The following is a 90,231-nucleotide window of genomic DNA, read 5'->3' on the forward strand; positions in this document are numbered from 1 at the left end:
ACAGCCCAAATATCCCAGGCGACTCATTAGCTAAATTATCAAGGTATTGTACTTATGAGAAAAGGAAAAATCGATTAAATTTTGAGCAACAAATTGAAAGAGCTTTTTGCTTAAGTTAACGCTAATGCCCATGGGGAAGGGGCAAAACAAAAAAATCATTTATTATGGGTAACTACAGTAAATTGACACTTGACTGATTAGTAACGAATAAAAGACAAAATCAAAGCATTCCAATTTTAACTTTTTCTAAATAAACAGCTTATCAAATAGAATTCAGATTAAATCATGGCTACCATTATGATTTTTCCTATTTTTATAGCAGCATTTGAGTATCATTTGAGAAACGCTTGTAAAACCACCCAAAATTTTGGAGATAGAGAATATCTTCACCTTTTTTTATCATTCATTAAATTTCAATAATATGAATAAATATTTCACGCGTTTGAGTATTTTATGGCTATTAATGATTGGCCTGGTTTCACTTGGCATTGCTCAGGAGGAGTCTGCGAATAAATGGACACAGTTTCGAGGAGAAGATAGGTCTGGAAAAAGTATGGAAAGCCTAGATGGAGTGGATTGGTCGACAAGTAAACCCGAGTTGGTTTGGAAACATGAATTGGGTTCTGGATTTGCTGAACTCACCATGATGGGAAACCGAATGTATACCATGACCAGCCAAACCATAGATAGCACTACTGGCAGTGAATTTCTAGCTGCCTACGAAGTAGAAACAGGAAAAGAGCTTTGGCGACAAAAAGTAGATAGTATTTATTTTGACCCAGATGGCTGGGGAGATGGTTCTAGAACGACTCCTTCTATTGATGATGAACATATATATTGTTTGAGCGGCCATGGAAAACTTAGTGCTCATCACCTAAAAGATGGAGCTATCATTTGGCAAATAGACCTTAAAGCTAAATACGGATCTGCAGAACCTCGCTGGGGGTTTTCTACTTCGCCTATCATACTTGAGGGCTTATTAATTATGGAAGTGGGTGGAGCAGAGAATAAGGCTTTTGTTGCTTTTGATAAAGAAAATGGCGAAATCGTTTGGAATTATGGAAAGGGAAATGCCTCTTTCAATTCTCCCCTACTCACTACCATTGATGAGCAATTACAAATCATCTTTGCCAATGGAAAAACCCTGTATTCTTTCAACCCAAAAGGAGATACCTTATGGACCTATGCCATGCCTTTTGGAGGAATTACAGCCATGCCATTACTGATTAAAAACAACAAAATCTTCTTATCTGGAATTAGAAATCCTGGTTTTGTGATAGTAGAAATAAATGACCATAAAGCCACCGAATTTATTAGAGGAACCAGCATGAAAACGGATTTCAACACAGCGGTTTATCACGATGGATATATCTATGGATTTCATGTGGCCTCTCTGCGCTGTATCTCAGCAGAAACAGGAGAAGCAAAATGGACCAAAAGAGGATTTGGAAAAGGGAGCTTGATGATCGTTGATGATCAATTATTGGTTTTATCTGACAAAGGGAAACTCATTATTGTAGAAGCCAAACCTGACGCTTATGTAGAAAAAACTTCCGTTCAAGCCTTGGAGGGCAAATCATGGACTGCACCGAGTTTTGTAAATGGAAAAGTATATGTGAGGAATCTTACACATATGGCTTGTTATAAAATCAAATAGAAACACCAAAAACTAAAATGATGAAGAGTAAATTAATTTGGAGCTTATTATTAGTATTATGTTTTGGGGTGATTCAAGCCCAAGAATTGGATGAAATTATCAGCAAACATATAGAAGCCAGAGGAGGAGCAGAAAATTGGGCTAAGGTGAATAACATGAAAATCACTGGCCGATTTACTGCCTTTAGTGTAGAAGAAGATTGGATGGCCATAAAAACCAATAAAGGTCAATATTATAGCGAGTTACACTTGGGTAAACATGCTGTTATCGAAGCTTTCGATGGAGAACATGGCTGGACCATTGACCCATGGCATGAAATCAGTTTTCCAAGAATTCTAAGCAAAGACGAGGATAATGTCTTTCAACAAAAATCTAGCCTAATGACTCCTTTTCTCGATTATAAAGAAAAAGGATTGGTGGCTAAGTTAATAGGCAAGCAAGATTTAGAAGGTGTAGTGGTTTATACCATTAAACTCACCCGTCCTAGTGGCAAATATGAGACTTGGTATATTGATGCCAATACTTATTTAGAATACCGTCGCGACTCTTATTGGGTAGATTTTACTTACCCCACACCAGCAGAAAGCTATTTCGAAGATTTCAGAGAAATCAATGGCTTGGTGATTCCTTACTATGAAGAAAAGATGTTTAGCCAAAGAAACCGAGTTCTTTTAATAGAAGACATTCTATTCAATATAGAACTTGATGAGGAGCTCTTCGAAATGGCAAAAAGTTCAGAAATGGAAGCCTTGAGTTTTATGAAAGGTAGTTGGGATGTGGAAGTACAAGGATGGAGTGGACGAGCCAACAAGTGGTATCCCATGGATGCAACAACTTCTACCATCAAATATGCTGCGAATAATATGCTAGAAGAAAAAATAAGGTATAAAACTGATTTTGTAATTCCCATCGTTTCACAGTATAGTTATCATGCTGGGAGTGGAAAATATCGCGTATGCGTTTATAACGACTTTTCAGGCGAAACAGAAATGTTTATAGGCCAGATAAGCGATTCCACTTTTACTGCGGATAATACTAAAATGATTTATGGTGGAATGCAAGACCCTCAGGCATTTGGAAAGGTCACCATCACTCCTGAAGATTCAGATCACTTTAATGTACTCATTGAAAATTCCTTCGACAAAGGAGAGAATTGGAACCCTGGAAATAAGCTCATTTACACCAGAAAAAGCAATTGATAGGTAAAATTGAACATCAAAGCAAGCTCTTAAAACTAGGCAAAACAAATTACTTTGTTCTTAGCAAAATATTGGTTAATACCTTATCACCATCATCAATTTTACAAATCAATACCGAGCCTGTAAAATAATAAGGATGAATTCTAATGCTCCCAGATTCCATATCAACCAATTTATAAGGAATGCTAATGCCTTCCATATCAAATAAACCGATATTCACTCTTTCTAAATTATGATACACATCTTTAATGATAAAATATTCCATAAACGGATTAGGGAAAATGATATAATCTTTTGAAAATACTGACGGATTCAAGAAATTCACATCACCTGACCAATAGGCTCCAATATCACAAATACTATCATCTGGGTCACTACCCAAATTGGGATCGCCTGCATTAACACATGGAGACTCAGTAGATATTCTAAAATCTACAGTATCCAAAAACATAGGATCATCAAATATGTTATTCTGACCTTGATGGAGTATTCTATCTGACAAAGTATAATCTATGGTTAAAGTAGAGAGTTCATCACTAAATACATCCATATTTCTTGACTGAGAAATGATACAATTAACAACTTCAGCACGAGTGTTTTTAGCTAAATCATTATTTTCAATACACCGAATAGCAATGTCATTTCCATAGAAAGTATTGTTCTTGATATAACAATTAGAATTCTCTTTTAATATCACACCAACATTACAATCAACAATTAAATTATGCCTTAGTACTATCCCCTCTGAACTTCCAAAGTTTTCACTCCCAAGCTCCATCCCCCTGTCAACATACGAAACAATAATATTGCTATCTATTTGTGTATCTATACAATTATTAAGATCTATTCCATCATCTGGCCCTTCACTCATATAATTACTCACTATCCTACCACCATTAACCTTGATAAGCTCAATAGCGTCGGGTGTATTAAAAAAATTGCAATTCTTAATAAAAACACTATTCGAATTTGATACTTGAATACCTTCTCCTTTACCATTATTTCGGAAAACACAGTCCCTTATATCGGCACCTGCATTAAGCACCCATACTAAGGATATTTCCCAAGTTAAATTCTGTTCATTATAAAAATTAACATTCTTAAGGCTAAGTTGACACCCATTCGATTTTATATAACCATCTGTAATTTCAGCATATCTTATAGAAGAATGTCCTCCAGATTTATTTAACTCAATTTTTCCCCAGCCAATTTCTGGTACTTGTGGAAGGAAGGAAACAGGTTCTTCTTTGCTTCCATTAACCTGAAGCGTACCATTAATGATAATATTAATATCCTGATCGATAATCAATGTTGCCCCATGCAATATCAATAATGTATCAGAACTATTTATGATCAAGTCCTCTGTAATAAGATAAGGAGATTCATGTTTTGTAAAGACTATTTCTTCAGCATTTATCCGAACAAACAAAAATAAAAAAACAGAAATAAGTATTGTGTACTTCATTTTTGAATAAGGTATAAGATTCTTTTTACAAACTATAAAACTATACAAAAATTGCTTAGCAAACACTATATTTCATCATTATACCCAGATAGTTTTGGCCGAATTACCATCATCAATATTAGGATGAATAACTGCTTGATATAGTATGACAGACTGTTTTTTCAAAAGGTAGGACTTGAAAACCTATAAACGACTTCATCCTCACCAAAAAGAAGGTTCAAAAATCAAAACGAGATTTAACTACCGAGCCTCCTCTAATACATGGGATTACCATTTAAAGTAGATTCTGGAATCTGTTGCATGGCATCCCAATGCTCTATAATTTTTGCATTTTCATCGAACCTGAAGAAATCCATAGTCACATATTGATCATTTCCAGGCCAAGTTTGATGAGTATGTAGAGCTACCAAATCACCCTTGCGCTATAACTCTTACAAACTCGATACTCTTTTCAGGATACTCTTCTTGCATTCTCTCAAAATAGGCTATGAATGGCTCTTTTCCATCCCCTACGATTGGGTTATGTTGAATATAATCATTGCCAACATATATTCGAACAGCCTTTCTTGGATTTCCTTCATAAGACATTCTATAAAAAGAAATGGCCTTTACTAGCAAAACAGCTTCTCATACCAAGTAACCATAGGAATCTATTCTAGCTCTTTTAGCCTTCGAGCATTTAGTTCTGTGGTGATTTCATTCATTTTAGATTGAGTCAATGGATACATCAACATAAAGATAGCTGCTATCAATGCAATGACTGCAGGAACCCAACTCATCAGCATTTTTATGCCCGGGATAGCCCCTTCAATAGCAACGGCATCTTGGCCATCATAACTATAAGCAGCAAGCACAAAACCTATAATAGCTCCTGCTACTCCTCCACCAAACTTAGTAGAAAAAGAGCCTGCCGAATAGATTAAACCTGTCGCTCTTCGTCCATTACGAAATTCTGAGAAATCAGCTACATCACCCAGCATAGCGAAGAATAAAGTAGGGAAAATAGCAGCAGCAAACTCAGAGATAATTCCGATGGAGAATATGCTAATAATGTCATTTGGCCCACAGAATACCAATAAGGCATTAACCGCTCCAGAAAAAACTAGCGCAATAATAAATAGGTTTCTCTTTCCCCATTTATTACTGAGGAAGGTAGTCACCATAGCACCACCAATAGAAGCGACCATAAGGGCCACCATATAGCTAGCTGCTAATAATTGGTTATGAATAAAATGAGAGAAATAGATAACTACAATACCTTGTTTGATGGAATTATAGATGACAAACAACAGACCTATTCCCAACAAAATCAACCAAGGCTTATTACCTATTAAATCTTTGAAATCTTTAGACAGATTAGTTTTTTGAGTTTTGGGTGGTAACACTCGTTCTTTGGTAGAATAGAAAGTGATAAACATGGCTAAAATCAACACCACCGATAGCACATAGATAGAATTACTATAACCTTGTTTTTGGTTGATGATACTAATATTTTCAGCGCTTAAAGTTTCTTCGCCTTCTACAATAAAGCTATAGTCTTTTCCTCCAATCATGGAAAAGGCTTTACCTTGTGTAGGCGTAGGGTCATTGGACTTTTCTTCAGTGTTTACCCAAGTGAATAATGCAATGCCATCCTCAGTAGCAATCTTTACATTTTCCACATCCTGAGAAGTGGAAACATGAACCTCAAATCGATTATTCTCGAGCTGATCAACTTCTATAGTTGGATTAATATTTCCGAAGAAAGCCACTAGGAACAATAAGGCTCCTTGCACCAACATTCCTCCGGCAAAGGCTCCTACCATCCTATAAGCTCCTAAGCTTGTACGTTCTTTATCATCGCCCGTCATTACAGCCATAAGCGCTCCATAAGGAATATTATTAGCCGTATAAACTAGTGTGAATATGATATAAGTAGCATAGGCATAAATTATCTTCCCTGTTGGGCTTAGATTAGGACTCGTGAATAGCAGGGATAGAATAACACCTAATGGAATAGCTGTCCACAAGATCCAAGGACGGAATTTTCCATATTTAGATTTGGTTCTGTCACCAATAACGCCCATAAGCACATCGCTAATGCCATCGCTAAATCTCGCGACCAACATTAGCAAACCAACAGCTGCGGGATGAAGCCCAAACACATCAGTATAAAAGATGAAAAGGAAGGTAGAAACTCCACGCCATGCAATATTTGCGGCACCATCGCCCAAGGCATAGCCAAGCTTCTCGGTGAGTTTAAGTTTTTGATTAATAGCATTCATAGTCATGATAGTTTATATTTTGTAGTATATAGTTTTAAAAGTAGGCTTAAATCTGCAATAATTAATAGAATGATGATTAGCATCCTCCACCGCTACAATTAAGCGGCGCTAATATAGACATAATCAACCAATTATTATGAAACCCTGTAAATTTTCAGCACATTAAAGACTATTTAATATACTTAACACTATCAAATAAATAGAAATGAAATGGAATCAAAAAGAAGGAATAACAAGATAGTTACTCAAGAACAATAAACAGAAAGCTTAAGAAAGACTATTGATACATTTTTTCACGCTGAGCTTGAATTTTCTCATCGGTGATATAATCATCATAATTCATGTGTTTATCAATAATTCCTGTAGGAGTCAACTCAATAACTCTATCACAAACCGATGAAATGAATTCGTGGTCATGAGAAGACATAAATACATTACCAGGGTATTTAATTAGGTTATTATTAAAGGACTGAATAGATTCCAAATCAAGATGGTTTGTTGGTGTATCAAGAACCAATGCATTGGCATCAACCAGCATCATTTTAGAAATCATACAACGCATTTTCTCTCCTCCAGACAATACCTCAACTTTCTTTAGCAAATCATCACCAGAGAATAACATCTTACCTAGATACCCACGAATATATAAATCAGTAGTGTCATTTGTAAACTGACATAACCAATCGAATAAATTCAAATCTGAGCGGAAAAATTTAGAATTATCCATAGGCAAATAAGCATGAGTAATAGTTTGCCCCCATTCAAAGCCTCCACTATCTGCTTGTCTCTTATCATTAATGATTTCAAAAAGAGCAGTCATTGCACGAGGGTCTCTGGATAGAAAAATGATTTTCTCCCCTTTATTGGCATAAAAATCAACATCCTTAAATAATACTTTACCGTCAATACTAGCACTCAAACCACTAACTTCCAAAATTTTATCCCCAGCTTCTCTTTCTGGTGTGAAAATAATACCGGGATATCTTCTGGTTGAGGGTTGAATATCATCAACATTCAACTTCTCTAACATTTTCTTACGACTAGTTGCCTGCTTTGATTTCTTTACATTGGCACTAAAACGAGAAATGAACTCTTGAAGTTCTTTACGTTTATCCTCTGTTTTCTTATTTTGAATCTGAGATTGTTTTAAAGCCAATTGACTGCTTTGATACCAAAAGCTATAGTTACCTGCAAACAACTGCACCTTACCAAAATCAATATCTAAGGTATGAGTACTAATGGCATCTAAAAAGTGTCTATCGTGAGAAACAACCAAAACTGTATTCTCATAATTAGCTAAATAGTTTTCCAACCAAGTAACCGTTTCTAAATCCAAGTCATTAGTAGGCTCATCGAGAAGTAAGTTATCAGGTTTTCCAAAAAGAGCTTGAGCCAATAATACTCTCACTTTTTGCTTACCAGACATATCCTCCATCATGGTTTGATGAAATTCTTCTTTGATTCCCAAAGCGCTTAATAAACTTGCAGCTTCACTTTCGGCATTCCAACCATCCATATCTGCAAATTTCTCTTCTAATTCAGCTGCTTTTATACCATCTGCATCAGAGAAATCTTCTTTACAATAAATGGCATCTTTTTCTTTCATAATATCCCATAGCTCAGTATGACCTTTCAATACCGCATCTATAACGGAGTAATCGTCAAAAGCATAGTGATCCTGACTTAAAACGGAAAGTCTTTCTCCTGTTCCCATACCAATATGGCCATTAGTAGCATCTATCTCACCCGAAATAGCTTTCAACAGAGTGGACTTTCCCGCTCCATTGGCACCAATAACACCATAACAATTACCTGGCATAAACTTAAGGTTTACATCTTGAAATAAAACTCTTTTACCAAATTGGATTCTTAAATCTGCAACATTTATCATAAAGCGTATTGTATTAAACTCCTTCTTATTCGAAAAAGGTTGCAAAAGTAGTTATTTTTTCATTAGAAAATATAGGGAATTAAAAATTATTAATATCTAGTTATCAGTTCTTTAATATTAGTTTTCTTTTTATTGACTGATGAAAAAGAAAAATCACTATGAATCTATAAAGCACTTATAAGAATAAGTGCATGAAATGGGTAGGTTTTAATCTAATAAATTAAAATGTGAATGATGTACACAATGATTAATAAATATTCTTCATTACACATCGGATAGATGTCTTTGCTATGTTTAAAAAGACGGGGATTATTTATGGCAAGCCAAAAACAATCCCCGTCTACATTTCCTCATTTCCAAAAAGATTATTGTCATTCATACTCATATTCCCAATACAGTATAAAAACTTTACCCTATCCCTTAAACCCAACTTTTGCATGCGTTCCATCGCAAAAAGGTTTTTTAGCAGATGCCCCGCACCTGCAAATTGCTGCCATTTTCTCTATTTCCTCCACCCTACCATCAGTATGAGTTATGGTGAAATTTCCTTGAATAATAACTGGCCCATTAGGTTTTACTATCGCTTTAATCTTTTCCATTTTTTTGTTTTTTTTAGTTTGATCTTCATTTTTCAGATAATAAGATAACGCTCCGGATGGACATAAATCTATTTGATTTTTCAATTCTTCTATGGAGGCAAATTCTGGATTAATCCAAGGTTTTTGATTTGGCTGATATACTTTAGGTAGTCTTTCTACACATATAGCCGCATGTATACATTTCTTTGGCTCCCAAACTATTTGCAGCTCTCCTTTTGAATACTCTTTGATGCTTCTATTTTCCATTGCTTATTATATAAGATTCCTCACAAAGGTAAAGAAAAACAGATGTAGAAATTTAATTATCAACCCATTAAATCTGAAATAAGATGTTAAAGCACATACTATTTTACTCTAATATTACTTAGTGATAATAATAATTGAAATCAAGATAAAACTTGATGATGTTTTATTCCATTAACAAACGAAAGTATGGCAGCCTCATTAATTTTCGAAAAACTCTTATCTTTTCCGGTGATTTTCTTCACCATCATGCGCTCAATAAAATTCATCTTTTCCAACAAATATTCAAAACCCAACAAACCCTTACTTAAGGCTTTATTTCTTAAATCTTGCGGAAACGCCAAATCGAACTGTTCCTGAGCTTTTTGGTCCCTTTCCATACAGCATAAAAATAAAGCCAACTGTTTTTCTAATAATTCGTTATGGTATTTCTCAATAAAGGCGGTGGTCTTCTTATGTACTTTCCCCATATGAATACTACCTCCTAAAATAATACGTTGATAAGGGGACAGACTATCCAGTTTTTGCTTTTTCAGATTGATGATATCCACCTCATCGGTAGGGAATTTTTCTGCAATTTTTCGTGAGACTATTTCAGTGGTACCATGCTTACTGATGTATATGATGGCCGTTTTCATAATTTTAGATTAAGTGTTTCAATAAATATACCAGTCAAAATTACGAAAAAGCAATTATAAAGAAGATGTCAACGAAAGTAAATCATTGAAAATGATAATTTGCTTTGAACTCTTTGGTGGTGTTATATCTGCAGTTCGGCGTCCTAATAAATAAATCTGGTCCTCTCGTCCATTCAAAACCTCCTCTTGAAGGCGATTGACATAGGCATTAACCTCATCTGGATCTGGTTTAACAGTAAAATAGCTGACAAAGTTGACTTTTTTAAAATTGCTTTGAAGGGATTGCAAATTTTCCAAGGGAACACTCTGCCCTAAATAAATAGAATGATGCCCTTTCAACAATAACTCATAATGAATATAGAGCAAACCAAATTCATGAATCTCATTTAGAGGAAGATATAATACATAAACCTCATCTGGTTTTTTAGGAAGCACTTGCTGAACACGTTCTATATTAATAAGTAATTTTTGTTTGAGGAGATTTGTAAAGAAGTGCTCATGTGCTGGAGTAATGCTATTACTCTGCCACTCTAATCCAATATTTTGCAAAAATGGTATAAGAATATTGACAAAAACATCTTTAAATGAAGATTCTGCAACTAGACTATTATAAGTATGTTCAAATAAATTTCTATCATATTTGAGCATGGAAACTTTGAGAGAATTCACAAAATGTTCTTGATCACTCTTTCCACCAATATACTCACGTACTTTATTTTCCAATTCCTCAATAGAATACTTAGCTATTTTACTAATCTTATAGCCATGGTTATACAATATGGTGATGTTCAACAGCTTCCTCAAGTTTTCTAGGTCGTAATATCGAATATTCGAATCTGTTCTATTTGGTTCCAAAAGATTATATCTTTTTTCCCAAATTCTAATACTATGGGCCTTTATTCCTGATAAATTTTCCAAATCCTTTATGGAAAATAATGTTGCAATATTGTTCATCTATCTATAATTAATATTAAACATGGGGTTAAACAATTGTAAAACTAGCATCTAAATATCCTTAGACTCCAAGAAAATTAATTAAATAAATTAAACTAGAAAACAATTGATAACCTAAGCATTAAGAAGTAGCAAAGGTATTTAAATATTCCGAAATACCAAGATAATAGGAAACATTTGTTTATCTTTTTGTGTTTTAAATTAAACACTAATTGTGCAGGAAACAATATTTTGCTTATACTTGAACCATAATTACTAAACAATAATCAATTGTACTATAATGGATTTATCAAATGCCGAAGCTTCAAAAACTAGTTAGACTATTTAACAAACATAACTCAAAAAGCACTAACGAAACCATTCCCATGACTACAAGTAAACTTTTGTTTTGAATTTTAAGAAAAGCTCCCAAGAAGTTAGCTTCTTTATTTTTGGATAAACCTGTCGAAAGCTTTCTCATTTAGAATATGCTGAGTGATGAATTCTCCATTATAGAAAATACTATAAAGAGTATGCGGTACAAAGTGATTTTGAGCCTGTTCTCGACTTGCAAGCTTCTTTATGGTCAAGTTCACACCCTGTTTCTCAGCTACAGCCTTTAACTCGGTATTCACATAATACTCATTAAAAGGACAAGCGTTGGTAAAATATACAACCAAACCATCTTTGATATCATTTTTCCCAGTTTTGGCTATCTCTTTAAATTTTGGAATAGGTACATTTGCTTTTAAGGGTTTATACCACAGCTCGAAATATGGAGGAGCAGTATCTGCCAATAGAAAGCCCTGTTTGATGAAGAATTTCTTATCCGACATAAATGGCTGCTTTCTAGAGGCAGCCATCACAACAAGTCCATCCATTTCTTTAGCATCCTCTAAACAATATTGATAAAGCTCCTTACCATGTCCTTCTCCTTTGAATTTCCCAGAAACCCAAAAGCAATTAATGAGCATGTAATTTGGAGCAATAATAGGTGCCCAAGCTTTTTCTGCAGGAACATACTCTATAAAAATTTTTCCACGCTCGTCAAGCTTCCGAAATACATAACCATCCTTAAATTGCTTTTTCAGCCACTCTTTTTTTAATTGATAGCCTTCGCTACATTTTTTATCAGAAAAAGCACAACAGATATGCTCATCAGAAATATTATCTTCATCGAGATTGATATATTTTTCACTGCCCATATTTTAGTCATTTGCTGAGCCCCAAACCTAAAAAATCTTTGGGTTTATTCCTATACTATATTAAAATAATTAGAGAAATCGAATAAACAAACAAGCCTATTATTTCATCCTATTTAATGAGAGCATGTAAAGAAACATCATACTTTGAAATATCAGATATTTAAAGCACAGCAAGAATATCTGTAATCATATGGAAAGATTTAAATTGAGGATGGATAATTTTGGAATCTACAACTTCATGCTGCCAAGTAGTATGAAAGGGCACATGAAAAGCCATGCCACCAAGATTCAATACTGGAATCACATCAGATTTTATGGAATTCCCAATCATCAGAAATTCGTCTGCTTTGATATCTAAATGTTGAATCAATTTGAAATAATCATCCTCTTGCTTATCACTCATCACTTCAATATGATGGAAATAAGATTCTAAATTTGACTTCTTCAACTTTCTTTGCTGATCCAACAAATCACCTTTAGTAGCTACTACCATTTTATAACCTTTAGCCTGAAGCGTTTTTAAAACCTCCTCTACGCCATCTAATAATTCCACTGGCTTACGAACCATTTCTTTGCTTAAATAAATAATAGATTCTATTTGTTTTGCGGTAATTTTATATTCACTAAACTCAATGGCAGATTGAATCATGGAAAGTGTAAATCCTTTGATACCATAGCCAAATAGAGGGATATTACTGGTTTCTATCTTAAATAAAAAGTCCACCACTTCCTGCTCACTTCCGTAATCTGACAATATCCTGGCCAAGGCTTGTTCTGCTTCTCTGAAAAAGGTTTCATTGATCCAAAGGGTATCATCAGCATCAAAGGCTATCACTTTAATTTTCTCCGTCATCATTCTATATTTGAAGCAAAGATAAAAACCTATACATAAAGCATAAAAAAACCCAAAAGATAAATTATCCCTTGGGTTATTAAAACAGTATATTTTAAAATATTCATTACTAATCAATCAAGTGTCAATTTACTGTAGTTGCCCATAATAAATGATTTTTTTGTTTTGCCCCTTCCCCATGGGGAGCCAAAAAAATCAGATTTTAGTTTCAAAAATCAAATTAGAATAGAATATCAAATTTTTCAATCTAATCATTTTGCTGAATCTTTTCCCTGACTCCCCTTGGGGTTGGGGAAATCAGGGAAAATTAAACTATAGTAATTCTTATTGATTAGTAACAAATATTAATTGAGCTAATGAAACAATTACTTAATAAAAGCAAGGAGGTAAGTACCTAACATCATAATATTCTATCTTTTTTTCGTTTACCCCAACAGCTGACGCTTCGGTTAATGACGATACTATCATTATCGCTACATTCATCGTAGCGAACAGCATCGTTCCGGCCCAAGGGGAGCGAAAAAAGTATACTCCAGAGCAATTAGTTCTACAGTTTAGTGAAAAAATAAATTTATAGCATATTGAATTAGGCTCATTAAGCAGAGTAAATAATTGAACACCTCAAAAAAATTAATCTTCAAACTCGTTTTCGTCATTATAGATTTCGCTTGGCCTACCAAATAAGGAGATGATTTTTCCCGAAATCAATCCTGCAACTATAGCAATGATGACAGTAACACCAATTGCTTTTAATTGTGAACTGGCATCTAAACCATCTACAATAACAATAGCTGCTAATCCACCAAAAATACCAGGGATTCCGTGAAGGTTAGAAACACCGCAGGTATCTATAATTTTATGAAACTTTTCTTGCTTCTCTTGTAATAGTGCAAATCCAACTGTGGAAATAACACCGGCAATTAAACCAATAACCATAGCTTCGAAATGAGTAGCATGATCACAAGTAGCTCCAATAGCAACACCTCCTGCTAAAGCTGCATTGGCAATATCAGCAGCATTAATTTTACCTCTAATAGAAACCGAAGCAATATAAGTAGCCACAGTAGAACCACAGAGCGCAATAAATACATTTACGACTGTAGCTGGAATAGCAGCAGCAGGAACTAAAGCCGCACAGAAACTTGGCCAAAATACCCAAAGTACCATAGAACCTAATAGAGAATAACGATCAGAAGTAGCGTCAGCTTCAATAGGAATTTCTCTTTGATGTTTTGTAGATAAGGAAACAGCAGCAGAGATTCCGAAGATAGCACCAAAGGCATGAATGATAATCGATCCACCAGTATCAGCAATAGTACCCACGAAATGGAAATGATCATCTAAAACTATGACTTCGTTTAAAATGTAAAATGGAATAAACAATAAACCCAGAATCATATACTGGTACATTTTTAATCTACCAAGTAGCGCTCCGGCAGCAATTAACAAACTGGCCGCTCCAAATTCCGCTAAGATAAAATGCTCAATTTCACTTTTCTCAGCAAAAAAGCTCAAACTACTTATAGCCAAATACATGGGCAAAGAAACGCTAACCAAAAGGAAGGTTGCTGTTAAGGCTGACTTTCCATAGTTTTTGACAAAGACCATCAAAAAGCCGAAACCAATAAGAAGCATAGCCATAATATGAATGGCTCTATTATACTGTTGGACTTCTAGAACTTCAGTTATTCCAGAACTTTTAAAATCTAGCGCAAAAGCGCTTGAGGCCGAACCCAACAAAAAAATGGACACAGCAATAGCATTAAACAAAGTTTTCTTCATGTGATTTGATTTATTAAGGGCGCAAATGTAAGCCAGCCTTAGCCCTGTTAATCAATTAGCAATGAAAAGTGAAATTATTTATAAGCTTTATTCATAAGCATAAGTGATTTTCTTAGAGATAGGAACCTTTCTCCCCAAGAAATATTTAATGACATTACTTTTTGCTGAATAATGACAATAATACATACAAAATAATAACGACTGGAAAAGCGCCAATTTGGAGGAGGGCAAGAAATAAAATACTCAGCCCCAAGAAAACAAAGCGAATGGCATTATCCTTCCATTTTAAATTCTTAAATTTTAAACTAAACAATGGAAGTTCAGAGACCAGTAACATAGACAATGCAAAAGAGAGCGCAAGTAAGATGTAGTAATTATTGAGCCAAAGGAGTTGCATACTAAAAACACCATCGATAAGAAATGGCAAACTACCTACAAACAAAGCCAATGCGGGAGTAGGCAATCCAATAAAACTATCGGTTTGCCTGGTATCGATATTAAATTTAGCCAATCGGAAGGCAGACAATACAGGAATAATAAAAGCCAGAAAAGGCAATATAGCAAGCCCACCTATCATCATATTGGGTAAGTATTCGCTTTTTTGCATCAATTGGAACATAATAAAACCGGGAACCAAACCAAAGCTAACCATATCAGCTAAGCTATCCATTTGCTTTCCCATTTCGGACTTCACATTTAATGCTCTGGCAGCCAAACCATCAAAGAAATCGAAAAAAGCGCCCAAAGCCATTAATGCCGCAGCCAACTGTAATTGACCAAAGAAACTAAAATAGATGGCCATAATACCACTTAAGAGATTAAAAGAAGTGATGATGTTTGGAATATGTTTTTTCATTTCTATATATTATTAAAAATCAATACAAATTTAGCCTTAAAAACGAAACCCAGTAACCAGTACACCCAGCACCCAGCACCCAGTTTCCTATACCTTCGGCTCCCACTTTACATCTCCATCGCCCAACTCGTTGGCAAATTTACGAGCCAGTACAAATAAGAAATCGGACATTCTATTTAAGTATTTCAAAACTAAAGGATCCACATTTCCATCGGGGAATGCTTTTAAGGTAATACGTTCTGCTCGTCGACAAATGGTTCGAGCCACATGAGCATGAGAAGCCAAAATCTGACCGCTTGGAAGAATAAAGGACGTTAGAGAGGGTAAGCTCTCATTCATCTCATCTATCTTACTTTCCAATAGCTTAATGTCGTCTTCTAATAGCTCTGGCATTTTTTTCAAGACCTCCTCAGAATCCACCGCTACCCTGCTTTCTGCAGTAAAAAGTCGCTCTTGAATCACCAATAATAAATCTTTAATCTTTTTATCTTCACTCAAATCCCTAATGATTCCAATATAGCTTTTTAGTTCATCGATGGTTCCATAAGCTTCTACTCTATCATCGTATTTAGGCACTCGAGTTCCACCAATTAAAGAAGTCTGCCCTTTATCACCTTGTTTAGTATATATTTTCCACTCCATGATTATCTTTTTATAGCTGCAAAACTACAAGATTTACAAATAAAAAATCATATTCGCAATTCTTTAACGTGTTCCTAAATTTAGGAACCCTACCATCTTTTTTGAATAAGATTAAAGCTCATATATACAAGATCATGTCCTTTGGGTCTAGGAACCCCCTCTATTTCTTCCTGAGGACTATTAAACCAAGCGGCATTTCCTTCCGCATTTTCGTAATAATAATCGACATGCTGAAACTGTATGTCAGTTTGCAAATCACTGTACAATAAATACACTTCTTGGAAATATCTAAAAGCCTCTGTTTTATCCATTACCAATGGCTCACCCGCAGATGAACTCAAAAGAGTTTCTCTTTTGGTGACTAGCCCCCCAACTGTGGTGACCAACGTTTCGGAGTGAGCTATACTATCGGCATCAAAACCACTGATTTTGTAACCTCCACTACCCCCAACTTTGTAATCATAATTATAGAAATTATTCATTTCCCAATCCCCATTAAGGAAGTAATACTGCTTAGCTTGAACAGGAAAACCATCAATATAGTCATACTCATATTTTTTTGCATAACTCACTGTATCCGATCTTAAATGTTCTTGTACATAAGAAATAAGCTTATCATTAGCATAAGAATATGATGTTGAAACATCATGTCGCCAAACATCATAGAAGTTAGTATAATGATTCATTTCCTGAATTTTCCCATCCTCGATGATATATTCTATTTTGGCGGTTTCAGTCCATGTTCCCATCCAGTTATAATTCACTGTTAATGTAACTTTCGGAAGGTTATATTCATAATTCAATTCATTAACCATTTCCCAGTCGCCAGAAGCCCCTGTTTTGGCATAAAGCTCTGCTTTTACAAGTTTGTCTATATTATAGTAATAATCAAACCTTTGGCTTTCCACATTATGATCATAAAATATGGCTGTCTTAATTCGCTTTGGCAAACCCGAAGTATCGGGGGCTTTATCATCATCTTTTACACAAGATGGAAGTACGAATACAAGAAGAAGTAAATAGACTAGTTTTTTCATAGATTGCAAGTATTATCAAGTGTTTTATAAACGATAATTATGATATCATTTGCAAAAATAGGGATAAACCAATAGCCCACAATACATTTATCATGATTTTCTATTCTTGAATAACATCTCTTAATAGAAGGAATAAATCGTCAAACTCAGTAAGCGGTAGGCTTTGAAAATCATCATCAGGGCTATGATAGGCTGTGGCCTCTGAACCTATCGTATAAATAAAAACAGCTGATACCCCTTTCTCATAGAATGGGCAATGGTCACTATTACAACGCTCTCCTCTAGCCTTCACCTCCTTTAAATACTGCTTTTTCTGATTAACTTGTACCAGCCGATTAAAAACTCGTGGAACCGTATTCGCATTCACCACTGTTATTCCATCGCTACCAGTAGCCACCATATCTAGGTTAATCATCATTTTCACCATCCTCAAATCGAAAGGAAAATGATTGGCCATATATCTACTTCCCAGGAGACCAGCTTCTTCTCCGCTGAATAAGGCAAAAACAATGGAACAATCAGGCTTATTTTCAGGTTTTGCAAAATACTTAGCCAATTCCATCACCATTACTGTTCCGCTAGCATTATCATTTGCCCCTCTATAAATGGCCTGCCCCATCATACCAAGGTGATCGTAATGAGCACCAACAATAATAATGCTATCCTTATATCTTTCTCCTTCCACAAAGCCCCAAACATTTTGAGTTTTGTGGGAGGGATTAAAAACACTTTCTACCTCAAGATGAAGACTAGTAATACTATCTCTTATCTTTTCTCTATTTACTTTTAATACCATATATAAAGAAGTATCTCTTCCATGATAAACACTCCAGATAGGCTGCTTCTCTTCTAAATACAAAAATCCTTTTGCATGATATATATTCGCTTTCAAGAATTCTTTATAAGCCTGATCACCCACTAAAAAAGTTTGACTCAAATCACTTTTCTTTTCCTCTTCTGAAAGAGGTAAATACATAGTTGAAAAATCACCACTTGTTGAAACGGAAGAGGCCCCAACTACATAATCAAGTCCAGCCTTGAGTTCTTGTTGATTTAAGGAAAGAGAAATAGGATTAGGAAAGGTATTGATGGCAAATTCATATTCTTGATAATAGCTGCCGGTAATGGTTTCCAGTTTATACTTCTTAAATTGCTTGGCAATATATTTAGCCGCCTTAGCATCTCCATTATTCACATAAGCTCTTCCAGCAAAAGAGGTAGAAGTGAGCTTTTTCAAATGCTTCTCCACAGATTTTCGATCCTGAGCTTGTAAACCAAAAAAGCTCCATGTGAACAGTATCATCATGAAGCTTTTTAATATCATAGTAGAATTATGCATCTATCAAATTAAATTTCCGCTCTAACATATTCACCAATTTTGCAAAAGGCTCCGATTCTTCATCCCAATTAAAACGATATTTTAGCGTACTGAAATATTGCATGGCATCCTCCAGCTTTTTAAAATTATTGAGGGTATATATTATATCTTCATACTTCTGAGCATTACCACCAAACAACTCGTTAATAAAATAGAATTTATCATTGATTCCGATGACAGACTTCAGGTTTTCTATTCTATTATTCTGTAGTTTTTCTACTATCGAATGGGTATTACGTGCGTCAGCTAATTTTTTATTTAAATCAGATATCTCGGGACTGGTTTTTACTTGGCTAAACAAATTATTTTCTAGATTAGGCTGCTCAATCATATCGTCTAAAGAGGACTTTACTTCTTCTACCTGCTCTTCCGGTATTTTTTCCTCTACTTCCACTTTGAAATCTATCTCTACTATCTCCTCTTGTACTTCTTCAATCACCTCTTCGGACATGCTTATTTCTTCTTTAAGCACCTCTTCGTATTTAGGCTCCTCCATGGCTTCTTCTTTTACAGGCTCTTTCACAAGAACAGCTTTAGACTCTTCTACTTGAAGCTTGTATTCCTGAACTTCTTGCTCCTTCTCTGTTTTAAGAACTGGGGATTCATTCAGTTTCTTTAGATAAATGGTATCTTCATAAAGTTTCTGGATATTTCTAATAAAAATGTCCATTTCGATTTGAGGAATATTTTCTTTATGGGAATCCATTAGTTCAAACTGCTCAGTCAGACTGGCTAACATAGCCGCTAATTCTTCTTTCATTAAATTGAATCTCATATGCTATCTTTTTATTTCAAAAATGGATTGGATTAATCTTGAAGATGATTAAATTTGTTTTCAGTTTTTAGGTTTTTGATTTTTATAATAATCGGCTTAAAGATATAATGAATTTATGGCCCTATTTATTGTACGGCACAAAATTATTAAAATACAAATGTTGATAAAGAATGACATACCATTCTGTATATCTGACATTTGAAAAAATATACATCATGTTTCTAGAGCAGAAAAAATTTAATGGCGATAAACTGGGTTGGGTAGAAGTGATAGTGGGCTCCATGTTTTCGGGTAAGACTGAAGAGCTGATCAGAAGACTCAATAGAGCAAAAATCGCCAAACTCAAGGTAGAAATTTTTAAACCAGGAATTGATGTAAGATACGATGAGGAGGATGTGGTATCACATAATGAGAACAGCATTAAGAGCACACCTATAGATAGCGCAGAACAAATTCTACTTTATGCCCACGACGTGGATGTGGTAGGTATTGATGAAGCTCAATTTTTTGATAATCAATTAGGCTCTGTATGTAATCAACTAGCCAACAAAGGTATAAGAGTTATCGTGGCTGGGCTAGATATGGATTTTCAAGCCAAGCCCTTCGGTCCCATCCCCCACCTCATGGCCACCGCCGAATATGTAACAAAAGTACATGCGATTTGTATAAAATGTGGCAACCTGGCTCAGTATTCCCATAGAACCATTCAAGGTGACGATTTAGTGGTATTAGGTGAAACCGAGAGTTACGAGCCTTTATGCCGCCCATGTTATAATAAGGCAAATTCATTAACATAAAAAAGCCTGATTCGATTAAGAACCAGGCTGTAAATTTCTTATTAAGTTTTATCATTAAGGCTTAGCCACTACTTTAATAGAAACCATAACAACAAAGCCGACTTCAAAAGTATCGTTATTGATAGTACCCACCGCACTAACAGTAGAAGCATGCATAGAAGCAATAATACTATTTACAGTATCCCAACCTGGAGCATCGCTACCAATTTCAAACTGAGCACCAACTGCAATAGGCATATTGGCAGGACTAGCAAAAGCAAAGCTGTCTCCATTTACATTATCAGTAATAGAGAAAGTACCACTTTCTAATGCAAGACCAGCTGGTGTAGTACTTGTAACTAATACTTTAATATTAGTCACCTCAATACTTTGAATAGACTCTAGATAATCTGCAAGATCTGCATTATTAGAAATGTCTATGATTGCTGTTTCATTAAAAGAAGCACTTCCTTCTTCTGTAGATTTAGTTACATCTGGTACCGCAACCATTGGGGCTTCCAAATCAGTATAAACGGTTACTTCAACTGAATTCTGAAGTTCTTCTGCGACTTTTTCGCAGGATGTAAATGCTCCTGCTAATACCAGTAAAGCAACAACAAATAATGATGATAATTTTTTCATAAGTATATTAATTTTGGATTTATTAATCTTTTAATCAGACGAAAATAGGTAATTTCTAGGTAATTAGTCAAGTTTTAACATATAAATAGCTATTCTTTATTTTTCGAATCTATCCATATTGTCACTGGACCATCGTTAATTAGCCCCACTTTCATATCTGCTCCAAACTCACCAGTGGCTATTTTTCCACCTTTCTTTTCTTCCATGGCTTTAATAAATGCTTCATATAATGGAATCGCTTTTTCAGGACGTGCAGCTTTTATATAACTGGGTCGAGCTCCTTTTCGAGTGCTGGCATGTAGCGTAAACTGGCTAATAAGCATTAGGTCTCCATTAACATCCATCAAGGACAAATTCATGACTCCATTTTCGTCATCAAATATCCTAAGCTTTAGAATCTTCTCCACCAACCAATTGATATCTTCTTGACCATCCTCATTTTCTATGCCCAGCAAAATCAATAAACCCTGAGCAATTTCTGATTTTATATGTCCATCTATTTTTACGGAAGCTTCGGAAACTCTTTGAATTAATACTCTCATTATTTTTAATTTTATAAAAGTGAAAATACAAAAAAAAGTCCAAGCTAAAGCAATGCCTCAACTTGGACCTCAATTATATTATCAAGTGACTACCAAACAAATAATGGACGATCCATCATTAAGGCATTCACTTCTTTTCTTACTTTTTCTAATACTGCTGGGTTTTCGATATCTGAAATCACTTCATCAATTAAATCCACAATAATAGGCATATGCTCTTCTGTTAATCCACGAGAAGTCACCGCTGGAGTACCCACTCTTAAACCAGAAGTCTGGAATGGAGAACGGCTATCGAAAGGAACCATATTCTTGTTTACAGTAATATCAGCTTTTACCAAGGTATTTTCTACCACTTTACCAGTAATTTCAGGGAATTTACTTCTGAGGTCAATCAACATCAAGTGATTATCTGTTCCACCTGAAACTACATGATATCCTTTAGCAATAAATGCAGCTGCCATAGCTTGTGCATTTTTCTGAACCTGAAGCATATAGTTCATATAATTATCGGTTAAGGCTTCGCCATAAGCAACAGCTTTAGCAGCAATCACATGCTCTAAAGGACCACCTTGAATACCTGGAAATACAGCTGAATTCAATACGGTAGACATCATCTTAGTCACGCCTTTTGGTGTTTTTAAACCCCAAGGATTCTCAAAATCTTCTCCCATCATAATCATACCACCTCTAGGGCCACGCAGCGTCTTATGAGTAGTAGTAGTTACAATATGACAATAAGGAATAGGATCGTTTAATAAACCTTTGGCAATTAATCCAGAAGGATGTGAAATGTCAGCCATTAAGATAGCATCAATTTTATCGGCAATGTCTCTCATTCTTTCATAATCCCAATCGCGACTATAAGCAGAAGCACCAGCAATAATAAGCTTTGGCTTAGTTTCTAAGGCTTTGGCTTCCATCTTGTCATAATCAATAACACCAGTAGCTTCTTCTACTTCGTAAGAAACAGCATTATATAAAATTCCTGATGAATTTACATGACTACCATGAGAAAGGTGACCACCGTGAGAAAGGTCTAAACCCATAAATGTATCTCCTGGATCTAAACAAGCTAGCATAACAGCCATATTTGCCTGAGCACCGGAGTGTGGTTGAACATTTACATATTCTGCTGCAAATAATTCTTTAGCACGGTCAATAGCTATTTGCTCTGTTTGATCCACTACCTCACAACCACCATAATAACGCTTACCAGGATATCCTTCTGCATATTTATTTGTTAAAACAGACCCCATGGCTTGCATGACTTCATCACTTACAAAGTTTTCTGAAGCAATTAACTCAATACCGTGAGTTTGACGTTTTTTTTCTTGCTCGATCAAATCGAAAATCTGCTTATCTCTTATCATATCTAAATTTATTAAATTACATGAATGAGTTCATCTTGAAATCATTAACACGATTACAATATCAACTGAATATGCAAAAATAGGAAATTGAATTTTGCTTTTGATAGAAAAAAGATATTTCTAATGTAAATCAGTATTTTGCCTAAGATAAACCTAAATCCCACCAGCCTTAAAACACTGTTTTACAGAGAAATATACTAAAAAACACGAAGAATGAATTATTTTCAGGAATAGCTTTTATTAAAGAACAAAAAAAACTCCGCTCTTGCGCATCTTTTTACCATATAATGTTTCATAGGTCAGGACATAAGCATAAGGGCCTGGTGGCACAAATTCGCCTTGAAACTTGCCATTCCATCCCAATACCGGTTGATTGGATTCATAGAGCATCATTCCCCATCTATTCAGAATTTTGAAGCTGTAATTCTCCATTTTAATTCCGGTATAAATAGGCATAAAAATATTAGTGACCCCACCATCTGGATCGAAACCTGATGGAATAAAGACATTACTTAACTTGGCCAAGAAATTCACATTGGAACGGGCAGTATCTGCCGTTGGCATACTATCAGAGAAATGCCCCACTGCTTCAACAAAATAACCCACTTTAGCGGTTAATGGTACCGACTGATCGTAACGATCTACATAAGAAAGATCGGATTCAGGATAAACTTCGCCAACAGGGAAAGGATAAATAAGAGTATCGATCACTCTATATATTTGATAAGCAATAATAGAATCCATTTTAGAATAAGGAGTCCATTCTATTAATGCTTCTCCATCGGCATAAGAACTTACAGATGAATTCATAGTCATGGCTATATTACTGCCCTCCCCCATATTTAAGCAACTATCATAGGGATGAACAATATAGGACTGAGGAGACTGATAATAGCGACTTGAGATATCTGCATAATAATGTAAAGTATCTGAATTCCCTATTACTGTATCGAGCACCTCAAAATCTCCACCATTTTCCGACCTAGTAATAGCAAATTGAGGAATATAGGCAATACTATCTACCTGCCATTTCAGCTCCACTTTCCCATCTACCACACTTGCCGAACGCAACCAAGTAAAATCCGTAACAACAGGTTTTCTACCAATGACTTTTTTAATACATGAAGTTGATGTTCTCGTATTTCCCTCACTATAGGCTTCAATATAAAACCGGTATTCAATATCTCTTTCAAAACCAAAAAGGCTCACCTCTGTTTCGGTTGGATCCACATCAGCTACCACCTCAAATTCCCCATCAGCTACCTTTTCATAAACTCGAATACCTTGTAGACTCACATCTTGCCAATCCCTTAAACTATCCCAAGATATCAAGCATTCATCATTACAAATATTATACTCAGGGGCATGTAGATTAACAGTTCTAATAAAATAATCGGAAGTCCAAACACATGAATTCCCACAACTATCTTGTGCTGTTATAGAGAATGTTAGAGTTGTATCACAAACCAATCCCTGATCCAATTGAATGGATAAATTATGATAGCCATAAACCTCAGCAATAGGATATTGCGTATTGGATTCACCCTCCTCATTCATGATCCATATCATATACTTTCTGATGTCAGCATTTTCTATACTTGGTAACAACCAACTCAACCTAATTTCACCAGTTTCAATATCTACACTTGCGTTTTCTGGTATTATCAAATCGGGCTGAGTATTGTCTTTAAAAATCCCTCCTCTTACATTACTAATTGACTCACAGCCATTAGTCATTACACGAATTTGATAATAATAGGTAACTTCACACATTCTGGTAGTGTCGATATACTCATTATCGAAAGTAACATCATGCTCATCATAAGCGGTCGCCGAACCCCTTCTCCAAATATGATATTCCTCATTGGGATCAAAACCTGAATCGTTCCATGACATATCCACCAATCCATTATCTAGATTATTTACAGATAATAATATGGTTCGCACTTTTGCTGATTCGCTTTGTAATTGATTACCCACATAGGACTCTACATAATAAGCATAAGATAGAGAGGCAGCATTCACATCCAGATCTGTATAAGTATCTACTGTAGCATCACTAGTGGTATGAATATGCTCAAATGTTCCATTTATGGAAGTAGAACGATAGATAAAAAAATGGGTAGTACTAGAGCCGGCCGAAAACGTTAATGTCACCGAACCATCTTGCTCACCAACAGTAAGACATTCCAGTTTAGTTCGTTGCGAATACACTTCGAATGTGAACAATAGTAGGACAATAATAATAAGTGAGTGCTTCATAGGCTTACACCGCAAAGATAGTTTTTTAAAGGGTAAATATATAACAATAATTAATTCGACTTATTGCCAAAATGATGTTTAATTATTGAATCCAAAGCTAAACTATCTTGTACATATAAGGAATCACTGCTTAGGCTTAAGCTATCGATAAAAGAATCAATGATTTTAACACTATCCAATCTTAGCGAATCGGCTTTCATCTGAAGCAAAATCTCATCATTTTTTGCCTTTAACTCATTTAAACGTGTCACCACATCTGTATAAATCATATCCATTTGCTCCAGATTTTTCTTATAGTATAACAAACTATTTTCAAATTCCATTGGACTTACTTGATTCTTTTTAAATACCTTTTGAAAATACAATAATGAGGAGTCATTGGTTCTAATACCTGTTTTTCTCAAATCATCCAAAAAAGCTTCTGTAATCTGCATATCAGCTAATATGACAATCATCTTATCTCGAGAAATCAAATCCCCAGGCACATCAGTATCCTCTTTAGAAAATGAGGAACAGGAAGAAACTATTAATAAAACAACTATTAAATAAAATAGAAGGGGTTTAAGCTTTAGCATGCTAGAATTATTTTTAGTTACCTACGTCGGACAAGAATTTTATTCGCATCAGTCTAATTTCAATTTCTTCAAATTCTTCTTCTCCCAGTTCGTCAAGTGCATCTTCAATACTATCGGAATCGGCTTCGTGAAAATACTCTAAAATCTCCTCTTGATGGTATTCGTCAACTACTTCATCAATATAATAACTCAGATCTAATTTAGTTCCAGAAGTAACAATTCTTTCAATCTCACTAATCATCTCATTAACAGGCATTTGTTTTGCCTTAGCAATATCCTCTAGGGGAAGTTTTCTATCAACACTTCGAATAATATAAACCTTTAATCCCGATTTATTGACCACTGATTTCACCACCATATCCATGGGACGGGTGATATCATTATCTTTAACATATTTGGCGATCAACTGAACAAAAGGCTCTCCATATTTAGCAGCTTTACCCGCTCCTACTCCTGAAATATTTTTCAATTCTTCAAGACTCACTGGATACTGAACGGTCATATCTTGTAAGGAAGGATCTTGGAAAATAACGAAAGGAGGTAGATTCTCTTCTTTGGAGATTCTTCTCCTTAGGTCTTTTAGCATATTAAAGAGGGTCACATCTAAAGCACCTGATTTAGCACCACCTCCAACTTCTATACTACTATCAGCCTCTTCAATATAATCATGATCTTTGGTGAGTTTAATACTATATGGTTTTTCTAAGAAATCAAGTCCTTTTTGAGTGACTTTCAATAGACCATAGTTCTCAATCTCCTTGGTTAGAAAATTATTAATTAGAATTTGCCTTAAAACGGCATTCCAATGTTTTTCATCTTTATCAGCGCCAATTCCAAAAACTTCTAATTTATCGTGTTTTGCTCCTCTGATATCAGAATTCAAATCTCCTACCAATAGTTTCACAATATATTCACGTTTAAACAACTGCTTAACATCTAATACTGCTTGTATGGCATTGGCTATATCTTCTTTTCCTTCGAAACTCTCTTTTGGTTTAAGACAATTATCACAACAACCACAATTATCTTTGGTGTATTCTTCTCCAAAATAATGCAATAATTGACGGTGACGACAAACAGAGGATTCTGCATAAGAAACTGTTTCCTGTAATAGTTGTTTGGCAATTTCTTGTTCAGCAACAGGCTTGTTCTTCATGAACTTCTCGAGTTTCTCTATATCGTCATAACTATAGAATACAATACAGTTTCCTTCTCCATCATCACGTCCAGCTCGTCCAGTCTCCTGATAATATCCTTCTATGGATTTTGGAATATCATGATGAATCACAAACCTAATATCAGGCTTGTCAATTCCCATTCCAAAAGCAATAGTAGCCACAATTACATCTGCCTCTTCCATCAAGAACATATCTTGATTCCTACGACGAGTATGTGCATCAAGACCTGCATGATAAGGCAGGGCTTTAATTCCATTTACTTGCAAGGTTTCTGCAATTTCCTCCACCTTTTTACGGCTTAAGCAATATACAATACCTGATTTACCAGGCTGAGTTTTAATATATTTGATAATGTCCTTATTGACATCTTTTGTTTTAGGACGCACTTCATAATATAGATTTGCTCTATCAAAAGAAGACTTAAAAACATTGGCATCCTCAATGGCTAAATTCTTTAATATATCTTGTTCTACCTTTGGAGTTGCAGTTGCAGTTAGTGCTATAATCGGCACATCATGACCAATGGCTTGTACTATGGGGCGCAGTCTTCGATATTCAGGACGGAAATCATGTCCCCATTCAGATATACAGTGTGCTTCATCTATTGCGTAAAAAGAAATTTCAATGTTTTTCAGAAATTCTACATTCTCTTCCTTAGTTAAGGACTCTGGAGCAACATATAAAAGCTTAGTTTTTCCACTCAACAAATCCTCTCGCACCTCCATCAACTCACTTTTCGATAAACTAGAATTCATTACATGAGCAATCCCTTTATCAGTGCTATAATTTCTAATCACATCTACCTGATTCTTCATCAGAGCAATTAACGGCGAAACTATAATAGCTGTGCCACTTTGAATTAAAGCAGGTAATTGATAACACATAGACTTACCTCCGCCTGTTGGCATGATAACAAATGTATCTCTCCCAGCTAACACACTTTCAATGATTTCTTCTTGGGTTCCTTTAAAACTAGTAAAACCAAAAATCTTCTTTAAAAGGACTTTTAATGATGTATTTTCTTTAATTTCTGTCATTACACTATTCATTCGATACTTCTCTCAATACCTTATCACACATTAATAGACTAGGAATAGCCTCCTACCCTTACAAATTTAATCATTTTATTTATCAAAAGCAATGGAATCTTCCCCCTATTGAGTTTTCCTATTTTTTGAAAAGGAGTGCGAAGGTAATCAAAATATCTTAATAATAACTACGTGATATTACTGAATTTTAGGGATATGCGATAAAACACAAAACTAAGCCTCTTTATTAAACTATCCTGCATACTTAACTATCAATCCAGGATAAGTATATTAGGGTCTTGAGTTAAAATTCCTATAAGCCTTGCCAAATTAATTTACAATGACTGGCTTATATCTTTAATATTTCATCAACTGTAAACAAAGTAAGACTCTGGTATTCTTAGCTTACACCATATTATGAAAGCAGAGGTTTTTGCCCGTCATACAATACAAAGAAAAAAGGGTATCAGACTAAACTTATACTATAATTTGATTTTCTCAACTATATAAAAACCATTTTTGATAAGCTTTACAATTATATATTCCTGATCAGAATTGAATGGAATCCTTATTAATTCTACTGATGCTATACCCTGAGAATGAATCTCCTGGCCTAATAGATTGAAGACATGCAAGTCACCACTCTCAAATTCCGCTACACCTTTAGAAGTTATACAAATGACACCATTTGCGTAATAAATTCCCACTAAATCATCAATTATTTCTTCCTCCTCAAAACCGTAAGCATTTTGATGAAATGCAATCACAAACCGCTGTAATTCATCACTTTCAGAAGCACTATAATTATATGTTGGATATTTCTTTAGGTCTTGCTGGAAACCTGTTTTTAAATCCTTTAAAACAATTTGAACACCTGGTAAATTTTCTCCTTTCGACATGCTCAAACTATATTCTCCATTCTCAACTTGATCTATATATAAAGGTATGCTTATCATTTCATTGCCCAATGGCTTATTGGCATTGATGCAGAGTTTTTCCCCATCCTCTATAGCAAATAGTTGTGGTACATCTGCTGCAGAATAAAGCTTGTGGGCATCGCCTCTAAAATCAAAATGAGCGGTTCCATTATCTGGGAAACCAATAAAGAGAGTATTTCCTTTAGTTTGATGATTCAATTGAAGTTTAATAAAAGGACTTCCTTTTTCCTTAGTTGACTTATAAAAATTCGATCCTTCATGAGTCCTTGCACTCGCAGGAATATTAAAAGACCCAGAAGAAGTTGCCGAAACAAAAAAACTTTGACTCATAGGAATAACACCATTTGTTAAATCTCCTGTACTCCCATTATAAACTCTATAATCGCCATTATTAAAAGTGGAATCCCAAATATAAACAGCACCTGTTGTATTGGTTGTTAACCAGTTTTCGTCATCCCAATCAACTGCAGACGGAAATGGATTACCAATTAAATTCCAGTTCCCACCAACTCCTCCATAATCCAAATCTACGGATAAGCTTGTTGATTTCAACTCACCCTCCATGTATGCCGTAATAGGAGCCTTAGATTCAGCAACCCAAAATTTATAACCGATACCCATAGGTAAAGACTCGTCAAGGCCTGATATAAAATCCCAAGTACCAACTGGCTCATTATATGAAGCAATATAGGTAAGCGGATTCTCATCAAAATAAAAAGCCCTAGTGGTTAAATTATCAACTGTAGCTGATAAAAAATGCCAAGTATTACTCGTAACATATCTTTCCACTGTATAATCTCCAATAATTGCTCCATCGACAATTAAGGAGCCTGTATTATTAGCATCCGATTCTATAATAAAATTAGAAGCATTGGCAGAATTTGACAAATCTCCGGAGATACTCATATTTCCATCAAGGGAAACAGAAGAAGTAGCATCTTCCAAATTAACATTTCCAGCAACTCTTATTTCATCCTCCTCCAACACTCTTAATCCCATGTTCTGCTTTATTGTTATTTGAGCATGCAAAAGACTTGGTAAAAACAATAGAACTATTATTATTTTAATATGATTTATAATTTGCCTTTTATTTAATGTATTCTTGCCTGCTTCCAACCGTGTTCTTTTCGTAATGAATATCAAAAGACAACGCAAAAGCCCCTTTAGCATATGTGTCATCATTACTGGTCCCGTTTCTATACAACCTAATCAATAAAATGCTACTTACATTATCTTGAGGGTTCTCTGATCCTGTGAGTGGAGTTATGGGTCCAAAACTAGCTATTAAATACTTATGAGAATCACCATTCACGCTTGCCGTTGCTGTAAGAGTCTCAGCAGCAGGAAAAACATATTGGGTTTCTGAATTATAATTTACCCAGGTATATTCTATAGCCCAAATCACATCTCCAGCGCCATCATCTTCTGGTGACCAGTGTATATGAGGATGGATAGCAGTTCCATTCCAACTATGTGGCATCTGAATAGATAATCCTGCTACTTCCAATTTATTTTCCTCAAAATTGTATTGATTGATGTTACCAATAAAAGTTTCCCATTTTGCCAAATCTGTACCTTTGAGCTTTACTGATGCAAGAGGCACCACATAATCGTCCCAAACAGTGGCAGCACCATTAAACCCTATGGTTCCATCTCCCTCTATTTCAGTGAAATTCGTAGCGGTTCCTATTTCTACTTGTGCATTTGCCATTATTCCAAATGACGATATTAAACATAATAATATAAGCTTTTTCATTGTTCGATTTTTTTTGTTGATATAAAGACGGATCATGTTATTGAACATTCACACCCCAACACACTAAAAGACCTGTAATATTTAACATAAAAAGCCACCCAATGGGTGGCTTTTTATGAAACTCTGCTATTCTTATGAATTACTTAATCTCAATCAATCTTTGCATTTTCTCTAATTCTTTAAGATTTTTAGGGATGCTAATTTCTAAAATTCCATTCTTATGCTCAGCATGGATGTTTTCGTGGTCAATCTCCTTTGGTAAAGTGAAGGCTCTTTCAAAAGATGCAGCTTTAAATTCTTTTCTTAGGAACTCGTCTTTGCTTTCTTCTTGTTTATCTTCTACTTTGCCTGATACCTTCAAAAGAGATTTGTCAATTTCAACTTTCACATCTTCTTTCTCCCATCCTGGAATTGAAATCTGAATTTTAAACCCTGTTTCGTTTTCCAACACATTGGTAGCTGGCTTTACCTTTGGTGTAGTTTCAAAATCATTCCACATTTGATTCATTAAATCTGAGAATAATGGGTTTCTGTTTACTTTTACTAAATTCATCATGGTTTTATCTCCTTATTTTTATGTTTTAAATATTTTATTGTTATTTGATTTGAAGTACTCAAATGAAATGCCAAATGAAATTCCGGTCCAAAGCCAGCCATTATGTCGTGTGTGAAAAATATATTATGCCGTTTTGTCTGTTTTCTATTAAATATTGTCAGTTTATAAGCTCATAAAATAAAAGCCTCCATAAAAAAAGCCTGGTCAAATGACCAAGCTTTTGATTTTTTTAAATACGAAATTGGTTAATTAAAAATTCAATTGCCCCATACCTTGATTAAAAACGATATCGATTGGGATACCGGCGGCATCAATTTTATTTAAATCTTTTTGCAAATCAGCATTAATGGTTCCTTTTTCTACGACTAGCTTTTTAGCGGCATCATAATCCCCATCCCCTTGTATTTTAAGGATCAATTGGGTTAACTCTTTTGAAGCATCTTGCATTTTAGCCATATCAATATGATATGTTCCATTTTCTAATTTGGTGAAAGCACCACGCTCTAGGAAGTAATTGAAACGAACCATATTTGATTTCCCATGACTACTGGCAGCTCCAAAACGAACAGAGCGGAAGATACCAGCCATAAAAGTTACGTAGTTATCCATAAGGTCAGCTTCACCAAGCTCACCCATCTCGTGTAACTTAGTTACCATATACAAACCTAATATATCAGCTTTACCCTCCTCAAGAGCAGAGTATTGTTCTTTAATGGCTGAGCGAACATCACCTTTACCATTAATGGTATTCTTGATTCCTAAACCATGAGCCACTTCATGAAACATAGTATTAGCAAAGAATGCATCAAAAGTAACATGTTTGCGTTGACCTTCAGCAATCAAAACTTCACTGATTGGAATTAGTATCTTATCGAATTTGGCTTGCATAGAATTCTTCAATTGCAGACGACGAGATCCTTTTTCTAGTTGCACACGCTCATCATTTGGAAGATTGATGGCAATAGTCTTGGAACCCGCATTACAATCTCCTGCATAGAATACAGCATCATAAGCTCCAAGATCAGCATTACTTCCAGGAATCTCTGCTTTATATTTAGCTTCCACAGGCATTTGCTTTTGCAATTCTGGAAGAAATTGCGCAAAATGTGCTAGCTTCTTAGTCCACTCTAAATCTTTGATAAGAATAAAGGCCTCATGTGCAGCTTTAGTACCAAAAAGAGCATCCTCATAATTCTCTATGGGCCCGATAACAAGATCTACATTATTATCCCTCATGTCCATCCAAGCCATATCACTTGCTAAATAATCATCAGTTAATAATGCTTCTGCTCTTAAATTTAAATAAGTACGGAAGCCCTCGTCTCCGGCCAATTTAGCTGCTTCTTTAAGTAAGTCCACTACTCGATCTATCTCATCTTTAAAATACTCGTGATACCAAACCGACTTGAGCTTCTTATTCTCATCACGCACAATCATGGTATATTGGCTTGATTTATCTTCATCATCCCAAGCCTCAAACTCTTCTTTGGTCATATCAACCGGATAAAACCGAACTCCTGCTGGCTTCTTTCCAATCCCTTCAACAAAGGATGAATTATCATCCAAACGATCCCAAGGTCCATAATTGATTTCGACAAACTTTTTTTGATAAGGATCTTCTAATTTAGCCATCAGACTAGCCTTGTCACCATAGCTTTCTTGCCAATAAATAGAATTCATCACTTCTGCAGCTTGGAAAAGGAGTATCAACATTTCCTTTTCATCAACCGAAAGATGAGAAATATCCGAAGTCAAAGTGAAATCAGTATAGGTCTCTACTAAACTTTTCATTTTAACATCCTCTTTTTTAACCTTTTCCCCCATAGGCTTTGGCTCATCTCCACAAGAGTTTAAACTCATTGCAAAAGCACCAAGCATCATAAAAATTAGTGTTTTCTTTATCATTTTGTTGTGTTTAAATTTCATGTGGACGAAATTACAGAATTTATTTGATCATTTACCTACACATCTAAAATGCAATTCCTCCTATCTTAAATAAATTTTATGAAAATAATCTTTTATTTTTTGAAAACTAAATATCTATTTTTTTAAATCATTACACCTTTGATTATAGGCTAATTACAAAAATCAAAACATACTTATACCCCACCTTGGTATAGTATTATATTTTCATATATATTTGTTAACCTTCAATTACAATATTTGTCCATATCAAGATTTTTACTAATTTTATCGCGTTACTAAAAGAGGAGATAAGTATGGATTTAAAATTAAAAGGCCAATATTTTTTGGTCACAGGTGCAGGTAGCGGCTTTGGAAGAGCAATAGCCGAAGCGCTTATTAAAGAAGGAGCATTTGTTTTTGCTAATTCCAAAACTGAGGAAAAATTAATAGAGCTAAAAAAGATGGCTCCCGAGCAAGTTGAGTATTTAGCTGTTGACATCACCATTCCATTAGAACAAGACAAGGTTTTAAATATGATAGGCAATAAGAGACTATCAGGAGCGGTGATCAATGCAGGTGGGCCACCAGCAAAAAGCGCTATGGAATCGAGATTGAATGACTGGGATACAGCCTATAAGTCATTGGTTCGTTGGAAGGTGAGAATTACCAAAAAGCTAGTTCAAAGATTTATTGGATGGGGCGGTGGAAAAATGGTGTTTGTGGAGAGTATCTCTGTAAAGCAACCAGTAGCGAACTTAGTTTTAAGTAACGCTTTTAGGTTAGCCATGGTTGGTTATGTAAAAACCTTCTCTCAAGAGGTTGGAAACAAAGGTGTTAATATGAATATATTGGCCCCGGGTTATCATGACACCAGCGCAATGGACAGAATCATTTCAAAAAAGGCTTTAATTTCTGATATTTCAGAAGAGGAAGCTCGTGAACAAATTGAAGCAGAATCCTTGAATGGTAAAATGGGAGATCCAAAAGAGTTTGCAAGCCTAGCATTATGGCTGCTTTCTCCTCAATCTGCTTATGTTACTGGCCAAACTATTAGTGTAGATGGTGGGTTAACAAGAGGCGTTTTTGGATAATTAAAACCAAAAAAAATTAAAGCCGAATATGAATCATATTCGGCTTTTTATTTGCTATCATATTGGATATTTCATCAAGGCCTTCCCTTTACCTATCAATACCATTGGTTTATTTCTCTTATTTACATCAATAACATACCCAGTATTTCCCTTGAGCTTTTTACTCATCAGTCCATCTGAGTTGAATAAATATAGGGTTTCCCCTTCTTTATCAAAAACAGCTAGTATCTTACGCCCTGACACACTAAACAACTGAGGTTTAATGAGAATAGGACGCTCAAAGATATAGTTGACAAATGATTTCTTCAATCGGTCAAATACATTCAGCTCCTGGCCATCAAGATAAATAAAATCATAATTTCCATTTCCACTAAAATCACTATAAATGAAGAAATGATCTTTAGAATAATCTCCAAAATCAGTAGATTTCACCTGACCCTTTTCTGGAATATAAATGAGTTTCCCATCTGAATCTGTCGTTATCATCATTCCTTTGCTATTGGTTCTATTGGCATAAACATCGGAACCTAAGGCATTGGTGAAAGACTTTCTGATTTCTAAACGAACCTTTCCATTTCTATCAAACATTATGATATTCCCATTTTGAGCCTCTGCTATCAAATAATCTTTACTATTGGCCACCACATGACTCATTGGCTTTACGATCTGCTTTCGTGTATTTTTTGATTTCCAATCCTTTAGAAGGCTTCCGTCTTTTTTATAATTATAAACCTCCCCATTAAGGCAAGGAATAAGAATTCTATAATCTTTATTATTCTGATAATCTATTACAGACAAGCCCGTACTGGCTTCGCTATTTAATTTAAGGGGATAATTGGCCACAAAGTTACCTGTCAAATCAATTAAGTACATATAATTCTCGCTATTAAATAGATATTGAATTTTTCCATTACCATAATAGTCTATTTCAAAAACATTACTGATGGGCTTTTCCTCTATTTGCTTTTTCCAAACAATATCGCCTTGCTCATTAATGAGATACATTTGCCTAAAATCATCAAACACAATATACTTATGACTGGCATCTGTATGGTCAGTTACAATAAAAGGCCCGCTAACAATATCACTATCCATCAGCACCTGCCATTGAGAACTTTTCTCGGTTTTCTCCCCAGATAAACCAGCGAATATTCCAGTATAAACCATCCTATTTTTCCAGTTGAGCTGGAGGGAATAACCATTCAAGTCTTTTTTAAATATGGAAAGCTCATTTATACTTAGCTCTTCTTTCTTTTGGAAAATATTGAATATTTCTGAAACAGAATGTGGCCTATTTACATAAAATGTGAAATTGGTATTTTTAGAAAGGTTATCAGAAAACTCATGATAGGATTCTTTCTTTTGGAGGATGGAACCCGATTCCAAAAGATCAATATATTCTTTTAGATCTTCAATGGACTTAGAAAAAATCACCAGTTCGTCTACCACCGCAAAATAAGATTTCTTAGTAGTACTAAACCAAGGGCCAAACTGACTCATTAAGAAATCGGGGTAATTGATCTCTTTTAGCTTTAGGTTTTTATAATCCATACTAATCATGGAGGGCTGCGACAGGTGAGCAATATCTGACAATAATCTATAACTCTCTCGCCCCTGCTGAGCCAGAAACAATCCATATTCCTTACCATCCTCCGTTTTTATATTGGCCATTTCTCCGGCCCACCATTTAGCATGAAGCTCTTCGGGCTTTTGCTTTAAGCCATTTTCCACCTCTAGGATAGACTTGGAGTATTTACCCCATTGCCCAGAGGATTTTAAATAGCTTTTCCAAGCCTGATAATAACTTGAATAATCATTTAAGCTTAAATGATAATAGGATTTGGTTTGATAAGGAAAGTGATCGCTGATGGTCATCCCCACAGACTCTTGGTCTTGAAATATATTCATTAAAGAAACTCCACTATCTCCAGGTATACTATATCCATTTAATAGTAGTTCATTGGTCTTTATACTTAAATCGAGCCCCGTCCATGCGGCTATATTTTTGGGATTTTGCCAAACTATAGATGGTGTTTCGCTTGCATTCTGAGGATAAATGTCTTTGAGCTTATCAAAATTAATGAAAACATGAGCATCTGACCTTTTGCCACTTACTTTCTCTAAAGACTGAAATTCTTCTGAATGACGAAACTTATTGGAGCCATTTACTAAGCCAATGGATTGCACTAATAATTCTGGGGAATCTGATATAAAATACCATCCTCTCTTTTCGCTGATACAAAGCTGATGCTTTTCTTGGTTAAGTTCAAGATAATATTCACTTTCAAGGGTTTTCTCTTGAGTAATGGGGGATTCATTTAGTTGCGATAATATATCTCGCTCAAAATTCTGCAAGCTATAACCGAAAGAAGGGAATAATAACAACCACCCTTGCTGGTGTCGTGAGAGCAAAACAGGCTGTTGTAAATCTGTAAAATGGGCAGTTTCCTCTTCAAAATAAGTTAAAACCTGCGGAAGAAAATATTGAAAGCTCTCTAGCTTTGGCCATTCTTTAAGTACCTTTCCATAAGAGCTTTCCGAATCCCAATTTTGATATAATTTATCAAATTGCGGGATCTCAATAATTAAAGCCGCATCATCGGGAATCAATTTTACTGGATCTTTAATCCCTTGAAATAATTGTTGATAGAAATATATTCCTCCTCCTAGAAAGCCAATAAAAATAAAGACAATCAAGAGATAGGATGTTCTGAGGTTGATTTGCATAGATCTATTTTATATTCAATAAAAATACAACACAGGTCAATCGATATTATTGAAATCAATAAATATCATCAACAGCTGTTTGTGAATTAATTAAACGTAAAATAGTAAGGATAGTATATTTACTAAGTGATAAAATACCAGATTAAGTTCAAGTTTTCTACTTATAAAACCACTAGCTTTTTAGTACTGCCATTTGCCAATTTCAAAATATAAATTCCTTTTTCCCATTCTGAAATATCAATTCTTTGATTTGGTGACACCATCAATGTATTGACAAATTGACCAGATTGATTATATACAATCATTTCAGATTTCTCTTCAATATCAATAGTAAAATAGTTAGTAGCTGGGTTTGGACTAATGCTTTGCTTAGAATCATCTGAAAAAGTTTGTATTCCTACAGGATTGGTCCACATAGGTTCATAACTAACTAAACCTAAACTGGCATCATCGGTTTCATGATATATAGCATCTTCGGCTTCTGCTAACTCTGTGGTACCCCAGAAATTATAAATGGCGTTGATTGGGTTTGGGGTATTGTTATAAAGAGCAAAAACATCTCCTCCGTTACCATTATTATACAATCTGTTTTTACCAGGACTGTTTTCTGTTCCATCGCCTAAATCTGGGGAAGCATTTAACTGTATAGTCACTCCCCAAAGGTTACCATAAATCACATTCTCGGTAACCACAGAAGTATTTGTTTCGTCTCCATAGAAGTTTAATCCACTACCACCTAGCATGGGGTCGTTTTGAATATTATTATCAGCCATAATGTTCCCAGCAATTATGGAGGTGATAAAAGTACCTATTTGGGCAATTCCATACCTGTTATTGAGAACATAATTATTTGTAATAATAGAATTTGAACTTCCTCCTACCAAATTTGAAACAGCAATTCCACCTGCATTATCAAAGGAACCACTTATGTAATTGCTATCAATAACAATCGGACTAATGCCATCTGAAGTTCCTAAGTTAATTTGAGGAGTATTTGAATTTACAGTCACATTATTGACAATATTATTATTAATAATCTGAGGGCTAGAAGAGGAGTTTGCTCCAGAGGAAATAGCTGCTCCTGCATTATTTTGGAAATCACAATCTCGAATTATCGGATTTGAATCGAATAGGTTTATGGCTCCAGAGGAATATTCCTGACCAAAACCCCTAAAATAACAATTTTGAATAAGCATATCCGAGTCAACAACTTTTATTCCTCCGCAGCCCTGAATCATGGTGTTTTTTAAAACTGAAGCTGATGAATTATCAAACCTAATTCCTTCAAAATTTCCAATACTCGCACTACTTGTAATTCCAAATTCGTCTGCTGTCACTAACAAAACACCTTCAATAGTCCATAATTTATCAATAGCAATACTTAACTGAACATCCTCCTCCACCTTTAGAGTATCACTGGCCGAGATGATAATACTTTCGTTAAAACTAAATCCATCACCGTCTGCGGTAATAGCGCCAGCCGAGATATCCACTAGGTCACCCAGTGTATAGGATCCATTATTTCCTGGCGTAGAATATTGCGCCATAACTTGAATAGTAAAAAGACTTATTAATAGTAGTAATATTTTTTTCATAATCTTGGTTTTTAATGATATTTTTGCAGCACCGATACCATAGCAAAAATAATAAAATGAGCGATCAAATCAAACATGAATGCGGAATTGCCCTTCTTAGACTCCGTAAACCATTAGAACATTACCTTTCTAAGTATGGGACAGCATTTTACGCCCTCAATAAAATGCACCTATTAATGCAAAAACAGCATAATAGAGGCCAAGATGGAGCCGGAATAGCCAGTATCAAGTTAAATATGCCTCCCGGAGTAAAGTATATCGATCGTCAGCGATCAAATTCAACCACCCCCTTAAAGGATATTTTTAATGCTGCCTACGAACCATTTCAGCAATTAGAACAGGAAAATCCTAAAATGCTCAACGATGTTCAATGGCTTAAAAACAATGGCCGTTTTACTGGGGAGGTTTTTATGGGACACTTAAGATATGGTACTTTTGGAATCAATAATATCCAAAGTATTCATCCAGTATTGAGAGTGAATAATTGGAAAACGAGAAATTTGGTTTTGGCTGGTAATTTCAACCTCACCAATGTAAACGAGTTATTTGAGCGTTTGGTAGCCTTTGGTCAGTTTCCTGTGGAGACTAGCGATACCATTACCATGTTAGAGAAAATTGGTCACTTTCTTGATGAAGAAAATGAGGAGCTCTATCGTCGATATAAATACGAAGGTCATAATAAACAAGAAGCCACCGAAAAGATTGCTGATGCCTTAGATATTAGTAATATTTTATCGAGAGCATCAAGCGATTGGGATGGTGGATATGTGATTACTGGTTTACTTGGTCATGGAGATTCATTTGTAATGCGCGATCCAAATGGGATTCGACCGGCCTATTATTATATGGATGATGAAATTGTGGTTGCCGCCTCTGAGCGCCCTGTCATCCAAACCACTTTCAATGTAAAAGCTGAGGATGTCAAAGAGATAAAACCTGGACACGCTTTAATCATCAAACATCAAAATACCGTTGAAGAAGTAGAAGTACTTGCTCCTAAAGAAAAGAAATCATGCTCTTTCGAAAGGATTTATTTTAGTCGTGGTACCGATATTAACATCTATAAAGAAAGAAAGAAATTAGGATCTATTATTACTCCAGAAATTCTAAAGGAAATCAATTACGATTTACACAATACCGTATTCTCTTATATTCCAAATACTGCTGCCGTGGCTTATCAGGGGATGGTTGAAGAAGTTAATCATTTCTGTAATAAAGTTAAAGCGGAGAAAATTCTTGAACTTGGCAATGAGGTCAGTAAAGAAAAGGTAGAAGAAATTATGATGTTTACACCACGTATTGAAACTGTGGCGGTAAAAGACATGAAGCTTCGTACCTTTATTACTCAGGATAATCAAAGAGACGATTTAGTAGGCCACGTTTACGATGTTACCTATGGTGCCATTAGAGAAGGAAAAGATAAATTAGTGATTATTGACGATAGTATTGTGAGGGGAACCACTCTGAAGCAAAGTATTATCAGTATTATCGACAGATTAGGTCCAACAGATATTATTGTAGTTTCTTCGGCTCCTCAAATCAGATATCCTGATTGCTATGGTATTGATATGGCTCGACTTGGTGATTTTATCGCATTTAGAGCCGCCATTGAATTATTGAAAGACACCAAACAGGAGTCTATTATCAATACGGTTTATAATAAATGTAAGGCTCAACAAAAGCTTCCAAAAGAAGAAGTAGTGAATTATGTAAAAGAGATATACGAGCCCTTTACAGCCCAGCAAATTTCTGATAAAATTGCGGTATTGGTTAGCCCTAAGAAAGTGAAGGCAAGGGTTAAGGTATTATTCCAAAGCATAGAAAATCTGCACATTGCGGTACCAAACCACACTGGAGATTGGTATTTTACTGGCAACTATCCAACACCTGGAGGTAATAAGGTAGTTAATACTAGCTTTATCAATTATGTAGAAGGTAATCTAGGAAGAGCATATTAAGCATAAGATTCCATCAAATTTAAATAGCCACAAGTATTAACTTGCAGCTATTTTTTTTTGTTTTACTCAAGTTTCGCACTTAACATGAGTCTTGCAATGACTTGATAAACAGTTGTTTCCAAGTTCGGTTTTTTTCTTTGAGTTACCTTTGAGTTACCTTTGTGTTTTCTTTGTGCAACTTTGTGTTATAGCTAAAAAGTTATTACACAGAGGTTCCCAAAGTAGTCGCAAAGGTTCACGAAGAATTCTTTCTGGTAATCAGAATATATCACAACTAGAATTAGTGGATATTTCATAAATTGAACATTTAAGCCAAAGTGCGAAACTTCAGTTGTTTTATAAATTGATGAAAGATAAGCTCTTTGAAAACCAGGCTCCTTTTAAGGTTGAAACAAATTTGATTTTAAATGATTTAATCTGCAATAGTCTACTTAAAAAAAGCCATCAAGGAAATCCTTGATGGCTGAAAAAATCAATTCCTCTATTATAAAATCTTTATTTAAAAGGCTGATTACTCAAAAGCAACACTTTTAACTTGATAAGTATCATTTGAGATTATTTTGATGAAATACACTCCTCTTTTGTAAGAGGAAATATCAATATGACTTGTATTGCCATTTGAATAAACGTCACTGAGCACCTGTCCCAATTGGTTTAATAATTGAATGCGATATTCCTGAGCCTTATTCAAGCGAATAGAAATCTGCTCCTGAGCTGGATTTGGATATACACTAAACTGAGCGGCACTGAAATTTGAAACCTGATCAATTATAGGTTCTAAACTAATATCAAGCTCCACCACTTCTTCAGCAATATCTATTGTTCCTTCATAGGAATAGAAAGCTTCTTTACTCACAGTAACATCAATATCTTCCCCAAATACAATATTACTAAAGGTGGCTACTCCTTGTGTATCGGTTAGCATGATAGAGCCCTCCAAGTTTACTTCTGCTCCTTCTATGGCCTCACTACTTTCTTCATCTGTGATGGTAAAAACTACCGTTGCAAAATCGAATTCAGATTCTCCAATACTACCATCGGTAAAAATATTCTGAGCCATCACTCTGGTATCATTTCCCAGTTCATCGCTCCATGTAACTACAGCCTGATTGCTATGAAATTTGCTTAAGAAAGCATGAGATTTTGAATTTTGAGAATTGCTAATCTCAGTTGGGCTCTCCCAAACTTGTTCACCCTCGGCATCTAATGCCAACATATTTAAACTTCCTAAATAGGTAGAACCTTCAAAGAAATTACGATAAAAATAATAAGTTTCATCCTCTATTTGTACGGCTTGAGAACCAGCTTGAAGTTGATCGTTCATTCCAATTATGGTAGCTCCTGCATCACCTTCTAATAATTCGCCATCTGCACTCACTCTTTGGTATTTTAAGGCAGCCATACTCTGGTTTCCATTTAACAGGTTCCATAGCACCACAAATTCTCCATTGATATTGGTACCAGAAATCACTGCTGAAAGTTGATGTCCACTGGCTTCTGTTCCTAATAATAGGCCATCGGTTTCCCATTTTACCACACCATCAGCGTCCACATATTGAGCATATACTTCATTGGTCATATTAAAATAGCGGTCGTCGTCCCAAGCAAAATATAAGCTACCATCACCAGTTCCAAAAAGGTGCAAATCGTCCCAAGCAGCAATTCCTCCAGCATCGGTAATTATTTTTTCTGAATCCCAAACCATTTCACCATCAGCATCGCATCTGATGGCAGCAATATGACGAGTTAAGGCTGGGAAATTCCCTGTTTCTTTAAAGAAACCAAAACTAAAGCCGCCATCTTCATTGGCTATAGCGGAAGGGAAAGCCCATTTAGAACCAAATCCCGAGAAAGATTTTCCTTCTTCACCCCAAGGCAAAGTACCATCTTCTAATATTTTATGAACAAAGATCTTATCTGTTCCTGCTGTATAATTAGTGGAGAATAAAACAACAAGGGCATTATCATTAGTGACCACTCCCGTAGGCTGATATTCATCAGAACCAGAAACCGGAAATACAATTCCATCTTCTCCCCATAAGTTATTACCTTCGGCATCTACCTTATAAACCACCACATCTTTATTTCCATTTCTAATGTCGGAAAATATCACAATGGCATTTCCATCCATATCACTCAAAAGGGTATAATCATCAACCCATGAATTTTGAGCATAAGTACTGACTTTCATATCGCTTTCCCAATTATCAGTACCATCATGGGCCAAGAAAGCCAAATTCATATCTAAATTTCCTGCTCCACCATACCAACTAAAAAAGTATTCACCACTTGGCGTGCTGGCCACCTTAGGTACATAATGTGCATTGGCATCATCATTAATAATAGTATTGACTTCTGCATTATCAGTCCATTGTGCTTGAGCGCCCAGACTTAGTATCAAGAATAAAAATAATAGTTTTTTCATGAGATATATTTTTTTGTGAATTTATTATTTCCTTTTATTTACTTCCTTCCATGCAAACATAAAGTCAATTTATCATTTAAAGGCTAGGATGGACCAATCTAAGTTACGCTACTGAAATGATATATTGATATTTTACTACTGCAATATACGTAAAATTCAGATATTCAATACACTAAAATTGCTTCAAATAATCAAAAAGATGGTCTGCATTTTCTATGTTTAGTTTTTTGCGTAGTCTTAATCGAGCAGATTCCACACTTCTCACCTGCCTAAAAGTAAGCGAAGCAATATCTTTAGTACTCAAACCCAAACTGATAAAAGCACATAATTTCTCCTCGTTTGCACTGAGGTCGGGGTGATGGGCAATCAGGTTTTCATAAAAAGAAGGATGCACTTCTTGATAATAGGTTTTAAATTCTTCCCAATCACTTTTCATCAGGTCGCGCTTCATCTGCTGAATCACCTGTTCCAATTCTTTCTTGGTTCCTGCTTTTAGGGCTTGGTTATATATGAGCTGACTCAAACGGCTAATGATTTCTTCGGTGGCCTGCACATGTTTTATAGAAGATAGCGAATAGGTAGCCAGTTGACGAGATTTAGCATTTAGCTCCAGTTTCAATTGCTTCTCGTTTTGCTGATGTATAAGGTCCTGCTGCTCTTGTATGGTTTGGTTTTGCTCATTCACTTGTTGACTCATTTTCTTTTCAAAACCTCTTTTTCTATAGAGGATGGTTAGCAACCACAGCAGAACAATCAGGCTTATCACAGAACCTATCAACATCAGATTCCTCTGATTTAATTTAAGCTGGGCTAAAGCTAGATTATTTTCGAGCAGTCTATTTTCTTGTTCTTGCCATTCTAGTAAATAAATCTGATGAACCTCACTTTGCTGTATGGATTTCCAGGTCTCATTAATAGAATCCTGAATGCTATGTGCTTCTTTTAAATAAAAATAGGCCTCATTCAGCTTATTCTCTTGCTCATACAAATCAGCCAATTCAAATAATACCTCTACCTTTAATTTGGGAACAGAAATAGAATCGCTCAGAACCAATGCCTTGGTCAAATAGGAAATGGCTAAATCAAAAGAAAGCCGATCCTTAGCAATATTCCCAAGTCCTTCGTTACATTTCAACTGAAGCTCTTCAAATTGATGATCTACCGCAATCTCTAATCCTTTAGCATAATAATATTGAGCTTGCTCCCTATCGCCCGATTTATAAAACAAACCAGCATATTCCTCATATAAAAAGCAGTTTTGATACTGACTTTGCAGCTTGGGTAATATTACTTTACATTTTTCGGCATATAGAAATGCGGAATCCAGAGGAGTCAAATCCGCATACATCACCATCAAATTAAAATAGGCATCATATTTTTTACCAAGGTCATTGGCCAATTGAGCAATTTGAAGGGCTTTATGTTGAAGTTGTATGGCTTGATCTAAGTTTCCTTGAATAAAATAGAGATTACTAATATTATTCAATGCAGTGGACTGCCCTACTTTCCAATCTACTGAATCGCTAATACTTAAGGACTGATAATAGGCTTTTAAAGATTTATTATAAATGCCGAGTTCTTTATAGAGTATGCCTTCTACATTGAGCAAATAGGCTTTTCTTCGCCAGTCTTCAGTGGAATGATAGCCCAAGGAATCTGATATGGCATTGGCATCTAAAAACACCTCGAATGCCTTAGCATAATATCCAGATTGAGCCAAAATATAGCCATAGCTAATTTGTGCTTTGACACCCGGTATGGGCAGGTTTAAATCTCTAGAAAGCTGATAGGCTTTATGGGCAAATAGTTTACGCTCCTCTAAATTAAAATGCTCATCTTGCGATAATTCTGTATATCTTTTCAGTTGCTCTATATTCATCTTATAATTGGAGGAGTCCACTTGAGCCAGCCCAGCAATAGAACACAAAATCAACAGAATAAATAAGAATCTCTTCATGGCAGAATATTAACACTCAAAATTACATGAAAAACTTAAGAAATCAAGATGGACTCAAAAAAGGCATTTGTCCAATAAAATGAAATAAATGGACAGATAGGTGAATTGTGTTCATTTTTGATGGTTCTGGAGTATTTGTTCAGAATATTTAAAAAAATGGACAGATTGTTCTGGGACTGCATGTGTTTTTTGTCAATGATGATTTGATTGGGATATTGGAGGGGTAGGTGTTAAATTCTATAATACTTCTCTTTTGATTAAACGATTATTTTTAACTGAACAAAGTTGCTTTCTTAATTTAATAATACTTGCATTATTAATATACTGTGCTCTAAATTCTTCAAGGTCTGAAAGAAACATAATTTCTAAAATAGGATAAACAAAATAAATTACTGTGAATTGAATTCCCAAAATTATTAAATATCTTTACAGGCACATTTAACTCGTCAATTAAAATTAAAATTTGAATGTCTCCATTTAATGAACGCATTATTTCTTTCACCAAAGGAAGTAGTAGAAACAAAATCATTATTGCCACAGATGAAATACCAGGTATATCTGTATTAGATATTGGCTATCAACTTTCTGAAAAGCTAAAAACGATAACTGGCAAATCAAATTTAAGTCTAAGAGCGTCAAGATTTAGTGAAATCTTATTCGAAAAACATATTACCCAAGACGAGGCACTTGGAAGCATTCTATATATCAAAAACATTGGTATTTTGTTTGAACCCAAGTTAAAAATTGATACCCAAGCTTTAATTGAAAGATATTCTAAAAATAACACATTAATTATCCAATGGGATTATGAATTTAAAGACCATAAATTATTCTTTAAAAACACAAGTAATCACTATCTTGATCTATCATATTTATCCTATTTAATTGCAGAATAATAAAAGACTATGAAATATAAAGATTTAATCAACTTTGAACCCATTACTGAAGTAGTAAAATTTAGCAAAACAGATGAGACTGCTTATCAGGAATCGCTTATCAAATCATTTGTTTTTTCGCAAACATTTAAGGATTACTTAGTCCCAGTGATTACAAAAAATCTTGATTTCACTCACAAAAAAGAAACTTTTGGGTTACAAATAGTTGGTAATTATGGTACTGGTAAATCACATTTAATGTCTGTTGTATCATTAATTGCTGAAAACGAAAAATTACTAGATTTAGTTTCTGATGAACAGCCAAAGCTTGACTTATCAAAAATTGCTGGACAATTTAAGGTGCTTAGATTTGAGCTTGGGAATACTGAAAGCCTATGGGAAGTTATTAGCTTTCAATTGGAAGAATACCTCCACACTATTGATGTTGCATTTAGTTTTGAAGGACATGGACCTAAAACCTACCTACAGAAGATTCAATTGATGATGGCTGCTTTTGAAGAGCAATATCCTGACAAAGGTTTTTTAGTTGTTATCGATGAGATGTTGGCCTACCTAAAAGGACGTTCGCAAGCTGATAAATTAAACCAAGATTTACAGGTGTTACAGGCTTTAGGACAAGCTTGTGATGGCTCGAGATTTAAGTTTATGTTTGGTGTTCAGGAAATGATATATCACTCACCTGAGTTTCAGTTTGCATCTGAGATGCTTCAAAAAGTAAATGACCGCTATGTAGATATTAAAATTACTAAAGAAGATGTAGCCTACATTGTTAAGAATAGACTGCTTAAGAAGAGCGAACATCAGAAACAAAGTATTAAAAAACATCTGGAACCATTTTTAAAGTTTTTTACTGATATGCATGGTAGAACAGAAGAATATATTGAATTATTCCCTGTTCACCCATCCTATTTTGAGAACTTTGAGAAAATTAGAATTGGTAAAAGCCAAAGGGAAATCCTTAAAACACTCTCCAATCAATTTGGAGATATATTAGATAAAAATTTACCCACTAATAATCCTGGATTACTTACCTATGACAAATACTGGGCTGATATACAAAAAAGCCAAGCATTAATGGCTAATGCAGATATTAGAAAAGTAAAGGAAATTACAGGAGTCATTTATGACCAAATAGATACTTATTTCGCGGGACCAAGAAAAAATAAAATTGAAATAGCGAAAAGAATTACCAATGCCTGTGCCATTAAAACTTTACAAGACGCCTTAAATAAACAAAATGGCACGAATACTGAGAACCTGGTAGATGACTTATGCCTTACAGATGACATGGCTTCAGATAGAGGTTTCTTAATAGATATAATGGAATCCACTGCTAAAAATATGATTACTGCCACAGCAGGTCAATATTTTGTGCAAAACGAAGACAATGGTATCTATCACTTGAGAATAGAAGGCGGAGTAAATTATGACCAGAAAATAAAGGACTATGCTGAAACATCTATGACAGATGACCACAAGGATAAATACTTCTTTATATTTTTGCAAAACAATCTACCGCTTTTAGATAAGACCTATAGACCTGGTTTTCAAATTTGGGCTCATGATATTGAATGGGAAACACACAAAACGTACCGGGCTGGTTATATTTTCTTTGGTAATCCCAATCAAAAATCTACCACACAACCAAGACAGCATTTCTATATGTACTTTATGCCTGTTTTTGATGAATCAAAAAAGAACAGAAACCATGAAGAAGATGAAATCTATTTTATCATGGATGGACTCTCGAGAGAATTTAAGGATGCCGTTAGTTTATATGGTGCTGCTCTGGCTTTAGAAGCACATGCTGATTCTTCTCAAAAAGCAGCCTATTTGCAAAAAATAAATGAGCTTAATAAAAAAGCACGAGATATATTTAACAAGGAATATATTCAAACAACCATGGTTGATTATATGGGTGAGGAATTGCCTTTAAGTGGTTACCCCTTGCCTGGTGAAGGATATACTAAGGAACAAATCTTCAGTAGTGTTGCAGCAAAAGTGTTTGAAAAATGGTTTGCTCAAGAAAATAAAGATTACCCTTCCTTCCAACAGTTAAAACAGGCTTTAAGTAATGATAATTTTAGAACAAGGATAGATAGTGCCATAAAAAAAATAATTACACCGGAACAATCCAATAGTGATGGTGAAGGCATTTTATCCGGATTAGGATTATGGGTGCCAGGGAAACTGGATTTTAGTCATTCTATTTACGCCAGACATTTATTAAAACTCAAAAAAGAGCGTGGTGAAAACCAGGTAATTAATCGAGATGAGATTATTTATTTATTGGAGAATAGCCAAGATATTTGGCTGAGTAGGTCGTTTAATATCGAGGCAGAACTTGAATTTTTGGTGATTGCCACATTATGTGCCCTTGGTGAGTTTGAGCTGGTATTTCTATCGGGTTTAACTATCAACTCTACTAATTTAAGTAGTTTAAGAGATTTAGATGAACATGATTACTATAGCTTTAGCCATATAAAGCCACCTAAGGGAGTTAATTTAGCAGCTATTAAAGCCATGTCTATTGGCTTGATTGGGAAAGACATTTCAAACTATTTAAAAGACCCAAGCATATACCCTGGCATTGTGGAGGCTGCCAATTTATGGGCTAAAAAAGCAGTTACTATCGAATCAAAAATACAAGGAGGTTATTCTGAGCGAGGTATAGAACTGATTAGTGATGAGCAAGCAAGGAAATATAGAATCAAATTATCTGCATTTTCTGGGTTTTGTGATAAGGTGGCCAATTATACCACAGAAGCCAGAATAAAAAACTTCCAATATTCTATTGAAGAAGTTGAACATGCATTGGAAGGTAAGCCAATTATAGAGAAAATTGAAAAGCAATTGGTTGAATTGGCAAATTTCAATGATTTGATTTCTTATCTACAACAGGCTAAGCAATATATAATAGATGATAAATTAAAAACTACCATTGCCAATCAGATTAATAAATTATCTGAGGTATTTGAAAAACAAGACCATAAAGAAAGTCAGAAATACCGGATTGAACTGGTAGCCTTAAAAGAGAAATATGCTGAATATTATTTAGAATTATATTTGAAATACCGAATTAGCGAGGCTGACGACATCAAAAAAGTGGCTTTGTTGCAATCCAATGAAAAACAGATATGTGATATTTTAAAAGATGCAGATTTTGTTTCTTCAGGGAAATATTTACAATTGCTTCATAAGGTTTCTAAACTAAAAGTTGCAGATTCACAAGTTAATAAAGACAGTATTCTATTAACGCCATATCATGAATTTAATCCCAATGATTATTTCGATATTGAAGAATTATCAATCAAGGAAATATCTAAAGAGCTAAAAGATACACTAGAAAACTGGGAAGAAATTTTAAAAGAAACCTTGGATGACCCGATAGTAAATAAAAACATGGGGTTATTGGATGAACAAAATCGAAAATTACTCAAAGTTTATAAAGAGGGAAGCGGTAATTTAAATCCTGAAAACGCCTTGCAAATTAGAAACGCTATTATGGAACTGCACCAGGGTTTGGAAAAAGTGGAGATTAGCGATGATGATTTAAGGATGTACCTGAACAAACCTATGACACCCGAAGAAGCACAACAGGCATTTAAGAAATTTATTGATGAATTGTCCATAGGAAAAGATCGTTCTAAGATTAGAATTATCTTAAAATAGTCGGCATATTTCAATTGTATTAACTTAAAAGTTAATACATTTGTAGCTTATGGAAGCTAAAGAAAATCAAATAATCAGTAATTGGTTAAAGGAAAATAGTTCTCCTGAAATAGATCGGTTTATTGAAAAGAACCTGGATATTACTGAAAAAGTTAGGCAGGCTTTAGAATCTAAAGGCTGGAAATCGCAGGATTTAGCCAAGGAAATGGGCAAAAAACCTTCAGAAGTCTCCAAATGGCTGAGCGGCACCCATAATCTAACCCTAAAAAGCATCATTAAAATGGAACAGGCTTTGGGAATAGATTTAGTTGTAGTGAATAAAACAGAAAGTAATGAATAAAGCCGAACTCATACAGAAGCTCGAAGATATTGAATGGGAAGATTTTGAAGTGAAGAAGGCCGAATCTGCCGTTCCTAAATCTGCCTGGGAAAGTGTTTCTGCTTTTTCTAATAGCAATGGCGGGTGGTTGATTTTTGGTGTTCAGGAACAAGGAAAGCGTTTTGAGATTTTAGGAGTTAAAAACGCTGAGAAAATAGAACAGGACTTTTTAACCAACATAAGAGGTGGGAAATTCAATGCACCTATTCATACAACACAAAAGAAATATACTATTGATGAAAAAACCATATTGGCATTTTATATTCCCGTATCCGCAAAAAAACCTATTTACTATAATAGCCCAGTAAATACTTTTATACGCAGAGGAAGCTCCGATATGCGAGCTACTAAGGAAGAAACGGACAGCATGTACCGCGACCAGACTTTTGGTACTAAAACTTCTGAGATAGCATCCCATACCAATAGAGCATCTTTAAATAATACATCTTTAGAACAATACCGCGATTATATGGCAAGGTTTAATCCTACAGCCACCTATAACCGCTTTAGCGAGGGTGATTTCTTGAGCCGATTAAGAATTATTGAAAACAAAGCATGTACTTATGCTGGCTTGCTGATGTTTGGAAAGCGTGAAATGATAGAAAAGCATTTCGCCGACTTTAGAATAGATTTATTGGAAATACCCGGTACATCTTATGCGGATGCCACTTCTCGTTATACTTTTCGACTCGATGAACACGAAAACCTTTGGGAGTACTATTTTGAATGCTTCAATCGCTTAAAAAATAACGTAGATGTTACTTTTACACTCTCCGCCGAAGGATTTGGGCAGGAATTATCCCCTGGCTTGGTAGCCATAAGAGAAGCACTTGTAAATATGCTGATGCATGCTGACTATTTTGCACCTTCCAAATCACGAATAAGGATTTTTAGTAATCACATTGAGTTTTATAATCCCGGGGGTTTACCCAAACCCATTGAAGAACTAAGAACCAAAGATTTATCAATTTCCAGGAATCCTGTACTAACAAAACTCTTTAGGATGGTAAAACTGGCTGAAAACATAGGCTCAGGTTTAGAAAAAATAGAAAGCAATTGGTTGGCTTATAATAAAAGTACCCCAACTTATCAATTAGATTTTGACGCTACTATTGTTCAGTTTCCTTTATCAATAGTAGATATAGGAACAGATAAAGACGTAGATAGAGACACTGTAAAAGACACTGATAAAGACACTGTAATTAAAACCAAGAAAACAACAGAATTACAAGATAGCTTCAAAAGCATATTTGGAAAGTTAGGACATAACTCACATGAAAATAAAGAAATTTTAAACCAACATACTGATATTATTACGAGATATTTATGGGATATTTACGGGATAAATGCGGGATATTTACGAGATAAATATGGAGATAGAATCATCTGGCTGATGAGTATTATTATTTTGAAACCTGAAATGAGTATGCCTGAAATAGCTAAAATACTTGGGGTTTCGGTAAGCACCATTGAAAAAGATACACAAAAACTAAAAGCTGAACACATTTTGAAAAGAATTGGAGCCAGAAAAACCGGCAAATGGATGATCCTTAAACAACAAAAGCCCCATTAAAGCATTAAAAACAAAAACAAATGAACACAGAAAAAATCACCGTATTAGGCAAAACCTTCAACAGCGAAGAAGAACGCCGCGAATATTTCCGCAACGAACTTAGAAAACACCTACCCGAACTTAAAAAAATGGAAGGCTTTCCCATAGGCGAAGATGAAGATATTATCAAGCTAAGCGACCCACCCTATTATACCGCTTGCCCCAACCCTTGGCTCAACGATTTTATTGCAGAATGGGAGGAAGAAAAAAAGCAGTTGGAGAAAGAAGGTAAACGTTCTGCTGATTTTGTTGTGGATGAGCCCTATGCCAGTGATGTGAGTGAAGGGAAAAGTAATCCAATTTATACAGCTCACACCTATCATACTAAAGTTCCGCATCCAGCAATAATGCGTTATTTGCTTTATTACACCCAACCTGGCGATTCTGTTTTGGATGCTTTTGGAGGAACAGGAATGACAGGAGTTGCAGCACAAATTTGTGAAAACCCTGACAATGAAACCAAATATAAAATAGAACAAGAATGGAAAACTCTTTTTGGAAGCACACCCAATTGGGGTAAAAGGAAAGCGATTTGTGGTGATCTATCACCTTACGCTTCGTTTATAAGTTATAACTACAATACTCCTGCGGATTTGGATGTTGTTCAAAAAGAATCCCAAAAAATTTTGAACGAAGTATTGGATGAATGCTCATGGCTATATGAAACAAAGCATATCGATAATGGATTAGGTATGATAAATTATACTGTCTGGAGTGATGTTTTTAATTGCCATAACTGCGGACATGAAATAATTTTTTGGGATGCAGCTATGAATTTTGACAGTAAAAAAGTAATTGATGATTTTGAATGCCCTGTGTGCAATTCAATAAATAATAAAAAATCATCCGAGAGAGTTTATGAGACAATATATGACAAAGCACTTGAACAAACTATAAATAGGATTAAAACTGTTCCAGTCCTTATTGTATACACATATCAAAACAAAAGATTTCAAAAAACTCCCGATGAAAATGACCAAAAATTAATAAGAAAAATAGAAAATTCAGGTTTTAATAATAAGTGGGTTCCAACATACAGAATGCCGGAAGGAGATGAATCAAGACGTAATGATAATTCTGGCATAACCCATATTCACCATTTTTATACGAAACGGAATTTGATTGCACTTTCAGGTTTAAATCATTCAATAGAGATTTCAGCTTTACCAACTAAAATGAAATTTCTTTTAACCGGTATGATAAATAGGTCTACTCAAATGAATAGAGTTCATGTAAAAAATTTCTTTTATGGCGGAGGAGGATGGAATGCTGGTCATTTAAAAGGAACATTCTACATTCCATCCCTACCTGTTGAAACATCAATATTAGAACAGATATCTGATAAAATTAAAAGTTACTTAAAAGCAATTAATCTTTTATCAAATGAATATACTATTCTTCAATATGTTGGATCTGCGTCAAAAACAGGAATCGAAGACAGCTCTATTGACTACATTTTTACTGATCCACCATTCGGTGCGAACATTATGTACTCTGAATTGAATTTTCTACCCGAAAGTTGGCTTAGAGTACTTACAAACAATCAAAAAGAAGCAATTGAAAATAAAACGCAAGGCAAGTCATTATTAGTGTACCAACAACTCATGATTGAATGCTTCAAAGAGAATTACAGAGTACTGAAACATGGCAAATGGATGACTGTGGAGTTCAGTAACACAAAAGCAGCGGTTTGGAATGGCATTCAAACTGCACTACAAAGAGCAGGTTTTATCATTGCCAATGTAGCAGCTATAGACAAAAAGCAAGGTGGTATGCGTTCCATTACTACTGCAACAGCGGTTAGACAGGATTTAGCTATAAGTTGCTATAAACCTTCAAAACACTTCATTTCGACATTTAATAAGGCTCAAAACACAAATAGTGCAATTTGGGAATTTATTATGGAACACTTAGAGCACTTACCCATCCATTTAATTACTGGTACTTCAACATCAGCCATTATAGAGCGCAGCCCAAAGATTTTATTCGACAGATTGATCGCCTTTTATGTACAAAAAGGATTGCCAGTACCCATAGATGCAGGTAAATTCCAACAAGGATTAAGAGAACGATTTATTGAAACTGATGGAATGTTCTTTACCAGCGAACAAGCAGCTGAATACGATAAAAAGAAGGCAGAGCATCCTGATTTTGTGCAATTATCTTTATTAGTAGCCAGTGAGCAAGATGGGGTGCTTTGGTTAAAGAATCAATTATCTGAAAAAGCCATGACCTATCAGGATATTCAGCCAGAATGGATGCAGGCTTTAAGTGGTTTAAGAAAAGGGGATATTTTACCGGAGCTTAAAGTTTTGTTGGAAGAAAACTTCTTAAAAGATGAGGAGGGTAGATGGTATCAACCCGACCCGGAAAACGAAGCTGATTTAGAGAAATTAAGAACCAAAAGGCTACTCAAGCAGTTTGAAATTTACAGAGCAGAAGCTGCCAAACCCAAAACCAAAAAAATAAAAGAAGTAAGAGTAGAAGCCTTACGCACTGGTTTTAAACACTGCTACCAAGAGAAAGATTTTAAAACCATAGTAGAAATAGGCAATAAAATACCCGAGAATCTTTTAATGGAAGACGAGGTTCTGTTGCAGTTTTATGATATTGCGAGTAATAAGATATAAACCCACATTATGTTTAAATGGCTATTAACAGAGAAAAGCAGTAAATGGTTTATTGGGATTGGATTCCTAATCATTTTTATAGGGCTAATTATTTTCCGATGGAATGAGCATTTTTTTGATTGGGATGTTGCTATAAAATCTGATAAGGTTGGCCAATTGGGAGATTTTATTGGCGGAATAGTTGGAAGTATTTGGGCATTAGCTGGTGTTATATTGTTTTATGTGGCATTAAATGAACAAAGGGAGGATATCAAAACCAATAAAGAAGTCTTAATTGCACAAGTTAAGGCACTGGAACAACAAATTGAGGAATTTGAACTACAAAGAGAAGAACTTGCTGAGACCAGGGAAGTGTTTAAAATCCAAAGTGAAACACTTAAACTACAGCAGTTTGAATCTACTTTTTTTAATCTTTTAGGAATACATCAGAATAATATTTCTGATATGGATGTTACACAAGAAAAACTAAAGCCTGGTGCTGATATACATGATCCAAGATTGGGAGACTATGAAAATATCAGCTCTACAGGGAGAGATTGTTTTGTTTTTTTTAAAGAAAGGTTGGAATCAATTTATAAGAGTAATAAACAATACTGGGCTTGGGATACCCAAAAATATAAGGACGAGAAACATCTAGCATTGTATTCTTACATTGATTTTTTCAAACAATATCAACCTGACCTTGGCCATTATTATAGAACTCTATATCACATATTTAAATTTGTAAATGTCTCCGATATTTTGGACAAAAACAGATATACAAGTATTGTTAGAGCACAACTTTCAAATGATGAATTGGTTTTACTTTTTTATAATGGAATCACAGAATATGGTGAAAAATTTAAACCATTAATTGAAGATTTTCATGTTTTTAAGAATTTGAACCTGGATTCTTTATTGAATCTAAGCGAGCATAAACCTTATTATTCTGAATCTGCATATAAGAAGATAAATCTAAAGGAAAAAGAAAACTTAGTTTATTTAAAATCATGGAATAAGAAACACTGGACACACAAAAAGAAGCATTAATCATACTATAAACAAATCTGATATTGTTGAATTTAGATAAATTAAGCATGTGTTTATTACAAAGAAGAAATAACAAGTAAAAACAATGGACAAAGACACACAAATATTTTACAATAACGGAAATGAGCTTGCTAATAAATACTTTAGAGAAGTGGTCAATCCATTACTTCCAAAGGCAGAAACAGCTGCTATATTTAATATTGGAGCTGATACCCCAAATGAAATAACAATTTCACCGCAGCTTAATAATAGCTATATAGAAGGCTCAGTATATGAATACAAAAGGAATACGTTAAAATACATTCATTATACAAACACCGAAAGTGCAAAAAGTATTATAAGATGTGCTATATTAAGAATGTATAGCTTATTATCTATGAATGACCCACAGGAACTTTCTTATGCCTTGCTTGATTCGATCCCTGCAAAAACTGATAAAACGATAAATGATTACAAACAGAATCTTTTTACTTTATCAATGAATGAATTTCAGGATGAAAAGGAAGAAGTAAATACCTGGCTTGACTATGGAGATTGCGGAAAAGGAGTTGGAATCGTATTATCTTTTGACAAAACAGAACAAAACAGTTGGCATCAGCATTATTTAAGCAAAATCAAATACAAAGAGAAAGACCTGAATGGATTACGGAAGTTACATGCACGTCACACTGAATTTTCTAATTCCATCCCAATTCAAGTTCATGGACAGGTTAGAAACTTTCTACTACCATTGGCTGCTTTTCATAAAACTAAAGGTTTTAAAAAAGAAAAAGAAGTAAGATTACTGGTCATTAATAAGGATGCTTTTGTTAAAAACCAAAAGAGCCAATATGACCCAATTATTGTTCAAAAAGAAGGAAATGAAATAACTAAATCATATATTGAGTTTTTATTGAATCCCCCAAAAAAAGAAGCCTATAAAAACCGTAGACCCATTCCCAAAGTTGAAAAAATAATCCTTGGACCAAGAATAGAAAATCATAGTGTATTAAAAGATGAGTTAAAAGAATTAGCAATACGAGGATTGGGATATGAAATTGAAGTTGAAACCAGCAAAATTGATTTAAGCAACATTAGCCAATAAATAAGCAAGGAAGAAAAACGAGCTATGGAAGAAAAAGGTCAAATACTGATATACGAAAGCCAGGAGGGCGATTTAAAAATAGACGTTCAGTTGATGGAGGAGACTGTGTGGTTAACTCAAGCGCAAATGGGCTTGCTATTTGGTAAAGACAAACGCACTATTTCAGAACATATAGTCAATATTTTTAATGAAGGTGAATTACAATCAGATTCAGTTGTCCGGAAATTCCGGACAACTGCTTCAGATGGCAAAAATTATCTAACCCAGTATTTTAATCTCGATGTCATCATCTCAGTGGGTTATCGGGTGAAATCTCAGCAAGGCACTCAATTCCGTATTTGGGCTACACAAAGATTGAAAGAATATATCATCAAAGGATTTGCATTAAACGATGATCGCTTTAAAAGTGGTAATTCGATGAATTATTTTAATGAATTGCAAGATAGGATTCGAGAAATCCGAATTTCTGAGAAATTCTTTTATCAGAAAATCAAAGATATTTATGCTACCAGTATCGACTATGATCCTAAGGATGAGAAAACTATTCAATTTTTTAAAACAGTACAGAATAAATTACTCTGGGCCATAAGCGAGCAAACAGCCGCAGAACTGGTTTTCCGTCGGGTTGATGCCAGCTTGCCGTTATTGGGCATGCAATCTTATGATAAGAAAGGGTTGAAAAATATAAAAAAATCAGAAGTGAGTATCGCTAAAAACTATCTGCAGGAAGATGAAATGAAATTGCTGGGATTATTGGTGGAACAATATCTGGCCTTTGCCGAAACCATGGCACAGCAACAAACACCCATGTATATGAAAGATTGGATAGCCCGTTTGGATAACATTCTACAAATGAATGGCCGGGAGCTATTGGAGCATGCCGGGAAAATCAGTCATCAACAGGCGGTAAATAAAGCAGACAAAGAATATCTGAAATATAAAAACGAGCAAAAGAAAATTGAAAAAGAGAATAGTCTGAAGGAGATTGAGGAGGATATCAAAAGACTCCAAAATAAGAAATAAGCCATAATGAAACATCAGGGCAAAGCCATAGAAATCATAGGAAGCAAAGAAGTACTGGGCAAGAAAATTGCCTGGGTAAAGTATTTGGAAGACCAAAGCATTAAGGAGGTTTCTTGGTCGGAGTTGGAGGATTCCAAAAGCCAGATTACCATGGTGGATATTCGATTATTGGCTTTAGCTACTAAAATAAAAAGTGAAATAGCCCAAAAGAATATCCTGGCTCCTTATGAGAGCAGTTTGATTCCCCTTCCCCATCAAATATTGGTTTTAGAAAAAGTGATGCAATCGCAGCAAAACCGTTTTTTACTGGCCGATGAAGTGGGAATGGGAAAAACCATTGAAACGGGCTTAATACTTAAAGAACTCAAATTAAGAGGGGAGATTAAAAGAGTATTGGTGATTGTTCCAAAGTCATCTATGCTGCAATGGCAAAGCGAGATGAAAGAGCATTTTAATGAAGTGTTTCATATCTACGATTCAGAAATGATTACTTCATTGGCGAGAACATTCTCCAATATGAATGCCGATGAGGAGTTTAATTTCTGGAGACAGCACCATCAAATAGTAGTTTCTACAGATGCCCTAAAACCATTAGAGAAGCGCCAAGGCTGGACAAGCGAAAGAGTAGACGAGTATAATAAATATCGGATAGAAGCTGTTTTAAATGCCGATTTCGATTTGGTAGTGATAGACGAAGCACATAAAATGGGTGGTGCATCACCAACCGTGAGCAGGTATTTATTGGCGCAATCTTTATGCAATAGCGTGGCCAATGTGCTCTTGCTTTCTGCAACGCCACATAGAGGCAAGTCAGACCATTTTAGAAGGGTTTTGCAATTACTCGACCCGGAAGCATTTGACGGAGAAGGATTACCTAAAATCGCAGAATTGGAACCATATGTGATTAGAACAGAAAAAAGACTGGCTGTAGACTACGAAGGCAAAGAACTCTTTAATGAAAGGCAAACTATAAAGCTCAATATTGCCTTAGATGAAGCTCGCCACTATCGGCAAATGGAGCTATATAATGCAGTGACCCAATACGTAATTAATGGTTTCAACAGGGCAAAGAAAACCAATAATTCAGCCGTTGGACTGATTATGATATTATTCCAAAGGTTGGTGAGTAGCTCCACAGCAGCAATTCTCTCAGCCATGGAAGGCAGACTCTATCGTTTGCAAAATGAAGAGGAGAGTTGTATAGAAGATTTTTCTGAAGAAATAGATAGTTTAGATGAAGAACTTATCGAAGTGGGGGATTATAAAGGCATTTATTCAGATAGTGAAGACGATGGGCAAGCAGAAGAGGACATGCTATCAGAATTGATACAACAAGCCAGAAACACCATCCAATTTGAAACAGACGCCAAAGCAGAATCCCTTTTAAAAAAGTATAAAGAATTACAGCAGACAAATCAAAATCCAGATTTAAAAATATTGGTCTTTACTGAGTATCGCTCTACCCAGAAAATGCTTTACGATTTCTTTAATATCAATGGGTACCGAGCCACTTTTATCAATGGAAGTCAAAGTCTGGATGATAGAAAGATTGCATTGTCAGAGTTTAGAGAAACAGCACAAGTCTTAGTTGCTACCGATGCTGCCGGTGAATCACTAAATATGCAGTTTTGTCATATCGTTTTCAATTACGATTTGCCCTGGAACCCTATGATGATTGAGCAAAGAATAGGGCGCGTAGATCGTATTGGGCAAAGACAAAAAGTACAAGCATTTAATATGCTAACCGACAATAGTGTGGATATTCGTGTATATAGCATCATAGAAGAAAAATTGAGTATTATTCTAAATCAGTTGGGAATTGATAAAACTTCCGATGTGCTTGATTCTACATTAGACTTAAAAGGAGTGAATGGGCTTTATATGGAAAGTTTATTAAATCCTGAAAGATTTGAGTTTTATGGTGACAAATGGCTCCATGAGATTAAATCAAAATTACGAAATTTCCAAAGCACTGAGGGGATATTACCTACTGTGAATGCATCAGAAATTGACCCTAATAAAGCAAGTCAGGTGAAGCATAGTCCATTGCCAGTATGGTTGGAAGATTTGATTAGTCTCCACGTAAATAAGCAAGGCGGATTCATTCAAAAAACACTGGAAGGTTATCTTGAATTAAAACTAAATGGTGAAAAGAGAAAAATCAGTTTCGATAAAGAAATCGCAATAAATCACCCAGGAATTGAAAATATTAGCTTCCAAAGCAACTGGATACAAGGTATTTTAAATGGATTGGAATATCGGGATGAGAAAGGTGAGCTTTCTGTTCTTCAGTCATTAAGTTCAGGTGAGACTCCGGGGTATTGGTTTTTATGGGAAATAAAAGCAAAGAATCTATTCGAAACCAAAACTGTTTATCAAAGTTTTTTCATCACTGAGAAAGGGAAACAATACACAGCCTATGCCAATGATATCTGGATGCGATTTATACAAGGTAAGAAGGAGTTTGAAGTGCTAAATGATGAGACTGTTGCCCTTCCTGGATTAACAAGAACAGTTTTAAATGACCATTTAAAAATGAGTTTTGATAATCTTGAAATGCACCTTCAATCTAATTTAAAAATTAAGAAAGAAAACAAAATCAAATCCTTCGAATATCAAAAGCAAAGAATAGAAAAAATAGGGATTGAAAATATTAGATTGTCCAAACTAAAAAAATTGAAAGAAGATTACGATATTTGGGTCAATGAATTTAATAATAACTACAATATCATTCCTGAGGTAAAACAAATAATAGGACTAAGAATCAATGGCTGATACACTAATAAAAAAAATAGTTGATGATTTCGTATCACTAAATAGAAGGGTTATTGCAGTTGAAAACAATGATGGCTTTTTATTTAGAGAGGATGTTATTGAAGCATTGTTTGCCAATGGGATAGAATTAGTTTCAGGGACAAGCTTAGACCATAGGATTGCTTATGAATTGCGTGATAAAAGCAAAACACTTATATTGTTAAGTAAGCAAAAACAAGATTATGTTCCAGATATGGGAGCGCAGCTTTATTATTATGAATTTGAAATGAACCAATATTTGAATGCTTATCATTTACCAACTATTGTAAGTCTTGATTTCACTATACTTGATAAGCTATTTGCTGCAGACCCAATAACTATTTACAGTAAATCGGAAACGGAAATTGAAGTTGATAGAATCAGGCAAAAAATAAGAAGTCAATACAAAGGCAGGGTTGATTTAAATAGTATTGTTAATACCTTATCGCTGGAATTGTTTAAAGTAAATACAAATTGGTTTAAAGTAGTATCATTGCTTTCAAATGCAATGAATGGCTGTATTGGCACACCGCAATATATAGAAATTAAAACATTAATAGAACAGGCAAATACAGTTTTTCAAGAATATATTGATGACTCTTATAAAAAACTGGTTAATTCTAATTTTATCAAAAATCCGCCTGTAGTATCAAAAATATTAGATTATTTAGAGTTTAATTATTCCAGAGATAAAATTGCATTAATAGTTATTGATGGACTCGCATACTGGCAATATTTATTATTAAAAAATGAGATAAACTTACCAACAGAGGACTATATCACCTACTCTTGGTTACCATCTATCACTCAACTTTCCAGACAAGCTATTTTTAGAGGAGCTTATCCTGAAAGGGATTATAAACAAAATCCGGCCAACGAGAAGAAGCTTTGGGAAAAATATTGGGTTGGTAAAGGAGTATCACCCGGTAGTATTTTGTATGAATATGACCATTATAATTCTACAATGCTCACAGGAATAGAAAGGTATGCTATTGTATATAAGGATTTAGATACCAAAATGCATGGCTCATCCGATTATCAGGATTTAAAAAGCTTAACCGAAAACTGGATTTACAGGTCCGGGATTGTAAAAGCCATCCAAAGTATCAAGGAGCAGGGATTTCAGGTTTTTATTACTTCAGACCATGGCAATATAGAATCTAAAGGCATTCATTCATTAAATGGTAGAGAGAAATTAGGAACTAATAAATCTGGTAGTAGAAGTGAAAGACATTTGGAATACTCTGATGAATGGCTTGCAGAGGAATTTCTGAATAATAATCCAGAAATAGAAAATGAGATTATGAGGGAAAGAAACACACTTTTTATGAAAAACGATAAAAGCTTTAGCCATAAAAATCTCTTGGTTTCTCATGGGGGTAGTCATCTATTCGAAGTATTAGTTCCATTTATCAGAATTTAAATAAGATATGAAGAAGACCATAGATATCAACCAGCGAATACCATTAGATACATTAGACATTGCTCTTAGAAGTTATTTGGATGGGAGCTATTCTAATGAATATATATTAGAGCAATTAAGTCTGAGTTTTGATGGTGAGAATAGATTAAAAAAGTCTCTACGGATAGTAAATAAAATTATTCCTAAAAATCCAATCATTAGTATTCTTGATAATAATAAACAAGCATTAGCTCCTGTTTTAAAACGAAAAACAGATAGGAACATTATATTAATTGCATTACTCAACTCTGCATTTCCATTTAGCTATGATGTTCTTAGGTTCTTCGGGAAGTTTTTTAGCGTTCAAGATGTTATAAATGCTGATACTATAAAAAAAAATATATCAGCTATTTATGGAAGTAATAGAGCAACAGAGAATGGAATATATAGTGTTGTGCCTATGTTCTTAGAGGCTGGTTTTTTTTCAAGACCATCAAATGGATTATATAAGTTTTCTGAAACAATAGTTCCATCTTCAAAATTATCGATATTAATCTATGAGGAATCATTTAAGAAAATAAACAAAATTGATTCTTTACCCGAGTATCAAAGAAGTGATCCATATTTCTTGTTTTTTGAATAAATAGTCATAATATAAATGGGATAATTTCTTTGTACCTCTGGCCAATCAATTCAGGTTATGCATTTTTAAAAAGAGCACACAATGAGAAAAAATTTCATATTGAACTTTTGATATCTATGAAGTAAAGCCGCAAAAAGAAGTAAATGAATACTTGGCCTGAACTTATGGAAAGAATAGAAATCTACAAGCTATCAAAAATCAGAGAAACTAGTCCAGCATATTTTCAAGAAAGACCTTAGAAAGACTTAACTATAAGGAAGACCTAACAAAAAAAGATCAATACTATCTAGTTTATAAAATTGAGGAGGTCAATGAGCAGGAGTTTGAAAATATCAAATGGGATATTACCAAGTTAGATTCATATAGGGGAGGCCGAGCTTCAGCATTACCCTTCTCTTTTTCGTTGACCGAGTTAATGAAAGTAAAATTGAGTTAAACGAGCCTTATACCTGACTTCAAACCCACAAAAAAACCCAACAATCAAAAATGAAAGTCAGGTTTTTATAATGATGCAAAATTAAAGCTAGAATTTAAAACTCAGCCCCAATATAATATTCCTACCGGGCTCATAATACACCATATTTGTGCCTGGTGTTTGGTTTTTGTATGCTCTGCTTAAATGCTCCACATAGTTTTCATCGAAGATATTCTCTATGTTCATGGTCACATTTAAACCTCTGCCTATATGATAGCGTGCCGATAAATCGAATACCTGAAAAGCATCGGATTTGCTCTCGTTAAAACTCAAAGAAACTCGGTCTTGCTCCATCACAAAGCGAGAGTTAAAAGTGGCGCCCCAGCGTTTGCTCTCATAGTTTAAGCCAAGATTAAACTCCATGGGTGGAATCTCTGCCAAAGGCTCATCCATAGTCACGTTTTCTCCTATGGTATAAGATCCTGTTCCATATACATTCAAGTTTTTCCAGAAGGTATATTTCAATGCTGCCTCGAATCCATATAATCTAGCATCCTCCACATTTTCATAACGCTTGGCATACTTAGGCTCCATGCAAGGCATAAACTTTTTGCTTAAGGTGGTGTCTAAATTGGCTTGGATATAATTCTTTACGAAGGCATAAAACACTCCTGCCTCCAATGAGAATTTCTGCTTATTGAGCTTGAATTTCAAATCGTTTTGGAAGTTCTGCTCCATCTCCAAATTCGGATTCCCCACATATTCATAAGCATCCATACCCACGGTTAAATGGTTGAGGTATCTTTCAATCAGTTCTGGTGCTCTTTGTCCCAAACCTATAGACCATTCTAGAAACATCCCCTCTGAGAGTTTATAATTCAATCTACTGTTGAGCATAAAAGCCACATCGTCTTTTTGGCCTAAATCAGGATAGAGGGCTTCAAAATCTGGAGCAGGCTCTTGAATATCGGAGGAGACCATATCGAATCTAGCCCCTGCCTTCCATTGCCATAAATCAGAAATCTGCCAATTAGATTCTATAAAAACACCCAAATCGCTCTGCTTACTATCTTGCCATATCGCATCGATGATTGTTTTTGGCGGATCCATCACCATGCCGGTACAAGGATTCTGGAATACGATTCTCGTTCTATCCCCTTGCTTTCCGATGAGTTTATAATCGGCACCAAACAAAAGATGATGATTTTCCGAAATACGATAGGATAATTCGCCACGTGCACCATAGGTTTGTGATTGCAATGCAGAAACGGCATCCACAATTTTTAGATTAGGACGTCGGTGATTACTCATCTGATGGTCTATCATATTCCCAAAAACCTTAAACTCGGCTCTATAGATTTTCTTTGTTGCATCTTTATAGAGATAACGCAGTGCACCCGTACTGGAATTGTCAAAATCGCCATCCATGGGCAATCCAGCAAAAAGCACATCTTTGGCAAAGGATTGTTTCCAATCTAAGATAATCTGGTTTTTAGGATTGATAAACCAAGCGGCTTGCGCACCATAATCGGAATGCTTAAAGCTGGAAAGGATTTCTGTTCCGTCTCCACTTTTATAATTTCCGAAGTCTTTAAGTCCACCATAAACTTTAAGCAGATATTTTTTATCAGAAATTTGAACTCTGGCTTGACCATCGGTACTTTCGCCATTGGTATGATAGAACCATCCTGCATAACCATGTACTTGAAAAGAATCTGTTGCCCTTGGGTCTTTGGATTTAAAATTTAAAACACCACCGGTATTCATTCCATATCTCACACTATAAGGTCCTTTGATAATTTCTATGGATTCTAAATCCTCTAGATTAATATGAGAAGTGGGGGCATCCATTCTATTGGGACAAGCAGGATTGGATTGCATAAAACCATTGCTCAAAAGCTGTAATTGGTCGGCTTTGAATCCTCTAATGACGGGGTCGGTAGCATAGTTTCCTCTTTTGATGAGGCTGATATTGGGGCTTTGTTTGATGATTTTCCCCACATCTTCTTTGCTTCTGTTGTTTTCTGTAATTTTTATTTCTTCATCGGTGCCTAGGCTGTTGCCAAAAACTTCAAGTCCAGAAATATTTAATGTGGTATCCACTTGTTGGGCATAGTTATTCATGCCAAGCAAAATGATGGAGATACCCAAAATGTATTTGATTTTGTTCATTTAATTTTTGATTTGTTTTGAATGAGATATAATCCCAATGAGGCATTCTTAAAGTCAATAATAGGAAGGTATAGTTCACTTTTCTTTGTGAATCTTGGTACTTCTTTGAGCCTTCTTTGTGCAATAACTAAATAAGCCATATCACAAAAGGCACAAAGATCACTCAAAGTTCCACAAAGGACTTTTAGGGTAGCTATGCATTCTATTGAGATTATTTTATTAAAACTGTATGTTCAAGAAAATTAAACTAGCATTTTGGGAGGATGGAAAATATTATCTAAAAAAGGCTGAGCAATTTGGGGAGGGGACAAACAATGATGACTTCCTCCATTGATATGTTCAAAGCTTTGATTTTCTCCTTGCAACAAAATAGCGATAATCTCAGGATAGAATATTGGAGCCACTGTTTTCGAAAAAGGATGCTCCTCTTGCGCAGGTTTTTGCTGGTCTAGTTGCTTATTCAAGTGGCATTTTCCATTACAAGCTGGCTTCTCTGGATTGTCTTTATTCTCGCAGAGCACATTCACAAAATAATCGTAATTCACATAATAGTTGATATATACCAATGTATGATAGGATTGGTAAGACATGAAAGCCATCACTAAAAATATGGAAAGAATTTTCTGTGTCATTTGCCTTGCAAATTTATTCCAATTTATTTACGCATCCAAATACCTGAATTGAAGATGGGATTTACTGTTCAAATTTAATATATTCTATTCAATATCCTGTTGAATTTTTAAAAGGATGGATCAAAGCAAATAAATGAAATCAAAAGGAGCTGTTTAGGCTAATGTTAATCCCTTTATTGGTCGGTAATAAGAGATTGTTACCAAAAAGTTCTTCTAGCCGACCAATAATATATTTCACATTCATAACCATGGGCGATGCCCATGGCTATTCATATTGAAGGCCTTCAGCCTTCTTTTAAAGAATGATATGGGAAAGCAAAAGCTTCGAAGGATAAACCTCTGGCCGACTTAAAAAAAACGAGAAGCTTTATTACCCCGAGTTGAAACTCGGGGTAATTTTACAAATTCCTATATGACATCTAATTATTTTGGGTGATTAGACAGGTAAGGTCAAGTTTGAGGCTTGTGATTGCTGAATAACAAAAAGTTTGCTTTTGCAAATGTTTGTTTTCAGTAAGAGCGTAACGAAAAAATTGGCCTTATATGACAATCACTTCTTAAAGAATACTTTTCTGAGCCAGCGAGGCAACACAATAGCCCCAATTAATAAATAAGGATAATAACTGATCACCCTCCAAAGCAAAGCCAAAGGAACGGCCCATTCTAAATTGGGGATGATATCGCCTAAGAAATCCTTGAAGACAAATTCTGCAATACCACTGCCTCCAGGAGTTGGGCTAATCAATAGAATAATCCACATGGTGAGTTGACGGGCATAGATGAGAAAATGGTCAACGAGCCCCAGATGGCTAAAAAAGAAAGCCATAAAAAGGAAATTCACCACCCAATATCTGGCTGTCCAACTAATAAAAGTAGCGGTAAAACTCTTCAACCAAAAGCTAAAACTTTTGCCTTTAAATTCTTCAGAAGTAATCACTAATTGATTGGAAAGTTTACGAACTTTTAATCTCCATCGTTTTAAAAATGGCAATAGAAAAACCCAGGAAAGCAGTTTTTTTATGGTATGAGGATTAATAAATAAAGCATAAAGAAGGAGGAGGGTATAAATGAAAATAATGCCATATCCTATCCAAAAGTAAATCACTAAATTCCCTAAAAACGATAAAGATTCATGGGGGAAAGCCATATTTCCGAAGAATAGAATCATTAGGGGTACCATGATGATGAAAAAGAGCTCATCGAGGAAAATAGCCGTTAAGACCACTGCCGTACTTTTACCCAGATTCAAACCTTCTTTATAGAGAAAGTATATGGCTGGCCCGGTTCCGCCTACCACACTTGGGCTCACTGCAGAGCTAAATTCCCAGAGCATGATCACATCAAAGGTATTTCTCCAGGTGATTTTTTGATGGGTCAAAATCCTAATGCGCCACATATAGGCAATATCACGAATGGCCATCATCAAAAAACTAATGAATATCCAAAATCCAGCAGCAGCAGTCCATTGAAAGAAGCTAAAGGTTTCCGGATTGATTTCATTATACATCAACCAAGCCACCATTCCCAATCCCAATACGATTGGAATCATAATTTTAGATGGGCTAAGATTTTTCTTTAGCTGTGTGTATTTTCGGCTGTCTTCGTGATTCATTGCTTCGCAAAGGTAAATATTTTAGGAGGATAGGGCTGTTAATCAATTATAAACTTTTTTCAAGCTTTTCTTGTTACTAATCTGTCTCATATCAATTTACTAAAATTACCAATAAGAAATAATTTTGTTGTTTTGCCCCTTCAGCTGACGCTTCGGTTAATGACTTAAGAATATCTATTTTTCAATTTAATCATTTTGCTGAAGCTTTTCCCTGACTCCCCTTGGGCTCGGGGAAATCAGGGAAAATTAAATATACCATTTCTTATTGATTAACAAGCTTTCCCTTGATAATATCAGCCACACGAAACGAATTGGCATAGATGGTCCAAGTATGGGTAACGCTACCTCCGGTGGGCATCCAGCTTCCATCGGTTACAAACAAATTACTGACTTCATGGGCTTGGCAATTGGGATTGAGAACCGATGTTTGAGGATCTGCTCCAAATCTACAGCCTCCAGCTACTAAATTCGGAGGAGGCGCACCGCTAATATTAGAGCTGATATTTCTGGCTCCCATTTCTGCTAATATATTTTCCGCCTTTTTTGCTAAAACTCGTCCAACTTCCACATCGTGTTGGTGGTTATAAATTCTAATATGCGCCACAGGATCTCCCCACTTGTCGGTCACCTCATCGGCTAATTTCACATAGCAGTCATCTGTTGGTAACCAATCCACAAAAACTTCAAAGTTTAGACTCCTCAATTCGGTGAAATAATGCTTGAGCTTTTCTTTGAGCTTGCTGCCATAAACCAGGTTTCCTTCATTATCCCATTTCTGATGTATGGCTCTGGTGATTCCATTATTATGCTCCATTAAAAAGTCAATGCTCCCTCCTTTTACGGGTTTTGCAAAAGGCTCTTCCTCTATTTCATACCATTGATGGATTGTTCTATTTACAAATACGCCAAAAGCCTTTAACTGATTCCAGCTCGCCTCGTCTAAATCTTCTCTATGGAATTCTCCACTACCAGAACCTCCTCCAGAAAATATTAGATTTCTCCCCACTTGCCCTGAATTATTAGCCAATCCATTGGGGAAATTAGGGCTTTTACTCATCAATAAAAGGCGGGAAGTTTCAATGGCTTGAGCAGCCACTACAAATATTTTGGCAGTCGCTTTTTTCGCCTGACCTGCAATATCATAATAATGTGCCACCACTACTTTTTGATGCTCTTCCTCCAAATTAAAAACCTTGGCATTGGGAATGACATCCAAGTTTCCTGACTTTAATGCCTTATTTAAAAGAGCAGCTCTTGAACTGCCTTTGGCATCGCTACTACAACCATAGCTTCCGCAATATCCCGAATAATAGCATGGGGTTCTATCGCTCTGGGGGCGACTTAATATAGCTCTTGGAAGGACGAGTGATTTATAATCGAGTTTCAAAGCAGCTTGATCTACCCATTTGGCAGCTACATTTTCCGCTAAAGGAGGATAAGGGAAGTCAGTAGTAGAACGAGGTTCTGCCATTGGATGGGGAATCACTTTTCCTGAAATACCAATAATTTGCTCCACTTTGGCATAATAAGCTTCTAGGTCTTCATATTTCAAAGGCCAGTCAACAATATTGGCCCCTTCTATTTCGCCATATTTAGATAATAACTGAAAGTCATTGGGTTTTAATCTATTGAAATATCCGCTCATGAAATTGGAGGAACCGCCCACACAGTTTCCATTCCACATATCTTGGCCTGTTTCATAGTTGGAGCGTGCTATCCATTCCCCATCTGAGTTTTGTTTCTCAATAACTTGGGGCTCATCCTTGAGCTTGGGTGTATAGACACTTCTTCTGCTGCTTACTATTTCATCTTTGCTAAAGTCTTTGGTTTTAATCCATGGGCCTTTCTCCAAAATCAGAACTTGATGGCCCGCTAAAGCCAATTCATAGGCCACTGGTCCAGCTCCAGCGCCACTTCCTATAATACAAACATCGTATTTCTTCTCTTTTGGCATTAGCTTTTGTTTTCTTGATTGACGTAATTGAGGAAGTTTCCATATTTCATTTCTTCAATGGGGCGAGGATGTCCTGGATTATGCTCCAGCCAATTCCAGCTTTGCTTATCCATATTAGCACCATAAATAGGATCGGATAAAAGTGCTTCAAATATAAAGTTCAGATTCATGGAATACCAAGACTCTCCCCAAACTTCTTTACTAATCAACTCTAAAATTTCTTCTCTCTCCATTTCTGATAATTCTAAAAATGATAGCCCTTTCTCTTCTTGGGCAGTCTCCTCCACCCATGCTAATCCATTGATGAAGTATTTTTTTTCTATTGGGTCCATGTTCTCATCACTTAAAACCCATTGCATATATTTTTCGGCTTTAAAATCCACGGCTCCTGGTCCATTTCCATCAGCAGGGAAAAGAAAATTTTGCACTAAAACTAATATACTTTGCTGCTCTTCGTTTAGGCTATAGTCAGCGGTTTGATTCTTACCAGAGCTACAGGCCATCCACCATGGAATCTGAGTAGCCACAGCTCCGGCCAGAAGGACTCTCAAGAATTGTCTTCTTTGCATCCTCCATTTTTGCGGAGATTGCAGCGTTTTGGGTATGAATTTTGTTTTATCTGTCATGCATTTATTGGATCGTAGTGAAGGGTGTAATCTTACAAATTTAATGATGTTTTTGATTTAAACCACAAAGGTAAAATAAGGTAGAGACATTGGCAAAGGATCCATTATGTCCTTATTGGTAAAGCCATATTACATAGGTATTACAGAAAACAAAGGGCTTTCATTGGGTACATTCATCTTCAGAAAGACTTAAGGCTTCTTAAATAAAACTTCAACTTTCTTGAAAATCGTTATTTCCATCGAAAGACATTATAAATCAACAATATACAACACTCAACCCATTGAATGACAAGAGAATGAATTCGTTTCCTCCCTATAGGAGGCACTACAAACAAGAGTTCTGATAGTATGATTGGCTGAAAAAAGGAGGATGTTAAAAAAAAACATGAAGAGTATGATAAGATGCGCCTTTTACTATTATTTTTGCAGCTATGGAAAATCAGAAAACACAAACTAAAAATAACGGCTTTTCGCAAAATGACACGGGCTTAGCTCGCAAGAACACCATTGCTCCGGGCCCATTTGATATGGGTAAAATTCCACCTCAGGCTGTGGATTTGGAGGAGGCGGTATTGGGTGCCCTACTTTTAGAAAGAGATGCTCTGACTTCTGTAATTGATATTTTAAAACCAGACATTTTCTATAAGGAAGCCCATCAGAAAATATTTCATGCTATTTCTGTGCTTTTTGCTGATACCGAACCTATCGATATTTTGACGGTAACCAATAAATTGAAAATGTTGGGACAGTTGGAAGAAGTGGGTGGTGCCTATTATATCGCACAATTGACCAATCGTGTTGGTTCTCCTGCCAATATTGAATTCCATACTAGAATTTTAGCTCAGAAATATATTCTTAGGGAATTAATTCACGTTTCTTCTTCTACTATTAAAGAGGCTTTTGAGGATTCTACCGATGTATTTAACCTCTTAGACAAAGCGGAACAAGGCTTGTTTGATATCAGTGAGAACAACTTCCGTAGAGAATCTACCGATATGAGAAGTCTGGTAGTGGAAGCCATTAAGGAAGTGGAAAAAGCCAAAAATTCTGAAGGTAAGTTGAGAGGTGTTCCTTCCGGCTTTACCGAACTCGATAGATTGACTGCAGGTTGGCAAAAATCGGATTTAGTAGTAATTGCAGCTCGTCCTGGTATGGGAAAAACGGCTTTTGCGCTTTCTCTTACTCGTAATGCTGCCATCAACGGATTCCCTGTTGCTGTTTTCTCGCTGGAGATGTCCTCGGTACAGTTAGCCACTCGTTTGATTTCTGCAGAAACTGAAATTGCTGGTGAGAAATTGAAAAAAGGAGACCTCCGAGAAGACGAGTGGAAACAGCTGAACACTAAAGTAAAAGCATTGGAAGATGCTCCTATCTATATTGATGACACTCCTGCCCTTTCGGTTTTTGAATTAAGAGCGAAATGTCGTCGTTTGAAAGAACAACATGGTATTTCATTGATTGTAGTGGATTATATCCAATTGATGAGAGCCGGTGATAATAATGGTAATCGTGAGCAGGAAATCTCAACCATTTCACGTTCCCTTAAAGCCTTAGCTAAAGAATTAAATGTACCCGTTCTGGTATTGTCACAGCTAAATCGTTCGGTGGAAACTAGAGGAGGCTTGAAAAAGCCTATGCTCTCCGATCTTCGTGAATCTGGTGCGATTGAGCAGGATGCCGATATGGTAATCTTCATCTATCGCCCAGAGTATTACGACTTCACCGAAGATGAAGATGGTACTGATTTAAGAGGAAAAGGAGAAATCATCATTGCAAAACACCGTAATGGTTCCTTGGATTCTGTATATTTGAAGTTTATCGGTAAATATATCAAGTTTGCTGATTTGGCCAGCTTCGACTTTAATCCAGACGACGCCATGACACCAAACCATGAATTTGATTCTGCTTCGAATACCAAGAGAGTAAAAAGTAAAATGGATGAAATTCCTGATGATCAGGCTTTCATTGAAAACCAAGACGCAGGAAATGAAATGCCTTTCTAAAATAAAAAGAGGATTTATCCTTCTTATCATCGCTGTTTTATTGATGATTTCTAATCAATCTAAAGCAGCCTATATGCTCCTACCCATGGATGAAGCTCAGAGTAATCATCTAAAATCTTATGGGGTGGCCTTTTGGGTGATTTCATCAAAGGTGAGCGTAGATTGGCTTCTCAATTATAGAGGTGGTAGTTTTATGTTTCCTTATCATGAAGCTTTTGAGGATGAGTGCAATATCAGAGGTGTGAGTTACCAAGTCATTGCAGATGCACAAGCCGCAGCCATCATTAGTGATATTGCTGCTCCAGACGTTAATATGGATGTGATAAAGCTTCATAAAGCACCTAAAATCGCTGTTTATTCACCAAAAAACAAACAACCTTGGGACGATGCCGTCACTATGGCCTTAACCTATGCAGAAATCCCCTACGATGTAATTTACGATGAGGAGGTTATTGATGGGAAATTGCCCACTTATGATTGGCTTCACCTTCATCATGAAGATTTCACAGGACAGTATGGTAAGTTTTGGGCCAGATATAGAAATGCGGCTTGGTATATTGAGAATCAGAAAGAAGCCGAAAACACAGCCCATGCTTTGGGTTTTGCCAAAGTGTCTCAATTAAAACTGGAAGTAGCTAAAACCATTCGTGGTTTTGTGATGGGTGGCGGTTATCTTTTCGCCATGTGTTCGGCACCAGATAGTTTCGATGTAGCGTTGGCCGCCGAAGGAGTAGATATTTGCGAAGTGATGTTTGATGGAGATCCTGCAGATCCTCAAGCACAGCAAAAACTGAATTATGATAATTGTGTGGCTTTTACCAACTTTAGAATCTCTCAGAATCCTCAAGAATATGAAATCTCAAATATAGATGTAGATCCAGTAAAAAGAGGAGTTCAGCAAAAGAATGACTTATTTACCCTCTTCGAATTCTCAGCCAAATGGGATCCTGTTCCTACCATGCTTTGTCAGAATCACGAATCTGTGGTGAGAGGATTTATGGGACAAACCACCGCTTTTAATAAAAACACACTAAAGCCAAATGTTCTGGTTCTTGGAGAAAACAAAGGCAAGGGTGAAGCCAGATATATCCATGGAGAATTTGGTAAAGGAACTTGGACTTTCTATAGTGGACACGATCCTGAGGATTATCGCCATTTAGTGGGTGATCCTAAAACCGATTTGAATATCCATCCCAATTCTTCTGGTTATAGACTAATCTTGAATAATGTTTTATTTCCTGCTGCTAAGAAAAAGAAGCGCAAGACTTAACAATAAATCTATATTTTGACTCTTCAACCCATCGAACTCTTAGCCCCTGGCGGAGATGTAACCGCCATAAAAGCAGCTATTTTAGCTGGTGCCAATGCCATTTACTGTGGACTTGATAAATTCAATGCCAGAAATAGAGCTGCAAATATCAGCCTGGAAGATTTAAAAGGCCTTCTCCATCTGGCACATCAGAATGATTGTAAAATCTTTCTTACCCTAAATATTCTTATTCTCGAAAATGAGATAAATTCTCTAATTTCATTATTGAATAAATTAGTGAATACTTCCATCGATGGCTTAATTATTCAAGATATTGGGCTATTATATATTTTGAAGAAGCATTTCCCTGATTTTGAGATCCACGCCTCCACACAAATGACCACCCATAACAAAGGTCAGATTCAGTTTCTAGAAAAACTAGGAGTAAAACGAGTGAATTTATCCCGTGAAATGAATATGGAGGAGATTAAACCTCTCACTGCTTTTGGTATAGAAAGAGGCGTTTCCACCGAAGTGTTCGTCCATGGTTCTAATTGTATTTCCTTTTCAGGACTCTGCTATATGAGTTCGGTACAAAATGGCAATTCTGGAAATAGAGGAAGGTGTAGTCAACCCTGCAGAGATGCTTACCAAATAACTCCTGCAGGCAAAGATTATCCTTTAAATATGAAAGATAACTCTGCTTATTTCGATGCCAAAGAACTGATAGAAGCGGGAGTGGCTTCTGTAAAAATAGAAGGCAGAATAAAGAAAGCGGATTATGTTTTTACGGTGGTAGATACTTGGCGAAAGCAAATTGATTCCATCCTTAAAAAGCAAGAGTTAATCCATGATAATAGCCAGCTTTATAAAGTCTTCAATCGCGATTTTTCCAATTCCTATTTAAGCGGGAATATTGGCTCTGAAATGTTTATTGATAGTCCAAGAGATTATAGTGTTCTACATTTGGCCAACAAAAATCAAATCTCCTCAATAGCAGAATTAGAGGAGGCTTCATTGCTTCTATATCAGGAGAAGGATGAGCTAAAATTAGCGGTGGAAGAGCAGATGAGGAAACTTAGTATTGAAAAGCCTGAGCTTGAAATCCACATATCGGGAGAAGTAAATACACCTTTACATGTTCAACTTATTTTTGAGAAAGACTGCATCGGCTTAGAATCTTCCGTTTTGCTCAAAGACTATGGCAAAGAGCCCCTTAGTAGAGATGTGATTTGGAAAAGATTCAAAACCATTGAAGATACAGAATATCATTTGAAAGACTTGGACTTATCCAAGCTACAAAACAAAACCTATCTTCCATATCAAGATCTCACCAAACTCAAAAAACGAATTTTATTTTATTTAAATGGAAATAGGGAATGGAAAGAAGCCATTCAAATTCCCAAACTAAATAAATCTATTGAAGCTCCTGACCTTCCTTCACTTTCTGTGATAATTTGCTCTAAAGAGGATGCTCATTTGTCACAGAATAAAGAAGTAATAGTATATTTTGAATTGCCCAATTGTTTTGAAGAGACTGCTGAGAAATGGGTGGCGTTTTTTAAAGAAAACGAGTCTCTGATTCCATATTTTCCAGCGGTTTTGATAGGGCGAGAATACGAATTTGCAGTTGAAATGCTTTTGCAATTAAAACCCAAACTCATCTTGACCAATAATACTGGAATAGCTTTTGAAGCTTATAAGAATGATATTCCGTGGATAGCTGGCCCTTCTTTAAATCTGGTAAACTCTTTTAGTTTATTGGTATTACAAAAGAAGTTTAATGCGGTGGGTGCATTTGTTTCCAATGAGTTAAACAAACAACAAATTCAGATTTTAAAGAAACAAACAGGCTTCAAATTATTTTACAGTCTATTTCACCCTAATATTTTAATGACTACTCGTCAGTGCTTATTTCATCAGGTTACCGGATGCGAAAAGCAGATCATTGATGATTCTTGTCTCTATCATTGTAGTAAAATGGCAAAAATCACCAATCTTAAATCCTCCGATTATTATATTGAAAAATCTGAGGGTAATTATCATAAAATTTATGATGAAAGTCATTTCTTGAATTTAAAGATTGTAAATGATATTCCACATCTTTTTGATGGATTCTCCATTGACTTGAAAGATATAAATACCCAAACAAAAATGGAGGAATCTAAAGAAATGATTATTGAACAGTTTCAAAGTCTTGTAAAAGGAGAGAAAGAAATTGTAGACGAGTTAAAATCAAAATATGCCCCATTCTCTTGTTTTTCCTATATCAAAGGAATCTAGCTCAACCAAGTCTATTTTGCTACTCAAGCTTAACAAATTTATTATCCGATTGATAAAATACAAAAGATTCAATTGATTCTTTTATATAATAAGTGGGAAATATTTTCGCTTAAGCATGCTCACTTAAAAACCTCACTTTGTAAGCAACAATAACACTTATACAAGAAGTCAAGCTCAACCGGATTTGCAATCCGATTAATAAATACTAAGATTTTTCAATTTCCCCAGCTTAAGAAGAGGAAAATATTCTCACTCAATAGGTCTAGTCATCATAAATTCCATCTAAAATGACATTATCTCAGTAAGATTCAAAGGAAAAATAAGTATCATCCAACCTTGTTTGGGATCATTCTAATAAATCTTATAAATTCCCCATTTATCAAGAAAATCTGTTTCGTGGAATGATTATTTCCCTATTTTTGATTACTTATAATAATCTTACACGCAATGCAAAAGAAAACCAAAGTAGACCCCAGTTATTTGGATGCCTTGATTCCCGTCATATTCCTCATAGGATTATTAAGCTTGGCAGTTTATATTTTTGCTGATGATGCCTCATGGGGACCCAATCAAATAGCATTAACATTTAGTAGTTTGGTAGCTGCGGTAATTGGTTTAAAAAATGGACATACTTGGGATGACATCAGTAATGGAGTTGTAAAAAGCATAAGCCAAGCCATGGGAGCCATTTTTATTCTCTTGGCAGTTGGGGCTTTAATCGGTACTTGGGTAATGAGCGGTACTGTGACCACCATGATTTACTATGGCCTAAAACTTCTAAATCCAGATATTTTCTATCCTTCAGTCGTTATTGTTTGTGCCATTATTGCTGGAAGCATTGGAAGCTCTTGGACAACAGTCGGAACCATTGGTGTGGGCATGATTGGTATTGCTCATGGCATGGATATGTCAGTAAATGTAACCGCTGGTGCAATAATTAGCGGCTCCTATTTTGGAGACAAGTTATCTCCACTTTCTGATACCACTAACCTTGCTCCTGCCGTGGCTGGTTCAGATTTATATAAACATATTAAGCATATGCTTTGGACTACCATACCAAGCATCACCATTGCTTTGATCTTGTTTACAGTCATTGGATTGTTTTCTGGTGGCGAAGGAAATATGCTAATGAAAGATAAATCTCTAGCTATTATTGAAGCCAACTTCACTACCAACATATGGTTATTAACACCCATATTGGTTGTTTTGGTTTTAGCCATTGTAAAAATGAGACCATTCCCAACCATCCTCCTTGGAGCATTAGCTGGAGGGATAATAGCTGTTATCTTTCAAACCGAGCAAGTGATTCAATTTGTGGATAGAACAGATTTATCGCAACCTATGGTGATGATAGCTGGAGTTTGGAAGGCAATGTATACCGGATTTACCACAACAACTGGCGCAGCAACCTTCGATGAGTTAGTGAATAGAGGCGGAATGAATTCTATGCTAGATGTTATTTGGTTGATTTTATCAGCACTTATGTTTGGTGGCGTAATGGAAGAAACCGGAATGTTGAGAAAACTGGTTCAAGCTTTATTAAAAATGGTTCATGGAACAGGCTCCTTAATCGCAACAACTATTTTCACCTGTATGGGTGTAAACATCATAGCATCTGACCAATACATGTCTATTGTACTTCCGGGTAGGATGTTCAAAATGGAATATGAAAGACGAGATTTAGCCCCCGAAAATCTGTCCAGAACCTTAGAGGATTCAGGCACTTTAACCTCCGCTCTAATTCCTTGGAATACTTGTGGAGCATACATGTCAGGGACTTTGGGCGTGGCTACATTTGCTTATCTTCCTTTTGCATTTTTTAATTTAATCAATCCTCTCATAGCTATTATTCTAGCTTATTCTGGAATCTCCATTAAGAAGAACGATCAAAAAGAAAAACAATGAAAAAACTATTCAGACTTTTGTTCCTTTTCATTTTAGTTTCAGCATCTATTGTGAAAATACAAGCCCAAAACCGCCCTATTGATGAATTAAAACGAACAGATCGCTTTGGTGTAACTACCATGTTTTATTACACCTACCAAAACTGGACACCGGGTTCCAATAGCACAAAAGGGAGTTTCAAATTTGATAGCTTTAGAGTCTGGGCTCAAACAAATGTAAATAAGAAGTTTTTTGCGGCAGTTCAATATCGTTTTTATGAAGGCTGGCAAACTCCGCTATTTCTCTATATGGGCTATAATATTAATGAGAAAAATACTTTGCAAATTGGACAAACTTGGGTGCCATTTGGCTTCAATTACCAGCCGTATGACGATTGGGGAAACCTGGCCTACTATGTAGGTCTGCAAGATGATTACGACTATGGTATTACTTGGAATGGAAAACATGGCATATTAAATTTCCATCTGGGTTTCTTCAAAAATCAGCAATTATCATCCTCCTCTTCACATCGTTATGACACAGATATTTATTCTGGAGGGATTAATGATGGAGATATTATTCTGGTACCCAAGCATAATCAAGAAGTTAACCAATTGAATGCTCGCTTGGCCATTAAACTTTCAGGAAGCAATTGGTCTTCGGAGTTTGGGATTTCTGGAATGACAGGCCAGATTTATAATCAAACCATGGATGATAATGGAACACGATGGGCAGCAGCTGTTCATGCGGGTATTGACTTTGGCAGATTCCATTATAATATTCAAGGAACAAGCTATCATTACGATCAACTAATAGCCGATAGTATGCCTTCTTGTGCTAAAGACTTTATAAATGTATAGAGTTGGAATTTCGCCTATGAAATCCCTAGCCGAGCTAATATTGTTACTACTTCCTTTGCTTTTGATATTATTGAGGATAAGTTAACACCATTTATAGACTATAGTTATTTATGGGGAGGAAGCTCAGAAGCAGCTTCTCAATTATTTACTTTTGGAGCTCGTTCTCTATGGGATTCATTTGAGATATTTGCCCAAGCCATGTATGGAGAAAACGACCCCCAATTAAGTGGTAACTCTACAGGTTATGGACGCGATGCCCATACTTATGATTTCAGATTTGATGTGAGGTTGTTTTATAAACTAAATATTGTTTCTGAGAAAAATGTGGAAGCTCTTAAAAAGAAACTTAGTGAGTAAATCAAAGTGAATTAAAAATAAAGCAAGCGGAAAATATTTCCGCTTAAGCTTTCAGATTAAATATGCATTCTGTAAATAACAACTTGAATAGAACTCAAGCTCTATCTGATTTATAATCCGATTTATAAAACAATATTAATTCTACAGCTTTTCAATCTAAAAGGAAAACAATTCCATTTCATCTACTTAGGAAGACATCACCTCAGTAAGGACCTGTAAAGATTTAAGTTCAGAGAAGTTAGGTAGGTGAAACTGATAATATTGATGTAGCTTTTCCAATAACTGTTTTCTTTGTTCTCTAGAAATGATAAGTTCAGTTCCAAAGCTCTTATCCCTATTTAATTGATGAAAGAGCGCACTTAGAGGAGGGTGAATACTAATGGTTTCCGGCAGTCTTAAAGAAGTATATCTTCCTTCTTGCATATCGAAAATAGCTTGACGAGTAGCAAAGTTATCTGAGGCTTCAAAGCCTAAGAAGCGAGTAAAATGACTAAGAAACCAAAGGTGGAAATTATAATATTTCTCATCGGCGGTATCCAAATATTGTAAAGATTGAAAGATGAACTGAAACATATTCTCATTGGTTTCCTCCTCTCCAATAGCTTTATATAAAACTTCATTGAGAAAGATGACCATGGAAGTCTTATTCATTTCATAGGGGATGCTTGAGAAAATATGACCTGCTTTTACATCTTTAACATGTTGTATGTCTCGTCCAGCCTTTTCATAAACCACCATGTCTAATATGCTCAGTGGCTGAAATAAATTCATTGGAGTCTTAGATTTCTTTTTACGGACTCCTCTAACCATATAAGTTCGCATACCAAAAACCTCGGTAAACACCTTAACCACCAAACTACTTTCGGAGAATTTGGTGACTCTAAAAATGATTCCTTTGGTTTTTTCTATCATTATTAAATTGAAACGAGGTGATTTTTTTGTTGAAGATACTCATATCCTTCCATAATGCCCACTATGAATAATACAATATCAAGGCATAAAGGTAGGAAATAATCACATCAAAAAAAGCACAAAAACCCCGAAGACCGAAACCTTCGAGGTTATTTGAACTCAAATAAACAAAGTAAATTATTTTTTACTCGTTACCAGGTACGATCATCTTACCTTTATAATACAAGTCACCATCAACATAGTAAGCTCTGTGATAAACGTGAGCTTCGCCTGTAGTAGGGCAAATTGCTAACTGCGGAGCAGTTGCTTTATAATGAGTTCTTCTCTTATCTCTTCTTGTCTTCGAAATTTTTCGTTTAGGATGTGCCATTTTTCCTACTTTTTATATTTTATTATTCTTTATTTCAATTTCTTTAATGCTTCCCAGCGAGGATCAATCACCTCATCTTCGTCAGCATCATCTTGTTCATTGTAAGTTTCGAGAAATCCAGGCTGACAACCAGGCTCACCATCTTCCAATTCAGGATGAATCAGTCGCATAGGAAGGCTTAGCATAATAAACTCATAAATATACTGCTCTAGTTGTAGTTTATGCTCTTTTTCATCTAAAACCAAAATATTTTCGGCTTCTTCAAAAGTTTCGCGACCAAATTTCACGATAAGCTTATCTTCAACTTCAACAGCCTGAGTATATAATTCTAAACAACGATCGCATTCTACTTCCACTTCGCCAGCAATGCTAAAGTATACTTGCAACATCGTTTCCTGTTTATCTAGTTCCAAATCCAGTTTCAAATTACTGTCTTGAATCCTTGTATTCTCAAAAGTCTGAAAGAACTTTTTTCCAATTTCAAAATCAAACGAATGTAATCCGTCTTTCAACCCTCTAAAGGAAATATGATACTCCTTTATCTCATTCATAGCGTTCTCCTTCAAAATTCGGGCTGCAAAAGTAGAAATTAATTCTATGATTACCAAGCCCTTTTTTTCATTTATATCCATCAAAGATTTTCACTAGTATTTACTAGCAAAAACTGCCTTGAATCCTTTTTGTCAATTAATGCAATAACCTAAATATCCACTTATTTTCTAGTAAGAGCGAGCAAAAACAACTCTTTTTGCCGATGGATTTCCAGTATAAATACACTTTCCTCCCTCTTCTTCGCCATCCAAAGGAATAGCTCTGATGGTTGCTTTAGTTTCGTCTTTAATCTTCTGCTCAGTCTCTGGACTTCCATCCCAATGTGCATAAAGGAATCCACCTTTTTCAATTTCCACTAGAAATTCATCCCAAGTTTCCACATTACGAGAGTTCTTTTCTCTAAAGGCCAAGGCTTTGGTATAAAGGTTTTCCTGAATCTCTTCTAAAAGAGCTTCAATCTTATCTTCAATGCCTTCCATATCTATCACTTCCTTAGTCAAGGTATCTCTACGTGCTACTTCAACAGTTCCGTTTTCTAAATCACGAGGACCTACACCCAATCGAATAGGAACACCTTTGTATTCATATTCCGCAAACTTGAAACCTGGTTTATGAGTATCTCTACCATCGAACTTCACGCTAATACCTTTAGCTCTTAATGCTTTGATAACACCTTGAACTTTTTCAGTAATTTCGTCCAATTGCTCTTCCTTTCTATAAATAGGTACAATGACCACTTGGATTGGAGCCAATTTTGGAGGAAGAACCAGTCCTTTATCATCGCTATGCGCCATGATTAAAGCACCAATTAGCCGTGTAGAAACTCCCCAGCTAGTTGCCCAAACATATTCTTGTTTGTTTTCTTTGCTCAAATATTTCACATCGAAAGCCTTAGCGAAATTCTGACCTAAAAAGTGAGAAGTTCCAGCCTGTAATGCTTTTCCATCTTGCATCATGGCTTCTATACAATAAGTATCTAAAGCTCCAGCAAAACGCTCATTTGGTGACTTTGTACCTTTAAGAACAGGAACCGCCATCCACTTCTCTGCGAAATCAGCATAGACTTCTAGCATTTGTTGTGCTTCTGCCACAGCTTCTTTCTCTGTAGCATGAGCAGTATGCCCTTCTTGCCATAGAAACTCAGCAGTACGCAAGAATAAACGGGTCCTCATTTCCCATCGAACTACATTAGCCCATTGGTTTACCAAGATTGGTAAATCACGATAGGACTGTACCCATTTTCTATAGGTATCCCAAATAATAGTTTCTGAAGTTGGGCGAACGATGAGCTCCTCATCTAATTTCGCATCTGGATCTACTTCAATTCCATTCTCGCCATTTCTAAGACGATAATGAGTAACTACCGCACATTCTTTAGCAAAACCCTCCACATGAGCAGCTTCTTTACTAAAGAACGATTTCGGTATAAATAAGGGGAAATAAGCATTTTCGTGTCCAGTGTCTTTAAACATTTGATCTAATACTTTTTGCATATTCTCCCAAATAGCGTATCCATAGGGTTTTATTACCATGGATCCTCGCACTGCAGAATTCTCTGCTAGTTCCGCATGCTTGACGATATCGTTGTACCATTGAGAATAATTCTCTTCTCTTGTTGAAAAATTTTTAGCCATCTTTAATTGTGGTATAGTATTTGCTTTTTATATATTGCTTGCAAAAGTAAAAAATAAAATAACAGATTGTTTTTTATGTGAGTAAAATATTATATAACCCTGTTAAAAGGAGGTAATTATGAAAAATTTAAAAAATATATTAAGTTTCTTGAGCATTTTAGCACTCACATCTTGTGCTTCTTCTTATCAAGCAAGCTACGGCGAAGACGACATTTATTCCTATGGAACACCAAAACAGAAGACGGTTACCACTAGTCCTATGCCGGTTTCAAGCTCAAATGTCAGCCCTTCTGCAACAGTGATTAAAACCACTACCGGAAATAATAATAATCAACAGGTCACTTATTCTGATGTTTCTTACGAAGATCAGATTGTAGAAGTGGATGGAGAAACCTATTATGAAGATTCTTTTGAATCTGATGACTATTACGATTACGAATATGCATCACGCATTAAAAGATTTCACGATCCTGTTGATGGTGTAGCTTATTATGATAGTTATTATACCAACAGATATTGGTACGATTATAATCCATATAGCTACGGAACTAGTATTTATATGGGATATGATTATGCTTACCCTTATTACCAACCTCGCGTTAGTTTCAGTTTTGGTTGGGGATGGGGAAGCTCATGGTATTATCCTTATGGTGGCTGGGGTTATGCTCCATATTACGGTGGATATTATGGTGGATATTGGGGTGGATATTATGGCGGAAGCTATTGGTCTGGTTATAACCACGGATACTGGAACGGATACTATGCTGGTGGCGGATACTGGGGCGGTGGATGTCACAATCCTTGCGACGTAAACAGCTATTATTATGGAAGCAGAGGCCATTCTTCTAATTCTTATGGTTCAAATAGGAGTAACAATAGTAGAAGTGGATATGCCGGGAACAACAATAATAACATGAACAAAACTGGTGATGCCAATAGAAATATGGCCAGTAGTAAACAAGGACGTTCCGACAGAGATTTTAATAGTAATGCCAATAGAGGATACTTTAATAATGGTTCTCAATCTGCAAGTGGAAGAACAAACAGTACAAGTACCAGATCTTCTAATCGTAGAGACGCCAATGCAGGTAGTTCTGATAGAACAAACAGCACTAGAGTAAGCACAGGTGCTTCAGCAAGAATGGGGACATCTAGAAACAGTGCTAGCACAGCCTCTTCTAGTAGAAATGCAAGTTCAAACTCAAGCAGAGCAGCAACAGTAAATACTAACAGGACAACGAATCGCTCAGAATATAGCTATCAAAAATACCAAAATAGCCAAAGAAGTTCTGCTGCTAAATATACTCGTAATACAGGAAGCTCATCAAATGGTAGCTCTGCTAGAACTTCTAACAGCAGTTCTTATAGTAGACCATCCTCAACAAGTACTAGTAGCTCAACTGGACAAAGCTCCTCAAGATATCAAAAACCTAGTACCAGCCAAAATAGACAATATAGTAAGCCAGCCAAAACTTATTCCAGGCCTAGCTCTACAAGTACCAGAAGTTCTGGAAGTAGTTATTCTACTCCAACTAGAAGTACAAATAGTGGAAGCAGCAGTCGTTCATATTCCACTCCAAGCAGAAGCTCGGGCAGTAGCGGTTCTAGTGTAAGAAGCTCGGGCAGTAGCTCAAGAAGTAGTGGTGGAAGCTCAAGAAGCAGTGGTGGAAGTTCCAGAAGCAGTGGAGGAGGCAGAAGATAAGTCAAGACCCTTCTTGTTTCATCCCATCAAAATCAATTTTTAGATTTCATAAAATAATGACCATGAATTATAGTAAAATATTATTTATCATAGGAGGAATACTATTCTCCACTGTCCTTTTGTCACAGAATGCTCAGGATGCCTTAAGGTATTCGTCTACCAATACTGCGGGATCTGCACGATTTATGGGGCTTTCAGGAGCCATGGGTTCTGTGGGTGGTGACATTAGCACCATCAACTTCAACCCTGCTGGTTTGGGAATCTATAAAAGCTCAGAATATATTTTGGCTCCGCGATATTTATATAATAAAGCTGAATCTAGTTATGGTGGATATTCAAGCTCCGACAGAAGAGATAATTTTAATTATGGAATGGCAGGCCTAGTAAGTGCCATGCCCTTGTTTAGCCAACACGACCCAAATCCAACTGGATGGAAATACATGCAGTTTGGTTTTTCTTTTAACAGGATAGATAATTATCGCTCCGATATATTAATTCAAGGGGATTCTTATGGAGGATCTAAAGTATTTGAATGGAGAGATCAGGCCAATGGTAATCTTCCAAATAATTTAAACTTATTTAGTACTAATCTAGCTTGGGAAACCTATTTACTCGATACCGTAAATGGATACCCTAATCAATATGTGGCTGCCACACCGGCTGGAGGAGTCTATCAGAGTTATAATAGTAGAACAGAAGGATATAAAAACGAAATGTCTTTTGCCTTTTCTGGTAATTATAATGACAGGTTATTTATTGGAGCTAGTTTATCATGGTCTTTCCTCAACTATTTTAGTAGTGTTTATTTAAAAGAAACAGCATTAGAAAATCCTGCTCCTGGAGAGTTTGATAACTTTACCTATATAGAAGAAATAGGAACCAGAGGAAATGGTATAAATGGAAAATTTGGTTTAATTTATATTATAAATCCTATCATCAGAATAAGTGGTGCTATTCATACTCCAACTTGGTATTATCGAATGATCGACACCTATTTTTCGAAAGTAGAAAGCCAAATGTACGATGGTCAAGTTTATACCAAAACCTCCCCAAGTGGCCGATATGAATATAATATGAACACTCCATTTAAAGCCATGGGAGGCATGAGTATCTTTATTCAAAAAATGGGATTCATTAGTGTTGATTATATATACCAAGACTATAGTCAGGCCTATTTGAAATCGAACACAGATTCATTTTATGAAGAAAACGAAAATATCAAAAACGATTTCACAGCAACACATACCATGAGGGTGGGTACAGAATGGAGATTACAACCTTTCTTTGTTAGAGCTGGATATGCCTTCACCACCAGCCCAGTGAAAGAAGAAATTAATGATATTACACAGAATCAGTTTAGTTTTGGTTTGGGTTATCGCTCGGGACCATTCTTTATGGATGCTTCTTTTGTGCAGAAATATAATGCTCAAAATTACTATATGTACGGAGCCAATTATGTGAGCCCTGCCTACCTTGAAACAAAAACTAGTTTTTATAGTTTGTCTTTTGGGTTTAAATTCTAGACAAAGCAAAACTAATATATCATTTAAATAATTACAGCTATTCCTTTTCAATAAAGTGAATAGCTGTTGCTTTTATACCTATCCAGATCATGCCGTGCTTCTTCATTTGAAATCTATCGAAGGATTCTTGACTTATTAGCGTAGAAACCATGATTCCAATGTCCACCACCACTTCCATACCTCTATGGCTAGGAATAACTTCTACCACTTGGCCTTTGAAATTATTGATGATGCTGGAATCTATTTGTGATGTGGAAAGAATAACATCCTCACTTTTAAACATGGCAAAGCCTTGTCCTTTCGATAAGCCATGAGGAAGTTTCAGTTCAATTCTATTCTCAAGCATAATGGTCTTCTCATTAACAACCATAGAATTATAGAAATTCTTAATTCCAGAAAACTTGGCAATAAACTTAGATTTAGGTTTATGAAATATTTCTTTCGGACTACCGAACTGAACCAATTCACCTTGATGCACAATACCTATTTTATCTGCTAAAGAAACAGCCTCCTCAAAGTCGTGGGTGACATGAATCATAGTCATCCCCTCCGCATTAAGCCCACGCAAAAGACTTCGCATATCATCGCGCAATTGCACATCTAAAGAAGCCAATGGTTCATCCAAAAGCAAGCAAACGGGATGACAAGCTAAAGTTCGAGCAATAGCTACTCGTTGCAATTCTCCTCCCGATAAAGTTTCGGGCCAACGATTTAACAAATGATCGACTTGAGTTTTCTGAGCCAATCCCATTACAATTTTCTGAATAGCTGGAGCTTCCAATTTTCTAGTCTTTAAAGGAAAGGCAATATTATTTTTCACTTTAAGATGAGGAAAAACGGTATTGTCTTGAAAAACCATCCCCATATTTCGCTTCTGAATTTTTTCATGGGTAATGTTCTTCGAATCTAGAAATATCTCACCTTCGTCAGGATGAATCAATCCAGCTAGCATTTCAATTATCAAGGATTTTCCGGCTCCAGACTCTCCCAATAAAACTACATACTCTCCTTTTTCAATGGAGAAACTGATATGATGTAGCGCAAATTCCTCATATTTTTTGGATATGTTTTTAAGTTGCAGCATGATTTATCTCCTTGGTCTTTCTCTTGACAGCATTCTAAGTGCTGCAAAAAATATTAAACAAACTATAATAAAAACAACAGAAACGGGTCGAGCATAGTTTAATCCAAAAGCACCAAATCGTTCATAGATAAGAACAGGCGTAATCATTGGATGGTAGGCTACAATAACCACGGCACCAAATTCACTCATTCCTCTGGCAAACATTAAAATCATACCCGAAACTATATTTCTGGAAGCCAAAGGCAAAGAAATACTGAAAAACACTCGAGCAGGTGAAGCACCAAGGTTTAAAGCTGCTTTTTCTAATCGGATGGGAACAGCCACAAACCCATCGCGAGCAGCAGTAATCAAATAGGGGATGCTCACGAAAGCCATGGCAAGAGCAATGCCAATGGGATTCCCAACGAGACTAACACCAAAACGATCTGCCACTTGTCCAATAAGCGAATCTCGAGAAATAAATCCCAGAATAGCAATACCCGCAGCAGAATGAGGAATAACTATGGGTAGATCGATAATTCCCAAAACCAATTTCTTGGCAAAGAACTCTTTTCTAGCTAGGAGATAAGAAAGCGGTATGGCTGCAATAGCAAATACCAGAGTGGAAGCAAAAGAAACAGAAAGTGTTAACCAAATGCTTTGCTGTACTTCTTTATCTTGGGTAGTTTCGAAAATCTCTGCTGGAGTCGTGTTTAAGAACATTCCCAAAAGTGGTGCCACAATAAACATCAATGCTAATCCCCCTAGAGAGATGAGTATAAGATTTAAAATATTGAAATTGGTTCTCACTTTTTTAATGCTTTTTAGTTATTGTTCTATTAATGCAAATTCTTTTAGCTCTCTTGGAATATTCTCATAACTAGAGGAGGGTGATGGAACTAAAGATTTTTGTCCATTTTTCTCCATGATGGCCATACCCTTTTGTTTAGATAAAACAAATTTCAAGAATTGATGAGCTTCTTGGCTATTGGGTGCATCCTTTAATATGGTGATTCCATAAACCATGGCTTCCCCTTTTTTCGTAATAAATTCACCAGGTTTTTTTCCTGAAATTTCGGCAGTGGCTGTTGAATAAAAGCTATCTAAATCTGGGTTTTGCAGATTGATACTATCTGGCAATACCAAATATTTTAATCCATGCTGCTCTGCCACCGATCTATACAAAAAGATATAATCTATTACATTGGATTCTAAAAGACCAATGAGATCGGTTTCTTTAGGCCTGATATAGTTTTTGTCTTTCTCCACCAACTGCTTGGCCAGACCATTCTTTTGGTAATACTCCTCTGCAAGACTAGCCAAGAGCACCGTTCTATAGCCACAAGGATCAGAATTAGGGTCGGAACGTCCATAAGCAACCTCCTCTTTCATCAAGATTTCGTGCCAGTTTTTGGAGTTAATTTCTTTACTTAATCGCGATTGCTCATGATAAACGATGGCCATTTCATTACCAGCAAATTTTATATTCCAATCTGTGTAATCAGGAATCAATAAATTTTCTATCACTTTAAAATCTGCCGATGCCATAATATCACAAGGACGTTTTAAATCTGCAATTTTGCGTGCACATTGTCTGCTTCCAGCTGATTCCATTAGGATTTTCACCCGAGGATTTTCCTTTTGGTATTCTTCTGCCATTTGCTTAAAAGGCACCGACAAACTACCTGCATGAAAGATGATTAATTTGCTTTCATCTTCAATACTGCTTTGACAAGAGAATAAGACTATGACACTAAAAAGAATGGCGAATAGTTTTTTCATAAGGCTAATCTATTTTAAATTTTCAGAATAATAAATTGTATTAATACCTTTAATAGCTCTGTCCGAGAAGAAATCGAAACATGGGATAATTCGAAATATTCCTCCAGTTTCTACCTCAGGACGACAAATTAATAATAATTCGCCTTGGTCGTTTCTATTACAAATTTCGCTATAGGTGAACATGGCTCTATACCCATCATCGGCAGCAATAATAAAGATCCCCTCACGAATGGCTTTTGGAGTTTCCTCCATTACATCTGATAAATAAGCATTTAAACTCAATCCTGTAAAAGGATCAGTACTGTGCAATCCTCTGCCTCTTCCATAAAAAATGGTATGGGTTTCTATATTAGGATAATCAGCTGGATGCTCTTTTAATGTGGCCACTTTTTTATTCTCAATCATAAAATCACAAGTAGCTGAGTATAAAGGGAATTTACCTTTTTCCACTTCTAATTCAATAGGATAAGACTTTACGGTGATTTTTGTGGGGTTAGTGATATTTCTTTCCGTTAGTAAATCTCCTACTACCACTAATTTTGCTTCTGTGGGAAGCTCCCAAAGCGTCTTCGCCTTTGAAGGGACCACTCTACTTACCCTCGTGGCAATAATTATTTCATCTAAATGATTATTATAGTACAGCTCACCCCAACTAATGACCGTTTTCTCTCCTTTATCATTCTCAATTTCCACATATAAATCAACGATAGGTTTAAAACTATCTGCATTTTTCTTTTGCAATATCCTCTCATTTAAGATATCTTGAAGGGAATATCCATCATAACGAAAAGCACCAGTAAACATATTCCCATATTTCCCTAGGCGGGTTTCTTTTACCATAACCGAACGTAATGGTAGTTTAGAGAAATTAACAAATCCAGGATTAGAAACTTCGCCTAAAACTTCTATCTGATCACCAGGAAGTAATATGGTTTCTGAGTTGTCATAAAAATCGTTGGTAGCATCTGTAGAATCGATGGCCATTAAAGAAGTGGTTTCAGAAACTGCGTCTGAATCCTCACTATTTACGGTTTCATTTTTACAAGAATATGAAATCAATACCAATAAGAAAGCCAGGATTGAAATAGATTTAATTTTCATGTTTTGATGTTTTAATTTAATTTTTGCTTTGTGTTATACCGATGACTAATCAAAATGCCCCTTTAATTCCTTTTAGTCTTAAAGCCACTTTGATTATGTATCGGCATCAACCAATGTAACGAGCAAAATGATTAAATTTCATTTTGACGAACATTTGGTATAAAATGTGTTTTGCAAAAGTAAATTAATATCGAGTGGTAATCTAGTTCCTATCGCTTTATTTCTTATTTTTTTTCAAAGACGAATCTCGTTCATTAAGCCCTAATTTAGATCTACAGTCACCAACATATAGAGTGGGATCTGGTTCAAAAAGCAAGACTGTATATTTTTGACATGAAGGAATCTTTACTGATAATTAGGAGCCTATTGACTTTAAAACCATTTTCGCCTTCTAAAGTAAGTTAGCATTCCTAAAGCAACCAATAGAATGACTCCCCACATGATAAAATAGCTGTATTTAAAATGAAGTTCTGGAACATAATCGAAATTGGTTCCGTAAATCCCAGCTATAAAAGTAATTGGAATAAATACGACCGAGAAAATGGTCAAAAACTTCATGATATCATTAAGCTTACTACTTATTGTAGTATGATATATATTGAGCTGGTCAGATAATATTTCTCGATAGCTATCAGAAGAATCACTAGCATGATCAATATTATCAAGCAATTCTTTAAAGTGGATATATGAGCTTTCATTAATTAAATCAGACTCCATTTTCGAAAGCGCCAAAATCATTTCTTTGGCTGGTTTTATATTTTTCCTTAAAAAATTTAACTCCCTCTTGAAATTATTAATCTCATTAATCAAAGATTGTTTGGGTTCTATGGCCAGATCTTCTTCAAGGCTCTCAATTTTCTCACCCAAAACACTAATCACATATATATAATTATCAATAACAACATCAAGCAATGCAAAAGCCAAATAATCCGTTCCAGAACTTCTAATCCTTTTCTTTTGCTTTCTAATTCGCGCCCTAACAGGTTCAAAGACATCTCCTCTCCTCTCTTGAAAAGAAAAAAGTACCGATTTGGTAATGATTAAACTGAGGTTCTCAACAGAAATCTTATTGGTTTCATCATTTTGCTGAAGCATCTTAATAGATATGTATATACAGTTATGATACTCAACAATCTTAGGCCTTGTTCCAGTATTCATTACTTCAGCAAGAATGAGACTGTCAAGATCGAAGCCTTTTGAAATTTCTTTCATAACACCCGCATCATGCAATCCGTCCACATTTAACCAGGTGACTGAGTTTTTTTCTTGAAACCTTAATGCTTCTTGAACCTTATGGATTCCCTTTTCCTCTAAATTATTGGCATCATAATCAATGATTCGTAAAATGATTTCATCAGATTTTTGCCTACCTCTAAACAATAATTCATCAGGCGAAACACCAATTTCTTTTTTTTGTTTTTTTACAAATCTAGCCATCGTTTCTATTTATTTAATTATGAATTAAAAAGTAAAATCATAAATGTTTGAGTAAGTTTACAATAAAAGATTCTATATTCCCTTTAATAGCCTCCCCAAAATATCAGCCCCAGTAATAATGGGTCACATTAAAAACTATGGGGAATCCTTATCTTAGCTGACAAAAATTAAGTTTTGGAATTAACAATATTACAAGAGTTTTTACCCGCATTTATCTTAGATTATTTTGAGGTAAAAGAGTTTTACA

Annotated in this window: 66 protein-coding genes; 24 read left to right on the forward strand and 42 right to left on the reverse strand. The window is 35.5% G+C overall.

Going from position 1 to position 90,231, the window contains the following annotated elements; all coding sequences use genetic code 11:
- Positions 1–421 precede the first annotated feature (421 nt).
- Both HNS40_RS05835 and HNS40_RS05840 read left to right on the forward strand, forming a co-directional pair.
- Entirely contained in the window at positions 422–1,657 is a 1,236-nt protein-coding gene (locus HNS40_RS05835; protein WP_172278634.1) for a PQQ-binding-like beta-propeller repeat protein, read from the forward strand.
- Positions 1,658–1,677: 20 nt separating this feature from the next.
- Positions 1,678–2,856 (forward strand): hypothetical protein, encoded by a 1,179-nt coding sequence (locus HNS40_RS05840; RefSeq protein WP_172278636.1) that lies wholly within the window; start codon positions 1,678–1,680, stop codon positions 2,854–2,856.
- A gap of 49 nt (positions 2,857–2,905) precedes the next feature.
- Here the strand turns inward: HNS40_RS05840 and HNS40_RS05845 are convergent, their stop codons facing one another.
- The 14 genes from HNS40_RS05845 to HNS40_RS05915 all read right to left on the reverse strand — a co-directional run bounded on the left by HNS40_RS05845 (position 2,906) and on the right by HNS40_RS05915 (position 19,417).
- Complete coding sequence (locus tag HNS40_RS05845) at positions 2,906–4,321, reverse strand: right-handed parallel beta-helix repeat-containing protein (RefSeq protein WP_172278638.1); 1,416 nt, start codon at positions 4,319–4,321, stop codon at positions 2,906–2,908.
- Positions 4,322–4,971: 650 nt separating this feature from the next.
- Positions 4,972–6,591: an MFS transporter gene (locus tag HNS40_RS05855; RefSeq protein WP_216663741.1), complete on the reverse strand. Its 1,620-nt coding sequence runs from the start codon at positions 6,589–6,591 to the stop codon at positions 4,972–4,974.
- Positions 6,592–6,862: 271 nt separating this feature from the next.
- A complete protein-coding gene (locus HNS40_RS05860; RefSeq protein ID WP_172278640.1) occupies positions 6,863–8,476 on the reverse strand; it encodes an ABC-F family ATP-binding cassette domain-containing protein in 1,614 nt (537 codons plus the stop codon).
- Positions 8,477–8,889: 413 nt separating this feature from the next.
- A complete protein-coding gene (locus tag HNS40_RS23670) occupies positions 8,890–9,321 on the reverse strand; it encodes a (4Fe-4S)-binding protein (RefSeq protein WP_172278642.1) in 432 nt (143 codons plus the stop codon).
- A 140-nt stretch (positions 9,322–9,461) separates the two neighbouring features.
- Entirely contained in the window at positions 9,462–9,956 is a 495-nt protein-coding gene (locus tag HNS40_RS05870; RefSeq protein ID WP_172278644.1) for a flavodoxin domain-containing protein, read from the reverse strand.
- A gap of 54 nt (positions 9,957–10,010) precedes the next feature.
- Entirely contained in the window at positions 10,011–10,910 is a 900-nt protein-coding gene (locus tag HNS40_RS05875; protein ID WP_172278646.1) for a MerR family transcriptional regulator, read from the reverse strand.
- Positions 10,911–11,335: 425 nt separating this feature from the next.
- A complete protein-coding gene (locus HNS40_RS05880; RefSeq protein ID WP_172278648.1) occupies positions 11,336–12,094 on the reverse strand; it encodes a GNAT family N-acetyltransferase in 759 nt (252 codons plus the stop codon).
- 160 nt (positions 12,095–12,254) lie between these two features.
- Positions 12,255–12,947 (reverse strand): HAD family hydrolase, encoded by a 693-nt coding sequence (locus tag HNS40_RS05885; RefSeq protein ID WP_172278650.1) that lies wholly within the window; start codon positions 12,945–12,947, stop codon positions 12,255–12,257.
- Positions 12,948–13,577: 630 nt separating this feature from the next.
- Entirely contained in the window at positions 13,578–14,729 is a 1,152-nt protein-coding gene (locus HNS40_RS05890) for an ammonium transporter (RefSeq protein ID WP_172278652.1), read from the reverse strand.
- A gap of 154 nt (positions 14,730–14,883) precedes the next feature.
- Positions 14,884–15,585 (reverse strand): CDP-diacylglycerol--serine O-phosphatidyltransferase, encoded by a 702-nt coding sequence (gene pssA / locus HNS40_RS05895; RefSeq protein WP_172278654.1) that lies wholly within the window; start codon positions 15,583–15,585, stop codon positions 14,884–14,886.
- Between the two features lie 87 nt (positions 15,586–15,672).
- Entirely contained in the window at positions 15,673–16,227 is a 555-nt protein-coding gene (locus HNS40_RS05900) for a cob(I)yrinic acid a,c-diamide adenosyltransferase (RefSeq protein ID WP_172278656.1), read from the reverse strand.
- 89 nt (positions 16,228–16,316) lie between these two features.
- A complete protein-coding gene (locus HNS40_RS05905; RefSeq protein WP_172278658.1) occupies positions 16,317–17,264 on the reverse strand; it encodes a hypothetical protein in 948 nt (315 codons plus the stop codon).
- Positions 17,265–17,364: 100 nt separating this feature from the next.
- On the reverse strand, positions 17,365–18,567 hold the full coding sequence (locus HNS40_RS05910; protein ID WP_172278660.1) for a M28 family metallopeptidase: 1,203 nt from the start codon (positions 18,565–18,567) through the stop codon (positions 17,365–17,367).
- A 28-nt stretch (positions 18,568–18,595) separates the two neighbouring features.
- Positions 18,596–19,417 (reverse strand): hypothetical protein, encoded by an 822-nt coding sequence (locus HNS40_RS05915; protein ID WP_172278662.1) that lies wholly within the window; start codon positions 19,415–19,417, stop codon positions 18,596–18,598.
- A gap of 215 nt (positions 19,418–19,632) precedes the next feature.
- Here HNS40_RS05915 and HNS40_RS05920 point away from each other — a divergent pair, with 215 nt between their 5' ends.
- Positions 19,633–20,214, forward strand: a complete 582-nt coding sequence (locus tag HNS40_RS05920; protein WP_172278664.1) for a thymidine kinase — start codon at positions 19,633–19,635, stop codon at positions 20,212–20,214.
- A 54-nt stretch (positions 20,215–20,268) separates the two neighbouring features.
- On the opposite strand, the gene HNS40_RS05925 is transcribed toward HNS40_RS05920, so the two are convergent.
- From HNS40_RS05925 to HNS40_RS05970, 10 genes are all read right to left on the reverse strand, one after another.
- Positions 20,269–20,835 (reverse strand): hypothetical protein, encoded by a 567-nt coding sequence (locus tag HNS40_RS05925; protein ID WP_172278666.1) that lies wholly within the window; start codon positions 20,833–20,835, stop codon positions 20,269–20,271.
- Between the two features lie 89 nt (positions 20,836–20,924).
- Positions 20,925–21,377, reverse strand: a complete 453-nt coding sequence (gene dtd, locus HNS40_RS05930) for a D-aminoacyl-tRNA deacylase (protein ID WP_172278668.1) — start codon at positions 21,375–21,377, stop codon at positions 20,925–20,927.
- Between the two features lie 89 nt (positions 21,378–21,466).
- The gene (gene glyA, locus HNS40_RS05935) at positions 21,467–22,747 is read right to left on the reverse strand and encodes a serine hydroxymethyltransferase (protein ID WP_172278670.1); all 1,281 of its coding nucleotides are present in this window, start codon (positions 22,745–22,747) and stop codon (positions 21,467–21,469) included.
- A 240-nt stretch (positions 22,748–22,987) separates the two neighbouring features.
- Complete coding sequence (locus HNS40_RS05940; protein ID WP_172278672.1) at positions 22,988–25,009, reverse strand: gliding motility-associated C-terminal domain-containing protein; 2,022 nt, start codon at positions 25,007–25,009, stop codon at positions 22,988–22,990.
- 50 nt (positions 25,010–25,059) lie between these two features.
- Complete coding sequence (locus HNS40_RS05945) at positions 25,060–25,584, reverse strand: DUF4296 domain-containing protein (protein WP_172278674.1); 525 nt, start codon at positions 25,582–25,584, stop codon at positions 25,060–25,062.
- A gap of 13 nt (positions 25,585–25,597) precedes the next feature.
- The gene (recQ, locus tag HNS40_RS05950) at positions 25,598–27,790 is read right to left on the reverse strand and encodes a DNA helicase RecQ (protein ID WP_371742920.1); all 2,193 of its coding nucleotides are present in this window, start codon (positions 27,788–27,790) and stop codon (positions 25,598–25,600) included.
- A 482-nt stretch (positions 27,791–28,272) separates the two neighbouring features.
- The gene (locus tag HNS40_RS05955; protein ID WP_172278678.1) at positions 28,273–29,727 is read right to left on the reverse strand and encodes a hypothetical protein; all 1,455 of its coding nucleotides are present in this window, start codon (positions 29,725–29,727) and stop codon (positions 28,273–28,275) included.
- A gap of 88 nt (positions 29,728–29,815) precedes the next feature.
- On the reverse strand, positions 29,816–30,484 hold the full coding sequence (locus tag HNS40_RS05960) for a hypothetical protein (protein ID WP_172278680.1): 669 nt from the start codon (positions 30,482–30,484) through the stop codon (positions 29,816–29,818).
- 139 nt (positions 30,485–30,623) lie between these two features.
- A complete protein-coding gene (locus tag HNS40_RS05965) occupies positions 30,624–31,040 on the reverse strand; it encodes an Hsp20/alpha crystallin family protein (RefSeq protein ID WP_172278682.1) in 417 nt (138 codons plus the stop codon).
- Between the two features lie 249 nt (positions 31,041–31,289).
- Complete coding sequence (locus HNS40_RS05970; protein WP_172278684.1) at positions 31,290–32,945, reverse strand: Zn-dependent hydrolase; 1,656 nt, start codon at positions 32,943–32,945, stop codon at positions 31,290–31,292.
- A gap of 314 nt (positions 32,946–33,259) precedes the next feature.
- On the opposite strand from HNS40_RS05970, the gene HNS40_RS05975 reads away from it, so the two are divergent.
- The gene (locus tag HNS40_RS05975; protein ID WP_172278686.1) at positions 33,260–34,036 is read left to right on the forward strand and encodes an SDR family oxidoreductase; all 777 of its coding nucleotides are present in this window, start codon (positions 33,260–33,262) and stop codon (positions 34,034–34,036) included.
- A gap of 57 nt (positions 34,037–34,093) precedes the next feature.
- Here the strand turns inward: HNS40_RS05975 and HNS40_RS05980 are convergent, their stop codons facing one another.
- On the reverse strand, positions 34,094–36,763 hold the full coding sequence (locus tag HNS40_RS05980; protein ID WP_172278688.1) for a hypothetical protein: 2,670 nt from the start codon (positions 36,761–36,763) through the stop codon (positions 34,094–34,096).
- A 161-nt stretch (positions 36,764–36,924) separates the two neighbouring features.
- Positions 36,925–38,358 (reverse strand): T9SS type A sorting domain-containing protein, encoded by a 1,434-nt coding sequence (locus tag HNS40_RS05985; protein ID WP_172278690.1) that lies wholly within the window; start codon positions 38,356–38,358, stop codon positions 36,925–36,927.
- Between the two features lie 56 nt (positions 38,359–38,414).
- On the opposite strand from HNS40_RS05985, the gene HNS40_RS05990 reads away from it, so the two are divergent.
- Positions 38,415–40,316: an amidophosphoribosyltransferase gene (locus tag HNS40_RS05990; protein WP_172278692.1), complete on the forward strand. Its 1,902-nt coding sequence runs from the start codon at positions 38,415–38,417 to the stop codon at positions 40,314–40,316.
- A 511-nt stretch (positions 40,317–40,827) separates the two neighbouring features.
- Here the strand turns inward: HNS40_RS05990 and HNS40_RS05995 are convergent.
- Together HNS40_RS05995 and HNS40_RS06000 are read right to left on the reverse strand one after the other, a co-directional pair.
- Complete coding sequence (locus HNS40_RS05995) at positions 40,828–42,741, reverse strand: T9SS type A sorting domain-containing protein (protein ID WP_172278694.1); 1,914 nt, start codon at positions 42,739–42,741, stop codon at positions 40,828–40,830.
- Between the two features lie 172 nt (positions 42,742–42,913).
- Positions 42,914–44,698 carry a tetratricopeptide repeat protein gene (locus tag HNS40_RS06000; RefSeq protein WP_172278696.1) on the reverse strand — a complete coding sequence of 595 codons (1,785 nt, stop codon included), beginning with the start codon at positions 44,696–44,698 and terminating at the stop codon, positions 42,914–42,916.
- 467 nt (positions 44,699–45,165) lie between these two features.
- Here HNS40_RS06000 and HNS40_RS06005 point away from each other — a divergent pair, with 467 nt between their 5' ends.
- The 11 genes from HNS40_RS06005 (at position 45,166) to HNS40_RS06055 (ending at position 61,861) form a co-directional block, all read left to right on the forward strand.
- Complete coding sequence (locus HNS40_RS06005) at positions 45,166–45,594, forward strand: hypothetical protein (RefSeq protein WP_172278698.1); 429 nt, start codon at positions 45,166–45,168, stop codon at positions 45,592–45,594.
- A gap of 9 nt (positions 45,595–45,603) precedes the next feature.
- Positions 45,604–49,266 (forward strand): DUF6079 family protein, encoded by a 3,663-nt coding sequence (locus HNS40_RS06010; protein ID WP_172278700.1) that lies wholly within the window; start codon positions 45,604–45,606, stop codon positions 49,264–49,266.
- A gap of 49 nt (positions 49,267–49,315) precedes the next feature.
- Positions 49,316–49,606, forward strand: a complete 291-nt coding sequence (locus HNS40_RS06015) for a helix-turn-helix transcriptional regulator (protein WP_172278702.1) — start codon at positions 49,316–49,318, stop codon at positions 49,604–49,606.
- Positions 49,599–51,218, forward strand: a complete 1,620-nt coding sequence (locus tag HNS40_RS06020; protein WP_172278704.1) for an RNA-binding domain-containing protein — start codon at positions 49,599–49,601, stop codon at positions 51,216–51,218. The genes HNS40_RS06015 and HNS40_RS06020 overlap by 8 nt, the downstream gene beginning before the upstream one ends.
- A 20-nt stretch (positions 51,219–51,238) precedes the next feature.
- Entirely contained in the window at positions 51,239–53,887 is a 2,649-nt protein-coding gene (locus HNS40_RS06025; RefSeq protein WP_172278706.1) for a DNA methyltransferase, read from the forward strand.
- A gap of 9 nt (positions 53,888–53,896) precedes the next feature.
- Positions 53,897–54,916 carry a putative phage abortive infection protein gene (locus tag HNS40_RS06030; RefSeq protein WP_172278708.1) on the forward strand — a complete coding sequence of 340 codons (1,020 nt, stop codon included), beginning with the start codon at positions 53,897–53,899 and terminating at the stop codon, positions 54,914–54,916.
- A gap of 85 nt (positions 54,917–55,001) precedes the next feature.
- Positions 55,002–56,000, forward strand: a complete 999-nt coding sequence (locus HNS40_RS06035) for a DUF2971 domain-containing protein (protein WP_172278710.1) — start codon at positions 55,002–55,004, stop codon at positions 55,998–56,000.
- Between the two features lie 24 nt (positions 56,001–56,024).
- Positions 56,025–57,023: a virulence RhuM family protein gene (locus HNS40_RS06040; RefSeq protein ID WP_172278711.1), complete on the forward strand. Its 999-nt coding sequence runs from the start codon at positions 56,025–56,027 to the stop codon at positions 57,021–57,023.
- A 6-nt stretch (positions 57,024–57,029) separates the two neighbouring features.
- Positions 57,030–59,798 (forward strand): DEAD/DEAH box helicase, encoded by a 2,769-nt coding sequence (locus tag HNS40_RS06045; RefSeq protein ID WP_172278713.1) that lies wholly within the window; start codon positions 57,030–57,032, stop codon positions 59,796–59,798.
- Positions 59,791–61,239 carry a PglZ domain-containing protein gene (locus HNS40_RS06050; protein ID WP_172278715.1) on the forward strand — a complete coding sequence of 483 codons (1,449 nt, stop codon included), beginning with the start codon at positions 59,791–59,793 and terminating at the stop codon, positions 61,237–61,239. The genes HNS40_RS06045 and HNS40_RS06050 overlap by 8 nt, the downstream gene beginning before the upstream one ends.
- A gap of 7 nt (positions 61,240–61,246) precedes the next feature.
- On the forward strand, positions 61,247–61,861 hold the full coding sequence (locus HNS40_RS06055; protein ID WP_172278717.1) for a hypothetical protein: 615 nt from the start codon (positions 61,247–61,249) through the stop codon (positions 61,859–61,861).
- Positions 61,862–62,384: 523 nt separating this feature from the next.
- Here the strand turns inward: HNS40_RS06055 and HNS40_RS06060 are convergent.
- The 5 genes from HNS40_RS06060 to HNS40_RS06080 form a co-directional block, all read right to left on the reverse strand.
- Positions 62,385–64,448, reverse strand: coding sequence for a TonB-dependent receptor (locus HNS40_RS06060; protein WP_172278719.1), 2,064 nt, complete (start codon positions 64,446–64,448; stop codon positions 62,385–62,387).
- A 242-nt stretch (positions 64,449–64,690) separates the two neighbouring features.
- A complete protein-coding gene (locus HNS40_RS06065; RefSeq protein WP_172278721.1) occupies positions 64,691–65,080 on the reverse strand; it encodes a hypothetical protein in 390 nt (129 codons plus the stop codon).
- A gap of 550 nt (positions 65,081–65,630) precedes the next feature.
- Positions 65,631–66,629 (reverse strand): lysylphosphatidylglycerol synthase transmembrane domain-containing protein, encoded by a 999-nt coding sequence (locus HNS40_RS06070; RefSeq protein ID WP_172278723.1) that lies wholly within the window; start codon positions 66,627–66,629, stop codon positions 65,631–65,633.
- A gap of 325 nt (positions 66,630–66,954) precedes the next feature.
- Entirely contained in the window at positions 66,955–68,646 is a 1,692-nt protein-coding gene (locus HNS40_RS06075) for a GMC family oxidoreductase (RefSeq protein ID WP_172278725.1), read from the reverse strand.
- Positions 68,646–69,215, reverse strand: a complete 570-nt coding sequence (locus HNS40_RS06080; protein ID WP_172278726.1) for a gluconate 2-dehydrogenase subunit 3 family protein — start codon at positions 69,213–69,215, stop codon at positions 68,646–68,648. Before HNS40_RS06080 ends, HNS40_RS06075 begins: the two co-directional genes overlap by 1 nt.
- 488 nt (positions 69,216–69,703) lie before the next feature.
- Here HNS40_RS06080 and dnaB point away from each other — a divergent pair, with 488 nt between their 5' ends.
- The 6 genes from dnaB to HNS40_RS06110 all read left to right on the forward strand — a co-directional run bounded on the left by dnaB (position 69,704) and on the right by HNS40_RS06110 (position 77,908).
- Positions 69,704–71,275 carry a replicative DNA helicase gene (gene dnaB, locus HNS40_RS06085; protein ID WP_172278728.1) on the forward strand — a complete coding sequence of 524 codons (1,572 nt, stop codon included), beginning with the start codon at positions 69,704–69,706 and terminating at the stop codon, positions 71,273–71,275.
- The gene (locus HNS40_RS06090) at positions 71,259–72,545 is read left to right on the forward strand and encodes an asparagine synthetase B (RefSeq protein ID WP_172278730.1); all 1,287 of its coding nucleotides are present in this window, start codon (positions 71,259–71,261) and stop codon (positions 72,543–72,545) included. The genes dnaB and HNS40_RS06090 overlap by 17 nt, the downstream gene beginning before the upstream one ends.
- Positions 72,546–72,560: 15 nt before the next feature.
- Positions 72,561–74,807, forward strand: coding sequence for a peptidase U32 family protein (locus HNS40_RS06095; RefSeq protein WP_172278732.1), 2,247 nt, complete (start codon positions 72,561–72,563; stop codon positions 74,805–74,807).
- A 447-nt stretch (positions 74,808–75,254) separates the two neighbouring features.
- Positions 75,255–76,712 carry a Na+/H+ antiporter NhaC gene (gene nhaC, locus HNS40_RS06100; protein WP_172278734.1) on the forward strand — a complete coding sequence of 486 codons (1,458 nt, stop codon included), beginning with the start codon at positions 75,255–75,257 and terminating at the stop codon, positions 76,710–76,712.
- Entirely contained in the window at positions 76,709–77,551 is an 843-nt protein-coding gene (locus HNS40_RS06105) for a hypothetical protein (RefSeq protein WP_172278736.1), read from the forward strand. The genes nhaC and HNS40_RS06105 overlap by 4 nt, the downstream gene beginning before the upstream one ends.
- Before the next feature lie 198 nt (positions 77,552–77,749).
- Positions 77,750–77,908 (forward strand): hypothetical protein, encoded by a 159-nt coding sequence (locus HNS40_RS06110; RefSeq protein WP_172278738.1) that lies wholly within the window; start codon positions 77,750–77,752, stop codon positions 77,906–77,908.
- A 186-nt stretch (positions 77,909–78,094) separates the two neighbouring features.
- On the opposite strand, the gene recO is transcribed toward HNS40_RS06110, so the two are convergent.
- The 4 genes from recO to proS form a co-directional block, all read right to left on the reverse strand.
- Positions 78,095–78,820, reverse strand: a complete 726-nt coding sequence (recO, locus tag HNS40_RS06115; protein ID WP_172278740.1) for a DNA repair protein RecO — start codon at positions 78,818–78,820, stop codon at positions 78,095–78,097.
- Between the two features lie 184 nt (positions 78,821–79,004).
- Complete coding sequence (gene rpmF, locus HNS40_RS06120; RefSeq protein ID WP_172278742.1) at positions 79,005–79,190, reverse strand: 50S ribosomal protein L32; 186 nt, start codon at positions 79,188–79,190, stop codon at positions 79,005–79,007.
- 29 nt (positions 79,191–79,219) lie between these two features.
- Positions 79,220–79,822, reverse strand: coding sequence for a DUF177 domain-containing protein (locus HNS40_RS06125; RefSeq protein WP_172278744.1), 603 nt, complete (start codon positions 79,820–79,822; stop codon positions 79,220–79,222).
- Positions 79,823–79,909: 87 nt separating this feature from the next.
- Positions 79,910–81,376 carry a proline--tRNA ligase gene (proS, locus tag HNS40_RS06130; RefSeq protein ID WP_172278746.1) on the reverse strand — a complete coding sequence of 489 codons (1,467 nt, stop codon included), beginning with the start codon at positions 81,374–81,376 and terminating at the stop codon, positions 79,910–79,912.
- 118 nt (positions 81,377–81,494) lie between these two features.
- On the opposite strand from proS, the gene HNS40_RS06135 reads away from it, so the two are divergent.
- Together HNS40_RS06135 and HNS40_RS06140 are read left to right on the forward strand one after the other, a co-directional pair.
- Positions 81,495–83,078 (forward strand): hypothetical protein, encoded by a 1,584-nt coding sequence (locus HNS40_RS06135; protein ID WP_172278747.1) that lies wholly within the window; start codon positions 81,495–81,497, stop codon positions 83,076–83,078.
- A 62-nt stretch (positions 83,079–83,140) separates the two neighbouring features.
- Positions 83,141–84,601 carry a hypothetical protein gene (locus HNS40_RS06140; RefSeq protein ID WP_172278749.1) on the forward strand — a complete coding sequence of 487 codons (1,461 nt, stop codon included), beginning with the start codon at positions 83,141–83,143 and terminating at the stop codon, positions 84,599–84,601.
- 37 nt (positions 84,602–84,638) lie between these two features.
- On the opposite strand, the gene HNS40_RS06145 is transcribed toward HNS40_RS06140, so the two are convergent.
- From HNS40_RS06145 to corA, 5 genes are all read right to left on the reverse strand, one after another.
- Positions 84,639–85,685, reverse strand: a complete 1,047-nt coding sequence (locus HNS40_RS06145; protein ID WP_172278751.1) for an ABC transporter ATP-binding protein — start codon at positions 85,683–85,685, stop codon at positions 84,639–84,641.
- A 3-nt stretch (positions 85,686–85,688) separates the two neighbouring features.
- A complete protein-coding gene (locus tag HNS40_RS06150) occupies positions 85,689–86,474 on the reverse strand; it encodes an ABC transporter permease (protein WP_172278753.1) in 786 nt (261 codons plus the stop codon).
- An 18-nt stretch (positions 86,475–86,492) separates the two neighbouring features.
- Positions 86,493–87,446, reverse strand: a complete 954-nt coding sequence (wtpA, locus tag HNS40_RS06155) for a tungstate ABC transporter substrate-binding protein WtpA (protein WP_172278755.1) — start codon at positions 87,444–87,446, stop codon at positions 86,493–86,495.
- A gap of 9 nt (positions 87,447–87,455) precedes the next feature.
- Complete coding sequence (locus HNS40_RS06160; protein ID WP_172278757.1) at positions 87,456–88,547, reverse strand: hypothetical protein; 1,092 nt, start codon at positions 88,545–88,547, stop codon at positions 87,456–87,458.
- 372 nt (positions 88,548–88,919) lie between these two features.
- Positions 88,920–89,984 carry a magnesium/cobalt transporter CorA gene (corA, locus tag HNS40_RS06165; protein ID WP_172278759.1) on the reverse strand — a complete coding sequence of 355 codons (1,065 nt, stop codon included), beginning with the start codon at positions 89,982–89,984 and terminating at the stop codon, positions 88,920–88,922.
- Between the last annotated feature and the right edge of the window lie 247 nt (positions 89,985–90,231).

The organism is Lentimicrobium sp. S6 (assembly GCF_013166635.1).
Classification (GTDB): domain Bacteria; phylum Bacteroidota; class Bacteroidia; order Bacteroidales; family UBA12170; genus UBA12170.

Excerpts from the sequence above, each read along its gene's own strand:
- HNS40_RS05915 (WP_172278662.1), bottom strand. The coding sequence starts at position 19,417 with ATGAGATTCAATTTAATGAAAGAAGAATTAGCGGCTATGTTAGCCAGT.
- HNS40_RS05885 (WP_172278650.1), bottom strand. The coding sequence starts at position 12,947 with ATGACGGAGAAAATTAAAGTGATAGCCTTTGATGCTGATGATACCCTT.
- HNS40_RS05840 (WP_172278636.1), top strand. The coding sequence starts at position 1,678 with ATGAAGAGTAAATTAATTTGGAGCTTATTATTAGTATTATGTTTTGGG.
- HNS40_RS06135 (WP_172278747.1), top strand. The coding sequence starts at position 81,495 with ATGAAAAATTTAAAAAATATATTAAGTTTCTTGAGCATTTTAGCACTC.
- HNS40_RS05945 (WP_172278674.1), bottom strand. The coding sequence starts at position 25,584 with ATGCTAAAGCTTAAACCCCTTCTATTTTATTTAATAGTTGTTTTATTA.
- nhaC (WP_172278734.1), top strand. The coding sequence starts at position 75,255 with ATGCAAAAGAAAACCAAAGTAGACCCCAGTTATTTGGATGCCTTGATT.
- HNS40_RS05955 (WP_172278678.1), bottom strand. The coding sequence starts at position 29,727 with ATGGGATTAAGAGTGTTGGAGGAGGATGAAATAAGAGTTGCTGGAAAT.
- HNS40_RS05900 (WP_172278656.1), bottom strand. The coding sequence starts at position 16,227 with ATGGAGTGGAAAATATATACTAAACAAGGTGATAAAGGGCAGACTTCT.
- HNS40_RS05990 (WP_172278692.1), top strand. The coding sequence starts at position 38,415 with ATGAGCGATCAAATCAAACATGAATGCGGAATTGCCCTTCTTAGACTC.
- HNS40_RS06080 (WP_172278726.1), bottom strand. The coding sequence starts at position 69,215 with ATGCAAAGAAGACAATTCTTGAGAGTCCTTCTGGCCGGAGCTGTGGCT.
- dnaB (WP_172278728.1), top strand. The coding sequence starts at position 69,704 with ATGGAAAATCAGAAAACACAAACTAAAAATAACGGCTTTTCGCAAAAT.
- HNS40_RS06065 (WP_172278721.1), bottom strand. The coding sequence starts at position 65,080 with ATGACACAGAAAATTCTTTCCATATTTTTAGTGATGGCTTTCATGTCT.
- HNS40_RS06110 (WP_172278738.1), top strand. The coding sequence starts at position 77,750 with ATGTATGGAGAAAACGACCCCCAATTAAGTGGTAACTCTACAGGTTAT.
- HNS40_RS06075 (WP_172278725.1), bottom strand. The coding sequence starts at position 68,646 with ATGCCAAAAGAGAAGAAATACGATGTTTGTATTATAGGAAGTGGCGCT.
- HNS40_RS06030 (WP_172278708.1), top strand. The coding sequence starts at position 53,897 with ATGTTTAAATGGCTATTAACAGAGAAAAGCAGTAAATGGTTTATTGGG.
- recO (WP_172278740.1), bottom strand. The coding sequence starts at position 78,820 with ATGATAGAAAAAACCAAAGGAATCATTTTTAGAGTCACCAAATTCTCC.
- HNS40_RS06105 (WP_172278736.1), top strand. The coding sequence starts at position 76,709 with ATGAAAAAACTATTCAGACTTTTGTTCCTTTTCATTTTAGTTTCAGCA.
- pssA (WP_172278654.1), bottom strand. The coding sequence starts at position 15,585 with ATGAAAAAACATATTCCAAACATCATCACTTCTTTTAATCTCTTAAGT.
- HNS40_RS05970 (WP_172278684.1), bottom strand. The coding sequence starts at position 32,945 with ATGATAAAGAAAACACTAATTTTTATGATGCTTGGTGCTTTTGCAATG.
- HNS40_RS06160 (WP_172278757.1), bottom strand. The coding sequence starts at position 88,547 with ATGAAAATTAAATCTATTTCAATCCTGGCTTTCTTATTGGTATTGATT.
- HNS40_RS05905 (WP_172278658.1), bottom strand. The coding sequence starts at position 17,264 with ATGAAAAAACTAGTCTATTTACTTCTTCTTGTATTCGTACTTCCATCT.
- HNS40_RS05985 (WP_172278690.1), bottom strand. The coding sequence starts at position 38,358 with ATGAAAAAAATATTACTACTATTAATAAGTCTTTTTACTATTCAAGTT.
- HNS40_RS06140 (WP_172278749.1), top strand. The coding sequence starts at position 83,141 with ATGAATTATAGTAAAATATTATTTATCATAGGAGGAATACTATTCTCC.
- glyA (WP_172278670.1), bottom strand. The coding sequence starts at position 22,747 with ATGATAAGAGATAAGCAGATTTTCGATTTGATCGAGCAAGAAAAAAAA.
- HNS40_RS05925 (WP_172278666.1), bottom strand. The coding sequence starts at position 20,835 with ATGAAAAAATTATCATCATTATTTGTTGTTGCTTTACTGGTATTAGCA.
- HNS40_RS06015 (WP_172278702.1), top strand. The coding sequence starts at position 49,316 with ATGGAAGCTAAAGAAAATCAAATAATCAGTAATTGGTTAAAGGAAAAT.
- HNS40_RS06060 (WP_172278719.1), bottom strand. The coding sequence starts at position 64,448 with ATGAACAAAATCAAATACATTTTGGGTATCTCCATCATTTTGCTTGGC.
- corA (WP_172278759.1), bottom strand. The coding sequence starts at position 89,984 with ATGGCTAGATTTGTAAAAAAACAAAAAAAAGAAATTGGTGTTTCGCCT.
- HNS40_RS06000 (WP_172278696.1), bottom strand. The coding sequence starts at position 44,698 with ATGAAGAGATTCTTATTTATTCTGTTGATTTTGTGTTCTATTGCTGGG.
- HNS40_RS05870 (WP_172278644.1), bottom strand. The coding sequence starts at position 9,956 with ATGAAAACGGCCATCATATACATCAGTAAGCATGGTACCACTGAAATA.
- HNS40_RS06050 (WP_172278715.1), top strand. The coding sequence starts at position 59,791 with ATGGCTGATACACTAATAAAAAAAATAGTTGATGATTTCGTATCACTA.
- HNS40_RS06005 (WP_172278698.1), top strand. The coding sequence starts at position 45,166 with ATGTCTCCATTTAATGAACGCATTATTTCTTTCACCAAAGGAAGTAGT.
- HNS40_RS06090 (WP_172278730.1), top strand. The coding sequence starts at position 71,259 with ATGAAATGCCTTTCTAAAATAAAAAGAGGATTTATCCTTCTTATCATC.
- HNS40_RS06010 (WP_172278700.1), top strand. The coding sequence starts at position 45,604 with ATGAAATATAAAGATTTAATCAACTTTGAACCCATTACTGAAGTAGTA.
- HNS40_RS06040 (WP_172278711.1), top strand. The coding sequence starts at position 56,025 with ATGGAAGAAAAAGGTCAAATACTGATATACGAAAGCCAGGAGGGCGAT.
- HNS40_RS06035 (WP_172278710.1), top strand. The coding sequence starts at position 55,002 with ATGGACAAAGACACACAAATATTTTACAATAACGGAAATGAGCTTGCT.
- proS (WP_172278746.1), bottom strand. The coding sequence starts at position 81,376 with ATGGCTAAAAATTTTTCAACAAGAGAAGAGAATTATTCTCAATGGTAC.
- HNS40_RS05980 (WP_172278688.1), bottom strand. The coding sequence starts at position 36,763 with ATGCAAATCAACCTCAGAACATCCTATCTCTTGATTGTCTTTATTTTT.
- rpmF (WP_172278742.1), bottom strand. The coding sequence starts at position 79,190 with ATGGCACATCCTAAACGAAAAATTTCGAAGACAAGAAGAGATAAGAGA.
- HNS40_RS06145 (WP_172278751.1), bottom strand. The coding sequence starts at position 85,685 with ATGCTGCAACTTAAAAACATATCCAAAAAATATGAGGAATTTGCGCTA.
- HNS40_RS05975 (WP_172278686.1), top strand. The coding sequence starts at position 33,260 with ATGGATTTAAAATTAAAAGGCCAATATTTTTTGGTCACAGGTGCAGGT.
- HNS40_RS05940 (WP_172278672.1), bottom strand. The coding sequence starts at position 25,009 with ATGAAGCACTCACTTATTATTATTGTCCTACTATTGTTCACATTCGAA.
- dtd (WP_172278668.1), bottom strand. The coding sequence starts at position 21,377 with ATGAGAGTATTAATTCAAAGAGTTTCCGAAGCTTCCGTAAAAATAGAT.
- HNS40_RS05835 (WP_172278634.1), top strand. The coding sequence starts at position 422 with ATGAATAAATATTTCACGCGTTTGAGTATTTTATGGCTATTAATGATT.
- HNS40_RS05965 (WP_172278682.1), bottom strand. The coding sequence starts at position 31,040 with ATGATGAATTTAGTAAAAGTAAACAGAAACCCATTATTCTCAGATTTA.
- HNS40_RS05920 (WP_172278664.1), top strand. The coding sequence starts at position 19,633 with ATGTTTCTAGAGCAGAAAAAATTTAATGGCGATAAACTGGGTTGGGTA.
- HNS40_RS05960 (WP_172278680.1), bottom strand. The coding sequence starts at position 30,484 with ATGAAAAAGCTTATATTATTATGTTTAATATCGTCATTTGGAATAATG.
- HNS40_RS06125 (WP_172278744.1), bottom strand. The coding sequence starts at position 79,822 with ATGGATATAAATGAAAAAAAGGGCTTGGTAATCATAGAATTAATTTCT.
- HNS40_RS06020 (WP_172278704.1), top strand. The coding sequence starts at position 49,599 with ATGAATAAAGCCGAACTCATACAGAAGCTCGAAGATATTGAATGGGAA.
- HNS40_RS06025 (WP_172278706.1), top strand. The coding sequence starts at position 51,239 with ATGAACACAGAAAAAATCACCGTATTAGGCAAAACCTTCAACAGCGAA.
- HNS40_RS06045 (WP_172278713.1), top strand. The coding sequence starts at position 57,030 with ATGAAACATCAGGGCAAAGCCATAGAAATCATAGGAAGCAAAGAAGTA.
- HNS40_RS05910 (WP_172278660.1), bottom strand. The coding sequence starts at position 18,567 with ATGATACTGTTCACATGGAGCTTTTTTGGTTTACAAGCTCAGGATCGA.
- HNS40_RS05880 (WP_172278648.1), bottom strand. The coding sequence starts at position 12,094 with ATGGGCAGTGAAAAATATATCAATCTCGATGAAGATAATATTTCTGAT.
- HNS40_RS05860 (WP_172278640.1), bottom strand. The coding sequence starts at position 8,476 with ATGATAAATGTTGCAGATTTAAGAATCCAATTTGGTAAAAGAGTTTTA.
- HNS40_RS06070 (WP_172278723.1), bottom strand. The coding sequence starts at position 66,629 with ATGATTCCAATCGTATTGGGATTGGGAATGGTGGCTTGGTTGATGTAT.
- HNS40_RS06055 (WP_172278717.1), top strand. The coding sequence starts at position 61,247 with ATGAAGAAGACCATAGATATCAACCAGCGAATACCATTAGATACATTA.
- wtpA (WP_172278755.1), bottom strand. The coding sequence starts at position 87,446 with ATGAAAAAACTATTCGCCATTCTTTTTAGTGTCATAGTCTTATTCTCT.
- HNS40_RS23670 (WP_172278642.1), bottom strand. The coding sequence starts at position 9,321 with ATGGAAAATAGAAGCATCAAAGAGTATTCAAAAGGAGAGCTGCAAATA.
- HNS40_RS05845 (WP_172278638.1), bottom strand. The coding sequence starts at position 4,321 with ATGAAGTACACAATACTTATTTCTGTTTTTTTATTTTTGTTTGTTCGG.
- HNS40_RS05890 (WP_172278652.1), bottom strand. The coding sequence starts at position 14,729 with ATGAAGAAAACTTTGTTTAATGCTATTGCTGTGTCCATTTTTTTGTTG.
- HNS40_RS05855 (WP_216663741.1), bottom strand. The coding sequence starts at position 6,591 with ATGACTATGAATGCTATTAATCAAAAACTTAAACTCACCGAGAAGCTT.
- HNS40_RS05875 (WP_172278646.1), bottom strand. The coding sequence starts at position 10,910 with ATGAACAATATTGCAACATTATTTTCCATAAAGGATTTGGAAAATTTA.
- HNS40_RS05995 (WP_172278694.1), bottom strand. The coding sequence starts at position 42,741 with ATGAAAAAACTATTATTTTTATTCTTGATACTAAGTCTGGGCGCTCAA.